Annotated in this window: 109 protein-coding genes, 4 tRNA genes, 1 pseudogene and 1 riboswitch (1 of these 115 running past the window's edge); of the genes and pseudogenes, 83 read left to right on the forward strand and 31 right to left on the reverse strand. The window is 39.1% G+C overall.

Going from position 1 to position 115343, the window contains the following annotated elements; all coding sequences use genetic code 11:
• Positions 1-140: pseudogene (locus GGQ84_RS00875) on the forward strand (transposase); the annotation flags it as partial.
• A 197-nt stretch (positions 141-337) separates the two neighbouring features.
• Here the strand turns inward: GGQ84_RS00875 and GGQ84_RS00880 are convergent.
• Positions 338-1813: a recombinase family protein gene (locus GGQ84_RS00880; protein ID WP_429157905.1), complete on the reverse strand. Its 1476-nt coding sequence runs from the start codon at positions 1811-1813 to the stop codon at positions 338-340.
• 279 nt (positions 1814-2092) lie between these two features.
• On the opposite strand from GGQ84_RS00880, the gene GGQ84_RS00885 reads away from it, so the two are divergent.
• From GGQ84_RS00885 to GGQ84_RS00915, 7 genes are all read left to right on the forward strand, one after another.
• Entirely contained in the window at positions 2093-2290 is a 198-nt protein-coding gene (locus GGQ84_RS00885; RefSeq protein WP_429157907.1) for a hypothetical protein, read from the forward strand.
• Between the two features lie 264 nt (positions 2291-2554).
• Positions 2555-3748, forward strand: coding sequence for an AAA family ATPase (locus tag GGQ84_RS00890; protein ID WP_429157908.1), 1194 nt, complete (start codon positions 2555-2557; stop codon positions 3746-3748).
• The gene (locus GGQ84_RS00895; protein ID WP_429157910.1) at positions 3745-4305 is read left to right on the forward strand and encodes a hypothetical protein; all 561 of its coding nucleotides are present in this window, start codon (positions 3745-3747) and stop codon (positions 4303-4305) included. The genes GGQ84_RS00890 and GGQ84_RS00895 overlap by 4 nt, the downstream gene beginning before the upstream one ends.
• A gap of 37 nt (positions 4306-4342) precedes the next feature.
• On the forward strand, positions 4343-4552 hold the full coding sequence (locus GGQ84_RS00900) for a hypothetical protein (RefSeq protein WP_429157911.1): 210 nt from the start codon (positions 4343-4345) through the stop codon (positions 4550-4552).
• Between the two features lie 110 nt (positions 4553-4662).
• On the forward strand, positions 4663-7911 hold the full coding sequence (gene hsdR, locus GGQ84_RS00905) for a type I restriction-modification system endonuclease (RefSeq protein WP_429157912.1): 3249 nt from the start codon (positions 4663-4665) through the stop codon (positions 7909-7911).
• Positions 7912-9396, forward strand: a complete 1485-nt coding sequence (locus GGQ84_RS00910; RefSeq protein ID WP_429157914.1) for a class I SAM-dependent DNA methyltransferase — start codon at positions 7912-7914, stop codon at positions 9394-9396.
• Positions 9389-10888 carry a restriction endonuclease subunit S gene (locus GGQ84_RS00915; protein WP_429157915.1) on the forward strand — a complete coding sequence of 500 codons (1500 nt, stop codon included), beginning with the start codon at positions 9389-9391 and terminating at the stop codon, positions 10886-10888. The genes GGQ84_RS00910 and GGQ84_RS00915 overlap by 8 nt, the downstream gene beginning before the upstream one ends.
• 60 nt (positions 10889-10948) lie before the next feature.
• Here the strand turns inward: GGQ84_RS00915 and GGQ84_RS00920 are convergent, their stop codons facing one another.
• Entirely contained in the window at positions 10949-11083 is a 135-nt protein-coding gene (locus GGQ84_RS00920) for a L,D-transpeptidase (protein WP_429157917.1), read from the reverse strand.
• 162 nt (positions 11084-11245) lie between these two features.
• Here GGQ84_RS00920 and GGQ84_RS00925 point away from each other — a divergent pair, with 162 nt between their 5' ends.
• A complete protein-coding gene (locus GGQ84_RS00925; protein WP_429157919.1) occupies positions 11246-13237 on the forward strand; it encodes a methyl-accepting chemotaxis protein in 1992 nt (663 codons plus the stop codon).
• 53 nt (positions 13238-13290) lie between these two features.
• Here the strand turns inward: GGQ84_RS00925 and GGQ84_RS00930 are convergent, their stop codons facing one another.
• The 7 genes from GGQ84_RS00930 to GGQ84_RS00960 all read right to left on the reverse strand — a co-directional run bounded on the left by GGQ84_RS00930 (position 13291) and on the right by GGQ84_RS00960 (position 17299).
• Positions 13291-15123 (reverse strand): UbiD family decarboxylase, encoded by a 1833-nt coding sequence (locus GGQ84_RS00930; protein WP_429157921.1) that lies wholly within the window; start codon positions 15121-15123, stop codon positions 13291-13293.
• A gap of 102 nt (positions 15124-15225) precedes the next feature.
• Positions 15226-15432: a Sec-independent protein translocase subunit TatA/TatB gene (locus GGQ84_RS00935; RefSeq protein ID WP_429157923.1), complete on the reverse strand. Its 207-nt coding sequence runs from the start codon at positions 15430-15432 to the stop codon at positions 15226-15228.
• Between the two features lie 101 nt (positions 15433-15533).
• On the reverse strand, positions 15534-15872 hold the full coding sequence (locus tag GGQ84_RS00940) for a spore coat protein (RefSeq protein WP_429157925.1): 339 nt from the start codon (positions 15870-15872) through the stop codon (positions 15534-15536).
• A gap of 21 nt (positions 15873-15893) precedes the next feature.
• Complete coding sequence (locus GGQ84_RS00945) at positions 15894-16085, reverse strand: hypothetical protein (protein WP_429157927.1); 192 nt, start codon at positions 16083-16085, stop codon at positions 15894-15896.
• Between the two features lie 74 nt (positions 16086-16159).
• The gene (locus GGQ84_RS00950) at positions 16160-16849 is read right to left on the reverse strand and encodes a cytochrome c biogenesis CcdA family protein (protein ID WP_429157929.1); all 690 of its coding nucleotides are present in this window, start codon (positions 16847-16849) and stop codon (positions 16160-16162) included.
• Between the two features lie 15 nt (positions 16850-16864).
• Complete coding sequence (locus GGQ84_RS00955) at positions 16865-17089, reverse strand: thioredoxin family protein (RefSeq protein ID WP_429157931.1); 225 nt, start codon at positions 17087-17089, stop codon at positions 16865-16867.
• A gap of 15 nt (positions 17090-17104) precedes the next feature.
• Positions 17105-17299, reverse strand: coding sequence for a hypothetical protein (locus GGQ84_RS00960; protein WP_429157933.1), 195 nt, complete (start codon positions 17297-17299; stop codon positions 17105-17107).
• 146 nt (positions 17300-17445) lie between these two features.
• Here GGQ84_RS00960 and thiE point away from each other — a divergent pair, with 146 nt between their 5' ends.
• Positions 17446-18066 carry a thiamine phosphate synthase gene (thiE, locus tag GGQ84_RS00965; protein WP_429157934.1) on the forward strand — a complete coding sequence of 207 codons (621 nt, stop codon included), beginning with the start codon at positions 17446-17448 and terminating at the stop codon, positions 18064-18066.
• 247 nt (positions 18067-18313) lie between these two features.
• A complete protein-coding gene (gene thiC, locus GGQ84_RS00970; protein WP_429157935.1) occupies positions 18314-19615 on the forward strand; it encodes a phosphomethylpyrimidine synthase ThiC in 1302 nt (433 codons plus the stop codon).
• Between the two features lie 154 nt (positions 19616-19769).
• On the opposite strand, the gene GGQ84_RS00975 is transcribed toward thiC, so the two are convergent.
• Positions 19770-21128 (reverse strand): sigma-54 interaction domain-containing protein, encoded by a 1359-nt coding sequence (locus GGQ84_RS00975; protein ID WP_429157937.1) that lies wholly within the window; start codon positions 21126-21128, stop codon positions 19770-19772.
• A 297-nt stretch (positions 21129-21425) separates the two neighbouring features.
• Here GGQ84_RS00975 and GGQ84_RS00980 point away from each other — a divergent pair, with 297 nt between their 5' ends.
• From GGQ84_RS00980 to GGQ84_RS00995, 4 genes are read left to right on the forward strand one after another with little or no spacing between them, the layout of a single operon-like run.
• Positions 21426-22541 (forward strand): mandelate racemase/muconate lactonizing enzyme family protein, encoded by a 1116-nt coding sequence (locus GGQ84_RS00980; protein ID WP_429157938.1) that lies wholly within the window; start codon positions 21426-21428, stop codon positions 22539-22541.
• 27 nt (positions 22542-22568) lie between these two features.
• Complete coding sequence (locus GGQ84_RS00985; RefSeq protein WP_429157940.1) at positions 22569-24110, forward strand: BCCT family transporter; 1542 nt, start codon at positions 22569-22571, stop codon at positions 24108-24110.
• Between the two features lie 24 nt (positions 24111-24134).
• Complete coding sequence (locus tag GGQ84_RS00990) at positions 24135-24464, forward strand: UxaA family hydrolase (protein ID WP_429157942.1); 330 nt, start codon at positions 24135-24137, stop codon at positions 24462-24464.
• 13 nt (positions 24465-24477) lie between these two features.
• Entirely contained in the window at positions 24478-25659 is a 1182-nt protein-coding gene (locus GGQ84_RS00995) for a UxaA family hydrolase (RefSeq protein WP_429157944.1), read from the forward strand.
• Between the two features lie 42 nt (positions 25660-25701).
• Here the strand turns inward: GGQ84_RS00995 and GGQ84_RS01000 are convergent, their stop codons facing one another.
• On the reverse strand, positions 25702-26940 hold the full coding sequence (locus tag GGQ84_RS01000; protein WP_429157946.1) for a uracil-xanthine permease family protein: 1239 nt from the start codon (positions 26938-26940) through the stop codon (positions 25702-25704).
• Between the two features lie 296 nt (positions 26941-27236).
• Between GGQ84_RS01000 and GGQ84_RS01005 the strand changes: the two genes are divergently transcribed.
• From GGQ84_RS01005 to GGQ84_RS01020, 4 genes are all read left to right on the forward strand, one after another.
• A complete protein-coding gene (locus GGQ84_RS01005) occupies positions 27237-28826 on the forward strand; it encodes an FG-GAP-like repeat-containing protein (protein WP_429157948.1) in 1590 nt (529 codons plus the stop codon).
• 200 nt (positions 28827-29026) lie between these two features.
• A complete protein-coding gene (locus GGQ84_RS01010) occupies positions 29027-29548 on the forward strand; it encodes a DUF2062 domain-containing protein (protein ID WP_429157949.1) in 522 nt (173 codons plus the stop codon).
• 164 nt (positions 29549-29712) lie between these two features.
• A complete protein-coding gene (locus GGQ84_RS01015) occupies positions 29713-31614 on the forward strand; it encodes a [Fe-Fe] hydrogenase large subunit C-terminal domain-containing protein (RefSeq protein ID WP_429157950.1) in 1902 nt (633 codons plus the stop codon).
• 31 nt (positions 31615-31645) lie between these two features.
• Positions 31646-32719 (forward strand): mechanosensitive ion channel family protein, encoded by a 1074-nt coding sequence (locus GGQ84_RS01020; RefSeq protein WP_429157951.1) that lies wholly within the window; start codon positions 31646-31648, stop codon positions 32717-32719.
• A gap of 35 nt (positions 32720-32754) precedes the next feature.
• On the opposite strand, the gene GGQ84_RS01025 is transcribed toward GGQ84_RS01020, so the two are convergent.
• Positions 32755-34155 (reverse strand): sensor histidine kinase, encoded by a 1401-nt coding sequence (locus tag GGQ84_RS01025; protein WP_429157953.1) that lies wholly within the window; start codon positions 34153-34155, stop codon positions 32755-32757.
• Complete coding sequence (locus GGQ84_RS01030; protein WP_429157955.1) at positions 34133-34843, reverse strand: response regulator transcription factor; 711 nt, start codon at positions 34841-34843, stop codon at positions 34133-34135. The genes GGQ84_RS01025 and GGQ84_RS01030 overlap by 23 nt, the downstream gene beginning before the upstream one ends.
• Before the next feature lie 179 nt (positions 34844-35022).
• Between GGQ84_RS01030 and GGQ84_RS01035 the strand changes: the two genes are divergently transcribed.
• The gene (locus GGQ84_RS01035) at positions 35023-35253 is read left to right on the forward strand and encodes a hypothetical protein (RefSeq protein ID WP_429157957.1); all 231 of its coding nucleotides are present in this window, start codon (positions 35023-35025) and stop codon (positions 35251-35253) included.
• A 51-nt stretch (positions 35254-35304) separates the two neighbouring features.
• On the opposite strand, the gene GGQ84_RS01040 is transcribed toward GGQ84_RS01035, so the two are convergent.
• Positions 35305-36096, reverse strand: coding sequence for an ion transporter (locus GGQ84_RS01040; protein ID WP_429157959.1), 792 nt, complete (start codon positions 36094-36096; stop codon positions 35305-35307).
• 19 nt (positions 36097-36115) lie between these two features.
• The gene (locus GGQ84_RS01045) at positions 36116-36919 is read right to left on the reverse strand and encodes an ion transporter (protein WP_429157961.1); all 804 of its coding nucleotides are present in this window, start codon (positions 36917-36919) and stop codon (positions 36116-36118) included.
• Between the two features lie 168 nt (positions 36920-37087).
• Here GGQ84_RS01045 and GGQ84_RS01050 point away from each other — a divergent pair, with 168 nt between their 5' ends.
• The 6 genes from GGQ84_RS01050 (at position 37088) to GGQ84_RS01075 (ending at position 44331) form a co-directional block, all read left to right on the forward strand.
• The gene (locus GGQ84_RS01050) at positions 37088-38269 is read left to right on the forward strand and encodes an acetyl-CoA C-acetyltransferase (RefSeq protein ID WP_429157963.1); all 1182 of its coding nucleotides are present in this window, start codon (positions 37088-37090) and stop codon (positions 38267-38269) included.
• A gap of 35 nt (positions 38270-38304) precedes the next feature.
• Complete coding sequence (locus GGQ84_RS01055; RefSeq protein ID WP_429157965.1) at positions 38305-39159, forward strand: MBL fold metallo-hydrolase; 855 nt, start codon at positions 38305-38307, stop codon at positions 39157-39159.
• Positions 39160-39297: 138 nt separating this feature from the next.
• Positions 39298-40881, forward strand: coding sequence for a gamma-glutamyltransferase (gene ggt / locus GGQ84_RS01060; RefSeq protein WP_429157967.1), 1584 nt, complete (start codon positions 39298-39300; stop codon positions 40879-40881).
• Positions 40878-43022 carry a M20/M25/M40 family metallo-hydrolase gene (locus tag GGQ84_RS01065; protein ID WP_429157969.1) on the forward strand — a complete coding sequence of 715 codons (2145 nt, stop codon included), beginning with the start codon at positions 40878-40880 and terminating at the stop codon, positions 43020-43022. Before ggt ends, GGQ84_RS01065 begins: the two co-directional genes overlap by 4 nt.
• Positions 43023-43026: 4 nt before the next feature.
• A complete protein-coding gene (locus GGQ84_RS01070) occupies positions 43027-43848 on the forward strand; it encodes an N-formylglutamate amidohydrolase (protein ID WP_429157971.1) in 822 nt (273 codons plus the stop codon).
• 18 nt (positions 43849-43866) lie between these two features.
• Positions 43867-44331: a PaaI family thioesterase gene (locus GGQ84_RS01075; protein WP_429157973.1), complete on the forward strand. Its 465-nt coding sequence runs from the start codon at positions 43867-43869 to the stop codon at positions 44329-44331.
• 47 nt (positions 44332-44378) lie between these two features.
• Here the strand turns inward: GGQ84_RS01075 and GGQ84_RS01080 are convergent, their stop codons facing one another.
• The 3 genes from GGQ84_RS01080 to GGQ84_RS01090 are packed head-to-tail and all read right to left on the reverse strand — an operon-like array spanning position 44379 to position 46330.
• Entirely contained in the window at positions 44379-45344 is a 966-nt protein-coding gene (locus GGQ84_RS01080) for a diguanylate cyclase domain-containing protein (protein WP_429157975.1), read from the reverse strand.
• Entirely contained in the window at positions 45331-45966 is a 636-nt protein-coding gene (locus tag GGQ84_RS01085; RefSeq protein ID WP_429157977.1) for a chemotaxis protein CheC, read from the reverse strand. Before GGQ84_RS01085 ends, GGQ84_RS01080 begins: the two co-directional genes overlap by 14 nt.
• Positions 45959-46330 (reverse strand): response regulator, encoded by a 372-nt coding sequence (locus tag GGQ84_RS01090; RefSeq protein WP_429157979.1) that lies wholly within the window; start codon positions 46328-46330, stop codon positions 45959-45961. Before GGQ84_RS01090 ends, GGQ84_RS01085 begins: the two co-directional genes overlap by 8 nt.
• A 182-nt stretch (positions 46331-46512) precedes the next feature.
• Between GGQ84_RS01090 and GGQ84_RS01095 the strand changes: the two genes are divergently transcribed.
• From GGQ84_RS01095 to GGQ84_RS01115, 5 genes are all read left to right on the forward strand, one after another.
• Positions 46513-47916 (forward strand): PAS domain-containing protein, encoded by a 1404-nt coding sequence (locus tag GGQ84_RS01095; protein ID WP_429157981.1) that lies wholly within the window; start codon positions 46513-46515, stop codon positions 47914-47916.
• A 16-nt stretch (positions 47917-47932) separates the two neighbouring features.
• The gene (locus GGQ84_RS01100; RefSeq protein WP_429157982.1) at positions 47933-49786 is read left to right on the forward strand and encodes a methyl-accepting chemotaxis protein; all 1854 of its coding nucleotides are present in this window, start codon (positions 47933-47935) and stop codon (positions 49784-49786) included.
• 42 nt (positions 49787-49828) lie between these two features.
• On the forward strand, positions 49829-50815 hold the full coding sequence (locus GGQ84_RS01105) for an amidoligase family protein (protein ID WP_429157984.1): 987 nt from the start codon (positions 49829-49831) through the stop codon (positions 50813-50815).
• A 352-nt stretch (positions 50816-51167) separates the two neighbouring features.
• Positions 51168-51644 carry a PPC domain-containing DNA-binding protein gene (locus GGQ84_RS01110; RefSeq protein ID WP_429157986.1) on the forward strand — a complete coding sequence of 159 codons (477 nt, stop codon included), beginning with the start codon at positions 51168-51170 and terminating at the stop codon, positions 51642-51644.
• A gap of 4 nt (positions 51645-51648) precedes the next feature.
• Positions 51649-52299, forward strand: a complete 651-nt coding sequence (locus GGQ84_RS01115; protein WP_429157988.1) for an HAD family hydrolase — start codon at positions 51649-51651, stop codon at positions 52297-52299.
• 70 nt (positions 52300-52369) lie between these two features.
• Here the strand turns inward: GGQ84_RS01115 and GGQ84_RS01120 are convergent, their stop codons facing one another.
• From GGQ84_RS01120 to GGQ84_RS01130, 3 genes are all read right to left on the reverse strand, one after another.
• Positions 52370-54178, reverse strand: a complete 1809-nt coding sequence (locus GGQ84_RS01120) for a putative bifunctional diguanylate cyclase/phosphodiesterase (protein ID WP_429157990.1) — start codon at positions 54176-54178, stop codon at positions 52370-52372.
• A 77-nt stretch (positions 54179-54255) separates the two neighbouring features.
• Positions 54256-55971 (reverse strand): DNA polymerase/3'-5' exonuclease PolX, encoded by a 1716-nt coding sequence (gene polX, locus GGQ84_RS01125; RefSeq protein ID WP_429157992.1) that lies wholly within the window; start codon positions 55969-55971, stop codon positions 54256-54258.
• A gap of 4 nt (positions 55972-55975) precedes the next feature.
• Positions 55976-56941: a YbgA family protein gene (locus GGQ84_RS01130; RefSeq protein ID WP_429157994.1), complete on the reverse strand. Its 966-nt coding sequence runs from the start codon at positions 56939-56941 to the stop codon at positions 55976-55978.
• A 119-nt stretch (positions 56942-57060) separates the two neighbouring features.
• On the opposite strand from GGQ84_RS01130, the gene GGQ84_RS01135 reads away from it, so the two are divergent.
• Positions 57061-57531: an HAD family hydrolase gene (locus GGQ84_RS01135; protein WP_429157996.1), complete on the forward strand. Its 471-nt coding sequence runs from the start codon at positions 57061-57063 to the stop codon at positions 57529-57531.
• Between the two features lie 51 nt (positions 57532-57582).
• Here the strand turns inward: GGQ84_RS01135 and GGQ84_RS01140 are convergent, their stop codons facing one another.
• The 6 genes from GGQ84_RS01140 to GGQ84_RS01165 all read right to left on the reverse strand — a co-directional run bounded on the left by GGQ84_RS01140 (position 57583) and on the right by GGQ84_RS01165 (position 64564).
• A complete protein-coding gene (locus tag GGQ84_RS01140) occupies positions 57583-58833 on the reverse strand; it encodes a rhodanese-like domain-containing protein (RefSeq protein WP_429157998.1) in 1251 nt (416 codons plus the stop codon).
• Between the two features lie 15 nt (positions 58834-58848).
• On the reverse strand, positions 58849-59487 hold the full coding sequence (locus GGQ84_RS01145; protein WP_429158000.1) for a TorD/DmsD family molecular chaperone: 639 nt from the start codon (positions 59485-59487) through the stop codon (positions 58849-58851).
• A 26-nt stretch (positions 59488-59513) separates the two neighbouring features.
• Positions 59514-60656, reverse strand: a complete 1143-nt coding sequence (gene nrfD / locus GGQ84_RS01150) for an NrfD/PsrC family molybdoenzyme membrane anchor subunit (RefSeq protein ID WP_429158002.1) — start codon at positions 60654-60656, stop codon at positions 59514-59516.
• An 18-nt stretch (positions 60657-60674) separates the two neighbouring features.
• Positions 60675-61217: a 4Fe-4S dicluster domain-containing protein gene (locus GGQ84_RS01155; protein ID WP_429158005.1), complete on the reverse strand. Its 543-nt coding sequence runs from the start codon at positions 61215-61217 to the stop codon at positions 60675-60677.
• Positions 61218-63416, reverse strand: a complete 2199-nt coding sequence (srrA, locus tag GGQ84_RS01160; RefSeq protein WP_429158007.1) for a respiratory selenite reductase catalytic subunit SrrA — start codon at positions 63414-63416, stop codon at positions 61218-61220.
• 62 nt (positions 63417-63478) lie between these two features.
• Positions 63479-64564, reverse strand: a complete 1086-nt coding sequence (locus tag GGQ84_RS01165) for a rhodanese-like domain-containing protein (protein WP_429158010.1) — start codon at positions 64562-64564, stop codon at positions 63479-63481.
• Positions 64565-64853: 289 nt separating this feature from the next.
• Here GGQ84_RS01165 and GGQ84_RS01170 point away from each other — a divergent pair, with 289 nt between their 5' ends.
• From GGQ84_RS01170 to GGQ84_RS01190, 5 genes are all read left to right on the forward strand, one after another.
• A complete protein-coding gene (locus GGQ84_RS01170; protein ID WP_429158013.1) occupies positions 64854-65552 on the forward strand; it encodes a DUF4145 domain-containing protein in 699 nt (232 codons plus the stop codon).
• Positions 65553-65563: 11 nt separating this feature from the next.
• The gene (locus tag GGQ84_RS01175) at positions 65564-66178 is read left to right on the forward strand and encodes a hydroxyacylglutathione hydrolase family protein (RefSeq protein ID WP_429158016.1); all 615 of its coding nucleotides are present in this window, start codon (positions 65564-65566) and stop codon (positions 66176-66178) included.
• Between the two features lie 14 nt (positions 66179-66192).
• Positions 66193-66690 carry a GNAT family N-acetyltransferase gene (locus GGQ84_RS01180; protein ID WP_429158019.1) on the forward strand — a complete coding sequence of 166 codons (498 nt, stop codon included), beginning with the start codon at positions 66193-66195 and terminating at the stop codon, positions 66688-66690.
• A gap of 125 nt (positions 66691-66815) precedes the next feature.
• Positions 66816-66898 (forward strand) — tRNA-Leu (locus GGQ84_RS01185).
• A 144-nt stretch (positions 66899-67042) separates the two neighbouring features.
• Positions 67043-68131 carry a 4Fe-4S binding protein gene (locus tag GGQ84_RS01190; RefSeq protein ID WP_429158232.1) on the forward strand — a complete coding sequence of 363 codons (1089 nt, stop codon included), beginning with the start codon at positions 67043-67045 and terminating at the stop codon, positions 68129-68131.
• Between the two features lie 29 nt (positions 68132-68160).
• On the opposite strand, the gene GGQ84_RS01195 is transcribed toward GGQ84_RS01190, so the two are convergent.
• Positions 68161-68520, reverse strand: a complete 360-nt coding sequence (locus tag GGQ84_RS01195) for a hypothetical protein (RefSeq protein ID WP_429158022.1) — start codon at positions 68518-68520, stop codon at positions 68161-68163.
• Between the two features lie 165 nt (positions 68521-68685).
• Between GGQ84_RS01195 and ispE the strand changes: the two genes are divergently transcribed.
• From ispE to GGQ84_RS01235, 8 genes are all read left to right on the forward strand, one after another.
• Positions 68686-69543, forward strand: coding sequence for a 4-(cytidine 5'-diphospho)-2-C-methyl-D-erythritol kinase (ispE, locus tag GGQ84_RS01200; RefSeq protein WP_429158025.1), 858 nt, complete (start codon positions 68686-68688; stop codon positions 69541-69543).
• A gap of 30 nt (positions 69544-69573) precedes the next feature.
• Positions 69574-70251, forward strand: a complete 678-nt coding sequence (locus GGQ84_RS01205; protein WP_429158028.1) for a GntR family transcriptional regulator — start codon at positions 69574-69576, stop codon at positions 70249-70251.
• 13 nt (positions 70252-70264) lie between these two features.
• On the forward strand, positions 70265-71020 hold the full coding sequence (locus GGQ84_RS01210; RefSeq protein WP_429158031.1) for a nucleotidyltransferase family protein: 756 nt from the start codon (positions 70265-70267) through the stop codon (positions 71018-71020).
• Between the two features lie 15 nt (positions 71021-71035).
• Positions 71036-71860, forward strand: coding sequence for a pur operon repressor (gene purR, locus GGQ84_RS01215; protein ID WP_429158034.1), 825 nt, complete (start codon positions 71036-71038; stop codon positions 71858-71860).
• A 91-nt stretch (positions 71861-71951) separates the two neighbouring features.
• A complete protein-coding gene (spoVG, locus tag GGQ84_RS01220) occupies positions 71952-72212 on the forward strand; it encodes a septation regulator SpoVG (RefSeq protein WP_429158036.1) in 261 nt (86 codons plus the stop codon).
• Positions 72213-72352: 140 nt separating this feature from the next.
• Complete coding sequence (gene glmU / locus GGQ84_RS01225; protein WP_429158039.1) at positions 72353-73708, forward strand: bifunctional UDP-N-acetylglucosamine diphosphorylase/glucosamine-1-phosphate N-acetyltransferase GlmU; 1356 nt, start codon at positions 72353-72355, stop codon at positions 73706-73708.
• A gap of 132 nt (positions 73709-73840) precedes the next feature.
• On the forward strand, positions 73841-74788 hold the full coding sequence (locus tag GGQ84_RS01230; RefSeq protein ID WP_429158042.1) for a ribose-phosphate diphosphokinase: 948 nt from the start codon (positions 73841-73843) through the stop codon (positions 74786-74788).
• Between the two features lie 134 nt (positions 74789-74922).
• Complete coding sequence (locus GGQ84_RS01235) at positions 74923-75714, forward strand: ATP-binding protein (protein WP_429158044.1); 792 nt, start codon at positions 74923-74925, stop codon at positions 75712-75714.
• A gap of 3 nt (positions 75715-75717) precedes the next feature.
• Here GGQ84_RS01235 and GGQ84_RS01240 read toward each other — a convergent pair whose 3' ends face one another.
• The gene (locus GGQ84_RS01240; RefSeq protein ID WP_429158045.1) at positions 75718-76416 is read right to left on the reverse strand and encodes a PRC-barrel domain-containing protein; all 699 of its coding nucleotides are present in this window, start codon (positions 76414-76416) and stop codon (positions 75718-75720) included.
• Positions 76417-76521: 105 nt separating this feature from the next.
• Here GGQ84_RS01240 and GGQ84_RS01245 point away from each other — a divergent pair, with 105 nt between their 5' ends.
• From GGQ84_RS01245 to GGQ84_RS01340, 20 genes are all read left to right on the forward strand, one after another.
• Positions 76522-77163: a 50S ribosomal protein L25/general stress protein Ctc gene (locus GGQ84_RS01245; protein ID WP_429158048.1), complete on the forward strand. Its 642-nt coding sequence runs from the start codon at positions 76522-76524 to the stop codon at positions 77161-77163.
• Positions 77164-77268: 105 nt separating this feature from the next.
• The gene (pth, locus tag GGQ84_RS01250; protein WP_429158051.1) at positions 77269-77826 is read left to right on the forward strand and encodes an aminoacyl-tRNA hydrolase; all 558 of its coding nucleotides are present in this window, start codon (positions 77269-77271) and stop codon (positions 77824-77826) included.
• A 19-nt stretch (positions 77827-77845) separates the two neighbouring features.
• On the forward strand, positions 77846-78244 hold the full coding sequence (locus GGQ84_RS01255) for a hypothetical protein (protein WP_429158054.1): 399 nt from the start codon (positions 77846-77848) through the stop codon (positions 78242-78244).
• Positions 78245-78315: 71 nt separating this feature from the next.
• Positions 78316-81825, forward strand: a complete 3510-nt coding sequence (mfd, locus tag GGQ84_RS01260; RefSeq protein WP_429158056.1) for a transcription-repair coupling factor — start codon at positions 78316-78318, stop codon at positions 81823-81825.
• A gap of 38 nt (positions 81826-81863) precedes the next feature.
• Positions 81864-82793 (forward strand): peptidylprolyl isomerase, encoded by a 930-nt coding sequence (locus tag GGQ84_RS01265; protein ID WP_429158058.1) that lies wholly within the window; start codon positions 81864-81866, stop codon positions 82791-82793.
• 156 nt (positions 82794-82949) lie between these two features.
• Positions 82950-83504, forward strand: a complete 555-nt coding sequence (gene spoVT / locus GGQ84_RS01270; RefSeq protein WP_429158235.1) for a stage V sporulation protein T — start codon at positions 82950-82952, stop codon at positions 83502-83504.
• A gap of 106 nt (positions 83505-83610) precedes the next feature.
• On the forward strand, positions 83611-85206 hold the full coding sequence (locus tag GGQ84_RS01275) for a putative polysaccharide biosynthesis protein (protein WP_429158061.1): 1596 nt from the start codon (positions 83611-83613) through the stop codon (positions 85204-85206).
• Complete coding sequence (gene yabN, locus GGQ84_RS01280; protein ID WP_429158064.1) at positions 85203-86705, forward strand: bifunctional methyltransferase/pyrophosphohydrolase YabN; 1503 nt, start codon at positions 85203-85205, stop codon at positions 86703-86705. The genes GGQ84_RS01275 and yabN overlap by 4 nt, the downstream gene beginning before the upstream one ends.
• A gap of 113 nt (positions 86706-86818) precedes the next feature.
• Positions 86819-87094, forward strand: a complete 276-nt coding sequence (locus tag GGQ84_RS01285; protein ID WP_429158067.1) for an HU family DNA-binding protein — start codon at positions 86819-86821, stop codon at positions 87092-87094.
• A 75-nt stretch (positions 87095-87169) separates the two neighbouring features.
• Positions 87170-87430 (forward strand): RNA-binding S4 domain-containing protein, encoded by a 261-nt coding sequence (locus tag GGQ84_RS01290; RefSeq protein ID WP_429158069.1) that lies wholly within the window; start codon positions 87170-87172, stop codon positions 87428-87430.
• A gap of 56 nt (positions 87431-87486) precedes the next feature.
• On the forward strand, positions 87487-88464 hold the full coding sequence (locus GGQ84_RS01295) for a SpoIID/LytB domain-containing protein (protein ID WP_429158072.1): 978 nt from the start codon (positions 87487-87489) through the stop codon (positions 88462-88464).
• 98 nt (positions 88465-88562) lie between these two features.
• Positions 88563-88841, forward strand: a complete 279-nt coding sequence (gene yabP / locus GGQ84_RS01300) for a sporulation protein YabP (protein WP_429158075.1) — start codon at positions 88563-88565, stop codon at positions 88839-88841.
• 14 nt (positions 88842-88855) lie between these two features.
• Positions 88856-89374, forward strand: coding sequence for a spore cortex biosynthesis protein YabQ (gene yabQ / locus GGQ84_RS01305; protein ID WP_429158078.1), 519 nt, complete (start codon positions 88856-88858; stop codon positions 89372-89374).
• 414 nt (positions 89375-89788) lie between these two features.
• Entirely contained in the window at positions 89789-90655 is an 867-nt protein-coding gene (locus GGQ84_RS01310; protein WP_429158081.1) for a transporter substrate-binding domain-containing protein, read from the forward strand.
• 107 nt (positions 90656-90762) lie between these two features.
• Positions 90763-91431 (forward strand): amino acid ABC transporter permease, encoded by a 669-nt coding sequence (locus tag GGQ84_RS01315; RefSeq protein WP_429158084.1) that lies wholly within the window; start codon positions 90763-90765, stop codon positions 91429-91431.
• 13 nt (positions 91432-91444) lie between these two features.
• On the forward strand, positions 91445-92185 hold the full coding sequence (locus tag GGQ84_RS01320; RefSeq protein ID WP_429158087.1) for an amino acid ABC transporter ATP-binding protein: 741 nt from the start codon (positions 91445-91447) through the stop codon (positions 92183-92185).
• A gap of 69 nt (positions 92186-92254) precedes the next feature.
• Entirely contained in the window at positions 92255-92596 is a 342-nt protein-coding gene (locus tag GGQ84_RS01325; protein ID WP_429158090.1) for an FtsB family cell division protein, read from the forward strand.
• A gap of 75 nt (positions 92597-92671) precedes the next feature.
• Positions 92672-93100: a S1 domain-containing RNA-binding protein gene (locus tag GGQ84_RS01330; RefSeq protein ID WP_429158093.1), complete on the forward strand. Its 429-nt coding sequence runs from the start codon at positions 92672-92674 to the stop codon at positions 93098-93100.
• A gap of 58 nt (positions 93101-93158) precedes the next feature.
• A complete protein-coding gene (locus tag GGQ84_RS01335; protein WP_429158096.1) occupies positions 93159-94052 on the forward strand; it encodes a Ppx/GppA phosphatase family protein in 894 nt (297 codons plus the stop codon).
• A gap of 48 nt (positions 94053-94100) precedes the next feature.
• The gene (locus tag GGQ84_RS01340; protein ID WP_429158099.1) at positions 94101-94940 is read left to right on the forward strand and encodes a D-alanyl-D-alanine carboxypeptidase family protein; all 840 of its coding nucleotides are present in this window, start codon (positions 94101-94103) and stop codon (positions 94938-94940) included.
• A 1-nt stretch (position 94941) separates the two neighbouring features.
• Here the strand turns inward: GGQ84_RS01340 and GGQ84_RS01345 are convergent, their stop codons facing one another.
• Entirely contained in the window at positions 94942-95442 is a 501-nt protein-coding gene (locus tag GGQ84_RS01345) for a phosphatidylglycerophosphatase A family protein (RefSeq protein WP_429158101.1), read from the reverse strand.
• A gap of 103 nt (positions 95443-95545) precedes the next feature.
• Positions 95546-95713: riboswitch (M-box (ykoK) riboswitch) on the forward strand.
• Between the two features lie 200 nt (positions 95714-95913).
• Here GGQ84_RS01345 and mgtE point away from each other — a divergent pair.
• Entirely contained in the window at positions 95914-97272 is a 1359-nt protein-coding gene (gene mgtE, locus GGQ84_RS01350; RefSeq protein ID WP_429158104.1) for a magnesium transporter, read from the forward strand.
• A gap of 44 nt (positions 97273-97316) precedes the next feature.
• Here the strand turns inward: mgtE and GGQ84_RS01355 are convergent, their stop codons facing one another.
• Positions 97317-98255: a L,D-transpeptidase family protein gene (locus GGQ84_RS01355; protein WP_429158107.1), complete on the reverse strand. Its 939-nt coding sequence runs from the start codon at positions 98253-98255 to the stop codon at positions 97317-97319.
• A gap of 205 nt (positions 98256-98460) precedes the next feature.
• On the opposite strand from GGQ84_RS01355, the gene GGQ84_RS01360 reads away from it, so the two are divergent.
• From GGQ84_RS01360 to GGQ84_RS01440, 17 genes are all read left to right on the forward strand, one after another.
• Positions 98461-99660, forward strand: a complete 1200-nt coding sequence (locus tag GGQ84_RS01360; protein WP_429158110.1) for an FAD-binding oxidoreductase — start codon at positions 98461-98463, stop codon at positions 99658-99660.
• 23 nt (positions 99661-99683) lie between these two features.
• Positions 99684-101069 (forward strand): FAD-binding oxidoreductase, encoded by a 1386-nt coding sequence (locus tag GGQ84_RS01365; RefSeq protein ID WP_429158113.1) that lies wholly within the window; start codon positions 99684-99686, stop codon positions 101067-101069.
• Positions 101066-102310 (forward strand): (Fe-S)-binding protein, encoded by a 1245-nt coding sequence (locus GGQ84_RS01370; RefSeq protein WP_429158115.1) that lies wholly within the window; start codon positions 101066-101068, stop codon positions 102308-102310. The genes GGQ84_RS01365 and GGQ84_RS01370 overlap by 4 nt, the downstream gene beginning before the upstream one ends.
• Positions 102311-102418: 108 nt before the next feature.
• Positions 102419-103591, forward strand: coding sequence for a pyridoxal-phosphate-dependent aminotransferase family protein (locus tag GGQ84_RS01375; RefSeq protein ID WP_429158118.1), 1173 nt, complete (start codon positions 102419-102421; stop codon positions 103589-103591).
• A gap of 118 nt (positions 103592-103709) precedes the next feature.
• Positions 103710-103785, forward strand: a tRNA-Met gene (locus GGQ84_RS01380).
• Between the two features lie 6 nt (positions 103786-103791).
• Positions 103792-103868: transfer RNA gene (locus tag GGQ84_RS01385), tRNA-Met, on the forward strand.
• Between the two features lie 7 nt (positions 103869-103875).
• Positions 103876-103951 (forward strand) — tRNA-Glu (locus GGQ84_RS01390).
• Positions 103952-104095: 144 nt separating this feature from the next.
• Entirely contained in the window at positions 104096-106537 is a 2442-nt protein-coding gene (gene spoIIE, locus GGQ84_RS01395) for a stage II sporulation protein E (protein WP_429158121.1), read from the forward strand.
• Between the two features lie 105 nt (positions 106538-106642).
• Positions 106643-107470 carry a protein kinase domain-containing protein gene (locus tag GGQ84_RS01400; RefSeq protein WP_429158124.1) on the forward strand — a complete coding sequence of 276 codons (828 nt, stop codon included), beginning with the start codon at positions 106643-106645 and terminating at the stop codon, positions 107468-107470.
• A gap of 39 nt (positions 107471-107509) precedes the next feature.
• The gene (gene tilS, locus GGQ84_RS01405) at positions 107510-108940 is read left to right on the forward strand and encodes a tRNA lysidine(34) synthetase TilS (RefSeq protein ID WP_429158127.1); all 1431 of its coding nucleotides are present in this window, start codon (positions 107510-107512) and stop codon (positions 108938-108940) included.
• Positions 108941-109015: 75 nt separating this feature from the next.
• On the forward strand, positions 109016-110986 hold the full coding sequence (gene ftsH, locus GGQ84_RS01410) for an ATP-dependent zinc metalloprotease FtsH (protein ID WP_429158238.1): 1971 nt from the start codon (positions 109016-109018) through the stop codon (positions 110984-110986).
• A gap of 30 nt (positions 110987-111016) precedes the next feature.
• Positions 111017-111466 (forward strand): nucleoside-diphosphate kinase, encoded by a 450-nt coding sequence (gene ndk, locus GGQ84_RS01415; RefSeq protein WP_429158130.1) that lies wholly within the window; start codon positions 111017-111019, stop codon positions 111464-111466.
• Positions 111467-111600: 134 nt separating this feature from the next.
• Positions 111601-111990: a thioesterase family protein gene (locus GGQ84_RS01420; RefSeq protein ID WP_429158133.1), complete on the forward strand. Its 390-nt coding sequence runs from the start codon at positions 111601-111603 to the stop codon at positions 111988-111990.
• A gap of 17 nt (positions 111991-112007) precedes the next feature.
• Positions 112008-112529, forward strand: a complete 522-nt coding sequence (locus GGQ84_RS01425; protein WP_429158136.1) for a transcription repressor NadR — start codon at positions 112008-112010, stop codon at positions 112527-112529.
• A gap of 29 nt (positions 112530-112558) precedes the next feature.
• Positions 112559-113218, forward strand: coding sequence for a hypothetical protein (locus GGQ84_RS01430; protein ID WP_429158139.1), 660 nt, complete (start codon positions 112559-112561; stop codon positions 113216-113218).
• 165 nt (positions 113219-113383) lie between these two features.
• Entirely contained in the window at positions 113384-115054 is a 1671-nt protein-coding gene (locus tag GGQ84_RS01435) for a formate--tetrahydrofolate ligase (RefSeq protein ID WP_429158142.1), read from the forward strand.
• A gap of 53 nt (positions 115055-115107) precedes the next feature.
• Positions 115108-115343: the 5' end (the start) of an HD domain-containing protein gene (locus tag GGQ84_RS01440; RefSeq protein WP_429158145.1), read on the forward strand. The gene runs 277 nt beyond the window's last position; only the first 236 of its 513 coding nucleotides appear in the window; the start codon lies at positions 115108-115110; the stop codon falls past the right edge of the window.

Here is a 115343-nt window from a genome sequence, read left to right on the forward strand (position 1 = left end):
AAGAACATCTGACAGTCAATGACTTACATGTGAGTGGTATTGAAAAAGTTAAAACACATGTATACCTAAATGCAATAGTACTACTAACATCAGCACTGGCACTCAAGAAGTCTAATGCCAAAGCTAAAGTAGCTGCATAAATAGCAAAAAACACATTTTAAACCTAGAAATTCGAAATTCTGCTAGTCTGCCCTTTTTTAGCCACATTGTAAATGGTGAGTCAAAAAAGAGTGAAATCTTTACTTTATTCAAGTCAAACTAGCAAGATCAGCTGATTGGTAAAGTCAACTTTTAAGCAAAAAGCTTATTTTGCAAAAGTCTCAATTATTATAACATCTTAAATTACATGTTTATATTTTATTTTGATATTATTCTTATCGAACACTTCTATCTTATTTACCCGTTCTTTAAGCCATAACTTTATTTGTTTAGTATCATTAGATGCTAAAACTTCTTCAAAGCTGCTAAAATGCAAACTAAGCTGTTCTCCTATATCTAATTCATTAGACTTTTTTTCTAGTCTTTTAAGCTCCTCTTGTATCTCTGCTTCCTCTAAAGCAACTCTTTCTTTTGCTTGCTGTAATTCCTCTAAAGTGATTATTCCTGCTTCATAAGCTTCCAGTTGCCTTTGAAACTTGTAACTTATTTTCTTTTGCCTTGCCTCTAGTAATCCTTTCTCTGGGGTTTGGGTATCAGCTTCTATAGATACCACAGAATTAGAATCGACAGTACTAGTAGAAACAATCTTTCTTATTTCAGCAATTATAAATTCTTCAATCTCTTCCTTATGAACAAAGTTATAAAAGCACATCTTATGGTTCAGATAATTGCCGCATACATATCTATAATAAGTTTTGCCACTCACATGTTTCTTTTTCTCCCCAATCATGTTATGACCACAGTGACCACATTTAATGATAGAGGAAAGCAAATAACGACTTTTCATAGAAGGCCCAACCATTGTTTGTTTTGATTTTAAAACTGCATGTGCCTTATCAAACAGCTCAGTGGTTATAATTGGTTCATGAGCATTATCTAGCACGATCCAATCATCTTGGTCATTATTTACAATTTTTGATTTAGATTTCTTATTCCATATATACTTTCCTATATACACAGGATTTTTAATAATTCGCTTAATAGAAGAAGAATCCCACAACTTACCTTGCCGTGTGAAAGTATCAGTTAAGTTAAGAGTCTTTTTGATAGTAGCAAAACTATCTCCTTTGGAGTACATCTCAAATATCATTTTAACAACCTTAGCTTCTTCTACATTAATTTCTAATTTTTTCGTTGTTTCATTATGAATATAACCGTACGGAGTCCTTCCAACATATACTCCCGTACTAGCTTTTTGGCTCATACCCTTGATAACTTCTTGCGCCAGGTTTGAAGAGTGAAACTCAGCGATTACTTCCATCATGCCCTCTAGAAGCTTACCTGTAGGTGAATCATCGAAGTTTTCAGCAACACTAATAACATCTACGCCACATTCTCTTTTTAATAATGATTTATAGATAACAGAATCAGACCTATTTCTTGCAAATCTATCTGTTTTATGAACTAGTATTATAGAAAATTCTTTCTCTTTTTTTTTAGCAGCACTAATCATTTTCTGAAATTGGGGACGGTCAGTAGTTCTAGCTGACTTGCCTTCATCCAGGTACTCATCGATTACCTCTATGCCGTTATCTAAAGCAAACTTTTTGATTGCATGAATTTGAGCGGGAATTGAGTTCTCTTTGGAAGCCTGTTCTTCAGTACTTACTCGTCCATAGAGAACAGCTTTTGGTGAGAAAAAAGGTAATGCCATAACTTGCCACTCCTTATCATTCTATAGATTTAGATAAGGTAAACATTAAGTTATAGCGGAGGGATAGGGTTTTTAAGATTTGCCATACTTATTATAGCATTGCAGATGGGAACAGGTTGTTGGTAAATATAACATGTTGCCTTAGCGTATCCCTATGAAGCTAAAGTTTACCATGTACAATACATACTGGACAGATTGATAAAATATGCGCTACTAGCTTTGTAGGGTGAGTTATAGGACATCCCTCATGGGTCATATATTTCACCAGGAGGGATATTGGTGAAAGAAAAAAATCAGCTTAAACTCATAGGAATATCTTTTGTTACCAGTGATGGTAAAGAAATAGACGAAAGCGAACTAACTGAGGAGCAGTATCAAAAGTTTGCTGATGACTTTGAACTTGCGCGACTTAAATATAATGTACGATGGCCTGAATTTGATAATAGATACATGAAAAAGAAAGAAACCGTAGAATAATCTACGGTTTCTTAACTTTCTCTAGCTCTAAGGTATTTAATACCGTTATCAAGTTATGTTAAAGGAAAACTTATTGCTATCATGGGACAGGTGGTTATATGAACCTTTAAGAAGCTTAAAATATATTTTTTATTTCTTTGTAGGAAAATTAGGGAAACTGTAGAAATAATTTAACAATTGTAAAATTTTATTAATGCCCAACTTTTTCAAGGTTTACGGCTTTAAGGAATTTTTAAAACTCAAAAATTAGGAGGATTATGACTAATGATTAATAAATTAGGGTTAAGAAATTATAAAAGTTTTCATAATATAGAATTACAGCTCAACAACTTTTGTGTATTTATTGGATCCAATGGTTCAGGAAAATCAAACTTAATTGATTCCCTAAAGTTTTTAAAGGAATCGTTAAATAGTAATGTTGGACATGCGGTAGGCAATAGATTTGGTTGGAAAAATTTATTAAGCAAAGGGAGAAGAAGTACAGAAAAAATTGAAATAGAACTAGAATTTATGCTTGATTTTATTAAATTCAGGTCAAACGAGCAACTATTTCAGCCTAGTAATTCTTCATATTATTTGCAACTAGCTCATACGAAAAATAATACCTATATTCATAAAGAAGCACTTAAAACAATGTTTGAAATGGAGTCAGTGAAAACCTTTAGTCAGTTTGATAGAACAAAGAATATAGTTAAAGTGAATAATAATCATGAAGAGCTATCTCCAACTTCAATAAAAGAAGATAAACTAGAGTTACAAAAAAATACTAACAATAAGCTTTTTTTAGATGCAAATTTTGTATCTATCGCAAATCTATTATTAGGAGACTTGATATCAAATTGGAAATTTTACAATATAGATCATAACTTAGCTCGGAAACCGTCTAATAGTGAGAATGACCAGTTTTTAGAGGAGGACGCAAGTAATTTAGCTATAATGTTACAACGCTTACAATCTGATAAAGCAGTTAAAGATAGAATTAAATCATTAATGAAAGCTATTATTCCCTCATTTGATACATGGAAAGTTGAGCGTCAATTTGATGCTTCGTTAGGATATAAAATTGTTGAAAATGAAAAAGATGTTTTTTTGCCTAAAATGATTTCAGATGGAACCATTAGACTCTTATCAATACTGGTTGCAATTTTATTTCAGGATAAAGAAACAAATGTGATTACAATAGATGAACCGGAAAGGTGCTTACACCCACAGTCACTTCAAGTACTAGTAGAGGTAATGAGAGAAGTTTCCAAAAACAAACAAATATTAGTAACTACGCATAGTGCAGAAATAGTTAAATGGTTAAAGCCCGAAGAAATATATCTAGTGGATAAAATAGAAGGGCAGACACGTGTAGTACCAGGGTTTAAAATTGAGAAAATTGAAGAGTTCCTTACTGCATTTTCAATGGAAGAACTATGGCTTTCAGGTTACCTTAAAGGAGGGACAATTAGATGAAAATAGCTTTAGTAGTAGAAGGTCAATCAGATAGAATATTTTTTTCTAGCCTCATAGATTATTTTAAAAATTACGGAGTGAGTATAGATATCATAGATACTGGTGGAAGGCCAAGTATGTTTAAAAATGCAGAGAAACATTATAAGGCTTGCAAGTACGGGCTTGGTGCTGATTTTGTAATATTTATGCCAGATATTGATAACGATGTATCTGTTGATATTACAGCAGAAAAAGTAAAAGTGTGTTCCGGTGATAATTATAAAGTTAGTGTTATAGTTAGAGAATTAGAGGCGTGGATCTTAGCAGATGGAAATTGTATAAATCAAGTATTGGATAGTGATTATCAGCCATCAGGAATCACTGATAATATAGTCAATCCAAAAGAAAAATTAACTCACATGATATATGATAAACTAAATCTCAAATTAACAGCATTTGAAATAGCTCAAAAGTTTTCTCCGCATTTTTCCGTTTTCAGAGCAGAACAAAACAATAATAGCTTAAATTATTTTCTCCAGATAATTAAAGGGTTAAGTAAAGAAAATGTAGCAGTATAACAAGTTTTTTTGGTAAATTTAGGAGAGAGGTGTGAAAATGAGCACTTATAAACAACTCCAGCAGTGGGTAAAAGAAAACTATGGCTTTCTTCCTAAATCATGCTGGATTGCAGATGTAAAGGAGAAACATGGAATTATTATAAGAAAGGCCCCTAATCGTCATGATGAAAGCAAAAGAGGGAACCCTTGCCCAGAAAACAAAGTAAAGCCTATAGAAGAGGCCTTTAAGTATTATAGGCTCATATGATGGTGACAAAATATATTTGGTGAAGACTTAAAATATGTAATTATTTGGGTAAAAAAGCTAGATATGTTATAATAAACTTTACTAATGCTTTCGGTAGGAGAGTGAGAGCTTTGCAAAAGAGTAACTTTCAATTTCTTTCAGATAACTGGACTAACTTAGCAAATCTAGCGGAAATAGCTGAGCGGAATGTGTATGTTGATCCAAACACAACTCTTGTTAAGTTGCGTATGTTTGGTGAAACCCTCTCTAAATACATAGTTGCCCTTGAAGGAATGACCGAAGCTAGCGATTTGTCTCAAGTTGATCGATTGGGAATATTAAAACGAGACGAGCTGGTAACAGATGAATTACTGGACATGCTTCATACCTTGCGAAAAATAGGCAATAAAGCAGTTCACGAACCAGGTTATGGATCCACAGACGAGGCGAAGACATTGCTTCAGCTGGCCTTTCGTATTAGCGTTTGGTTTATGCAAGTGTACGGGGAATGGGATTTTAAAGAACCAGAGTATATAGAACCGAAAGAAGAGAATTTAGCAGAGCTTAATGAGGAATTAACCGCGCTAAATAAGACATATGAAGAAAAATTAGTCCAATTGCAAAGTGAACTGGAGAAAATAAGGCAACAGCAACAATATATTAATGTAGATGATAAAGAAAAACGCAAGAAGAATGCAAAGCTGTATGGTACAAACTTTAACCTAACTGAAGCAGAAACCAGAACTATAATTGACCAAAAGCTTCGCCAAGCAGGCTGGGAAGCTGATACAGAGAAAATACGCTTTGGACATGGCTATAGACCGGAAAAAGGACGCAACTTAGCCATAGCAGAGTGGCCTCTTAAAAAAGGCTTTGCCGATTATGCTTTATTTACAGGACTAGACTTCTTAGGCATATTAGAGGCTAAAAAGAGGAATAGGGATGTACTGGCTGATATTCAGCAGGCAAAAGAGTACGCCAGCTTGGTTATAAAGCATGGAGATGAATCTCTGTTAGGTCCATGGGGAGATTTTCATGTGCCTTTTTTATTTTCAACTAACGGCAGGCCCTATATAAAACAGCTAGAACACAAATCAGGGATATGGTTTTTAGACGCGCGCAAGGCTACTAACCACCCCAGGCCGCTAAAGGATTGGTATACTCCTGATGGATTGAAGGGACTGTTAAACCAAGACATTGCTAAAGCAACAGAGAGATTAGAAGATGAGTCTATGGAGTATTTAGGGTTGCGCCCATATCAAGAGGATGCCATTTTAGCAGTTGAAAAAGCAATAAAAGAAGAAAAGCGGGAAGCTTTAATTGCTATGGCAACAGGAACGGGTAAGACAAGAATGGCCATAGGTTTAATTTATAGGCTTATTAAGACAAACAGATTTAAACGCATTCTATTTCTGGTAGATAGGTCAGCATTAGGAAGGCAAGCGGAAGCAGCATTTAAAGATTCCAAACTTGAGAGCTTTCACACTTTCACTGAAATATTTGAGCTGCAATCTCTAGAGGATAAAAAGCCAAATCCAGAGACTAAGGTTCATATTGCCACAGTTCAAGGGGTTTTAAAAAGGCTTTTCTACAACGAAACAGATGAAGACATACCAACTGTTGACCAATATGATTGCATTATCGTAGACGAAGCCCATAGGGGTTACACCTTGGATAAAGAGATGACTGAAGTAGAAATGCAGTTTAGGGACCATAATGACTACGTCAGCAAATATAGAAAAGTATTGGACTACTTTGATGCGGTGCGCATTGGGTTGACAGCGACCCCGGCACTTCATACTGTAGAAATATTTGGCGAGCCAGTTTTTAATTACTCATACCGAGAAGCAGTTATTGATGGGTACCTAATAGACCATGAGCCACCTTATCAGTTCGAAACAGTATTAAAGCAAAATGGTATTAACTGGGCAGTGGGTGAAACTGTAGAGAAATATGATCATACATCGGGCGCTGTAGAGAAAGAAGTCCTTGAGGACGAATTAAACATAGATGTGGCTAAGTTTAATACATCAGTAGTCACAGAGAACTTCAATAGGGTTATCTTAGCTGAACTGGCTAATTATATTCACCCGGAGGCAGAGGGGAAAACATTAATTTTTGCTGCAACTGATGATCATGCAGACCTGGTAGTAAAAATTCTTAAAGATGAATTAGAGAAGAAATATGGAGAAGTAGAGGATAATGCTGTCATGAAGATTACAGGCTCTATAAGAGACCCTCTTCATGCTATTAAGCTATTTAAAAATGAAAGATTACCTAATATCGCCGTAACTGTAGACCTCTTAACAACAGGTATAGATGTGCCGAGTATAACTAATTTGGTATTTTTGCGCCGAGTCCGCTCGAGAATTTTATATGAGCAAATGTTAGGTAGAGCAACTAGAAGGTGCGATGAAATAGATAAAGATCACTTTAATATTTTTGATGCAGTGGGGCTATATGAAACATTAAGGCCTTATACTAGCATGAAGCCAGTAGTAACAAGGCCTTCTGTTACAGTAAGCCAGCTCATAGATGAGCTAGATCAACTAGATAACCAAGAGCATCGCCAGCAGCACAAAGAAGAACTAATTGCAAAAATCCAGCGCAAAAAACAGAAGTGGACAGAAAAAGAGCAAGATGACTTTAAAGTACTATCAGGTGGTAAGTCAGTTGAAGAGCTTATAGACTGGGTAAAGAAAACAGATGATCGAGAAGTAGTTAAGGAATTTAAAGCAAAAAAAGAAATTCTCCAATATATTGATGAAAATAGAGAGCGACCAAATTTTCAATATATATCAGACCATGAGGATAAGTTAGTTGGTACAACTCGTGGTTATGGCAACGCTGAAAAACCTGAAGACTACCTTGAAGGTTTTAATAAGTTTATTAAGGAAAACATGAATTTAATCCCTGCATTAAAAGTGGTTTGCACAAGGCCAAAGGATTTAACCAGGGAAGAACTGAGGAAGCTGAGAATTGAGCTTGACCAGAAAGGCTTTACAGAAAAGAACTTACAAGCTGCATGGAGAGATGCCAAAAATGAGGACATAGCAGCAGATATCATCAGTTTTATTCGCCAGCAGGCAATTGGAGACCCCCTCATTAGCCACGAGGAGCGGGTGAAAACCGCCATGGATAAGATTTATAAGATGAAGGTATGGCCAAAGGTGCAAAAGGATTGGCTTAAGAGAATTGAAAAGCAATTGCTTCAAGAATCAATCTTAGGCCCAGATCCTGAAAAGGCTTTTGAAGTTGAACCATTTAAGAGATTTGGTGGTTATAAGCGTATGGATAAAATTTTTGATGGCCAATTACATGAAATAGTTGATATAATAAACAGTGCATTATATCAAAGACAGAAAAAGGAGCAGGCATAAATGGGGAATAAGGAAATTGTACAAAAGCTATGGAACCTATGTAATGTGTTAAGGGATGATGGCATTACTTATCATCAGTATGTAACCGAGTTGACATATTTACTGTTTCTTAAAATGATGAAAGAAACTGAAAATGAAAAGCATATACCTGAAGAGTATCGCTGGGAGTCATTAACTAAGCTCCATGGAATTGAATTACATAATCACTACCGACAACTATTGCTTGATTTAGGACAAGAAAGCAATAATACCTTGAAGCAAATTTACTTAAACGCAACCACTAATATTGACGAGCCTAAAAACTTAGAGAAGATTATTAGCTCTATTGACAAATTAGACTGGTACAGTGCTAAGGAAGAAGGGCTAGGAGACCTGTACGAGGGACTTTTAGAGAAAAACGCCAGTGAGACAAAATCAGGGGCCGGGCAGTACTTTACCCCGAGGCCTTTAATTGATGTAATTGTAAAACTAGTCGACCCACAGCCAGGTGAAAAATGTAATGACCCAGCTGCGGGAACTTTTGGATTCATGATTGCTGCGGACAAGCATGTGCGCAGTAAAACTGATGATTATTTTGACCTGGGAGAAAAAGAGGCAGAATTTCAACGAAATCAAGCATTCACTGGTGTAGAGTTGGTTAAGGATACACATCGCTTAGCCATGATGAATGCAATGCTGCACGATATTCAAGGAGAAATTGTACTTGGGGATACTCTGTCTGAAATGGGCAAGGACTATAAAAACTTTGATGCTATAATGACAAACCCTCCATTCGGGACCAAACAGGGTGGAGAGAGACCAACTCGAGATGATTTGACCTTTACTACAACTAATAAACAGCTTAACTTCTTACAACATATTTACAGATCATTAAAGTCAAATGGAAAAGCTAGAGCAGCAGTAGTAATACCTGACAATGTACTCTTTGAAAGCGGTGTAGGTGCTAAGATTCGTGCTGACTTAATGAATAAATGTAATCTGCACACTATTCTTAGACTACCTACAGGTATTTTTTATGCCCAGGGAGTTAAGACAAATGTGCTCTTCTTTACCAGGGAAAAAGCGGATAAGGACAGCACAAAAGAAGTTTGGGTTTATGACCTGAGGACAAATATGCCTAGTTTCGGTAAGAGGACCCCACTAACAGCAAAACACTTTGATGGGTTTATTAAGGTATATACAGCTAAAGACCGCAGTAAGGTAAAGGATGAGCGCTTTAATGTCTTCACTAGAGAAGATATAAAGAAGAAAGATGATAGCTTGGATATTGGCCTAATAGCCGATGAATCCCTGTCAGCCTATGATAACCTACCAGATCCAATAGAATCCGCAGAGGAAGCAATAGGTAAATTAGAGCAAGCGTTATCTTTGTTAAATGAGGTAGTTATTGAATTAAAGGAAGTTGATGGCGCTAATAGCGAAAAGGAAAAGCATAAAGATGCACTAAAAGTAGCAGAAAAGCCCGAGGTGTATGGGCATGAGTAAGAAAGTTAATAAGCAGCAAAAGGAACAGACCCTAGATGAATTAATAGAAGAAGCATTAGTGCCTGTAGAAGAGCAACCTTATGAAGTGCCTGGAAATTGGGTGTGGGCCAGATTAAAAGATATAAATGATAATGATATAAAACGAGGTATACAACCAAAAAAGTATCCAGATGAAACATTTGAATTGTATAGTGTACCTAGTTATTCTGAGCAAATACCTGAAATAGCGACTGGAAAAGATATTGGTTCTAATAAATATCTAGTTTATGAAAATGATGTATTACTTTGCAAAATAAACCCTAGAATTAATAGAGTTTGGACTGTCGGTCATAAAAGTACATATAGACAGTTAGCATCAACAGAATGGATTATAATAGCTAATAGAAAAATAAATTCTAAGTTTTTGTTATTTCTATTTAAAGGACCTTATTTTAGAAATTTATTAACATCAAATGTATCAGGAGTAGGTGGATCATTAACTAGAGCCAGGCCGAGCGATGTCGATAAATACCCAATAGCATTACCACCGCTACAAGAACAAAAACGCATAGCAAATAAAGTCGAAAATCTCTTAAACAAAATCGACGAAGCCAAACAATTAATTGAAGAAGCAAAAGAAACTTTTGAACTTCGCCGTGCTGCTATTTTAGATAAAGCTTTTCGTGGTGAGTTGACGGCAGAGTGGCGAAAGGCAAATGATGATGTGGGTTCAGAAGTATTATTAAAAGAGATAGAAAAAATTAAAAATTCAAAAGCGAAAAAGCAACAGAAAGGTACTTTTAATAGTGAATTTAATAAACCATTTGAGCTCCCTAGGGGTTGGAGCTGGGTTCGTTTAGGTGAGTTGATTGAATTTTCAATATACGGAACATCAGCAAAGGCTAATGATAACTATGAAGGAGTTCCTGTTTTGAGGATGGGAAATATAGTTGATGGCAATCTTGATTTAACTAATTTAAAGTACTTACCACTTGATCATGAGGATGTAATAAAGCATAATTTGGAGGAATTTGATTTATTATTTAATCGGACGAATAGTTATGAGCTTGTGGGAAAAACTGCAGTAGTTAAAAAAGAACATGTTGGAAAAATGACATATGCTTCTTATCTGATAAAAGTTAGATTAGTCTTTAAAGAATTATTGGCTGATTATGTATGCACTTATATAAATAGCTTTATTGGACGCAATATACTTTTGAGTATGGTTACACAACAAGTCGGTCAGGCTAATATAAATGCGCAAAAATTAGCTTCTTTGTTAATACCACTACCTCCAAAAAAGGAAATTGAACAAATTAATAAATTAGTTAAACGATTAGTAGGCTTAGAAAAAAATGTTTTAAATAACATAAATATTGAGATAGAAGCTAGAAGACTTCAAGAAGTTATTTTATCCAAAGCCTTCCGCGGCCAACTTGGTACTAACGACCCAACGGAAGAAAGTGCCTTAGAATTACTAAAAGAAGTCTTGGAAGAAAAACTAAATAGTTAATTAAGTACCCCTTGGTAGACACATAACATTAAAGTTAATGTGCTACCTAGGGGTTTTCTTTTACCCGGGTACCGAGTCATTCGCTTTACCGATAGCTACTGGGTACTCCTTTACTACCTGATCCCTTGAGTACAAGCGTAGGCGCTTGCTTGGTAGATAAATATTAATTTTAGCATCTGTCAACTTGCCAGGCATATAATTAATCACCTCCACTTCTTCTAATGATATTTTATGTAACTGTTGTAGAAATGGCACAGAGAAAATTTTTTATAAAGGTTTTTAGAGGCAGGAAATAGGTGGAACAAAAGAGAAGTCAGATAATTAAAAAAACTGGCGAAAATTAGAGGGGGATTATTTGTGAAAAGGTTGGGTGCACGGCTAATAATTTATTTTTCTATGTTATTGCTAGTGGTTTGTGGAGCCTTAGGATTTGTGGCATATAAGTATTCGCACAATATAGTAATGAATGAAATTGACCAAGTATTGCCGGAAAAAGCTAGGGACACCAGTAACTTAGTGGTGAGAGAGATTAGGTCTAATGTGGAAGTTCTTGAGGCAACTGTTCAAAGAGATGCTGTAAGGAGTATGAACTGGGAGGAACAACTGCCTTTACTGGAGCGAGAAACTGAAAGAATGGGCTATCAGTACATGGGAGTGGCCACTCCTGATGGGCATATTAGACTAAGCCATGGGGAAGAGGCAGATGTCTCTGGTAGGGAGTACTTTCAGCTGGCCATGGCAGGAGAAGCTAACATGTCAGACCCCTTAATTAGTATGCTTAACCAGACGGTTACAGTAGTGTTTGCTGCACCGATTGCAGATGAGGACGGGAAGATAGTGGGTGTATTGACAGCCATGGTGGATGGGGACATAATAAGTGAGATTGTGGAAGATATGCGCTATGGTGTAACAGGTTATGCCTTTATCATAGATGGAGAAGGCACAGTAATAGCCCATAGGGATAGAGATCTGGTAATGGAGCAGGCAAATTATATTGATATTGCCCAAGGTGATGATACTTATGCTGATTTGGCAGAATTATTAACTTGGATGTTAGAGGCGGAGCAGGGGGTAGGAAGCTACCACTTTAATGGAAATGACATATATGCTGGTTTTGCACCTGTGGGGGACACAGGCTGGTCTTTAGCCATAAGTGTACATGAAGATGAGGTAATGGCTGGAGTTAACGAACTGCGAACTACATTGGTAATCATAACTGGTGCGTTTTTAGCCTTTGGCATTATAGTGACTGCTTTTATTGGCAGATCTATAACTAGGCCCATTGCATCCATTGTGAAGCAGTTTAAGAAAATGGCAGAGGGAGATTTTAGCAATAAAATTAGTGAGAGGTTTACTAATCGTTCTGATGAAATTGGAGAGCTAGCAGTAGGATTTAATGAGATCAACAACAATATTTCAGAAATAATAGGAAAAATTCATGAAACCTCGGAGCACTTGGCCTCCTCCTCTGAAGAGTTGACAGCTATTTCTCACCAATCCTCCGATGCCACTGAAGAGGTAGCCAGGACAATAGAAGAAATAGCAAAAAGCGCTAACCAGCAGGCTGAGGATACGGAAAAGGGTGTTAGTCGAAGTAACCAGCTATCAGGGGATTTGGAAGAAGTGATAGAAGCCTCTAATGAGCTGGGTAATGCAGCAGAAGAGACTGAAAAACTCAAGGGCAGGGGTGAGATGGCCATACAGGAGCTGACAGAAAAGACTGCCGAGAGCAACCAGGCTTCCAAAACAATACAGGCAGTTATAATGGACACCAATGCAAGTTCAGACAAAATTAACGCTGCAACAGAGCTAATCGCCTCGATTGCAGAGCAAACAAATCTCTTGGCGCTAAATGCTGCTATTGAAGCAGCTAGGGCAGGAGAATCTGGAAGAGGCTTTGCTGTTGTAGCAGAGGAAATTCGCAAGCTAGCAGAGCAATCCTCTAGCTCTACAGAGGAAATAAACGAGATTGTAAAAGACCTTCAAATTAAAACTAAAGATGCAGTTCAAACAATGAATAATTCAGAACAAATTATTGAAGCTCAAACAGCTGCAGTTAAAACTACTAAGGAGGTTTTTGAAGACCTAGCAAAGGCAATAGAAAATACGAAGGATAAAGTAGTTCAAATAGATACTCTTAGCAGTGATATGGAAGCTGGGAAAAATGAAATAGTAAATATCATGGAGAGTTTAGCGGCAATTGCGCAGCAAAATGCTGCTAGTACTGAGGAGGCTTCGGCTTCTACAGAAGAACAAAGTGCTTCCATGCAAGAAATAGCCAACGGCAGTGAAAGGCTGTCAGAGCTAGCATTACAGCTGAAGGATGCGGTGAAAAAATTTAAGGTCTAACTAAAGGGGCTGTTGCAAGTAGAACTAATCGTTCTGTTGCAACAGCCCTTTAATTAAATATTGATTTTCTCTAGACTAGCACCTTTTGCGAATAATCGCTTAATGTTTTTCTCCACAGCTGGATCGGGAATTAGTGGAGGTGCATGATGTGGCTTAGTTCGAGCATCTATAATTATATTGTCACAACCCCAATGCTTATTAGCGTAATAGCTGTTAACACCATAAATATCATGGGACGGATTGCTGCGAGTAAACGTAGCCCATAAAAAGTTACTTAGTGAATCACTGAGGAAGCCACTGTCATCACATAATATAATCATCGGACAGGAAGGAATAGCCCCTTTATTTTGAATAGCTTTATTTAGAGAATCCATTTCCTCCTGGGCATTTGCATAGGTTGAGAATTTAGATCCCTGTAATGCAACAACACCTGGCATTATTAGGTTAGCACCCTCAAAGCCTCTTAAGTCCTTTAAGCTTTCCGGTATTTCTTTACACAAGTCTCTTTTCTTGGGGCCATAAGCTGCAAATAGAACCTTACTCCCCGTGTTTAGACCGGTACCAGTATAATCTAAGGTGTCAATAGTTGTATTAGTGTAGAAGTGAACATCGCGATGGAGATCAATGCGCTCTAGGATATAGGTTAAGAAGTCCACTTCTTTATGTGTGTCTAATGACCTATCTTCCTCAGCAGTAATAAATAGATATTTTGCTAAGCTTAATTGTCCTGTTCCTAAAATTCGATTTGCGATAGTCAGTAGTTCCAAGGGTTGTTTAACTTCTTGATAAGGGGTGTAGCGCTCACTGCCTATAGCAAAAAGTAAGGGGTGTACTCCTGCTGCATCTACAGCATGTACCTCCTTTACTCCCGGTATTTCTTGTTTAATTGCATCCCCGGTTAATTCATGAATAAGTGCACCAAATGCTGTATCCTCCTGAGGAGGCCGGCCTACCACTGTGAATGGCCAAATAGCATTAGCTTTGGCATAAACTTTGTGTACTCTCATTAAAGGGAACGGGTGAACAAGGCTATAATAGCCTAGATGATCGCCAAAGGGACCTTCTGGCTTGGTCTCTCCTGGGTGGATTTCCCCTGTAATAACAAAATCAGCATCGTTACTGATGCAATATCCATCTACGTAACTGTAATGAAAACGACGTCCTGCTAACAAACCAGCAAAGGTCATCTCACTTAATCCTTCAGGCAATGGCATAACCGCAGCCAAAGTATGGGCAGGTGGGCCACCGATGAAAATACTAACCTTTAAGGGTCTTCCTAGTCTGTTGGCCTTCTCTTGATGAACCCCAATTCCACGGTGGATCTGGTAGTGCATACCTACTTCTTTATTCATTTCATACTGGTTACCACTAAGTTGAACTCTATACATCCCCAAGTTGGAATTCATAATTCCTGGTTTCTCTGGATCTTCACTGTAAACTTGAGGTAGGGTGACAAAAGCGCCACCATCATTAGGCCAGTGGTGGATTTGTGGGATGTCAGAAATATTGATTTCATGAGCGCACACTGGAAGACTTTTAGATTTGTTTACAGGCAGTGCTTTAGAAGCTGCCAAGCCAGTGCTAAAATGACTTAAAGGGTTTTTTAGAGCTTGTACTGGATCATTTCTCAGGGCAACTACATTTTGTGCTGCATTCCAGGTCTTTCTAAAAATAAACTTGCTTCTCTCTAATGTACCAAACAAGTTTGATACTGCTCGAAACTTAGAACCCTTAACATTTTCAAACAATAGTGCAGGGCCATTAGCCTCAAAAACCTTTAAATGGATGGCGGCCATCTCAAGATATGGATCAACTTCTTCGGTGATGCGAACTAAATGACCATTTTTCTCTAAATCGACAACACACTCTTCTAAATTGCGATACATTATCACTAGCTCCTATTTCTATAGTTTTAATTTATTATACTACAATTACTAAGAAAATAAAAAGACAGGAGTTAATTAGTTTTACTAACTCCTGTCTTTTACTTATGCTTTTTTCTGCTCTTCGTCGTCGCCTTTAATACTATCTTCGATATCTTTTTTTACATCCGTAGTGGAACTCTTAAATTCTTTGATTGCTGAGCCAAGTGATTTTCCGATTTCCGGAAGCTTTCCTGGACCAAAGATAATAAGTGCTAAAGCCAGAATTAGAATTAGTTCAGTAACACCAAAATTGGGTATAAATCCAAACATGTCTATCACTCCCTTTGTGTAAAGGCTATTTTCATTAACTATTATACACTAATAAGGTTAAAAAGACCAGAAAAACGGGACAGATTCAAGTCCCGTTTGCTTTAGTTGTGATATGGATTATACTGTTGGGACATATAACGTTGCTGTTGGTTATAGGAGCCCATTTGAGTTTGTTGCTGTTGATTGTAGCCTTGAGATAACTCTTGCATAGTTTGTGTAATTGCCTGTTGGGGTGTTTCATTTACTTTATAATATCCCTGTTGCTGCGCAAACTGGGATAGTTGTTGCTGAGTTTCTAGAGCTTCCTGCAATTGTCTTTGCAAAATACTTCTCAAGTTTTGGTTAGAGGTTTCGTTGCAGGCGTTAGAATAGGTCAAAACAGCTTGCTTTGCAGAATTGAGCATATCTAGAGTAATTGCTTTATCATTTAATCCTTGCATATAATTTTGATACCTCCTGTCTTATTTTAAAAACTGATCAATTTGTTGGCATTGTTGCATGCCGCGCTGCATAGTTTGTTGAATCATTTGCTGTAGCTGAGGGTTTTGGCAGCTATTCATATAAACCTGTTCTTTTTGAATACAAAGAGATTTCATTCCAATAATCTCCCTCAACTGGATGGCTTCATTAGGTGCTAAGTGATTGTGATGCACTTTAATCCCTCCTGTCTTTTAGAATGCGTTAGTATTATCTCGCATTAGAGGGTATTTTATGCAATGGATTTATTTTACCAGGAGGCAAGAATTAATAAGTATAGACCCAAGAGTATTAGTGCAGTTCCACTAACGTAGTTTAAATACTGAGTGAAGCGCTGGACCTTAACGATATTCTTGGCTAATGCAGTAAAGGTACCCGCGGCCAGCAAAGGCAACCCATGGCCCACACCGTAGACAAAGAGTAAACTGCTGCCATAGGCTAGTTCACCCTGAGTAGCTACATAAGTGATGATAACAGCTAAGACAGGGGTAGCGCAGGGAGAAGCAATTAAACCGAAGAGCATGCCCATTCCAAAAGAACCGCTATATCCCTTCATTCGCACAGGCATAGTTTTGAGGCCTGGCATATTAAAGGTGATTGCACCTAAAAGCTGCAAACCCATTATAATGGCTACTGCTGCTAACAAATAGTACCAGCCAGTGCTAATCTGGCCAAAGATGCTGCCAAAGTAAGCAGCAATAAAACCTAAAATAGCAAAGGTGGTGGATAACCCTAGAACGAATAACAGGGAAAGAAAAAATCCTTTAACCTTTGAGCCATCATCGCTGGCCCCGATATAACCCATTAAAATAGGAATCATAGACAGAACACAAGGGCTAATGCTGGTTACAACACCACCAATAAATATTATTAAGAATGTAAGTGTAGACTTAGAGTCTATAGCTTGAGGTACAATTTCACTAAAAAAGACATCTATCATTTTAATCTACTTCCTTTAAGGCAATATTTTATTTATGTTTTGCTCAAGGGCGCTTTTGGAAAGGCGACCCACATCTTCCGCTACAACTCCTCCTGAACTATCCACATAGAAAAAAGCGGGAATATATCTGACGCCGAAGTCATTTGCCAAGGCATTTCCATCGGCAGTTTCCACATCAACAATAACAAAGGTTACTTGGTCTTCGTATTCTTCCTTTAGAGCCATAATCACGGGCTCCATAAGTACGCACTGATGTCATCTTGCTCCATAAAACTCTAAGAAGATGGGTTGTTTTTCAGCTAAAGCATTTTCATATACTTGAGCTGGTTGAGTTGTAGCCGTAAATTCTTGTGTGCCTTTATTGAGAAAAGGTATATAGGGTTTTGCTAACACACCAACCACTAATAGTAGAACTACAGCAATGATTGCAGTTCGAGCTTTTGCAGACATTAGATAATAAACCTCCTTTGTATATATATAGGTGTATTGTACCACATTAAATAGTATATTAATTTGAAGAAATTATGAATAGTTTATTAGAATAGGCTTTTCAGTTATAATGATTATTAATAAATAGTATTTACTGGGGTGAGCCTTTGAAAGATAAACTTTTTTTAATAACAAACCTTAATTTAGTTAATGAAAACTATTTGAATACTATTTCTCAAGCATTGGTAGGTGGAGTAGATGCTGTGGTTCTTAGAGAAAAGGAATTGCCAGCCAAGGAGCTATACAGTTTAGCTTTAAAGGTTAGGGAAATAACCCATGCTAAGGGGAAAAGACTTATTATCAACGATAGGGTTGATGTGGCAGAGGCTGTAGGTGCAGATGGAGTGCAACTAGGTCAACACTCCTTAAGCCCTAAAGCCGCTAGAAAAGCCTGTTCATCTAAAATGCTCTTAGGTGCATCAGTGCACTCAATAGAAGAAGCTAAAGTGGCAGTAAAGGAAGGGGCCGACTACCTCTTGGTGAGTCACATATTTCCCACTCAGTGCAAACCAGGTGTTATACCAAAAGGTCTTAAATTGTTACAGGATATTTCTGTAATGTGGGAGATCCCTTTAGTGGCTCTTGGGGGCATTTCGGCGTCAAATTTGGATCAGATAACTACAATAGGATGTAGTAATGTAGCTGTAATGTCAGCGATAATGGCTTCTAAAAAGCCCTTAGAAGTAAGCAAACAAATTAAATCGCAGCTGCAGGAGAATGCTAGGTAGTGTCGAATGAATAAATAATACAACTGAATATATTAACCACTAGGGGAGTTGCTGATCGCTAGCGACTGAGAAATGCCTGTAAGGTGTTGACCCTTTGAACCTGAAACATATTAGCCCGTTGGGCTAATCTGGATAATACCAGCGTAGGGAAGTGGTTGAAGGATGACTAGAAGAATATAAGTCTTGATTTCAACCACCTGAAAAGGTGGTTTTTTTAATTCAACCAAGAAGAAAGGGGAGAACATGAATGACAACTCAAATGATTCGTGCTCGCAAGGGTGAAATAACTGAGGAGATGAAGGCAGTAGCAAAGGTGGAGGGGATTGAAGAGGAGGTATTGCGAGAAAAAATTGCCAAGGGGACCGTTGTGATACCAGCTAACATTAATCACAAAAGTTTAAAGGCAATTGGATTTGGAGAAGGATTGACCACAAAAGTAAATGCCAATATTGGAACTTCTACTGACTACCCAGAGGTAGAAAAAGAGCTAGATAAGCTGCAAGTGCTAATGGAGGCGGGAGCCCATGCAGTAATGGATTTAAGCACTGGCCCTGACAAAGACGCTAGTCGACTTGCTATACTGGAGAAATCGGAAATACCTGTAGGTACTGTACCAATTTATCAAGCAACTGTAGAAGCTATGGAGAAGCATGGTTCTATGGTAGCAATGACTAGTGACGACTTATTTGCAGTAATTGAAAAACAGTGTGCCCAAGGTGTTGACTTCATTACAGTGCACTGCGGAGTAACTTTAGGAGTATTAGAAAAGCTTAGAGGAGAGGGCCGAGTTGTGGATATTGTGAGCAGGGGAGGATCGTTTTTAGCTGGTTGGATGCTACATAACAAAAGAGAAAATCCCCTCTACGAAGAATACGACAGGCTTTTGGAGATTGTAAGTAAGTACGATGTGACATTGAGCTTAGGAGATGGCTTAAGACCTGGTTGTTTGGCTGATGCTACAGATAGGGCTCAGGTAGAGGAGTTGCTGATTTTAGGTGAGCTTACTGAACGAGCATGGGAAAAAGGAGTGCAGGTTATGGTTGAAGGACCCGGGCACGTTCCTTATGGGCAGATAGTAGCTAATGTACAGTTGCAAAAGCGAGTATGTAAAGGAGCGCCTTTTTATGTTTTAGGGCCCCTGGTAACAGATGTGGCACCAGGTTATGATCACATTACAGCTGCCATAGGAGGTACTATAGCTGCCAGTGCAGGTGCTGACTTCCTTTGCTATGTGACTCCAGCGGAGCACTTGGGTCTTCCCAGCATTGAAGACGTGAAAGAAGGTGTTATTGCCAGTAGAATTGCTGCCCATGCAGCAGATATTGCCAAAGGTATTCCTGGAGCATGGGAGTGGGATTTGGAAATGTCCAAAGCTCGCAAGGATTTAGACTGGGAAAGACAGATTGAGCTGTCCATAGATCCAGAAAAAGCAAGGAGATACCGCAAGGAAAAAAATAAGGGTGAAGTTGAAGCCTGCTCTATGTGTGGAGATTTTTGTGCAATGAAAATAGTGGGGGAACATTTGGGAGCAGATGTGAATAAATGCTAAAGAAAATTATAGCCAATAAAACAGCATCGTGTTTATTCTTCTCACCATAATGTCATAATATTACATTGAATAAATTCACTGTGGTTATTTATGTGGGACTAGTCGTTCAGTAATACTAGTCCCTAGAAGTTTCTTGTGAGCTATAATGTATTCATTACTTATCGCTGTTTTTTACGTATTTTCTAATTAAATTATTAGCTTTTGTTTGACTGATGGAAAGGTAATCAGCAACTTTTCGTGAGGTTTTATGTTTTTCATAAGCATCTTGAATAATCAATGCTTCATATTTTGAAATTCGCTCATCAAACGAACCTTCAGTGACATTACACATAGTTGCTTCAGTATCAAAAATGCCAAACATATTTTTAGGCAAATCAGATACCTCAATAAATTTATGGTCTACCGTTACCACTAACCTCTCTATCATGTGCCTCAATTCTCTCACATTACCCTTCCAATCATTTTCAGTTAGGACAGCTAAGACATTTTTAGTAAGTTTGCGTTTAACTTTATACCTTTTACAAAATTCCTCTAGGAAACTTTCCACAAGATATGGGATATCCTCTTTTCTTTTTCTTAGCGGCGGTATATAGATATCAATTACATTTAATCTGTAATACAAATCTTCTCTAAAGGCACCCATTTGCACCATGTTTTTTAAATTTTTATTAGTGGCAGCAATAATTTTAACATTTACTTTAATGGGTTTATTAGATCCTACGGGAATAAATTCTTTATCTTGCAATACTAATAGAAGCTTTGCCTGAGCCGCCATAGTAAGTTCGGATATTTCATCTAATAAAATGGTTCCGTTATTAGCAGTTTCTAGCAATCCCTTTTTGCCAGAAGTATGAGCCCCTGTAAAAGCGCCTTTGGCATAGCCAAATAATTCTGATTCAAATAATTCTCCAGGTATACTAGCACAATTCAAATTAATAAAGGGGTAATTTTTTCTAGGACCAATAGAATGCATATAGTTAGCGATCATACTTTTCCCTGTTCCCGATTCGCCAGTTAAAATGCAGGTGGTATCAATCTGACCAATTTTATTCACTAGTTTCATAACTCTTATCATGGCTTCACTTTTAGCTATAGGAATTAATTTAGAGTTTATGTCTTGATCAATAAAAACATAATTAGGATTATATAAATCTATCTCATTAACATTATCTCTAACATTCATTACCACATATTTTATCTGTTTATTTTCATCAAAAATAGGTACTGCTATTGTAAATAGTTCTATACCAGTATATGTACTTTGTTTTATTGCAATAGGTCGTTTTTCTTTATAAATGATAGGCAAAATAGATGGTTCCCACCAGTTATTATCCACGAAGTCAAAAAAGGATTTACCCATCATTTCCTCTGGCGATGAGGAGTAATGTCTACTAGAAGCTTGATTAATATATACAATATTATAATTATTATCATAGATCAATACTTCATCATACATGTTATTAATAATAGTAACAAATTCCTCAGAATCTAATCGAGATGATTTACTTATCATAAGATAATTTCCCTCCTTTGGTTAACTCAATTAAATCAAAATTAAAATATATTTACAATAGTAAAGAGATCTATTCTGAAGCCTTATGAGTTTATTTCAACTCATAAGGCTGAGTTATTTCTGACTCATTGATTTAATTTTAACTCACAACACCCAGGATATATTTCCGTGAATTTTTCATTTAATCTAATAGTAACTTTAGTATAGCCTATTTTTGAAAACAAAAATTGTTTTGGCATACAATTTGCAATATTGTTTATTGAATATGTTTTTAAAAAACAAAAAAGGAGGGTAACAATGAAAATTGCAGATGTTGAAGTTATTTGTCTAAGGGTTCCAAAAGAAAACGATATTTGTGAGTGGGGAGAAGATGCTGTAATTGTCCGAGTTATTACTGATACAGGATTAGTGGGATTGGGCGAAAGCGATAGTTCTCCTCCAGTTGTAAAAGCCATCATAGAAGCAGCTAATTCAAATTTATATTGTTATGGTCTCAAACAGTTATTAATTGGTGAAAATCCTTTAGAAATCCAGCGGTTATGGGACAAGATGTATTGGTCCTCAAATTATATGGGGAGAAGGGGGGCTGGTATTCATGCCATTAGTGCCATTGATATAGCGTTATGGGATATTGCATCTCAATATTATCAAACACCCATTCATATTTTATTGGGAGGAAAATATCGAGATAAAATTAGGGCATATGGTACTTTTATCCCAGAGGATAGTCCTGAGAAAAACAGAAAAATCGCCTCAAAATTGAAAAAGCAAGGTTTTACCAGCTTGAAGTTTGGTGGTGGCATCTTAGGAGATGACCCTCATATGGATTACCAAATTATTGAGGCAGTTCGTGATGAGTTGGGTAGTGATTATGAATTACAAATTGATTTAGCTACAAAATGGCTCACTTATGGCCACGCCGTCAATATGTTTAAACGATTAGATAAATTTAATTTGAATTGGATAGAAGAACCGATATTAGCTGATGATTTAAAGGGTTATTCTAAATTATTAGGTGTATCGGGGGCAAAGCTGGCAGGTGGTGAATCTTTAACTACCACTTATGAGTTTAATGATTTTCTTAAATACGCTCAACCAGATATCGTTCAGCCAGATATAACTAGATGTGGTGGCTTTAGTGAGATAAGAAAAATTAATGATTTAGCTACAATGCGTGGAACCAAATTAGTGCCTCATGGTTTCAGTACAGGCATTCTTTTATCTGCAACAGTTCAATTTTTAGCTGCTTGCCAGCATGGCGATTTAATTGAGTATTCTCAAAGTAATAGTCCACTTTTCACTAAGTTAGTTAAAAATATATTGCCTTTTGAAAATGGATATGTAAAAGTCCCAGATACAGTTGGCCTAAATATAGATCTAGATGAAGAAATTATAGAAAAATATAAAATATAATTTAAAATTTTAAGGGGGTCTGTTAAAATGGAAAAAAAATTAGATAAACTGTTAATTTCGGTAAGTTTAATTTTCGTTTTATCCATTGTAGCATTACTTTATCTATTTCCCACAGAAAGTGAATCAATGGCAAATCAAATTTTTACAACCTTAACTAATTTATTTGGTTCTATCACTCTGCTGTTTACACTGCTAGGTATTATTTTATTAGCGTATGTTGCTATGAGTAAATACGGGAGTATAAGATTGGGGAAACAGTCACCAGAATTTTCAACTTTTAGCTGGATTGCTATGATGATTTCTTGCGGTCTTGGCTCTGCAACAGTATATTGGGCTTTTATTGAATGGGCCTATTATATAAATACACCTGGGATTGGTATAGATCCCGGATCTCAACTGGCTTATGAAATGAGTGTACCATATAGTATGTTTCATTGGGGTATTAGTGCTTGGACTTTATATGCTTTAGTTGGACTGCCTATAGCTTACCATTTTTATGTTAAAAAGAACAAAGGGTTAAGTTTAAGTGCGGTTGTTAGTTCTATGACAAATATAAAAGCTAATGGCTACATTGGACGATTAATTGATGTTATGTTTATCTTTATTTGCTTTGGTGGTCTTAGTATCACTTTGGGAGTTTCTGTTCCATTAGTCGCAGAGGTATTAGCTACTGTTATCGGTATTAAACCTACCTTTACTTTAAACTTAGCAATTATTTTAGTTTTATCTGCCATTTATTCTTTAAGCTCTTATATAGGAATACAAAGGGGTATGAGAAATCTAGCTGATTTTAACGCAAAATTAGTTATAGTCTTTACAGTTGGTGTTTTAGTATTAGGTCCTACTATATATATTATGAAAAACACAACAAGTTCATTAGGTCTTATGTTTCAAAACTTTATTCAAATGAGTTTATACACTGATCCTGTTGGCAATGGAGGCTTTCCCGAGTCATGGACCATGTTCTATTGGTTGTACTGGATCACCTATGCTCCTTTTACCGGAATCTTTATTGCAAAAGTTTCTCGTGGAAGAACATTGCGCTCTGTAATAGCTAACACTCTTTTAAGTGGTAGTGCTGGTTGTTTTATTTTCTTTGGTGTGTTGGGTAGCCTTTCTATGCAACGACAGCTGGCAGGTTCTGTAGATATGGTGGGTATGCTATCAGCTGGACAAGACAATGCTGCCATTGTACAAGTCCTGCACTCATTACCTTTTGGTTCTATTTTTATGATACTTTTCTCTATCATAACACTATTGTTCTTAGCAACGACTTTGGATGGAGCCGCCTTTACAATGGCCTCCACCTCTACCATTGGGTTAAAAAATAACGAAGAACCCAATCCGTTTTTGAGATTATTTTGGTGCATTATGTTATCATTAGTTCCTTTGACAATGATTCTTATAAATGCTAATTTAGATACAATAAAAACTAGCGCTGTGGCCACTGGTGTTCCTGTCATCTTTATTATGATAGTGATGTTAATAGGCTGGATGAAGTGGATGTTTAATGACTATGGTCACTATTCTACAAGTAAAATCGAAGAAGAATCGTTCATTAAAGAATAATTATTTAGGGGGGATATGTTTTCTATGAAAAAATCAATTCAAATGCATGATAATGATACGGTAGCAACAGTTTTAGATGACATCTCTATTGGCAATGCTGTAAATGTTTTTAATGGCGAAAATAACTTGTTATTTCAAATTGATGCATTAACTCATATTCCCCATGGAAATAAAATAGCCCTTAAAGATATTGAGCAAGGTAGTTATGTAATCAAATATGGTAAAGTTATTGGTAAAGCTGTAAAGGACATCAAAAAAGGTGAACTAGTCCATGTTCAAAATGTTAAAAGCTTAGTAGTAGACATTCCAGCTAATATAAAAAAAGAAATATTGAGACAAATGAATATTAACTAGGGAGGTGTGCTTGGTGAACTTTAAAGGTTATAAAAGACCTGATGGCAGTATTGCCATCAGAAATAAGCATCTCATCATTGCTGTAGATGAATGCTGTGATGGTATGGCAAGAAATATAGCGAAAAATTCCCCCCATACTGTTGTTTTAACAAATGCCCATACTTGTATGTTAGGTGGCAATGAAGAAACCCTCAACCAAATGATCGCTGTAGCAAAAAACCCCAATATAGCAACTGTTCTGGTAATAGCAATGGGTTGTGGTAGTATCTCGCCATCACAAGTCACTGAGTCACTGATTGAACTTAAAAAACCTTTTGATACTATTGTATGCCAAGAGGTGGGAGGAACAAGAAAATCTATAGAAAAAGGCATTAATATCCTCAATAAGTTCCAAGAGTACACTAACTTTTTAGTCCGAGAAGATATTCCTTTAAGTAAGTTGATAGTGGGAGTAAAGTGTGGCGGCTCAGATACTAGCTCTGGAATTGCTTCAAATCCTTTAGTAGGTTCTGCCGTTGATAAATTAGTAGATTTAGGTGCTACGTGTATTGGTGGAGAATTATTTGAACTAATCGGTTGCGAAGATATTTTAGTGCAAAGAGCTTCAACCCCCCATGTGGCAGATAAAATAGTTCAGCTCATAAATAACGAAAACTCTAGATGGAGTATATCGGGTGCAGGAATAGAAACTATGAGCATAGGTAATTATGTGGGAGGGCTTACTACAATTGAAGAAAAAGCCCTTGGTGCTCTTTTAAAAATGGGAACTAAAGAAATAGTTGATATCTTACAAATTAATGATGATTTTATAGATAAGCCTAAAAAACCTGGGTTTTATCTATCAGAAAGCACTATGTTATGTGGTGGATCAGGAGTTAATTTTGCCTCCTTGGGTGCACACCTTATCCTTTGGACCACTGGTGCCGCTGGCTTTAATAATTCTATTGTTCCTGTCATTCGAATTAGTGGCAATAAAGATCTGATCAATGATGATATAGATGTGGATGCCACTGGTATTATTGCAGGTACTGACAGTATAGGTAATCTGACAAATAAGTTGATAGAAAAAATCGTCTCCACGGCTAGTGGAGCACAAACACAAGTGGAGGATCTAGGCGAATCTACATTAACACTTTATCAAAAGGATAAGCGATTAGAAACATTACTAAATTTACGCTGTTGTATAAGCAAATAAAACACAAAAAAGTTTAAGGGCTAGTACTGGCCCTTAAACTTTTTATGTGTTACTAGGTTCTGGTTCGGTTTCCCGATTGGGAAGGATGAACTCATAGACTGCATTTAACAATACACCTGTTATTGCGGCCAAACTCAAGCCCTCTAGAGTAGCAAACTCAGTCAAGGGAACGACTACAATGTTACCCTCTCCTTGCAAGCTAGCAATACCAATTATTAGAATGACGAAGACTACACTTGAATTGCGCAGATTTGATAAATCAGGAGCTGCGTCTACAAGGGTTTTGATACCAACGCTGGCAATCATTCCAAACAAGATAAAGCTAATTCCACCCATTACAGGCTCTGGAATTGTCATGATGAATGCGCCCAGCTTTCCGATAAAGCTGAAGCAAATTGCTATAACAGCAGCTATTCTAATAATTGTAGGGCTATAATTCTTTGTCAAAGCTAGTACACCCGTATTTTCACCATAAGTAGTGTTGGCTGGGCCACCTGCTGCCCCTCCTACTATTGTAGCTAATCCGTCGCCTAGTAGAGTTCTATGGAGACCAGGTTTTCTGAAAAAGTCTTTTCCAACCACTGCTCCGTTCGTAGTAATATCACCGATGTGCTCAATCATGGTTACTAGAGCAATTGGCACAATAATTTTCAGTGCATCAGCAGAAAACTTAGGAGCCATAAAATCTGGGGTTGCAAACAAAGATGCTTCTATTATGGGTGTAAAATCAACTAAATTATAATAGATTGAAGCCAGATACCCGACCCCTATTCCCACTAGCAGTGGTATTAACTTAAGGAAGCCTTTAGCTAACATTCCCGTAAGAATTACAGCAAACATAGTTATTAGTGCAACTATCCAGTGAGTTGAAGCCATGTCAATTGCTACTGGGGATAAGATCAAACCAATGATTATGATAATTGGGCCTGTAACGATTGGCGGAAAAAATTGCTTCACCCGATTTACCCCGACCAAGGCTACAATTCCAGCCATAATTATATAGACCACACCTACTGCTATGATTGAACCGGTAGCGTAGGGCAACCCGAACATTTCTTTAACGGCAAGAATACCAGCTATAAAGGCAAAGGATGAGCCTAAAAAGACTGGAACTTGTCCTTTAGTAACCAAATGAAATATTAATGTTCCAAGGCCTGCAGTAAACAGGGCAACGGAGGGATTTAGTCCTGTGATAAAAGGGACTAAAACGGTAGCGCCGAACATGGCAAAAACGTGCTGGAAAGCCAAGGGCATTGCTGTTGTCAACTGTAAGTTTTTCATGTCAAAAACCTCCTAAAGTGATTTACGGCCGTAGGCAAAATAAAAACCCTTATTAGTGTAACTAATAAGGGTTTAATAGACAAAGTAAGATATATTTTCTTCTCTGTCCCTTATTAGCCTCACTGGACTAAATTAAAGGGTAACAAACAATCATATAAGTATTATTCCTAATTCGCTTCCTTGCTAGTCTCGCTGGACTAACTTAAAGGCCGTCTTATGACATTATAAATTTTCCAAAGCTTTATGTCAAACTTTTTTTAATTACATATAATGTCATAGAACAGGAGGGATTAGAAATGTCTAAACACACACATGAGCACTCTTTTAACTGGACTGGTTATCACCTAGGACCTAATTCAAGAACTGCTGTGGGCGATGTGGATGGAGATGGAGAACTAGAGGCGGTTGCAGCGTGTTGTAGCAATGGAGGGTCAGGGCAGTTGTACTTATTTGCTTGGGACGGTAAAACTTTTACTAAGGCAGCCCAAGCTAACCTAGGTATGATTGAACGCATCTACGTACTGGTAGTAGCAGATGTAGCCGGAAATGGAAAAGAAGATATTATAATTGGAACAGACAATTATTTCTTTATATATCGTTGGATTGAAGGTCGGCTCACCAGGGTTTACCAGAGCAGATACCTAGGTGGGAGAGTTGTAGACATTGCAGTAGGTAGGGTAACCGGCTATCCAGGAAGAGAATTAGTTGTGGCGATTAGAGGCGTGGGAGTAAGAGTGTATCGATGGCAAGATGGAGCTTTCAGCAACCTATGGCAGTTAGATGCCCCTAATGCTAGAGTAGCTGTTGGCAATGTGGATGGAGATGCTTTGGAAGAGATAGTAATTCTTCAAACAGGAAGAGGCCCTGGGAGAGACATAATAGATATATACACTTATAGAGAGGGCAATTTTATTGTAGAGTATAATATCAGACTAAATGTAACCGCTACAGGACCAATAGAGGTTGCAGATTTAACTAGAAATGGAAGATCAGAGATATTCTTAGCTACAGATGGTGGCAGAAGAGTGTTAGTTCTTACGTTTCAAAATCAAGAATTTCAGAGAATAGGAATAACGGATTCCATGCCTGGTGTGGTAAGAGCATTAGCAGGTGCAAACTGGTCTCGTAGGGCTGGGAATGAATTAATTATTGGCCTACACAATGCCATCATAATTTATAGGATTGAGGGGGGTAGGCTAGTTTTAGAAGCAAATATTGAGACTCCTGCTAGAGTAATAGACTTATCCTATGGGGATTTAGATAAAGATGGCAGAGTAGAGATTGTAATAGGAACAGAGAGCGGAGAAATATACTTCCTGCGAGTAATTATTAAAGTAGAGTTACCCATAAGAAAAAAGCCAATATTAATCATTGAGCCCAAAGCACAGTTTTTGGTTCAAGAAAATGTGATGATACCAGAGCGCTTTCCCGATTTGATAAAAGTAGCAAGAGTAGATGCCAAGCCCATTGTCACTAGTACAGATGTGATTCCAAACAAGGTAATAATCAGAGGTTTTTTTGTAGTAGATTTTTTAGTTGTTGTAGAACCTGATAGGAGAGTACTATCCTTTGAGCAAAGAATACCTTTTGTTCACTTTGTTCATATTCCTGGGTTAACAAGAAGACACAGAGTTAAAGTAGATGTGGATGTAGTATACATAGATTTTCGCTTTGACCCTAGATCGCCGCGACAGATTCATGTTGTGATTGTAGCAGAGGTATTTATCTTTGACTACATTGTTAGAAGAGGGGATACAATAAAATTGCTAGCAGATAAGTGGGAGGTAACAGAAGAAGTAATAATAGATATTAACAAATTAGGTAGCAGACAACTGGAACACGGTCAAAGACTAATGACTCCTATATTAGATCAATCAGAAAATTAAATATCATAGTGGAGATTTTTTAAAATTTGCAGTGGAAGACAAGCATAAATTGAAGCACGTAGTAAATAGGATAAGAGAAGCGAAAATTATATAGAAAGTATCTTTAATGGGGATTAGCTTTGTGATAGAATGGGGAAAGAGAAAATCAGGGATTAATGTCGAAATTTATAAAAATCGACGCATAAGGAGACATAGCTTAGATGAAGGAAAAATTTAAAGAAGCCATAAAAAAAATCAAATCGATTACAAAGCTTAAGGGATCACCATATGTAATAGCCATGGGAGCAGCTGTGGGGATTTTCTGGAATTTTATACCTTCACTTGGTGTAGGCCCTTTTCTCTCTATAGGGACAGCCAAACTATTAAAAGCAAGTGGTATAGCAGCGGTAACAATGAATTTGGCCACTGGTCTTTTTATTCCAATAATGTATTCAATGAATATGATGATGGGTCGATTTTTATCTAGGCAGGAGATACATCCTGGCGAAGTAGGGGATGCGCTATCTAAGTCCCTTAAAGAATCCATGGATGTAGTAGAGGAACCATCACGCTACTTTGTTTTGGATAAATTACAGGCTTATTCTACTGAGTTTTTTTTAGGTGGATTTGTTAATGCAGTCATTGCGGCTAGCATTATATATACTACTCTTTGGGGTGTGCTTTCCTTTCGCCAGCAACAAGTCGAAAAGAAAAGGAAAAGAAAGCAGCTTGAAGAAAATTGAGCTTAAGTGCACTGTATAATTCAGTGCACTTAATTTGTACCATAGGAAAGCTCAAACACTTTCTATCAGCATGAGTTAAATGGTAAAATTTGTCTAGTAATTAGGAAATTAACTATGTAAAATATAAAGTAATTGAGATTCTAATTGTACAGGGGGAGAGATATGTGAATGTATTGATAGGTACAGTTGAAGAAAATTGCGCTGGATGCAACAAATGTATTAGGCATTGCCCTGTAGCAGGGGCAAACACATCTCACTTAGACGGAGATGGTAAAAACAAAGTTACCATTGTTCCTGAAAAGTGTATTCACTGCGGGAAGTGTTTAGATGTTTGTGACCACAAAGCCAGATATTATGTAGATGATACAGAGAGATTTTTTCAAGATCTAAAGACCGGGAAAAATATCTCTTTAGTTGTTGCGCCGGCAATTAGAACTAACTACACTAATTGGAAAAAAATGCTCGGGTACTTTAAATCTTTAGGGGTCAACGTAATATACGATGTTTCCTTTGGTGCTGATATTACTACATGGGGGTATCTCAAAGCAATTAAGGAATATAATCTCAAAACCATAATTGCCCAACCCTGTCCTGCAGTAGTAAACTATATCGAAAAACTACAACCAGAACTGATAGACTACCTATCACCCATTCATAGCCCAATGATGTGCACAGCTATATACTTAAAAGATTACTTAAAGATATCTGACAGCATAGCCTTTATTTCTCCTTGTATAGCAAAAAAAGATGAGATAGATGATGAGAACACCGGTAACTACATAGACTACAATGTGACTTTTCAGGAACTCAATAAATACATAGAAACTAATGGAATAGATATTAATAAGTATGATGAACAAGATTTTGAAGATATAGGATGTAGTATCGGCTGTATTTACTCAAGGCCCGGTGGGCTAAGAGAAAACGTAGAGGCAATAATTCAAGGAGCTTGGGTGCGCCAAATAGAAGGACAAGATCACGCCTATGACTACTTAGAAAAATACCAAGAAAGAGCCAAACAAAACAAGGAGACTCCTTTGCTGGTGGATATTCTCAACTGTCTTTACGGATGCAATTTGGGAACGGGAACTTGTAAAAAAGTTGACTTGGATGAAGTAGATTATATTTTAAATCAGAAGAAAAGTGAAAAACTAGAGGAAAAGAAAAATTTCTCTAAGAGAATCGATTGGTTACAGAAATACTTTGAGAAAAACTTAAAGTTAGATGATTTTAAGCGCAGTTATAGCAAGAAAGCATCTGACAAACTACTAGAGCCTAGTGTTGTGGAGCAAGAAGAAATATATAAAAGGCTAGAAAAGTATACACTAGAAGACAAAACTATTAATTGTAGTGCATGTGGATACGATACTTGTGACGATATGGTGAAAGCTATTCATAATAATATTAATTCCGAAATAAACTGTATTTACTATAATAGGCAACTTGTATATAACGAGAAGCAAGAGATAGAGAGTAAAAACCAAGAAGTTGAAAATATGTTGAGAGAAATGGAAGAGTTAAGCCACCAACGAGCTGAACAAGCTAAATTTCTGAAAGAAAATGTAGAAGAAATTATAAGGGCGATTAACGAAGTAGCTAGCGGCAATGAAGAAAATGCAAAACAGATTGATGCTATTTCTCAAGAAAGTATGCATATTTTAGAAAAAGCAGAACGCCTTAAAGCTGATGTGGATAAAATGGAAACTAACTTGAACAAGTTTGCAGAGGCTTCGGATAAGGTTGTTGAGATTGCTGATCAAACAAACTTACTGTCATTGAATGCAGCTATAGAAGCTGCTCGGGCAGGAGAACACGGAAAGGGTTTTGCTGTTGTAGCTGAAGAAGTTCAAAAATTGGCAGAGCAATCAAAGAATATTGCCGAAAGCACAAAATCAGATGAACAGCATATTAAAGAGATGTTCCAGCAAATCACCATAATTTCTCAAGAGCTAGAGTCTAAAATTAATATAATTAGTGGTTCTATTGATAATATATCAGCCTCAACACAAGAAATTTCCGCTAAGGGAGAGGAAATACTGGCGACAGCACAGAATTTAGTTGAATAGTTGTATTTATGTAGAAGATAGGAGTGTTTGAATGGAGTTAGATCCAATTTTAAACTACTTGAGGACACACCCTTTAACCAATGATTTGGCTGTTGCGTTTATAATTTTTATTATCTTTTTAGTTTTCCGAAAGTTGTTTACTAGCTATGTGTTTAAAACTATTTTGGGACTTACTAGAAGAACAAAGTTAGAAGTTGACACTAAACTTTTATTGGCATTTGAAAGGCCGCTTCACGTTTTTTTTGCACTGGTGGGTTTTTTTGCATCCTTGATGTACTTGCCCCTTACAGAGGCACAGGATTTAATAGTACTTCGCTTGTTTCGTTCTATGGTAATTGTATTGATAGCTTGGGGACTGTACAATTTTGTAGATACAGAATCAACTATTTTTAGAGATATTGAAAAAAAGCTAGACCTTCAAGTTGATAAGATATTAGTCCCTTTTCTATCAAAGGGGTTACGCTTCATCATTTTATTCCTAGCGTTTGCTATGATAGCCGATGAATTTGGGTATGATGTAAATGGCTTTATAGCGGGGCTTGGTTTAGGTGGGTTAGCCTTAGCCTTAGCAGCTCAGGATACAGCACGCAATATTTTTGGTGGTGTAGTAATTATTTTGGACAAGCCCTTTACTATTGGGGATTGGATCAAAGCTGACAGTGTAGAGGGAACAGTGGAAGACATAACCTTCAGAAGCACTAAAATTCGCACCTTTGCTCAGGCAATAGTAACTGTACCGAACTCAACGCTAACAAATCAACCTGTGACTAACTGGACTAGAATGGGTAAACGGCAAATTACTTTTAAGCTTGGGGTCACTTATAGTACGCCGTCAGAAAAACTACAGCGTTGTGTGAATAGAATTAGGGATATGCTGATGAAACATTCAGAAATACACCCAGAGACTATTTTCGTAAACTTTGATAGTTTTAACGAAAGCAGTCTAGATATTTTCCTGTACTTTTTCACCAACACTACAAATTGGGGTAATTTCCTCCAAGTAAAAGAAGATGTAAACCTTAAGATTATGGCTATCCTAGAGGAAGAGGGAGTAAGCATTGCCTTCCCCAGCAGGAGTATTTACTTGGAAAAAGAGCAGAGTTAAAAGAGCACTGGACATTTGTCCAGTGCTTTTCAATGTTATTTAGTGCCTTTCAGTGGCAAATGAACTCTTGCTTTAGTACCTTTTCCTAAATCACTTTCTATTTGGATCTTTCCCTTATGTGCTTCCACTAGAGCGTTGACTACTGATAGTCCTATTCCTGTTCCTCCTGTATTGCGATTTCGAGATTTATCACCACGGTAGAAGCGCTCAAAAATGTGGGGTAAATCCTCTGATGAGATACCCGAGCCAGTATCTTCTATCTGGAAAAGCGCCATATGATGCTTTTTTTGTAAGGAGATAACGACACTTCCCCCTGTTGGGGTATATTTTAAAGCATTATTAATCAAGTTTGTAAGTATTTGCTTAACACGATCTTCATCCGCTAGAATCCGTAGAGGTTCTCGCATTTCTTTAATAGTAAGAGTAACCCCTTTCTCACTGAAAGCTGGAGTAAAGTATTGATAAATCCAGTCTAGGAGTTTTTCTGCATTGACTTGATCTAGCTGCAACTGGATTTGCGGGTTTTCTGCTGCAAGTAGTTTTTCAAGGTCATTAACAAGTCGTACTAAACGCATCAATTCACCATGGCTTTGGTCTAATCTCTCTGCTGTTGGCTCCCAAACCCCATCTTTGAAAGCTTCTAATTGACTGCGAAGTGTTGCCAAAGGTGTTCTCAGCTCGTGGGCTAAATCTCCGGTGAACTGTTTGCGTAGTTTCTCATGCCTTTCTAGAGAGTAAGCCAAATCATTAAAGGCTTCAGAAAGTTCTTGTATTTCCTCCGTTTGCTGAGCGTCTGGTTTAATGCGCACTCCCAGATTGCGTCGCTGTAATTGATGAGCAGCATGCCTCATTTGGGTTAAGCCGCTTGTGAGCTTTTTGGAGAGGACCAAGCTAGTGATAACGCTGAGAATGAGCATAGTCAAGGAAGCACCTAAGATGTATTGATTTATGCGCCCTAAAAAGTGTATGTCTGCCTCCACATACTCTTTCTCGTAATAAACTATAACAGTCCCCACCTTGCTATCATTAACCTCTAAGGGGTAAGTATCAGTTAAGAGGTTATCTAACTCTGCCACTTTACTGTTTCTTTCTCTCATCATACTGTGCATATTATGCATCATACCCATGTGTAATAAATTTGTAGAATCCAATATTAGACTTCCGTCTAAATCGCGTACTTGATAAAATAGCATTTCGTTCATGGCTTGTTGATGTAATAGCATAATTGCATTTTCGCCGCTAATAAATTCCTGTTGTTCATATTCGGCTTCAAATAATTCTATCACTTGTTGAATTTGTTCTTGTCGCTTTAGGTTTAAATAAGAGCTAAAAGCATCATGAAGTCCCAGGTGGATAGCGCTACTAATAAAAATAATGCCCGTTAGAGAAACCACTAGGAAGTAAAAGAGAAGTTTACTGCGAAGAGTGCGTAACATCAGGTTTACCTCCGAATTTATAGCCGATCCCAAACACAGTTATAATGTATTCAGGTTTTTTACTGTTTTTTTCAACTTTTTTGCGTAAATTTTTGATGTGGACATCGATACTCCGTTCATAGCCCTCGTAAGTATCCTGTTGGACTTTCTCCAGCAAATCAGACCTTGTGTAGACTCGTCCAGGGTATTTAGCCATTCCTGCTAGTAGTTTGAATTCTATTGGGGTTAGTTCTAGTTCTTCTTTTTCCATAAAAGCCTGGTATCGAGGCAAATCAATTATTAAAGCACCATTGTTAAAGGATAATCGATCCTTTTCTGTTAAGCGCTGAGTTCTACGAAGAATGGCTTGAATCCGCACAACCACCTCCCGGGGGCTAAAGGGCTTAGAAATGTAATCGTCTGCTCCAATTACAATACCTTGAATACGATCTTCCTCGGCAGTTTTGGCAGTGAGCATAATTATTGGAATATCTGAAGTTTGTCGAACCTGTTTGCAAAGCTTTTCGCCAGAGATATCAGGCAACATTAAGTCTAGAACTAAGAAGTCTGGCTTGATAGTTTCTATTTTACTCAAAGCTTCGCTGCCAGTAATGGCAGAAAAAACTTGGTAACCATCCCTTTCTAGATAAGCTTTTAAGACTTCTATAATTAAGGGTTCATCATCTACGACTAAAATTTTTAATGCCATATTTGTACCCTCCGTTTCCATTTATATTGTGTATTTATTATTGCAAAAAAATGTGTAGAAACTATGAATATGTATATTCTTCATGATTTCTTTATAACTGCTACAAAAGTTCTTTACTTCTAACTGTTATTCTGTATGTAGATTGAGATTATATCAAAATTACAAAGGAGTTGTTAAAGATGAAGAAAAAGATATTAAGTTTAGTATTAGCGGGAGCAGTATTAAGTGTTGGTTCAATAGCATTTGCCCAGGGTAATGGGCAGGGAGAAGGCACTTTTAACTTTGGTCAAATGAAGCAGCATATGCAGCAGATGCACTCGGATATGTCGGTGCAGGAGCTTCAGGAAATGTATAGAGCATGTCATGGTACATTAGGAGCAGAACCTAGCAACAACTTTAAGAAAAAATAAAACAAAAGCTTACCCAGTTACTGGGTAAGCTTTTGTTTTATGCTTTGTCATTTACTTTTTCACATTTTCTTTCATCAGTTCTGTCAATTCAGATACTTGCTTTCGCAATTCCTTTAGCTCATTCGCAGTAGCTTCATTCTGCGATTCTTCTTCAGCTTTTTCAACGTTGGCTACGATTACACCTACAAAGAGATTAAAGATAACAAATGTACCTACTAATATGAATCCTACAAAGTACATCCAAGCCCATGGTAGTTGTTCTACAATGGGGCGCATTACAGCACTAGCCCATGATTCCAAGGTGACCACCTGGAATAGGGTTAACAAGGTAGCATGCAGTGTACCAAAGTACTCAGGGGATACTTCTGAGAAGAGCATAGTTCCTAGTACTGCAAAAATATAAAATATTAAACTCAGCAATAGCATGATGTTTCCCAAGGAGGGAATAGTCATCAATAAGGCACTTACTAGCCTGCGCAGTGAGGGGATTACTGAAATAGCCCTGAGCACTCGTAGCAACCTTAATATACGCAAAACTGTTACAAAGTGAGCTCCCACCAGTATGTGACCACTGGCCACTATTAAAAAGTCAAAAATGTTCCAGCCATCCTTGAAGAAAGAACGGTAGGGTTTTGATGCCAAAATCCGTATTGTAATTTCCAAAGTGAAAATCCACAAAAGAACTGTGTCCGCTATTAGGAAAAGATCCCTATTGGGTTCGTAGATTGAAGGATAAGTTTCCATTCCCACAATCACAGCGTTTACTAAAATCAAACCTATTATTGAACTTGTAAATAAAGAGTGATTGACTATTAATAACAACTTAGCTCTCAATGAATCCATTTAAAACCTCCTGGTGACATTACTTCTCTTTGTTCAATTTTAATAGGAGCTCCTTAAGTTCGGCAACTTCTGCTCGGAGAGCAGTTAATTGCTGTTCTGTATCTTTTGTGTCAGTTTCATCCTCATCATCCTCGCACTTTTCCACATTACTTACGATTACACCAATAAATAAGTTGAAGATTACAAAGGTGCCCATAAGGATAAAGGCAACAAAATAGGTCCAAGCCCATGGGACCTCCGCCACTAAAGGTCTCATTACACCACTAGCCCAAGATTCCAATGTAACTACTTGAAATAAAGTCAGCAGCGTAGCGTGAAGCGATCCAAAATATTCAGGCATAGCTTGAGCAAAGAAGATTGTACCAATAACACCAAAGATGTAAAAGAAAAGTGATAACAAAAGCATAATGTTTCCCATAGAAGGAATAGTCATTATTAGTGCATTGACCAATCTGCGCAAAGAGGGGATTGTGGATATGGTGCGAAGAATCCTCAAAATACGCAATATCCTCAATACGGTAACAAAATGCGCTCCAGCTAACAGATGACCACTGGCAACAATGAAAAAGTCGAATAAATTCCATCCATCCCTAAAGTAGGACTTAGTTGGATTAGCTACTATTAGGCGCATAATGATTTCAAGAGTAAAAATCCATAAAAAAACCTGGTCTAAGAAGAAAAACCAGTGACTGTGAGGCACATAGAGAGACGGGTACGTCTCAAGGCCAATTACAACGGCATTTAGGATAATTAGGGTAATGATAGCAGTAGAAAAAGTTGAGCTGTGCACTACCTGAGCTATTAAATTTTTAACTTTGTGCATATGCGTTTCCTCCAAAAAGTTCATTAAGTGTCAAAGAGCACATATAGATTGATTCTAACAAGTGTTTAAAAATCCTGCTTGTAATTTTGCAGTTTTTTTGCAGGATAAACTTGGCAAAGGAAGAATATATGTAATATTCGGAAAATACAAAAAGAAGGGGGATTTAATTTGGGAAAAGCAGTGATTGTTAGTGCGGTAAGAACACCCTTAGGTACTATGGGTGGTAGTTTGGCAGGGGTGTCTGCAGTAGATTTAGGTTGTACAGTGGTTAAAGAAGCTATAAAAAGGGCTGGAATAAAAGAGGATCAAGTAGATGAAGTTATCTTAGGAAATGTTTTGCAGGCGGGCTTAGGGCAAAATACAGCTAGACAAGTGGCATTAAAAAGTGGGTTGCCAGAAACAGTATCAGCAATGACGATAAATAAAGTATGTGGATCAGGCCTAAAAACTGTGAATTTAGCGGCTCAGGCTATTGTAGCTGGTGATGCTGATGTGGTTGTAGTAGGTGGTATGGAAAATATGAGTCAAGCACCTTATGTGCTTCCAAACGCTCGCTGGGGTCAGCGCATGGGTCATGGAAAAATGATAGATACTATGATCAATGAGGGGCTTTGGTGTGCACTAAAAGACTTTCACATGGGAATAACAGCTGAGAATCTTGCAGAAAAATACAGCATTAGCAGAGAGGAGCAAGATCAGTTTGCGGCCCAAAGTCAACAGCGGGCAGAAAAGGCAATAAAAGAAAAGCGCTTTGAAGAGGAAATAGTACCAGTAGAGATACCCCAGAGAAAGGGAGATCCTAAGATATTTTCTGAAGATGAATTCCCTAAAGCGGGAAGCACTGCAGAAAAGCTAGGTAAGCTGCGACCTGCTTTTAAAAAGGAGGGAACAGTAACTGCAGGAAATGCATCTGGTATTAATGATGGTGCTGCTGCTTTAGTGATGATGAGTGAGCAAAAGGCAAAAGAACTAGGACTTACCCCCATGGCCTATGTGACTGGGTATGCATCAGCAGGAGTAGCACCGGAGATTATGGGAATAGGTCCAGTGCAGGCAGTGAAAAAGGCTCTTAAAAAGGCCGGTGTAGGGGTAGAGAGTTTGGATTTAATAGAAGCTAATGAAGCATTTGCAGCACAAGCCTTAGCTGTAGCAAAAGAGCTTCAACTTGATATGGAGAAAACAAATGTAAACGGGGGAGCCATAGCTATAGGACACCCCATAGGTGCCAGTGGAGCAAGAATACTGGTCACACTTATTCACGAAATGAAGCGTAGAGACGCAAAAAGAGGTTTAGCTACACTGTGTATTGGAGGCGGTCAGGGTATTGCCACAGTTATTGAGAAAGGATAAAATCATATTAGAGATAAGTAGAAAGGGGAGATGAGATGGAGCGGTTAAAAGTGGGCGGTGTGCAATTGACGTGGCTAAGAGGTGGTGCATTCCAAATGGATGGAGGAGCTATGTTTGGAGTGGTACCCAAAGCACTTTGGAGCAAAAAATACCCTGTGAATGAAAAAAATCAAATTCCCCAGTACAATAGTCCTATATTGGTTGAGGCCAGTGGTAAGAAAATCTTAATAGATACGGGTGTTGGATCGGGAAAGCTATCTGAGAAGCAAAAGCGAAATTTTGGGTGTCTAGCAGAAGGGGAAATTGAGGAGTCCCTTAGGGAGTTGAATCTGACAGTTCGGGACATAGACTATGTACTATTAACCCATATGCACTTTGACCATGCAGGGGGATTGACAAAACCAGTTGCGGAAGATGAGTATGAACCTGTGTTTCCAAACGCAGAAATTGTAGTGTCGGAGCCCGAGTGGGCTGAAAACACAAAACCTAATATGCGTTCGAGAAATACATATTGGAAGCAAAACTGGGAAGCAGCAAGGGATCAGGTGTCAACCTTCGTTAAGTCCAGGGAAGTTGTTCCAGAGGTTAAGATTATTCACACTGGAGGACACTCACAAGGTCATAGTATAATTGTCATTAAATCAGGAGAAGATATGGCTATCCATATGGGTGACTTGATGGCAACCAATGCGCATTTTTACCACCTATGGGTGATGGCGTACGATGACTACCCCATGGAGTCAATTTACTTGAAGAAGGATTGGAATGAGGAAGGGATACTTAACAATGCCTGGTTTACTTTTTACCACGATACAATATACAGTGCGGCAAAGTGGGATAAGGAAGGCAACATCACTTCCGTTGTAGAAAGGAAAAAGCAATTGAGGTAAGATCTTTGAGAACCTTTCCAGGTGCAAATCCGGAAAGGTTTTTTATTTTACCACCTCTGTATTCTGCAGGAAAAACAAGAGTACTAGGCGAATTACTGTAGCTACTTGAGCAATTAAAATGAAAGGATGATGCCTATAATGAAAGGTATGGTGTCTACGGCTTCTAAAACTGCTACAGAAGCTGGAGTTCGAATGTTAGAGCTAGGGGGAAATGCTGTAGACGCAGCTGTTGCGGCAGCTTTTTGTTTAGGAGTCAGTGAACCTCAGGCCTCAGGAATTGGCGGCCAATCTATGGCGTTGCTTCATTTTCGAGAGGGTAATAGATCTGTTGCTATCGATGGCTCATCCAGGGCTCCCTTTGGCATAGATCCCAATAGTATTCCTGAAAAGGCGATAAAATGGGGAGTTAATTCAACTACAGTGCCTTCAACACCTGCTGTTTTAGGTTATTTATTGGACACATATGGAACACTAAGCCTATCCCAGGTTTTAGCTCCATCTATTGAAGCGGCAGAAGAGGGATTTAAAGTAACAGCTCTTCAACACAGATTAATTATGAGGGAAAAGGAAAAACTAATTCAAGACCAGGCAGTGGCAAAACTACTTTTCCCTGATGGAAAACCACTTAGGGCAGGGCAAATACTCAAGCAGCCTCAATTAGCAAAAACACTAAAAGGCTTAGCAGAAAGAGGCTGGGAGGATTTTTATCAAGGTGAGATTTCCGAGGAAATAGTAAAAGATATGGAAAACAGAGGAGGAATCATCGGAAGAGTCGATCTAAACCAAATTCCTATTCCTGTAGAAAGAGATGTGTTAAAAGGGAGCTATAGGAGCTTAAAAATTGAGACATTTCCTCCGCCAGGAGCGGGAGAATCCTTAATCCAAATACTAAACATTCTTGAGAACTTCAGCAAGGAAGAGTTAGATCTATCAAAGCCACTAGGAGTGTTGATAACAGCTCTTGCCTTTAAAATAGCATTAAGGGATCGGGAAAGGATGCCAATAGATCCTGCACTATACCTTCAATCGGCAGATAAAGTGCTGACCGATAAGAGTTATGCTAAAGAAATATCAGGGCGATTGAAAAATATAATAGACAAAAAGGGTTGTATGTGGTTTGTGCCGCCGGAAACTTCGGGAGAAACTACCCACTTATCTGTAGTGGATAGCCACGGCAATATGGTAGGCATCACCCAGTCCATAGAGCTAGTGTTTGGTAGCAAAACAATAGCAAAAGATTTAGGCTTTTTTTACAACAATTATATGGCTGCATTTAATTACAGGGACATAACTCACCCTTATTACTTACTGCCAGGGGCACGTCCGTGGAGCAGTGTGGCCCCTACCATAGTATATAAAGATAACAGGCCAGAGTTGTTGTTAGGCAGCCCTGGAAGTGAAAGGATAGCTACTAGTCTAGCTCAAGTTTTGACTAGAATGTATGATGGTGGACAAAGTCTTGAAGAGGCAATAAATGCACCAAGATTGCATGCATCTGCGGGTGGAAAGGTTTCCATTGAAAGAGATAGATTTAGCCCTCAGGTAATCGATGCTCTTGAGCGAGCAGGGTTTAAGTTAGCGAATAGGGGCAGCTATAGTTTTTACTTAGGATGCATTCAAGCCGTTATGTTATCTGAAGAAGGAAAAAGCGTTGGTATTTCCGATCGTCGGAGAGATGGGAGTGCATCAGGTCCGGAAAAAATAGGAGGTGAGAGGGAATGAAAATTGCCATTATATACAACAGGGAGAGTCAAGCAGTTATAAATTTATTCGGTGTTCCCAATCGAGAGAAGTACGGTCTAGAGACAATTAATAAAATAAAGGATGCTATTAGAGATGGGGGACATCAGGTACGAGCTTTTGAAGGGGACAAAAATATAATTAGAAAGCTGGAGGAGTTTATGCCTTCAGTAATATCAGGAGAGAGGCCAGGACTGGTTTTTAATTTAAGTTATGGAATTCAAGGGAGAGCGCGCTATACACATATTCCAAGTATTCTTGAAATGCTAGGGATACCCTATGTGGGTTCAGGGCCTGAGACCCATGCTATTGCCTTGGACAAGGTAGTAACTAAAGTTATCTTAAAACAGAAAGGTCTACCAACTCCTAAGTTTTTGGTTTTAGATACACCCGATGCTCCTATAACAGAGGAGTTAAAATACCCACTTATAGTAAAGCCTAAGGATGAGGCTGTTTCCTATGGCTTAAAGGTGGTTAGAAACCAAGAAGAACTGAGAAAAGGTGCTCAGGTTATTTATGAGATGTTTAAAGGGGCTACTTTAGTTGAGGAGTATATTGAGGGTAGGGAGATTAATGTGGGATTATTGGGGAATGATCCTGTAGAGGCCCTTCCACCTGTGGAATTGAGCTTTGGTGAAGGAGAGCAGATATATACCTATGAAGATAAAAAGAATATAAGTGGCAGGGAGATAACTAAGGTTTGTCCCGCACCGTTGACAGAAGAAGAAACTAAGAGAATTCAAGATCTAGCTGTTGCGGCTTTTAAAGCCATTGGTTGCTCCGATAGTGCCAGAGTTGACTTTCGCTTAGACGAAGAGGGGAAACCATATATATTAGAAATAAATTCCATGGCCAGTTTAGGGCCTGGAAGCTCTTATGTACATGCTGCTGAAAAAATTGGCTTAGACTATACAGCCTTAGCTAACAGGCTAATTGAAATAGCCAGTGAAAGATATTATGGGACCGCAATTTCCACTAAAATCGGCAGTGATGACAAGGAAAATGAGGTTTCAGTTTTTAGTTACTTAACCAAGAATAGAGATCGTATGGAGAATGACCTTAAGGCTTGGACAAATACTCCTAGCTGGACAGATGATGCAGTTGGGCTTAGTAATGTGATTCGCAAGTTAGGCGATAGATTTAACAAGTTGGGCTTGAAGCCTGTAATCGAATATACTAACAGCAGGTCTGCTTGGACCTGGCAGACTCGTGGGGGTATAAAGGACGGTACATTGTTGGTTGTTCCTGTGGATGTTCCAGGTGATAGGGGCGGATATCCAGTGCCCTTTAGAAGGGACCCGGAATGGCTTTATGGCGAGGGTGTTGCTTCTAGTAGGGCTGGGATAGCTATAGCATTACAGGCATTAGCTGCACTGAGAACAGTGAAGAAGCTTAAAGATACAAAGCTAGGAATCCTAGTGTATTCAGATGAGGGAAGGGGAATGCGCTATAGTAGTCAGCTTTTTAGTAAGGTCGCTGAGCAAGCAAACCAGGTTATTGTACTCCAGCCAGGATTTAAACAGGGAAAAGTTGTTGACCAGCGTAGGGGATCTAGAAAATTTAGTGTGATAGTTGAGGGGAGATCCCAGCGGATTGGAGCTAAGAGTAGTGTGGACGGATTAACGTGGTTTTTGCGGAAGTATAAAAACTTGGAAAGCTTGAGTGATGTAGAGCAAAAGCTCAGTGTAGCTGTTCAGGATGTTCACTCAGAGCGGTACAGTATGTTACTGCCCCATAGGGTAAAAGCAACTATTTATTTAACCTATATTAATGAAGAGCTTGCGGATAAGATGGAAAAGAAGATTAGAGAAGTGCTAACCTCTGATGTAAAGGGTATTACAGCATATACAGAAAAGCTAGAAGAAAGGCCCCCCTTAGTCAGATCAGAATCTAATGGAGTAGTTATAGATAAATTAAAAGAGATTAGCGGAGAATGGCAGCTACCTTTTGGAGTAGAAGGAGGCTTGCTGCCTTCGGCGGCGGGAGTAGTGCCAGAGGGGACTGCAGTAGTATGTGGTTTTGGACCGGCTAGTAGGCAGCTATACACACCCAATGAATCTATTCATAGAGGTGAACTCTTGCAAAGAGTGTTATTGCTTACACTCTTTTTGTTGGAGGGATGATAATTTGGGATCCAAAGCGGTAGTTAAACTCCCTGTATTAATATCAGTTCCTCATGGTGGAACAAAGGTCCCTAAAGAAGTAAAAGGTTTTTGCAAACTTAGTATAGTGGATATTTTAAGAGATGGGGATACGTGGAGTAGGGAGCTCTACGGCTTAAAAGAGCAGGTTGCTTTGTATCTAGATACGGAAGTAGCTAGGGCTGTGGTAGATCTAAATCGCCACCCTGATGATAGAGCTCCTATAAACCCAGACGGGGTAACCAAAACAGTAACTGTGGATGGAGTACAGGTCTGGGGAAGCCCTACAGGGTTAAATGAAAAGGTTTCAAATTATCTTATTGCTACTTATCACAGTCCATATCATCGTGCATTAAAGGAAATGGTCGCCGGAAAAGAAGCTATTGTAGCTCTTGATTGTCATACAATGTTGGGCATAGGGCCAGAAAATAGTGTGGATCAAGGTAAAGCACGGCCCTTAGTTTGCATTAGCAATAGGGGTGGAAATTTGGGTCAAGCTAAGGGTGAAACGATAACTGCCCCGTCGGAATTGGTACAGTCTTTTGCAAAAGCGCTTAGTAAGGCTTTTGAGCATCAAGATATGGAAGTGCAAACAGACTTAGTAGACATAAATAACCCATTTAAGGGTGGATATATAACTAAAGCCCATGGTGGGCTAGGCAAATTGCCATGGATACAAGTTGAAATAAGTAGACAGCTGTATATATCCGCTGATACAATAATTGAAGAGAAGCCCAGTTATAAGGTGCAAGCAAAATTAAGTGACTTGCGAGCAAAGTTTGCAAGCGCCGTTAAGGATATTGTATAAAATGGAGGAGTGAGTTCAATGTTGTTGTTTAGGGAGCCGGAGAATAAGGGATTGCACCCGAGATTATTTGGAACACTGGTTAACGTAAATGAAGATTGCCCGTTCCAAAATTTTTTGGATATTTATGTAGTAGCATTGGGGGAGAAGTATGCTCTAATGGAAACCCCTTTAGAGGGAGATCACATGGATCATGAGGGCAATGTTCACTGTGGTGTTGTTAATTCTCTGGCAGAGACAGCTATGTCTATGGCAGTAAGGACTGCCAATCACAAAGGCCGGCTGAAAGAGCTAAAAATGGCTATGGTAGATACAACTAAATTTGGTGAAACCTTAAGGGCCGAAAGCACAGTTGATGAAATAGGTGAGGATATTCTAGTTCAGGTAAGTATAAGTACAGTTAAGGGAAGAAAAATTGCAACGGGAACAGGTGTGTACAGTATTTTGGGAGAGTTTTTGCCTCCTGCAAAAGATGGCTTGTTCTAATAAAAGGCACTTGCAAAGAGCAAGTGCCTTTTATATGTAGAAGATATTTAATCTAAAAAGCGATAACAATCTTTAAAATCACTTTTAGCCCTGTACATAGCAGCATCAGCATTTTTTAGCAGGTCATGAATATTATCACCGTGGTCCGGATATAGGGATATGCCTATACTTCCAGATACCTTTACATTTTCACTTTCTAGTTCTATGGGCTCTCTGATCACTTCTACAAGCTTTTGGGCAATCTTATATACATCATTTGGGTTAGATATGTTTGGCAAAACAATTACGAATTCATCCCCGCCGTAACGTGCTACTATATCGTCCCTTCTAAGTGTATCAGTTAATCTTTGGGCGATCTGCTTAAGGAGATTATCCCCTGCCATGTGTCCTAATCTATTGTTTACAATAGCAAAGTCATCCAAGTCTAAAAATAGTACAGCAATTTTGCCAGTAACATGATTGGACATATATTCTTTTAGTTGATGGTTTAACATCAAGCGATTGGGCAATCCGGTTAACGGATCGTGATAAGCTTTGTGTAACAATTTTTTTGTAGCATTTTTTGCCTCTATATGAGAAGATTCCATCTCTTTAAGGGCATTTTTTAATACGTGAATTCGTTTATGTTGATAGGTTATATCATATATTTGTAGAAGTATGTATTGTTCTCCCATAAAATCAATGGGTTCAATGTGCAAGTTTTGTTGAGTTTTTTTATCACAGCCACTCTTGTTTAGGGGAGCAATGAATACAGGGTGTAAAGTGGCAGAACAAAACATTTTTTTTCCGTGCTCTAATGCATCATTAAAAAAATGCTGGTAAACGCGTTTATTAAAAACAGGGCTAATAGTAGTTATTTTTTCACCGATAACTTGATCTCTTAAACGGCCTGAAAGTTGTTCTAACCAATCATTCCAGATGACAACTCTGAAATCCCGATCTAGGACGATTATACCGATATTTAGTTTGTTAATAATTTGGAGCTCCATTTCATTAATCTTAGTTATAGACATCTAATAATACCTCGTCTATTTTTTTTATAAGATAAGAAACAGATTCAATACTTAGCACTACTAAAATTGCCCCTTCAATTTCTGAGCTTGCAAAGGAGAAGGTGTTTTTAATTACGAGAACATAAAAATCCTCTTCAATAGCGATATTTTCTTCCACATTGGGAAAGAACAAAAGCTCTATATCAGGTAAGGAGTAATTGAGTTTTATTTCCATTAAATTACCTAAGCCGCCTACCACAGCGTTTAAGACGATGTTTCCAATTTCGCGAACAGCATCAGAATCAGTGTCTGAAAGTTTATTAGGAGTAACCTCTTCTTCATAGGTATCTTCTCCTAAGCAGAGATTGACTAATTGGCCAGTCTTTTCTGCAGGGAAGACTAAACGAGCTTTGCCAGTAAAATCACTTCCAAAGCTTATAGACGAAGACAGCACATGTCCCTTTGGGAATAAACTGGAGGCATCAAATTTGGTTTCAATGTTAGAAGACATGGAAACCAAATGTATTTCTGGTATTTTTAGTTGGATGCGTTCATCCACTATTTCTGAGAGAAGGCTTGCTGCTTGGCCTATATATATATTCATAAATTCAGTCAAAGCATCTTTTTGTAATTGATTAAGCATTTAACTCACCCTTTAATTTAGGTATTAATACCTCGACTTTTTCTTCTGTTAAGGGCTTGTTAATAAAATCAACTACTCCTAAGGCATGGACCTCAGCTTTTACCAACTTTTGGACATCGGCTGAAAGAACGACTACTTTAGCATTGGGGTTATATTCTTTTATTAGCCTCAAGACCTCCTGACCAGTTATTTCTGGCAGCAATAGGTCTAGAAAAGTGACATCCGGATTTTCTTTCAGGTGGAGGTCATATCCCTTGGCTCCGTTTTCGGCTAAGATGTATTCAGCATCTGGGAAGTATTTTTTTAGGAATTTTACTATAGTTTTTCGGTAAAGTATAGAATCTTCTATAATCAAAAATTTCATAATGACCCCTCCACGAACGTAATAGTTTAGTAAATTAGCTATTAATGGCAGGAATTCCTTTTAAATTAGTAAAAAAAATAAAATTTGGGACCTTTTACTTTACTGATAGGAATTTAGCAATTTTTGCTGAATTAAAACAACATATGTTTAATTTTAGAAAAAATCTAAGGGGGATGATTTAGTTGAGTCGCAGGACATTTATGAGCTTGTTGACTATTTATATTATAATGTTGCCAGTGGCTTTTTACCTATTTGAAGATAGTATATTGCTAAAGGCGCTTTTAAGCGGTTTTTTAGTGATACTTGGTGTATGGTATTGGGGGCTTATGGGCGGGCTATTTACTGCTAGCTGGAATACAGGATTTTTATTTATAGATCAGCACTTAACCGGTGACGAGACACTCTTCCCGATTTTTATTGGACTAAGTATGCTCTTTGCAGTGTTATTTGGCATCAAAGTTGTTTACAACGATGTATTTGGACAGGGAAGTTTACTGAGTCAGACGCGGGAAGAGCTTAAGGAAAGTGAAGCCAAATTTATGCGTTTGGCTAATTCAGCTCAAGATGCTGTTATAATGGTTGACGGGTTGGGGAAAATCTCCTTTTGGAATAAAGGAGCAATTAAGATGCTAGGTTTCCGTGAAGATGAAGCTTTAGACAAAGAGCTAGATTCTTTAATCAGTGCTGATAAGAGAATTGCTGATCAATTTGCGGCCTATAAACAGGGGCAAGAGGAGATGAAAATGGGAAAAACCCATGAAACTAGCATTATAATAAAGGATAAAAAAGAAATTCCTGTGGAGATAACTGTTTCTGCCACAACATATAAGCAAAAATGGCACTCCCTTCTAGTTATAAGAGATATAAGTGAAAGAAAAGAAGCTGAAAGAAAATTGCGGCACCAGAAAGAACACTTTAAAGCTCTTTTTAAAGACTCCACCGATGCAATCGTATTTATCGATAGTGAGCACAAGATTAGAAATGTTAACCGTAGATTTGAGGAGCTTTTTGGTTACTCAATGGAAGAATGCTTAGGGAAGGATGCCAATCAATTGCTTGTAGGAGCACAGCAACAAAAAGAAAAGTTTCTGTGTACATATAGCTTTTCGACAGAGCAACAGGTTGAATTAGAAGCTGTTCGGTATGCTAAAGGAGGAGAAGCTGTTGAAGTGCAAATAAAAAGCGTTCCCGTAATAATAGATGGAGAAGTCTTGGGTATATACGCTATTTATTCTGATATTTCTGCACGTAGAGCAGCGGAAAATGCCTTGCTTGAGAGTGAATGCAGATATGGATCTATAGTAACACTGTTATCTGATGTGTTACTGTGTTTTGATAAAGATGGTAATATAGTAGATGTAATTGCTAAAAACAGGGAGCTGTTTACTGCTAACATGCCATCAGAGCTTAAAGGTAAATGTGTGTCTGAAATATTCCCAGAGCATTTTGCCGAGTTATTACAAAAAAATATTGAAAAATCTAGACAAACTTGGCAACTTCAGAGTTTTGAAGCAAGTAACTTTGAAGTAAGAATGATAGCTTGTGGGCAGGATCAAGTTATAGCAATAATTAGATGCCAGAGTTAGAGATCGGGGGAGGATTATGTCACTACAGAAGAAGGTTTCATTAATCGTAGGATTGATCGTAATTGTTACTTTTGCAGGGATAGCCACATTTGTTGTAGGGAATATGTTGAATTTAATTGAAGAAAAAGAGCAAGAAGAGTATTTACTACTTAGTGAAGCAGTTCAGGCAAGGTTATCACAGCAGATTGAAGCTACTGAAGTTTCGGTATTGAGTATAGCTCAAAACAGAGAGGTTCAGAGGCTATTTTCGGAAAGAAATAGAGAAGGTTTAGCAGATATGCTACTTCCGTCATATCTTGCAGTAGAGGATAGAGTTGCCCAGATGCAATTTCACTTGCCAGACTCCACGTCTTTTTTGCGCTTACATATGCCAGATAGATATGGAGATAGTTTGCGTGAATTTAGACATACAGTGAATGAAGCTAATGCAAGTCAGTCTCTAGTATCAGGACTAGAGCGAGGAGTAGGCGGGTATGGAATTAGGGTAGTTGCACCAGTAAGGTACCAGGGAGAACACGTGGGAAGCTTTGAGTTTGGGTCAGATTTTGGAGATGATTTTTTAGAAGGAATAAAGACAGATTTTGGTGGGGAATATTTACTATATACCCTGAATGATGGGGACGAAAGTAACTTTGATATTACAACAAGTGTAGATGAAAAAACTATGCCCTTGGCTGCTACTGTGACAGAAGATCAGTGGCCAATAGCACAAGAGTACTTGACTAATGTAATGAATGGAAAAGTAGTCTATACAGTTTGTGAAGGTAGAACAAATGGTGTTATTCTAATCCCCTTTACGGATTACACAGGAGCAGTTGATGGTTATTTTAAGGTAGTAGTAGATAGAAGTAATATAATAGCCAGTATAAATAACCTTAGAAATGTAATGATCGGCTTTTTAATACTGGCAGCAATGGTCATTACTTTTGCTATAAATTTCTTTATGAGAAAAGCGATAATTGTTCCAGTAAAGAAAATAGAAAAAGTATTAAGTGATGTGGCAGCTATGGACTTAACTCCCAGAGTTGATTACCAGTCGAAGGATGAAATAGGCAAAATAGCCCAGGATTTAAACAAAAGTCTAGATGTCTTAGAGGAGCGTATTATAAAAGTTGGTAGTGCAGCAACTAATGTAGCAGGTGCTACAGACCAGATTGCTGCTGGAAATCAAGATTTATCACAGAGGACGGAGGAGCAGGCTTCTTCTTTAGAGGGAGTAACAGCGGCCTTTGAGGATATTACCAATTCGGTTAAAAACTCTACCTATCGGGCTTCAGGCGTTGCGGAAAATGCGGATAATACCCTGAAAAACATAAAAAAAGGAGAGCAAGTTACTGAAAATATGGGTGAGGCTATGGCAGAAATTACTGCAAGCAATGATGCAATTGCAGAGATTACAGAGAAGGTAAATGAGATTGCATTCCAAACCAACTTATTGGCATTAAACGCTGCGGTAGAGGCAGCAAGAGCGGGAGAACAGGGGAAGAGCTTTGCAGTAGTAGCCGCTGAAGTGCGAAGTTTATCGAACAGATCTGCTGAAGCAGCAAAGGAGATAGAGAGGTTAATTGAGACAAGTACTGCTAAGGTAAATAAGGGTAATGAACTAATGATTGACACAAAAAAGGTTTTCAAGGAAATAATTGTTAACAACGAAAAGGTTAGTACAGCAATTCAAGAGGTAGCATTGGGACTACAAGACCAATCTACTAGTATCGAAGATGTAAGGGGTGCAATAGACGAATTAAATGAGGTGACCCAGCAGAATGCTGCCTTAGTTGAGGAGATAGCTAGCTCGAGTCAGCATATGAATAGCGAAGCTGTGGAATTAGATTCTGTATCCAAAGAATTTAAGACTAGTGCTTCCAAGTAGATACTAGTAGTTTTAATAATTCTGAAGTAAGAGGGTGTAAATGTGTCTGAACATGCTAAGTCTCTGGAAAAGAAAAACGATGGGCTTATGCGAAAAGTGGGCTTTGAGATAGAATTTTCCGGGCTAGAAATAGAGGTTATAGTAGATATAGTAAAAGAGACTTATGGCGGGAAGGCTGAAAAAGTAAACGATTACAAGTACATTGTTACTGGAACGGAATTAGGGGATTTTAGAGTAGAATTAGATGTGAGCCTCCTTAAAGAGATGGTCCTCAAAGAATATTTATACAAAATAGGGCTTTCCAACCAGGAGGAAATAGGAGCAATAGAAAAAGCTGTAGCTGCGATGGTTAAGCAAATAGCTCCTTTTGAGGTGTGTTCACCTCCAATACCCATAGATGCTATTGCTAAAATTGATTTATTACGTGAGAATTTGCGGAAGCAGTATGCTTTGGGAACAGGAGCCTCTCCCATGTATGCTTTCGGGTTACATATAAATGCAGAAATCCCCTCTGTGTGTGGAAAATTGGCATTAAATTATATGAGAGCATTTTTTATTTTATACGATTGGCTAAAAGAAAAGCTAAAACTAGATTTGACTAGGCAACTTACTCCTTATATAAATCCTTTTCCAAGGGAGTATCAACGATTAGTTCTGGATCGGAACTATTGCCCTGGAGAGAAGCAACTAATAGAGGATTACATAAAGTTCAATCCCACAAGAAACAGACCACTAGATATGTTACCATTGTTTTGCTTTATGAATGAAGAGTTACTACGGGAGAGGATCGTTGATGAATTGACAACACCTCGTCCCACATTTCATTATAGAATGCCTAACAGCAAATTAGATGATCCCAATTGGAGAATCATGGATGAGTGGGGATGTTGGATGGAAGTAGAAAAGCTAGCCCATAGTGAGGACCAGCTTAACCGTTTGATCAATGATTATATGCAACGCTTTGAAAGTCCATTAGGTTACTACACAGAAAAGTGGTTGCAAGAAATTAAAAGGATTATTGATAATTAGATGCGGGAAAGCCATAGTTTATTACACCTTGAGCACTGACGTAATTTGGAAGCTTGGTTGGTGATTATAATTAGCAAACCAGCAGCCATCATTCCGTAGAAAGCAGGCGGATAAAACAATATGCCTAATACTGCAGCTATTGTAGCGATGATTAAGCTTATTGTGAGCCAATTTCTTCGACTCATGAACTTAATATGTTTTGATTTGCATTTTGGACACTTTTCATCAACTGTTTTTTTCATGATAATAAACACCCCTTTTGAGTTTATACCAATAGCGGGACAAAATCAATAGTGTCAAAGTATCGAGGGGACATTCTCTTGACAACTTAGGCAGTTTTGGAGGTGAATATATGAAGTCAACTCAGGGGAAAATGGGTAGAGTATTTATAATTAGACTAGAGGAAGGGGATGTCCTTCCGGATTGTTTAGAGCGTTTTGCCAAAGACAATAAAGTGGTTTTAGCTCAAGTAACTCTCATAGGTGGCATAAGCAAAGGAGAAATCGTAGTTGGTCCAAGGGAGACAGACCAAATACCTATTAATCCAATGAAGACCCCGGTAGAGGGAGCGCATGAAGTAATAGGTGTAGGAGTGTTAGCGCCTTCAAGTGACAATGAGCCAGTGCTGCATATTCATGGAGCTTTGGGAAGGGCTGGACAAACAAAAACAGGTTGCTTAAGACCGGGGGTTAAGACTTGGCTTGTAGGTGAAGTTATTATGACAGAAATCTTAGGGGCAGATGCAAGGCGGGTTTTAAACCAAGAGAAACAGTTAGAGCTATTAGAAGTGTCAAACTGTCCCCGTGACATTCAAGAAAAAAGGAGATGATTTTGTGAAATTCGAGGCAGTAATTTTTGACTTAGATGGGACACTGATAGATTCAATTGATGATTTAGCTGATTCTGTAAACGCGGTGTTGGCGAAGCGAGGTATGCCGACTCATTCTCGAGAAGATGTGAAGTACTTTGTAGGGAGCGGGATGGAAAATTTAGTTTTACGGGCTATGCCACAGACTGCCAGAGCAGATGCGGAGTTAGTAAATGCATGTATAGAGGATGTAGTTGAGGAATACGGAAAAAATTGGGCAGTGAAAACTGACTTATATTCAGGAATACCAGAATTACTAGATAGCTTAACTAAACAAGGAATATCAATTAATGTACTCTCCAATAAACCACATCAATATACAAAAGTGGTGGTGGAAAAATTTCTCTCTGAATGGGAGTTTAAGATTATTTTGGGTGCAAGGGAGGAAGTGCCCAAAAAGCCTGATCCTGCAGGTGCCATAGAAATTGCAGAAGCACTAAATGTAGACCCTGAGAAAATTCTGTACTTGGGAGATACAAACGTTGATATGGAGACTGCTTCTAGAGCTGGCATGTACGGAGTGGGAGTCCTGTGGGGATTTAGGAAAAAAGAAGAACTAGAAGGGCAGGCCAAAGCCATAGTAGCTCATCCTCAAGAGGTGCTCGAGTTACTTTAGTTTTAGACCTAGCAACGAAAAAGTAACCCCAGTAGCCAGGAAAAATGGTTGCTGGGGTTACTATATGTACTTAATCTGTTTTACTGAGAAGATGAGAACCTTGACGTAAAAGTGCTGCTAAGTCATTTGCTTTAAGCGGCTTGCTGTAATAATAGCCTTGAACTAAATTACAGTTTAAGCCTCGCAAGAAATTTAGTTGTCGTTCTGTTTCTACTCCTTCAGCTGTTACGGTTAAGTTTATTCCGTGAGCTAAAGAAATGATTGCCTTAATTATCTCTTTTTCAATGGGTACATCCATGGCATTACTGATAAAGGACTTGTCGATTTTTATATTATTCACATTTAGCAGTCGTAAATAATTTAATGATGAATAACCAGTGCCAAAGTCATCTAATGAAGTAGTAACCCCCATTTCCTGCAGGCTAGTCAGAGTTTCAATAGTGTATAGGGGATTATCTATAGCCGCTGTTTCTGTAATTTCTAGCTTTAACCAGCAGGGGTCTAAGTTAGTGGTTTCTAAAACAGAAGATACGGTCTTGTGAATATCCTGGGACTGGAATTGTCGAGCAGACAAATTGACCGAAACAAATATAGGATCAAGACCAGCTTCCTGCCAAGCCTTATTTTGTTTACATGCAGTTTCAAGAACCCATTCGCCCAGCTGAATAATAAATCCTGTCTCTTCCGCAATGGGGATAAAATTACCCGGACTAACTGTCTCATTTCCATTAAGCTTCCAACGCAATAAAGCTTCTACACCAACTACTTTACCTGTTGCTAATTCAATTAGGGGTTGATACACTAAGAAAAAATCATTTTGTAAAAGGCCTTGCCTCATATTAGCTTCCATGTTTAGTTTATTTATAATGTGGTCATTAAGTTCTTGGGTGCAAAAGTAGTAATTGTTCCCGCCTGCTGTTTTCACCTCATGTAATGCAATACCTGCATTTTTTAACAACAGATCTTCATTTTCTCCGTGATCAGGAAAGAAAGATATTCCAATACTGGCTGTAATAAAAAACCTTCTATCTCCAATAACAAAGGGTTTGCTAAATTCCTGGAGTACATTATTAGCCAATGTGGTTAATTGATTACTCTCTGTTACGCCGTGGATTAAAATGACAAATTCATCTCCGCCTAAGCGGGCGACAGTAGAATCACTTGGTGATATTTGCTCGAGGGAGTGACTTGCTTGAATCAGTATTTTATCGCCACTATCAAGCCCCATGGTGTCATTAACAGTTTTAAAGTTATCCAAATTGATAAATAAGAGAGCCACCTTTTCCTGTGAATCAGCATTTGCCATAGCAGTGCGCAATTTTTTCTTTAAAAGCGTACGGTTTGGCAGGCCAGTTAAAGAGTCATAATGAGCCAATTCGTATACTTCTTCTTCCCACTGCTTTAATTTTGTAATATCAGTTAAAGACCCAACCATTCGAATAGCTTTGCCTGAAGAGTTCCAGACTGCTTTGCCACGGGCTAAATATGTAGAATACGTTCCAGTTCTTCTTTTTAGGCGGACTTCGTGATAAAAATAGGGGACCACTTTATTTAAGTGATTATTAAGTTCTTTAGAATTTGCTTTAAAGTCCGAAGGGTGGACGATGTCTTTCAGATCCTCTGGATTGAGAACAAAGTCGCATTCCTTTACCCTGTATATATCCTGGCCGCGAGGGTATACTTGAATCCTATTTTCTATTAGATCCCAATCCCAAATTATATCGTTAGATCCATCTATGGCTAGTCGATATTGCTCTTCCGTCTTTTTTCGCTTCTTAAAAGCTACTAGTAGGCTTATTATTATTAATACTAGAAAGGCAATGCAGATGTAGAGCATGTTCAAAATAGTACTATCTATAAGCCGGTAGATAAAATTCATTAGCAATACTCCTTTGGTTTGGTATCTGATTTCTTATACCGTTCTCTATTCTATAATACTATTTCTAAATCCTGCAATCACTTAGATTTTGAAAAGGAGTCTTTGACTTCAGGTAAAGATCGGGTGTTGAAAACGTCTCTTGGCTCGAGCCAACCTTTACGACCTATATAAATCCCGTAATCAGTACTATGCAGTTCTTCAATCTTATGGGCATCTGGGTTAATAACCAATGTTGCTCCGGCGTCCTTTGCCAGCTTTAAGGATGACCAACTCAAATCTAATCTGTGGGGGCTAGCGTTTAACTCCAAAATCACATTGTTATCTATGGCAGCCTCTATTATGTATTCTAGCTCAGGTTCATATCCTTGGCGGCCAAGCAACAGTCTCCCTGTAGGATGACCTAACATTGTGGTATATGGATTTTCCATGGCGGTAATCAGTCGCTTGGTGGCATCGGTACCTGTTATAGAAAAGGCCGAGTGAACTGAAGCTATAACAAAGTCAAAGGAAGCTAATACCTGGTCAGGGTAATCTAGTGAACCATCTTTGTGAATGTCTGACTCAATGCCCTGGAAAATATAAAAGTCCTCATTATCGCTATTTAATTGATCAATCTCTTCTCGCTGACGCTTAATGTCATCTAAACTAAGCCCCCTGGCATAAACAGCAGATTGACTGTGGTCGGTGATACCTATGTAAGAGTATCCTAGCTTTTGCGCTGCCTCAGCCATGGCTTTAAGACTATGAGACCCATCGCTGTACGTTGTGTGAAGGTGTAAAACACCTTTAATGTCTTTTCCGGTAATTAGCTGAGGAAGCTTATCTTGCTCAGCGGCGCTAATTTCTCCCATGTTTTCTCTCAGTTCTGGAGGAATATAATCTAGTCCTAACACTGAAAAGAATTCTTTTTCATCCTTAACTACTATATTGCTTTCTCCTTGGAAAAGGCCGTATTCATTTATCTTGATACCTCTTTTTTTGGCAAGCTGTCGTAAAGCAGTATTGTGGTCCTTGCTACCTGTAAAATGATGTAGTACATAAGGGAATTGAATTGGCTCTACAATCCGCAAGTCAACGTTAATACCCATTGTTGTAATAGCAGACACTTTTGTATTTCCGCTGCTAGTGATTTCTGCAACTTGGGGCAGGTTAGCAAAATGATCTTTAATCGCTTCGGCATTACTACCAGCAGTTACTATGTCCACATCTTTAACCACTTCTTTGTAGCGTCTAAGACTACCGGCAAGACTTATGCTCTTTACATGAGAACAAGTTTTCATCTGTGCTATTATTTCTTGCGCTACAAAAAGGGCGTCAGCAAAAAGATATTTACCCTGATGTTTCTTTACTTGTTCAATGCCTTTAATAATGTTCTCTTGACTTTTAGGGCCAAACCCCTTTAAACTAATGAGTCTATTTTCAATACAGGCGTATTCTAACTCGGCAATACTGGTAACTCCCAGATCATTATGAAGCGTATATATTTTCTTAGGCCCTAAGCCGGGGACTTTTAACATATCTAGCAAGCCGGGTGGAGTCTTGTCCAATAGTTCCTGGTGAGATGACAGTTTTCCCGTTTGTACTAACTCAGAAATAGCGGCCGCTAGAGCATCTCCGATGCCCTTAACTTCTTTTATGGCACCGGAGTTAACCAACTCTGATAGATCGTCCTTCATGGTTTCTACAACTCTGGCTGCATTAAAGTATGCTCTAGTCCTAAATTGATTTGCTCCATGTAGTTGCAGAAGGGTGCCTACTTCTTCTAATACTTTGGCAACTTTTCGTTTATCCAAAGTATCAACTCCTTTCTTCCATCAAATCTTCAGGGTAGGGTGCAAAAAAAGTTTGATTTAATAAATATTTTTCTTCAAAACGAATAGCATGAGATTTCAGTAATAGCCGAGGGACGCTTAAAGGCAGTGTTCCGCTGCGATAGCGCTCAAACATATTTAATAGGAATTTTTTTTCTTGGACAGATAAATATTTTGAGAAATAGCCCATTATGTGCATCAAAACGTTGATGGTAGCAGTATATTTAAGCGGCGTTTTTAACAGTATTACAAGCTGTGACTGGTATTTAGCAATTACTGTTTCCACTGGTAACTTGTCATGATTTGCTACTATATTCCCCATTAGCTTTAAGGTTGCTTGATCATAAGCCATAAACAAATACTTATTATCTGAATGAAATTTGACCAAAGACTTCATGGTTGGCTGTTCCTTGATTTTCCTAAAAGAGGTTAGAGTAAATAACTGAGTCAGGTAATGCTCGCGAATTGCAAAGTTTGTCAGCCGACCTTCATCTTCTATGGGTTTGTGGCAAAACAACTCTTGAACTTTGTTGCTAAAAAGACCTGCTCCTTTTCTCAAAACCGGACCACTTTCGTAGTTATTATAGATTTTAACATCCTTTATACCACATGATGGAGAGCGATTTTTGAGAATAAAACCATCGATTATAGGTAATGACTGCAAAAACTTAATGGAAAATGAGTTCATGGCCTCAGTATAGTCTTTCCCGGTGGCAGGCTGAAATAAGCTGATTATATCACCTGTATCCACTAAACGCAGAGTATTCCTGGGGGTTCCCAGCCCTATTTCCTCTTCAGGGCAGACAGGTATATACTCCACATAGGGTTTAATTTTTTCCACAAGAGGTACTTTAAACATTTGACCATCGTATCTACAGGGAGAAAAACCTAGACATTTGCTAATTACGATAATGGGTTTGATTTCTGCCACCTCCAGCAAGCATTTAGACAAATTATACCACGGAATATCTATATATAAAAGTTATGAGCAGGAATGGAGATATGTTGGAAGAATCTAATTTACTTAGGGAGTGGTCCATGGACTGCTAAAAACAAATAGGGGTGAGGATAGTGATAGAAGTAGAAGTACCTGGTAGAAAGAAGTTTCAGATAAAGCATTTAGTATTAGATTATAATGGCACCTTAGCCTGTGATGGACGCATATTGCCAGAAGCAATAGCAAGAATAAATCAGCTTGCGCAAAAGTTAGACGTATATGTACTCACTGCCGATACCTTCGGTAATAGTACAGAAGCATGCAAGCAGATTAAAGCCCAATTAGTTATTTTAAAGCAGGAACTGGGATCAGGAGAAAAGCTAGATTTTGTAAAGTCGCTGGGTGCGGAAAATACTGTTGCCATAGGCAATGGCAGTAATGATGCACAGATGCTCCAACAGGCAGTATTAGGCATAGCGGTTGTAGGCAAAGAGGGGGCAGCAGTAGAAACTTTGATGAAAGCTGATATAGCTACAAATAATATTGGGGATGCGCTAGACCTATTGTGTGAGCCTAAGCGACTTAAAGCAACATTGAGGAAGTAAAAAAGAGAGGGATTTTGTTCATTAGAACAAAATCCCTCTCGTGAGCTTTCTTTAAAAACTATAATTACCACTGCTGTCAATAACTATACTGCCATCTAAATAGAAAGTGTTTTCGTAGCCTAGATTAGCAATCCTTTCAACAACTCCTGCTGCTCTGGCTCCTGAAGCACAGTGGATTAGAATAGTGGCATCTTTGTTTTCAGGTAGCTTAGAAGCAATGGCTTCTGCGTCTAAGTGAATTAATGTGTCAGGAATATGAATGGCATTGGAAATCATTCCACTAGCTACCTCTGAGTCGTTTCGCACATCAACAACAGTTGCACCTGCAGTTAGTTTCTCCCTGAACTGCTCTGAATTAATGCTGCGATCTGGTTGTCCGCCGCTAATATCAAAGTCAATACCCGCTGCTTCTGTACCGAACAAGGGTAGGCCGGAACTTTTCCATGCGGGAACGCCGCCTGCTAGCACTTTTACATTTGTATAGCCTTGGTCTGCTAAGGTCTGAGCAATATAATGACTTTTACCGCAGAAGAAGCCTCCGCAATAGGTTACTATTTCTGTGTTCTTATCTTTGGGCATAGCATCCAGATATTTTTCCACAAATAAGATGTCGTCTATATTAATAGCAGTTGGAATCGAAGCTGCAAAATAAGGTCCGTAAGGCCGTGAGTCTATGATTAAACTAGGTGTAGTGTCAGCGCTAGAAACGCGCGCACTTTCTATCAATGTTTGCACATATTCAGGCGTGGTAACCATGTAGTTTCCTGCCGCTTCCCAGGCGTCGGTACCTTCTTGATATACATGAACATTGGTATAACCCAACTCTAAAGCTTTGTTTGCTGAAGCGGGACTTAAAGGACAGTGCCAGCCTCCACAGTAAAAGATAAGCATTTTGTCTTTATCTTCAGGTAAGAGGTGAGCAAGGTCGTGGAACTGACCATCGGGTATATTGATAGAACCGTTAATGTGGCTTTCGTTAAACCGAGCCTGGGGGCGAGAATCTATTAACACAAAACTCCAATCGGGAGAGTACTGTTCATAAGCAGTTCGCTGGCGGCTTGTGGCTCCATTTAAGTCGAATAGTTTCATTAAATAATCTGTATCTACATAACTCAAATGATCTTCTATTGGGACCGGTTCTTGCTCAGCTTTTGTCTCTTTAATTTGATAAGGAGACAAGTCTTGTTCTCCTTCCACACTAGCTATTGGAGCTTCCACCGTTACAACGGGGACACTAGAGCACCCAGCAGCTAGAAGTAAAACTGCTGCTAGTAGTATGGCAACAACTAGCTTTTTCTTCATTTATATCCCTCCTTTTCAATAGCAGATTGCCTCAGTATCCTTATAGAGCCATTTAGCTTGGGCTGTCATATGAATTAATTGTTCTGTCATTGTCACAAATAGGGGATGTGCATCAATTTCAATTAAGCGCAGTTTCAAATGGGGGAGCCAATCTAAATGTTCGCTAATGTATAACTCTACTTCTCTTTCGTTTCTTTCAGTAATTAAATAAGCAAGTATTTCTAATAGGATGGCCAGGTGGTCCGGTTTTTGTTGGTACTCGGAAGGTATTTCCAAGCCAAGGCTGTCAAGTAAATAGTGAATGTGTACTGCTGCATCGCCCATAAGATAGCCTTTTTGGCTAGCAATAGTTAACTTTGCAGTTGGATCTACAGTCCATCTTTTATATAAGGATTCTATGGGTACGGCGGCCTGACTGTTAAACCCCATAAAACAACGCAAGTGCTCCTGTTGTAGTTGGTGTAAAGAGGGTACACTGACAGGCCAAGCTAGATTAGAAGGAGCAAACCCTGCCTTTGTACTAAGCTTTTCTAGCTCCTGAAATAAATCACCTGAAGCCAATTGATTATAAAAATCTCTGTCGGGAAATTTGTAGAACTCGGCAGCTATAGAAAACAATTGTTGCATTGACTGTTTTTGTTCTAAAAATACCATGGATGAAACCTCCTTGTTGGATAATATTACTTGCCGCTAACGCCAATAGTTTTGATAGAGGCTGGAGTGGGAGAGAAGAACTTATCTTCAATCCAAATTGCCAGGAAGATAGCGCCGCCTAGAGCACCTAAGAGAATGGCCCACTCAGCCCATAAAACTTGATAGCTATGATATACACCGGTGAAGGTACCTTCAATTATACCAAGGGGAGTCACTTGTCCTGCAGCAACAAAGTTATTGTGCATAAAGTAAGTTCCTGCTATAGATAACATTGCAGCTAAGAACACTCTGCTACTTTTAAATCCACCTGGGGTAGCTAGTATAAGGAATGGCAAAATTAATGCTAACCCCACTTCTAAGCCCCAAAATTGAAAGCTCAGTGGACCGGAGATTTGTGCCATTGCTGCTTCGTATTTTCCATAGGCACCACCGTAAATATTGTTAATAAGGTGCCAAAATTTAAAGAAGGCAGTAACTCCGATGAATATCATCATTATTTTACCCAATAAAGGCATTACGGTGGAGGATGTGTTCTTTTGCTCCTTTTTCTCTACAAAATAGAAGGTTATTGCCAAAATAGCCGCACCGGACAAAATTGCTACTACTAGAAAGTAGAGGGGTATAGCAGCTCCATTCCAATAGGGCCTTGCGGTTAGGTTGCCAAAGACAGCACCTAAATTACCCACTGCAGCTAGTGCTGCAAACACAGTCAGCCTACTAAAGAGTACAACTTTTTGGTCGTCGCCTTTATAGATGAAGTAAACAGTTATGATTCTAAAACCTAAATAAAGGCTATATAAACTCCCCATCCACCAAATTCCTGAGCTCAGGTTTGGTGACAACAGAATCCAGATCATACTTAAGGGGTTACCCAGTTCTAATCCAATTGCTATAAAGCCTAATACTATTGAAATAATTGCTAGAGCCAGTGCTCGTTTTGTAGTAATTTTAAATGCTTCAACTTTGAATATATACCAAAGGGAAGCTACTAAGGTTAAACCTACACTTGAAAGGGCAAAGAAAAGATAAGTTGCAATCAGGGACCCCCAAGGCACCTGGTCATTTACCCCCATGGCCTGTTCTCCCTGGATGAGTATTGTGATGGCGCCTGCTAAACCGAATACTGCTAAGGCCAGGGCCAGTATCTTCACACCTTTTAAATTTTTCATAATAATTCACCTCCAGGTCTAATTTCGCACATAATAAATGCGTGGCTTTGTTCCCTTTTCAGGTAAAAGTTGATAGGTGTTTTCTGTATTTAATCGCTTGCTAATTTCACTATTAGGGTTATCTAAGTCGCCAAAGACTCTTACGTTATTCATACAAGTACTGGCACAGGGAGGCACTTCGCCTTGGGCTACATATTGAGCGCAGAACTTACATTTTTCAGGTACGTGCTTTTCGTGATCCATGGTTCGAGCCTCGTAGGGACAAGCTACCATGCAGTACTTGCAACCGATACATTTTTTATGGTCCACTAAAACTATGCCATCAGACCTTTTATAGGTAGCCCTAGTGGGGCAGACATGAAGGCAAGGTGGATTGTCGCAATGCTGACATTGGACTGGAAAAACTTCTTGCCTTGCTCTAGGGAATGTTCCCTGTTCTCTAAAAATCAGTCTATTGTAAGTCATGTCTGGCGGATGCTGCCATTGCATTTGACATGCCATACGACATGCGCCGCATCCGGTACAGCGTGACGCATAGATTAACATTCCAAACTTAGCCATTTAAGCCTCCCCCTTTCTAATAGAAACTATAATTTCTTGACCCATTACACTTCCAGCGATAGGCTCCACCATGGCAGGTAAAAATTCATTGTAGTTAATGCCCACACCATATGCAGTTTTAGCTTTTTTGGAAAATCCTCCATAAGCTGAAGGTATCCATACGCAATCTGGGTGGAGGAGTTCTGTAACTTTTACGGGGACAGATTTCTTTGCCTTTCCTGCTTCCACAACTACAGTATCTCCATCATTAATTCCCAGTTTTTTAGCTCTGGACGTATTGAGCCACATGTGAGTACCCCTGTAATCTTTGGATATTTCCATTAAATAGGGGTTGTTGCTGGTAATATGATGGGAATGCCAAGGCTGTTTTCCGTGAATTAAACGGAACTGATCTTCTCCTTTAGGAGTAACCTTTGGTGGGATCCATCTGGGAACTCCGCTAAACCCATTGGCCTTATAAATACCCACGGAAAATTCTACTTTGCCAGAGGGGGTTCGTAAGGCTGAGTTACCCATGATCATAGGGAAGCTAGGTAGCTTCTTATCAGTAAACTCTAAGCACCCCGCCTCTCGTAATTGGCTGCCTGTAATGCCAAGGGGTGCAACCATGGCATCTACTTCTTCTTCTACTGTAAAGTCAAAGTATTCCTCAGCCCCAATGTGGTGGGAGATCCCCTGAAGTATTTGAAGCAAGGACTTTGTATTGTGTACTGGATCTAGCACTTGCTGTCTAATTGCAACTTGAGGGTGCTGGTGGCTAATATGACCGCTAGTTGTAATTGGCCTCTCGGTTCGCTCTAAGAAATAGGATTCAGGCAAAATATAGTCTGCTGTATAAAGAGATGTCTCGTTCCAATCCACTGGGATTGAGACAACTAGATCCGCATCCTTCATCTGCTTTTGATATTCTGGGTCTGGTCCAGTCCTCAATGGGTTGTAGTGATATATGAAGAGAGCTTTGACCTTGCCTTCTGCAACCAGTTTAGGAACTAACTGAGGAATTCCCCTAGAGGCCTCCACTGTTGGGTGCATTCCATCTACTCCGGCGCCATCTAACCGATCTCCTTTTTCGATTTCAGGGGGCTGTTTGCGCTCTAGCTCTCCTAGTTCCAACTCGGCTGAAGGCAAGAGGCCTCCTGTTTTGTACATATTGCCTAGTAGTGCATTTATAATCACATTCATTTGAGCTTGCTGAACACTGTTTTGGTAATGCGCATTTAATCCGTGGTAACCAGTCTCTAAAAATGATTTTGGTGCACTTGCGGCCATATCCCGCGCGATTTCTCTAATTTTACTTGCAGGAACGTCTGTGATTTCCTCTGCCCACTCAGGGGTACACTCCATGTTGGCCTGCCAAAACTCATCAAAGTTATTCACAAATCTACTTACAAAGTCTCTATGGTAAAGGCCTTCTGTCACTAAAACATTAGCAATTGCCAGGAAAAAGGCTAAATCAGTTCCAGGCTTAATGGGAACCCAGTCATCGGCTACCATAGCCATTTCTGAGTGCCTAGGATCTACCACTACTAACTTAGCCCCGCGCTCCTTTGCCTTCATCACTTGATTCATGCCATTTGGTATAATTCCACCGGCAAAGTTACGGCCAACAAACAGCATATAATCAGCGTTTTCGTGATCTCCGTAGAGGTTAGTTCCTACCATTTTAGGCCATACGTTAGTTTTAGAAGTGAAGCACGTTGCGTAATGAGTAATGTAGTTTGGGGAGCCAATATAGTCTAAAAGAATATCGGCGTAGTGCTTCCCTCGTATACCGTGTTCCATCCAAACTACGGAATTTCCTGAATGTTCTTCTACGATACTGTTAAGTTTTTCGCCTATTTCTGCATATGCTTGCTCCCATGAGATGGGCTCGAATTCCATTTCACCCACTCGTTTCATAGGTTGGGTAACTCGATCTGGGTTATAGACATCTATTACCATTCCGTGCCCTCTAGCACATAACTTTCCTTTACTTTTCAGATGGATGGGATGCCCTTCTGCTTTCCAAATACGATTGTTCTTTTTGTAAATATACATGCCGCACATATTAGAGCAGCCGTTGCAGAGAGTAGATGTCTTCTCTAAAGGAGCGTCCTGAGCTGCTTCGCTATATTTCTGTAAGCTAAACTGAATGGGTACAGCACTGGCTGCACCGGCCACAGCAGTAGCTTTTAGGAAAGTACGCCTGTTTAATTTCATAAATTTATACCTCCTTTTAAATATGTGCTGAGAGTCCTACACGAGGACAAATAGATCTAAGCTCAGCCACCTTCATCATCTGTCTCATCAATAAATGTTTCAACTGTGGGCAAGTCGCCCCAATCGCATTCAACTTTCGCTACGGGGAAGCCAGCTTCGAAGTTTTCATCGGCATAACAGGATACCCACTGACACTTTGTTGGTTGTACTCCGATAAATTCCACTTGAGTTGTCCAGTCGCTCATACCATCCTTTAGAACTACGGTTTCATAGCCCAATAGATTTAAGATAGTAGATGCTTGGTTGGCTAAGTGGCCAGTGTAACAGATTAAAATTATTTCCCTGTCTGGTGGAAGTAGCGTTAAGTTTTCTCGCTCACCCAAGCTCTCGAAAGGGATGTTGATGGCTCCTTCGATATGGCCATTTGCATAATGCTCTTCTGCTCTTAGATCTAGCAAAAAGTGTTGGTTGTCAGCTGCAGCTAACTTGTTGGAAGAAATATTGTTAGTGGTATCGTTCAGATCTTTTCGTAATTTTTCATTGAGATACATCAAAGTATCTTCTATACTTTTAGTAGGAAGCTCAAGCTGAGGTAGTGAGTAGGTTGTTTTAGCTAGTGTAGGTTCTTGTACTACGGGATAATCGCCCATTTCACAAACTTCCGGTGGATTGTTGTACCAACCCAACATACCGTTATTCATTACTGTTACCTCATAGCCTAACATACTCAACAGAGGGGACAACTTACTGGATAAGGAACCATCGTAGCAAATTAATACAATCTGATAGCCCTCAGGGATTTTGTGCAACTGATCCACTTGCCCGGTAGAGTTGTAAGGGATATTCACTGCGCCTTGGATGCTTGCTTCAAGAAAATCATCTTGCTCCCTTAAGTCAATTAAATAGTAGTTCGGATCGGGTCTCATTACTACTTTTTCAAAGACTTCGCTTGCGGTTATTACATCTACTGGATTTTCTTTAAAAAAACTATCTGCTCTTGTTAATAAGCTAGTAGAGATATTTTCCTTTTGAGGTTCAGCCCTGTTGGGGTCATTTGGACTTGTTTCCTGGCAAGCTGGTAATAATGCAAGAGAAGCGATTAACAAGAATGCTATAAGGCATATCTTTAAGCCAGGGAGTTTTAGCATAGTTAACACCTCCAATTTAAAAATAGTTTTTAGTTATACTAAGTATAAGCTTGTGATAAAAAATACTTTCTCGTTTAACTATATACTAACATATAAACTTGCTTTTTGGAGCGTTTTCAGTGGTAACTAAGCATTACGATATTTTATATATAAACATAAAATTTAATATATTGTTAAACAACCCTGAATTAAAGTAATAAATGCTGCAATAGAAAGGATAATCTAAGTGTGTTGTAGAAAGAAAAGTAACAACAAAACATACAAATGAAATGTGAAGTGGGTGAAATAGATGGATGCAAAAAAGGGAATTGGAGAGGAGCGATTGCCAGATACAGACAGACCTAGTGGCTATTGCCCTCGCTGTGAAAAGCAATCTAGTTTTGAAATAGAGGGTTCTTTGCCGGTAACTTTTGATTACGATAAATTCATCAGAGTGGGAGATGGAACAGTTTATTACAACAAAGTAGAGAGAGTTTCTTCTTTGGTTTGTAGGAACTGCAAACAAGGGGTAGTCGTTGTAGAAGAACAGTGCAATAAAGATGAGATAGATCATAGAAGTACCCCTGAGCAAGAGCGACCTTATAAAGGAATTTACTGGTGGCCTCTCCCTAATGCGCAACTCACAGCGGATGTACCTGAGAGTATAGCTTCTGTATTTGCTGAAGCAGCTATTGCCTATGATGCCAAATGCTATCGGGCTGCAGTAGTAATGGCGTTGCGGACGGTTGAAGCTGTTACTGTTGACATGGGGGAAAGGGAAGGGAGCGGGATTAGTAGGATGGAATCCCTTAACAATAAAGGGCTTTTGCACAATTCACTTTACCAGTGGAGCTGTGAAGTGGTTCTTTTAAAACACCATGTGGATAAATTTGATCCAATGGTGAAGGTAAATGCTGAAGATGTGAGGCAACTAATACTATTTATAAAACAGCTTTTAAAGTACTTATATCAGCTGCCAGCAGACTTTGAGAGGTTGAGGAAAAACTAAGGAGGTATCCTATGTTAATTAGGCAATTCGACTGTGGTGGAGGAAGAAATTTAGGCTATGTAATAGCAGATGAGCACGTGGGAACCTGTGCTCTGATAGATCCTTCGCCAGAACCTGAAGCTTTATTGGAGTTTGTAAGTAAAAAGAACTTTAAAGTCAAATACTTAATTAATACTCACGGTCACTGGGACCATACCAGGGGAAATAAGGACATCTTAGAAAAATTCGCACCTGCCCCACAAATTATAAAGTATGGTTATAAAGGAGAGTTTGTCTTAGGCAGCTTCAAGGGTCAAATACTACATACGCCTGGGCATACAGATGACTCGATCTGCGTATTGGTGCCAGGGAATCTATTTACTGGAGACACTATTTTTGTGGGAAGGATCGGAGGTACAGTTAATAGGGAGGATGCAGAAAAACAGTTTTGTAGCTTAAAGAGGCTTATGAGTCTCAATGACCACATAGTTATATGGCCTGGTCATGATTATGGGGAGGAAGTATCCTCTACTGTAAAACATGAAAGGCTTTACAATCCCTTTTGTGTGAGACTTAATGACTTTGAAAGCTTTTTTGATTTGAAGGAGAATTGGGAAAAGTATAAGAAGGAGCATGGAATAGATTAGGAGCGGACGCAGAAATGGATTGGAGTAATTATATTAGGCACGGTACAACACAAGACTTCACTAAGTTAGATTGGTCTTGGTCTAACTACCCTATTACTAAGGAAAAATTCAAACAAAATATCGTAAAAGGTCAACAAGATTTCCTGGTAGTAGAAGACGAAGGGAAACTGTTGGGAGAATTGCATATAGTGTGGAATTCGGTGGATGAGGAAGAAGCCAATGGCAGTAACAGGGCTTATCTGTGCACCTTTAGAGTACATCCAATGTATAGGAGAAAGGGTATGGGGGGCGCCTTAATGGAAAGTGCTTTAAAATTAGTCAAAAAAAGAGGTTTTTATGAGGTAAGTATCGGTGTGAGAAAAGATGATGAAGATGTAAAATCCCTCTACAAGCGGTGGGGCTTTGTGGATTTTATTAAAAATAAAACAGTAGATCATCATAATTTTGAAGCGGAAAATAAATATAAAGAGCAGGAAATACCTATAGAGCTGTATGTGAAAAAGCTAAATTAATGGAGAGTGAAAATAAGAATAATATTTTGGGTGTGTACAGTTTTTTATGCAATGCCCTTCTTTAAAAAGCAGTTGACAAGTAGGTGCAATTTACATATAATAATACTTGCAGTTGAAAATTGCATGCGGGAGTGGCGGAATTGGCAGACGCACCAGACTTAGGATCTGGCGGGCAACCGTGGGGGTTCAAGTCCCTTCTCCCGCACCAAAAAAACAATAAACACTCAAGGAGTGTTATTTTTTTTGCCCGAAAGTATTTTGAAATTTTAAAAAACTCAAAGGAATAAATCTATCAAAGTAGAACTAATAAACTATAAAATAATATACAATTGGGGGGATTTTTTTGGGTCACATGAATCACGTGGCTAAAGAAGAGGTGTTTCGTGCACTGGCAAAGCGATTAGATAAGAATCCTGTGGGAGCAGTAATGAGCGAAACACTAATGCAGATTTTGTATCGCCTTTATACAGAGGATGAAGCTCGAATTGGGAGCGCTTTTCCACCAATGCCTGTACCTATTGAAAAAATTGCTAAAGCTACTCAAATTAACTTAGATCACCTTAAAGCACACTTAGAAAATATGGCTAACAAAGGGCTAGTTATTGATGCTGAGCGCAAAGGAAAAAACTATTATATGTTGAGCCCATTAGTTGTAGGTTTTTTTGAGTATACCTTTATGCGTGTTAACAAAGACCTTCCCATGAAAGAATTGGCAGAGCTATTTGAGGCTTATCATCATGAAGAAGGGGTAGCTGAAGAATTTTTTGGTGCTGAAACCAAGATGTTTCAAGCATTGGGATATGAAAAAGTTATGGAGGAAGATGTAAAAACGGAAGTTCTCACTTATGAAAAGGCCTCTCAAATAATAAGGGACTCAGGTGGTGGGGCACTTACCATGTGTTACTGTCGCCACCAAATGGCTCACTTAGGAAAGAATTGTGATGCGCCTTTGGAAGATGTATGTACTTCTTTGGGGAATGCAGCTAAGTGGTTAATTAAAAGAGGATTCGCTCGCCCTGCAACTACAGATGAGTTGTTGAGGGTATTGGATCGCACAGCTGAATTGGGTTTAATGCATTTGGCGGACAATGTGCAAGAAAACCCGGCATATATATGTCATTGCTGTGGCTGTTGCTGTGGATTGCTTCGATCAATTAATGAGCATCAAGTAACCTCTGTGCATGCTAGTAACTTCATTCCTAAAGTTAATGAAGATACTTGTACCGCTTGTGGAATATGTGAGGAAAGTTGTCACATTGCTGCCATTAAGGTGAATGAAACTGCAAATGTGGATGAGGAAAGGTGTTTAGGTTGTGGTGTATGTGTATCAAAATGTCCTCAACAAGCTATGATTTTTATGCGTAAAGATATTACTAGAGTGCCGCCACTCAATAAAAAAGAGCAAATGATGAGAATTGCTAAAGAGAAAAGAAAAATATAACAAATAGAGCCGCTATTTATTTAGTGGCTCTATTTGTTATATTTTAAGTAGTGCATACTTGCTCTATTGGAAGAGGCTATTGTTTTTTGTTCCATTTCCGTTGTTTTCTGCGCTTCTTGGTATTGTTTACTTAAGTTTAGTAACTTTTCTTTTTCCGCTAGCGCATCTGCTGAAACTAGTTCTAGACGCCCCTCTCTAAGCCACTTATTGATTAACTTTTTCTCCACACCAGTATTATCAGCTATATCCTGGATGGAGTTATAGGAGTAGGCATTGATGTACTCCTTTACCTTGTTAAATAACAATTCAGCACAGCGATTACAGAGAGATTGATTAGCTTGAGAAAAAAAGGGCTCCTTGCAGCGTAAACATAGTTGTTCTTCTTGCACGGTGAATACCTCCTGTAAGTGTGGATGAATCTATTATACCCTCTATTGGCGAAATGTGGTATATTTAAATGAACACAAGTTAAGAATATTCATTGTTGGGGAGGATTTATACCCATAAATAGCTAATACATTAAGAACAGTAATTTAGTGTAAGTGGGTGTTTATGTGATAAACGAAAAGGCGTTTGCCAAAATAAACTTAACCTTAGATGTATTAGGAAGACTACCTGATGGATACCATCAGGTAGAAATGATAATGCAACAGATAGATCTTTGGGATGAACTTTTTATTGAAGTTAAAGGTGAGAAGGGTATTTTGATAGAGTGCAATGAGCCGGAAATACCTACAGGTGAAGAAAATCTAATCCATAAGGCCGTAACAGCTATGTTAAAGCAAACGGGTTACTCAAATGAAACTGGTATTAAGGTGCGGTTAGAAAAAAATATACCTATGGCTGCAGGATTGGCGGGGGGGAGTAGTAACGCAGCTGCTGCCATGCGAGGTGTAAACAAATTGTTGGGCTTGGGGCTTTCTACAGAACAGTTAATGGAAATAGCAGCTCCTTTAGGTGCAGATATCCCCTTTTGTTTTTTGGGAGGGACAGCTCTTGCTGAGGGCAAGGGGACTCAGTTAACACCCTTAAAATCAAAACTTAAACTACCAGTGCTAGTGGTCAAGCCATCCTTTGGGGTATCTACTGCAGAAATCTATAAGAAATTAGATATAAATAGTCTTGAAGGTAGGCCTAATAATGGACAAGTAATGGAAGCTCTGAAGGTAGGAGACATAGATGAACTGGTTAATGGTTGCGGTAATGTCTTAGAGCAAGTTACTGCTAATATGCACCAAGAAATATACCAGATTAAATCTGACATGACAGGGTTAGGTGCAAAAAGAGCGCTTATGTCTGGGAGTGGTCCTAGTGTCTTTGCCATATTGCCCCAAGATTTTTCAATAGGAAAGCGGATTAGAAATTACTTTGCCCAGAAAGAATATTTTGCATACTTAACTACAACGATATAAAATAATATTTATGCTTAAGGGGGGAATAATATGGGAAAAATGATACCAATAAAGTTGGACACGTATAGGCCATTAAGAGAAATAGTTTTTGATTCTCTTCGGGATGCCATAATAAATGGCACTTTGAAGCCGGGCGAAAGGTTGATGGAAGTGCAACTAGCTGAGGAAATGGGAGTTAGTCGCACGCCGGTTAGGGAGGCTATAAGAAAATTGGAATTAGAGGGATTTGTAGTTATGGTTCCTAGAAAAGGGGCGTATGTGGCTGGGATTTCTCTAAAGGACATAGCAGACGTATTCGAAATAAGGGCGGCTCTAGAGGGATTGGCAGCGGGTCTAGCAGCAGAAAGGTGTACTGATGATGAGTTAGAAGAGTTGGAACGGCATTTGGTGAAAGTTACTGAACTGGTGAATTCCAATGATATTCAAACCCTGGTAGATATAGATACGGGGTTTCACGATATAATTTATAAAGCTAGTCGCAATGAGAAGTTAGTGCAGATTATTAGTAATTTGCGAGAACAAATCCAGCGTTTTAGAACTACATCTCTAGCAGTACCTGGGCGTTTGCGAGAGGTTGTAATGGAACACAAGCAAATAGTAGAAGCCATAGCTGAACGCAATATTTGTTTAGCTCGAGACTTAGCGCAAAACCACGTAGAAAATGCTGAGAATATTATGCTTGATGCATTACAGGAAGACGAAGTATAAGAGAGGGATTCAAATGGACGCTTTAATACTTGCTGGTAGCTCTAATAAAGGTGAACTTAATCAGGAAACAAATGTTAAAGACGAAGCTATGATTAGAATTGGCAAAAAGACCATGGTTGAGTATGTTGTAGATGCTGTCAGCGGATCCCGACGCTTTGACAATATCATACTAGTGGGTCCAGTAAAGGAGCTACAAAAATTGTTTGCTTCTAGGGAAGATATAATCATGGTTGATGGTGGGAAGACAGTTATCCAAGGAGTGTTGAATGGGCTAAAGCACCTAAACAAAGATGAGATGTTGCTAGTGGCTACATCAGATATCCCCCTCCTCACTGAAAAAGCGGTAAATAACTTTGTGGATTCTTGTCAAGAGCTTAAGGGTGATATCTTTTATCCCATAGTGCCTAAAAAGGTGACTGAAGAAAAGCTGCCTGAGAGTAAGCGAACCTACTTTACTTTAAAAGAGGGGACATTTACTGGTGGCAACCTGTTCTTTGTGGACCCTAAGATAATACCCGACTGTGCTGCTAAAGCAGAAGATGCTGTGAAATTACGAAAAAGTCCACTGAAGCTTGCAGGCATGTTAGGGGTACCTTTTATTATTAAGTTCTTATTGAAGAGGCTTTCAATCCGAGAGGTGGAAGAAAGGGCATCTAAAATTTTGGGCTATAGAGCTAAAGGGATTATTTCTCAATATCCGGAAGTGGGCATGGATGTAGATAAACTAAGTGATTTGGAGTTAGTTAAAAGATACCTTAGAAAAGATTGAGGGGAAGTTTTGAAAATGAAATTGAGGCGCAGTGAGCGACTTGTCTTAATAACAAAAATGCTAGTAGACAATCCAAATAAGCTATTTTCGCTAAGCTATTTTTGTGAGCAATTTCAGGCAGCAAAATCAACTATTAGTGAAGATATTACTATTGTAAAGGAAGCCCTGCAAAAGGGCGAAGATGGTGTAATACACACTGTTGCTGGAGCCAGCGGTGGTATTAAGTATGTCCCCATGACAGCTTCTGCAAAGGCAGAAGAAATACTGAGAAGTTGGTGTGATAAACTAGCAACTCCCAAACGCATCATTCCTGGGGGGTTTTTATATGTGGCTGATTTAGTTTATGATGCTCAGGTTTCGGCTAAGGTGGGGGAATTTTTTGCTCAACATTTTAGTAATTTAGATTTAGACTATGTAATAACAATTGAGACAAAGGGAATTCCCTTAGCGATGATGACTGCTAGAGCCTTTAATTTGCCCTTGGTAATTATCAGGGACGATAGCAAGGTAACAGAGGGATCTTCTGTGAGTATTAACTATATTTCTGGATCTTCTAGGTCCATAAAAACTATGTCCCTATCCCGAAGAGCCATTCCAAATGGGGCCAAAGTACTCATAATTGACGATTTTATGAAAGCCGGAGGCACAGCCAAAGGAATGCGAGACTTGATGGAAGAGTTTGGCGCAGAGGTAATGGGTATGGGGGTATTTATGGCGACGAAAGAACCTGAGGAAAAATTGGTAACAGATTATGTTGCACTACTAGAATTAACAGTATTAGATGAAGTTAAACAGATTGTTAATATAAAGCCATCTTTCTTTGTTGGAAAAATTCTCTAAATATAAGGAGGATTTTTTCAATTTCTGGAGAAATAACACATTATTGACTTATACCATATTTATGCAGGAGAGGAAAGGATGGTGGCTGATTTTGAACATAACAGATGTAAGAGTGAGAAAAATCAACATGGAGGGGAAGATGAAGGCAATAGTCTCTGTGACTTTAGATGATGCCTTTGTAATTCACGATGTGAAAGTGGTGGAAGGACAAAACGGTCTCTTTGTAGCAATGCCAAGCCGCAAGACGCCAGATGGTGAGTACAGGGATATAGCTCACCCAATCTCTACAGATGCCAGGTCGATTATTCAGAGTGCAGTTCTTAAAGCTTATGAGGAGGCGCTTACAGCTTAAAATTGAAGAATAAGTAATCTAAAGGAGCTGATAAGCTCCTTTTATTTTTTTAAAGTAAAGGTATAATATAGAGGTAGGGTTAGTAAAGGTACAGTAATTTAAGGTTTTTAAGTAAATGTTAATGTGAAGGGGATGAATTGATGACAGTAAGTGCAGTAATTTTGGCGGCGGGAAAAGGGACAAGAATGAATTCGAAGTTGGCCAAGGTCTTACATAAATTAAATGGTAAGACTATGGTTCAATACGTTATAGATGCTTGCAGTGGAGCTGGCGTAGAGCAAGTAGTTTTAGTAGTTGGCCATCAACGAGATGCGGTGAAATCAGAATTGGGTGAAAGTGTGGATTATGCTGTGCAAGAACAGCAATTGGGCACAGGTCATGCTGTAATGGAGGCTGCTCCTCAGCTAAAATCAAGTAATGGCACTGTTCTAGTACTATGTGGAGATACGCCTCTCTTGACGGAAGCGAGCTTGAGCAAATTAATTAAAAGTCATCAAGAAAGTGGATCTAAAGCTACTGTATTAACTTGCGATTTTGAAAACCCAACTGGTTACGGTAGAGTAATTAGGAACGCTCAAGGGCAAGTATCCAAAATTGTAGAGGAGAAGGATGCTTCTGATCAAGAGAAGAAAGTAACTGAAATTAATAGTGGAACATATTGTTTTAATCAAGAGATGCTCAATTATGCTTTAAACAAAATAACTCCCGCAAATGCTCAGGGCGAGTACTACCTGCCTGATGTTATTGAGGTTTTAGTAAGCAAGGGTGATTTTGTTTCAGCGGTTAAATTAGAAAATGTAGAAGAAATTATGGGCATCAATAACCGAGTCCAACTTGCTGAGGCGTCGGCTGTCTTGCGACAGAGAAAACTGAACAAGCTAATGGAAGCTGGCGTGACTATTGTGGACCCCAATTCTACTTATATTGAGGAACTAGTAGAGGTGGGGCCTGATACAATAATTGAACCAAATGTTGTAATAAAAGGGAAGACAAATATTGGCAGTGAATGTAACCTTGGACCTAACACAAGGATAGAAGACAGTGCAATTGGTGAGCAAACTAATATAGATACTTCCGTAGTCTTAAGGGCAAAAATAGGTGATAGAGCTTTAATTGGTCCCTTTGCCTATGTGCGTCCAGAAACTGTACTGGAGGATGAAGTGAAGATCGGAGATTTTGTAGAAGTTAAGAAAAGTCATATTGGAAAGGGAAGTAAAGTGCCTCATCACAGTTACATCGGTGATGCCATAATAGGGAAAAGTGTGAACATTGGAGCGGGCACAATAACTTGCAACTATGATGGATATGAAAAATATAAGACTGAAGTTGAAGATGGAGCTTTTATTGGCAGCAATACAAACTTAGTAGCACCAGTTAAGGTTGGAAAGAAGGCAACTGTTGGTGCTGGATCTACTATTACAAAAGATGTTCCTGATAACTCTCTGAGTGTAGCTAGGAGTAAGCAAAAGAATATTGAAAATTGGAGCAAAAAATAGCGTAAGACTTAATCTAGCGGGGAAGGCTAAAATAACTAAAAAAAATTAAAAAAAAGAAGGAAAAATGTCGAGTAAAGCAGAAATAACTATATTGGCTTTTAAGCATGAATACATTCGGGGGGTTTATATTTAATGTCGGTTTATAGTCAGAAGTTAAAAATTTTCTCCGGTAATGCAAACCCGCAATTAGCTAATGAAATATGCGAATACTTAGGGGTTAAACCGGGACAAGCAAAGATTGGCAGATTTAAAGACGGTGAAACAAGTGTAGCTATCAATGAAAGTGTTAGGGGCGCAGATGTATTTATTGTGCAGCCGACTTCTAATCCTGTTAATGAAAATTTAATGGAATTATTGGTAATGGTGGATGCAGCAAGAAGGGCATCAGCACGTAGAATCAGTGTGGTTATTCCATATTATGGATATGCCCGTCAAGAGAGAAAGACGAGAGCTAGAGACCCTATTACTGCTAAATTAGTAGCAAACCTATTAGTAGAAGCTGGTGCTAATCGAGTAGCAACTATGGACTTGCATGCAGGGGCTATTCAGGGCTTCTTTGACATTCCAGTAGATCATTTACCTGGAGTACCCATATTGGCGGAGTATTATAAGCAAAAGAAACTAGAGGATGTTGTAGTTGTTTCTCCTGATGTGGGGGGGTTAACTAGAGCGAGGGAGTTGGCGCATCGCTTGGGAGCATCCATTGCAATTATAGATAAACGTCGACCTGAAGCCAATGTGGCTGAGATTATGAACGTTATTGGAGATATTCAGGACAAGACGGTTATTATGACCGATGATATTATAGATACAGCAGGGACAATAACTAATGGAGCGCAGGCACTTAAGGATATGGGGGCTAAGGAAATATATGCATGCTGTACGCACCCAGTACTTTCAGGTCCTGCTATTGAGCGCCTAGAGGGTTCCCCCATCTCAGAAATAGTAGTTTCTAATACAATACCTTTAACTGAGGATAAGAAAATTGAAAAGATTAAAACTCTATCTGTAGCACCTCTACTTGGGGAAGCTATAATTAGAATTCATCAAGATTTATCAGTTAGCAAACTATTTGACTAAGAAAGAAATAAATTGGAGAGTATACCGAAGATTACTTCAGGTATGCTCTTTTTTTGTAAAAATAGTCTGTATTTTTACCTTAGTTTGTCTTATACTATTACTTAAAAGGAAAACTAAGGAAGCGGGTGGTGTTTATGGGAACTAGTAATACGGGAATAAAGATAGCAATATCTGGAAAAGGTGGAGTGGGGAAAACAACCCTTTCCTCGCTGTTAGCGCATTTGTATGCCCAAGAAGGCTATAAAGTGCTAGCGGTAGATGCAGATCCTGATGCAAACTTGGGTTTGGCTCTTGGTTTTTCAAAAAGTACTATTGACAATTTGATTACAATCAGCAAGGATAAAAAGCTAATAAAAGAGCGAACTGGTGCAGAACCGGGAACCAGTGGACAGTTTTTTAGTTTGAATCCAAAGGTGGAAGACATCCCTCAGCGTTATGTAGTTGAAGAATACGGAATTAAATTAATGGAATTAGGTGGCGTAGATAGGGGCGGTGGAGGATGTATCTGTCCAGAAAGTGCGTTAATAAAGCATTTATTAAGGCATTTAGTGTTACATGAAAATGAGACCTTGATTGTAGATATGGAAGCAGGACTAGAGCATATGGGTAGAGGCACTGGAGATGGTGTGGATGCCTTTATAGTAGTGGTGGAACCGGGAAAGCGCAGTCTTCAAACTGCTCATAATGTGGTTAAGCTAGCAGAAGAACTAGGAGTACAAAAAACCTATGCGGTAGTAAATAAAATGCATCCTGGGTTAGAAGAAGAGGTGGCAAAAGAGCTAGATCCAATTCCGGTTTTAGGATATCTACCTTTTGCTTCTGAGCTGATTACTAGTGATCTACACGGAGATAGTGCTTTTCATAAAGGAATTCTTGCGGCAGAGGTAAAAGAAATAAAAAATAAAATAGAAGAAAAATTGAGATAGCTCCTAGCTATCTCTTTTTTCTTCTTTATTTTCCTCGAGAGGATTTTCTGTCTTTTCTTTTAGGTCCTCCATTCGTTTTTCTGATTTAAGATCAACCTTGTTATTTTTCCACGGTGCGCGCCATCCTTGGGTAAATTTTTTTGAATTTTCCACTGTGGAATCAAGTACTTTACTTGTTTTTTCCCTTACTGATTTAACAGTTTCCTGAATGGCACTTTCTCTATCTGTGAGCTTTTCCTCAGCACCTGCAACAGCAACAATCACATCTTTGCCCATTGTTTGGAGTGCAGTTCTTGGTAATGAGGCCTTGCCCTTGAGGAGGCTGTTTATTAGCTTTCCTGAAAGCTCTAAAGTAACGATTTCTCCTGTTTCAGCATCTATAGTAAACTCTTCTACTGTACCCAAAAAATTGCCCTGACAAGATAAAACTTGAACACCCTCTAACTGCCTGTGATCACTACTTTGAACAATTTTTTCTAGACTTTTTGAACTTTCTGTGGTTACTGCATGCCTACCTACACTTTTTACCTTGCTGAAAGGCAGAAACCTGTTTTCAGAAAGCCACCCTTTGTTGCTTATTACTAATCCCATTAAAGAAACAGTTTCTGGATCTATTATTAGGCTTTTTACAACACCTAATTGTTGGCCTAAGTCTAAGCTCACAACGGGTAAGCCTAAAAAGTGTTTACTTTCATATTGCATTATGAACCCTCCTTTTTTCTTAGACAACCTGTTACAACTTATGCATTCATAAGATTAAATATGTTACAACTGGGAAAAAATAGATAACAAAAGGAGTGATAAATTATGTCTAATTTAGTTTTTATTGAAGCGGAAAAGAGAACAAAAAGTGGTAAAGGTGAGGCGAGAAGACTGAGGGCAGCTGGCCAGCTTCCCGGTGTACTATATGGCAAAGAGGTAGATAATATAAAACTATCTGTTAAGATTAAAGACCTTGAAAAACTTCTACACACTGGGGGTGAAGGGGGATTAATTAGTCTAAAGCTGGCAGGAGATAAGGACTATCATGTAATGATTAGGGACGTACAGAATCACCCCCTTGGCAAGTACACCCATGTGGATTTTTATCAGGTTTCTTTAAAGGATAAGCTGATTACAGAGGTGCCTATATACTTAACTGGTGAGCCTGAGGGCTTAAAAGGTGGGGGAATATTACAACAACCTTTGCGGGCTATAGAGGTGGAATGTTTGCCTACAAACATTCCAGAGAAAATAGAAGTAGATGTGAGTGAACTGGAGATGGGGGATAGTATTTCTGTAAAAGAGATACAGCCACCAGAAGGTGTGGAAGTGATGACAGACAGTGAAGAAACTATTGCGGTGTTGGCGTACCCACAAGTAGAGGCTGAAGAAGATACAGAAAAAGAAGAAGTGACAAAAGAAGCCACAGAGGAGCAAGAAGGGGAAGCGGAAGAACAAGAGGAGTAAATAAAGTCGGGCCTATTCGCCCGGCTTTATTTATATGCAGCAGGAATTATAAATCCTCGAGGAGAATAGAAACTGTTAAGCACATAAAGATGAGGAGGATTTTAAGTGAAGTTAATTGTAGGGCTGGGAAACCCCGGTTCCAGATACGAAATGACTAAGCACAATATAGGTTTTTTGATAGCAGATCAATTGGCGGATATGCTTACCATAGATATAGATAAGAAGAAATATAAGGCAGAATTAGGCGAAGGAACAATAGGAGGGGAAAAGGTTATAATAGCCAAACCGCAGACATATATGAATTTAAGTGGAGAAGCGGTAGGTGCTATAGCTAATTTTTACAAAATCCCTTCAGAAGATATTTTAGTTATTTACGATGATTTAGATCTAGAACTGGGAAGAATTAGATTTAGAAAAAAGGGAAGTGCTGGAGGGCACAATGGCATTAAGTCGCTAATATCACATTTGGGAACCGAAGAGTTCTGTCGTCTTAAAGTAGGTATAGGTAGACCGCCATCTGGATGGAGTACTCCTGATTATGTTCTCAGTCGTTTTTCTGAAGAAGAGTGGAAAACCGTAGAGGATGCACTGAAATTAGGGGCCGAAGCTAGTGAAACATGGGTGGAAGCGGGAATAGATAAGGCGATGAATGAATTTAATTAAATAACTGTATAATAGTAGCATGGAATTCTTATTTGCAGGACTAACGGCAGCTTTTTTTTCTTATGTGATTAACCGATGGATAGTTAATGATGTGGGAGACAGGGCTATTGGAAATTTAGTACCTCTAGTTGAAGAGACTCTCAAAACAGGGTTAGCGCTATTGGTGGGAGCATCGATTTTTTATACTCATTTGGTGTTCGGAGTAATAGAGGCCCTTTACGATTCTACAACAGCTATAAATAAAGGAGGAAGTGCGGCTATAGTAAGTCTTTTTAGCCATATAGCTTTGGGTCTTATAGCTCAATTTGCGTATAATCTGACGGGAGTTTTTTTAATAGCAGTAATAGCAGCTTTTGTTTTTCACATGGCATGGAATACATGGATAGTGGAGATAGTTTCAGCAAAAAACAAACGGTAGTTATACAGCTAATATGAGTAGCTTTGGCTTGAGCCAAGGCTTTTTGTAATGGAATTATGCGAGGTGGTCTTATGAACATGGGATTATTTTCTCCTTTAATTAACTCAGCGGAGTTTAAATCAGTGTTAGAAGGACTTGACCAGGGGCTAGAGCAACAATTAGTCTATGGATTAACTGAAGTTCAGCAAGCATACTTTTTGGCCAGCGTCAATATGTCTAATTCTAGACCTATATTGGCAGTTACCGATACTGAGGTTGCGGCTAAAAAGTTGGCTGAAGAACTAGAAGTTTTAACTGGAACAAATGATGTAGCTTATTTGCCATTGCGGGAAACTCTGCCCTTTACAGTTATGGCGGCAAGCAATCACTTGGTAGAGCAGAGAATGCGGGTTATGGAATTACTTCGTTTTAGCCAAAAACCTATAGTAGTTACATCTATGCAAGGGTTGGGGCAAAAAATGATGCCTAAAGGAGAATTTACGGAATACTGGAAAAAAATAAAGGTGGGCCAAGTAATAGATTTTTCTGCACTGTCAAATGAACTTGCGTTAATGGGTTATGAAAGAGTACCCACTGTGGATACTAAAGGACAGTACAGTGTTCGGGGCGGAATAATTGACGTTTTCCCCCTGACTATGGAAGACCCCTTGCGCCTAGAGTTTTTTGATGATGAGATTGACAGTATAAGAAGTTTTGATTTAGCTAGTCAAAGGTCTAAAGATATACTAAGCGAAATAGTGTTACCGCCTGCTGAAGAAATATTGCTGCCTTCGACTCGATTGACAACGGGTAAGGATAGACTGGAAGTGCTTTTGAAAGAAAATCCTCAAAGGGAGACACTGGAGGAGCAGGTGAAGCCTATTATAGATATGCTTGAAATGGGAGGGAGTGATCAACGACTCTCTTCGCTATTACCTCTTTTTTACGAAGAGTTGAGTAGCATAACAGATTATTTTCCCAAAAGTCCCGCGGTATTTATATTGGACCCCAGTAGATGCTGGGAGGAGTACCATAAGTATATAGAAGAAAGGGTGGAAACCTTTTCAGATCTCTATGCTAGAGGAAGTAGTTTATTTAAGAGTGACGAAAATTTATTAACAGAAGCAGAGTTGCAAGAAGATCTTAGTAGTAGGCAGCTTGTGAATATGGCTTTGTTACCTCGAAAAGGGGCAAAAGTTAAACCTCAAAAAGTAGTGAGTTTCTCCGGGACACTAATGCACAACTATCATGCTCAGCTTGAAACTCTAGCTACTGATATTAAGACTTATCTTCGGGAAGGCAAGATTGTAGTGTTAGTTGTGACCGATGAAAGGCGCGAAGAGCTACTGCAACAAGCATTAGATGAATTTAACTTGCCGTTAGAGAAGGCAGGCTTAAGGAAGGGAAAAATACTTCCCAAGAGGGTTTACATGATAAGGGGAGGACTTTCCAGGGGCTTTACAATACTGCAAGCCAATTTAGTGGTAATAACTGAAGGGGAAATTTACGAACAGCAAAAGAAGAAAGCAGTTAAGAAAAAAGGCTCAATCCCAAAAGAAAAGCTAGCACCTTTCGTGGACTTAAAGGAAGGGGACTATGTAGTTCATGAAAGCCATGGGATTGGCAAATACATAGGTATTGAAAAGATGGAGATTGGGGAAAGTCACAAAGATTATTTTGTAATAAAGTATGCCGGTGCGGATAAGCTATATGTTCCCGTTGACCAAGTGGATCTCATCCAAAAATATGTGGGATCTGAAGACTACGCTCCCAAGTTAAACAAATTGGGGGGCAATGAATGGAATAAAGTAAAGAACAGGGTAAAAGAATCTGTTAAAGAGATGGCGCAAGAACTACTGAAGCTATATGCTATAAGAGAGGCACAGCCTGGGTTCGCTTTTTCTGAGGACAATGTGTGGCAACGAGAGTTTGAACAGGCTTTTCCCTATGAAGAGACTCCGGACCAACTTAGGGCAATAATAGATGTTAAGGTGGATATGGAAAAGTCTAAGCCCATGGAGAGACTTCTTTGTGGAGATGTAGGTTACGGGAAGACAGAAGTGGCTTTGCGAGCTGCATTTAAAGCAGTAGTAGATGGTAAGCAGGTAGCGGTGCTTGTACCAACTACAATTTTAGCGCATCAGCACTTTAAGACTTTTAAAGAACGGCTTGCCAATTACCCTGTGGCAGTTGATGTGGTGAGCAGGTTTAGAAAACCAAAAGAGCAGAGAGATATCATGGAAAGAGTTAAGGGCGGGAGATTAGATATCCTATTGGGGACCCATCGCCTTCTGTCTAAAGATATTAAATTTAAGGACTTAGGTCTGTTGATAGTAGATGAGGAGCAACGCTTTGGTGTGGCTCACAAGGAGAAGTTAAAGCAGCTAAAGGAGAATATTGATGTACTCACGCTTTCTGCTACACCTATTCCCAGAACGCTGCACATGTCTTTAATTGGTGCCAGGGATTTGAGTGTGATTGAGACTCCGCCTGAAGATAGATATCCAGTGCAAACCTTTGTAGTGGAGCATTCACCATCGATAATTAAAGAAGCTGTAAATAAAGAACTGGGTCGGGGAGGGCAAGTTTTCTATCTTCACAATAGGGTATCTAGTATTGAGGCCGAAGCTAGAAAGTTACAACAGTTATTGCCTCATGCTAAAATAGGTGTGGCTCACGGTCGAATGCGTGAGGATCAACTAGAACAAGTGATATTAAAGTTTTTGGAACAAGAGATAGATTTGTTAGTTTGTACTACCATAATAGAGAATGGCATCGATATTCCAAATGTGAATACCCTTATAGTTAGTGAAGCTGATAAGCTGGGCTTATCCCAGCTTTATCAGTTGCGCGGGAGAGTAGGTAGATCTAACCGAATTGCTTATGCTTATTTTACGTATCAACAAAATAAAGTTATGACAGAGGTAGCGGAAAAGCGACTGCACGCAATAAAAGAATTTACTCAGTTAGGGGCTGGGTTTAAGATTGCGATGCGGGATCTGGAAATAAGGGGAGCAGGAAATATATTAGGGCCTGAGCAACATGGTCAGATGATGGCAGTGGGTTTTGATCTTTACTGCAGGCTATTGGAGCAGGCTGTGGAGGAAGAAAAGGGGAGAGAAGTAAAAAAAGTAGATTCTTCAGTAGACATAGACATAGAGATTTCCGCATATTTTAGCGACGAGTATATTGCCGATGCGGGAGTAAAAATAGAATTCTATAAAAGGTTATTGGCACTGGAAAATAAAGAACAGCTATCTGAGCTGATAGATGAGTTAGTTGATAGATTTGGGGAACTGCCCCCTGAGGCGACTAACTTAATCAAGCTAGCAGAATTGAGAATTGCTGCCAAGAATATAAGGGTAGCTACAATAAAGCAACAGCGTGATACTATTAAGATATCCTTTCACCAGCCACCTGATTTAAGCGGAGAAAAATTATTACAATTGGCAAAGGGTATGGGGAGAAGAATAAGCTTTAATGCTTCTGGACCTTTGGAAATAGGCATTAAAGTAAGTGGTATGGATAAAGAAAAGAGGATTGAGATAATAACAGAAATTATTGGACGAGTTAAATCCCTTGCGGCCCCTGTGGATAACTGATATAATGTGAATAGTTTTGATAAAAAGGATGTGACAAAATGACTAAAATAAAATATTTATTAGTAGTTTTGCTAATGGTTTCTCTTGCCTTTGCGGCAACAGGCTGTGGACAAAATGAAGATAGCGAAATAGCGGCAGAAGTAAATGGAACTGAGATTACTAAAATTCAGTTGGACGAACAGTTAGAAGCTGAGTTAACATTGATGGGTGCTACTGTAGAACAATTAGCTGGGACTCCTGAAGGTGAAGAAATGCTCGATGAAATGCGCAAGTATGTACTTCAAGAAATGATACTAGCGCAACTATTTGCGGAAAAAGCTGAAGAATTTGATGTGGCACCTACTGAAGAAGAGGCACAGGAGCAAATTAATGAATTGTTAGAAACGGCTAGCGAAGAAGAGTATCAAGCGCTATTAGAAAACATGAACTGGAACGATCAGGATTTTTATAATTTCATATACAACCAGCTTTTAGAAAAGGCTGTTTATGATCATGTGACTGCTGAAATAGTGGCCAGTGAAGAAGAAATCTCTGAATACTACCATGAGAATGAAGAGCAACTAAAGCGGGTAAGGGCTCGTCATATCTTAGTACAGGAAGAAGAGAAAGCTCTGGAGTTAATTGAGTTATTAAACCAGGGAGAGGACTTTGCTGAGCTAGCTAAAGAGCATTCACTTGACCCAGGATCAGGTTCTAGAGGTGGCGACTTAGGCTATTTTGGAAAAGGAAGAATGGTTCCAGAGTTTGAAGAGGCTTCTTTTAGCTTAGCTAAAGGAGAATATACTAAGGAGCCAGTTGAATCTGAACATGGTTTCCATATTATTTTAATTGAAGATCGAAAAGAGACATTAGAAGAATTGCGGGAAGATATTGAATACAGTCTGACTTTTGAAGAAAAATCTCAGTTATTTAATCAGTTTGTGGAGCAAATTAAAGATAATGCAAATATTGTAAATAACCTAGAATAAGCTCAAAAAGTAGCTAGTACAGGCCCTTTCAAAAGAAAGGGCCTGTTTTTTTGCCATGGAAAAAAATGAATAAAAGAATTCATCTAGTTATATACTATCATTGAAAAGATTAACTCAATTATTTAGCGCTTGGAAAAAGGAGGGATAATGAAAACAATGAAGGCAACAGGAATCGTGCGTCGAATAGACGATTTAGGCAGAGTAGTAATACCAAAAGAAATCCGAAGAACCTTGCGTATAAGAGAAGGTGACCCACTAGAAATATTCGTGGATCGAGAAGGTGAAGTTATCCTCAAAAAATATTCTCCTATTGGAGAGCTAGGTGACTTTGCAAAAGAGTATGCTGAATCTTTAAATGAGGCAATAGGGCACATTGCGTGCATTGCTGATAGAGATAATGTGATTGCAGTTTCAGGGGCTCCCAAGAAGGAGTTTATCAATAAACCCGTAGGGTCTGCTGTTGAGAAGGTTATGGAAGAAAGAAAAGCAATACTTATTAACGAGCCTGGTGAACATGACTACTGCATTGACTGTGGCGGTGATGAGGGGTGTAAGTTCACTGCAGAAGTTATCGCTCCTATAATTGCAGAAGGAGATCCTATTGGTGCAGTTATAATAGCTACCAAAGATGAAAACATAAAAATGGGAGATATGGAGTTAAAGTTAGCTGAAACAGCAGCTGGCTTCTTAGCTAAACAGATGGAACAATAAACTATGGGTGAGCAATTATCAGATTGCTCACCTTTTTTATTCTACTTCCCCATGGATTCACATAGTATTTACAGTATTTACTGCTAAGAAAAGTGGGGGAAGTAAAATGGGGGATAACTCATTTTTAAAGGGAGCTGCAATACTAGCAGGTGCAGGTTTGGTAACTAAATTAATTGGTGCCCTATATAGAATACCCTTTGCTCGTATGGTTGGTGAAGAGGGAATGGGATTGTATCAAATGGCATACCCCATATATTCAATGATTTTAGCCTTTTCTGCAGCAGGGATTCCCGTGGCAATATCAATTCTTGTGTCTGAGCGTAGAGCTGCTGGTGACTTTGTTGGAGCTCAGAAGGTTCTATTAGTGGCATTAGTTATTATGTTAGGCTTGGGGCTTAGCTCCTGTTTAGGGTTGTTTTTAGCTGCAGAGTACTTGGCTATAAATGTATTGCACGATATTAGAGCATACTACTCACTAATGGTAATTGCACCAGCGCTGCTATTTACAGCACTTATGGCAGCTTTCAGGGGCTTTTTTCAAGGAATGCAACAGATGGCTCCTACTGCTGCTTCTCAAATAGTTGAACAAGTATTTAGGGTTGGTACTGTATTGGTGGCTGGGGGAGTTCTGATGAAATATGGCGTGGAATATGCCGCTGCTGGAGCCACCTTTGGAGCAGTTGTGGGGAGCTTTTTTGGTTTACTGCTGTTAATGGCAATTTATTTTTTATGGAAAATAAAATCAATAAAAGTGCCCAAAGGTAGGTTTGGAAAATCTAAAGTAAGCAGCCTTAACTTAACTTCGCGGATTATAACATTGGCGGTTCCAATTTCTTTGGGTGGTCTGGTAATGCCTATAATGCAGACTATTGATGCGGCAATGGTTCCCCTGAGGTTGCAGGAAGCGGGGATGGATGTGAACAGAGCTACGGCTCTTTTTGGTCAATTTTCTGGAATGGCAGCTACGTTGATAAACTTGCCAACCATTGTTACCCTGTCTTTGGCAGCTAGCTTAGTTCCGGCAATATCTCACTCAGTATCCAAAGGGCAACAGCATGTGCTGGTTTCTAAAATTAGAGAAGCCATCCGCTTTACTGTAACAATTTGCCTACCAGCAGCTGTAGGGTTGTACTTTTTGGCAACTCCTATTGGACTTTTGTTGTATGATATTGCAGAGGTAGGGGTATCTATTAGGGTATTAGCACCTGCTGCTCTGTTTTTAGGCTTACATCAAGTTACATCCGGAGCTATTCAAGGGATGGGTAAAACTTATGTACCGGTGGTGAATTTAGCTGTGGGAGCTTGTGTAAAGGCATTCTGTAATTATCATCTAACTGCAATACCCACTTTAGGAATTGTAGGGGCAGGGATATCTACTGTGCTGGGTTTTTCAATTTCAAGTGCATTAAACATACTTTATTTGTACAAAACTACAGGACGAGGGCTAAGTCAAGGGAATTTCTTGCTAAAAGTTGCGCTGGCTGCTACAATAATGGCGGTAGCTATTGCCAATGGCTATCCAATTTTGGAGAAGCAGTATAACCAGAGCATAGCCACTTTAATGGCCATCAAGATGGGGATAGTTGTCTATGGGATTTCCTTAATGTTAGTAGGAGGGGTAAAGCGAAGAGATGTGGAGATGATACCCAAGGTGGGCTTTGCCGTCGCTTCCATATTGGCAAAATTTAAATTGGTAAGGTGATATACTTGAAAGAAAACGCGGAAATTACAGTGGTCGGAATGGGCCCGGGGGCACAGGGTTTACTTACAGGAGAGGCAAAGGAAAAGTTGTTGAGCGGGAAACCAGTGTTTTTAAGAACAGACCAGCATCCAATAGTGGTTTTTTTAGAAGAACAGGGTTTTACTTATGAAAGTTTTGATTACATATATGACCAGGAAGATAGCTTTGGAGAAGTCTATAAGAAGATTGTAGATAATCTTATTCAGGTGGCAAAACAAAAGGGCAGTATTGTATATGCTGTGCCTGGTCATCCTAGTGTTGCTGAGAGTACTGTGGGAATACTTCAAAAAGAGGCTATTAAAGAGAATGTGACAATTAAAACTGTGGCGGGAATGAGTTTTTTAGATGCAATATATTGGCGCATAGGAGTAGATCCAACTGAGGGATTGCAAATAATGGATGGCTTGGTGCTAAACAAGGAAGAGATAGCACCCCAAAAGGGCCTAATTATCTGTCAAGTATACAATCGCCGGGTAGCGTCGGAGGTCAAACTTACTCTGATGGAGCTTTATCCCGATGAGTGGGAGATTACGGTGATTAAAGGGGCTGGTATTCCTGATGTGGAAAGAGTGGAATCTATTCCTCTTTATGAATTGGACAGGCTTGACTGGCTAAATCATTTGGTCACAATATACCTGCCTCCTTTGTCCAACGGGAAATCCAATCTTAAATGTGAATATCCTATGGATCCCATAGTAGATGTGATGGCAAAATTAAGAGGTGAAGGGGGTTGCCCTTGGGATAGGGAGCAGACTCACGAAAGCCTGAAAAGATATCTAATAGAAGAGACATATGAAGTGGTAGAAGCTATTGAAGAAAATAATATGAATAAAATATGTGATGAATTGGGAGACTTATTACTACAAATAGTATTTCATGCACAAATTGGAAAAGAGAACCATGTGTTTGATATATTGGATGTAGTTCAAGCTATCACCGATAAAATGATTAGAAGACATCCCCACGTATTCTCAGATGAGTGTGCGGAAACAGCGGATAAAGTTTTAGCTAATTGGGAAGAGATTAAGAAGCAAGAGCGAGCTGATGAAGGCGATGAACCTACTATTCTCCAAGTTCCCAATCAACTGCCAGCCTTGATGAGGGCGGAAAAGCTTCAAGCAAAAGCTGCTAAAGTGGGATTTGACTGGCCAGACAGCTCCGGTGTTTGGGAGAAACTACAAGAAGAGATTCAGGAGTTAGATGAGGCATTAAGGACAGCGGGTGTGGGGAGCAGTGAGGTTAAGAATGAGCTAGGAGATATATTGTTTGCCCTTTGTAATCTTGCAAGGTGGCTTAAAATAGATCCTGAAGAAGCGCTTCGAAGCACATGCAATAAATTTACAAATCGCTTTCAATTTATTGAAAGGGAAGTGATGAAAAGTAATAAAAAAATGGAAAAAATGACATTAGCTCAACTAGATAACCTTTGGAATGAGGCGAAGAAAGTTGAAAAAAGTTAAAAAAAGTTAAAACAACTAGAAAAAACTATAAAATATTCCTTGAAAATAAAGGAGTTTGCCTACTGATAGCGAATATGCTAACAGAAGAAAAAACAAGTTTAGGAGGGATTGTCTTGAATAAGACAGAATTAGTAACAAGTGTAGCAGAGAAAACAGATATGACGAAAAAGGATGCAGAAAAAGTTGTTAATGCTGTATTTGCTAGTGTAGAAGAGGCACTGGCTAGTGGAGATAAAGTACAACTTGTTGGTTTCGGTACATTTGAGGTTAGAGAGAGAGCTTCTCGTACTGGAAGAAATCCGAAAACAGGAGAACCTATTGAAATTGCTGCAGCAAAAGTACCAGCATTTAAAGCTGGAAAAGCGCTTAAAGATGCGGTAGCTAAGTAGATAAAAAGCACCTCTCGAATTATACTCAATAGTATAAAGCGAGAGGTGTTCGGTTTTAATTGAGAGGTGAAGTAAATGAGGTTGGATAAATTTCTTAAGGTATCTCGCTTGATTAAGAGAAGGACAGTGGCTAAGGAGGCTTGTGAAGCGGGAAGATTGAAAGTGAATGAGCGCCAGGCTAAAGCGGGGACCACTATTACCCCTGGAGACACCCTTGAACTGGAGTTTGGAAGAAAAATACTAATAGTAGAGGTAGTAGAGACTCCTAATGCTGTTAAAGCCAATGAAGCTTCAAATCTTTATAAAGTGATAGCTGAGAGAGAAAAAAGCGAATAAAAGCAGCCCCTTCGGAAGAAACTATTGGCAATAGTTAAAAAGGAGGGGTTTTTATTATGTTTAAACATATAAAAGCTAAGAGTAAGTTGAAAATAGTTCTAATACTAACGTTGGCAGTGATAGCCATAGTGCTAACCGGTTGTCCACAAGGTGAACAAAAACCTGAACAACCTGAAGTTCGAGAAGCTCCAGAAATGCTAGAAGCAGAGCCACAAATCAGTGTATATATGCACGAGACTGGAGCTACAGTGGAGATGGGTATTGAGGAGTATCTTCAAGGTGTAGTTGCTGCCGAAATGGAACCAACTTGGCATGAAGAGGCATTGGCAGCCCAAGCTATCATTGCTAGAAGCTTTACAATGAAAAAGATAGAAGAGGGTGGAGTAGAGGCCAGAGGAACTGATGCTTCTACGGATATTAATGAGTTTCAAGCGTATAGCGAAGAGCGGGTTAACGATAATGTAGTCGCCGCAGTTGAACGAACTAGAGGAGAGGTAGCGCTGTATAACGGTGAATATATTAACGCTTGGTTCCATGCAGATGCAGGAGGTATAACAGCTACAGCCCAAGAGGGGCTAGACTTTGCTAATGAAGAACCGCCTTATATTCATAGTGTAGAAGACCCTGGAATTGAGATCACAGAAGAGGATAACAAGGCTTGGGAGGCCAGGTTTCCACTAGGTCGAGTTCAGGGTGCTGTTCAGGAAATAGGTGGTTCTCCTGGTGGAGGGATTACTAGTGCTGAGATTGTAGAAACCGGGCCTTCGGGCAGGGCTACTGTGGTGCGACTGGGAGATGCCGAGGTATCGGCACCTGCACTTAGACTCGCTCTTGACAGTACAGTTATGCGCTCAACCCTGATTGACACCTTTGAAATTCAAGGAAACGAATTAGTGGTTGCAGGAAAGGGTTATGGTCATGGGGTAGGCATGAGTCAGTGGGGAGCACGGTATTGGGCTGAAGATGGGAGCAGTGCAGAAGATATAGTAGCCTACTATTTTAAAGATGTAGAGATAATGAAGATGTGGGAATAAAAATCCAGTTTTATACTGGATTTTTTTCTTTTCTTGTGGCATATGTGAGGGTAAGGTGGAATATTATTTTTGTATATAAATTGTGGGGGTGATACAAAATGGAAGGAGAAAAAGATGTACAAAGTATAAAGGTTTTTAACCGGAAGAAGGTAGAAGTTACTGGTGTTGTCAATGTAGAGAGCTTTGATGATGATCAAGTGATACTAGAAACTAAATTGGGAGTTTTGGTGATAAAAGGAGAAAACTTACACATGAGTGAGTTGAACCTAGATAATGGCATAGTAACTATGAGTGGTTCGGTTGCTTCCATGGAATATTCAGAAGATAAAAATGTGAAAAACAAAGGCAAAGGCTTTTTAAAAAAAATATTAAGATAGTAGGTGGTTAGTGCGTGAGTCTAGTTTTTGAACAGCTAATCACCTTTCTGTTGTTAACTTTAGTGGGAATGGGGATTGCACTTACCTTTGATGTTTATCGAGTGCTAAGAGGGCAAATAAAGCCCCCGAAGATTTTGGGTGATATAGCTGATTTGTTAATATGGGTTGTGCTAGCTATAATAGCCTTTGTAGTGTTGATATTTGGTAATTGGGGAGAAGTACGTGTTTATATATTTATTGGGATTATTGTAGGAATAGCAATATATTTCAAGTGGTTTAGCAAGACGGTAATAAATATTGTGTTTACTATCTTTAAAATAATAAAAACGTGTGTATTAACAATTTATAGATTAATTACAATTCCGATAAAGTTAATTTCTGGTATATTGTTAGCTCTAGTAATGGGCTTTGGAAAAATTTTAGCAAAGCTCATGGGTTTGTTATTGGCTCCATTTAGGCCTATAATAAACAAATTAAAAGTGATCTGGGGAAAATTTAAGCTGAAGGTCTTAAAATCATTAAAGAAGGATTAATATATAACACTTGAGAGTTTGACTAGTTACAACAACACTATATATAATAAAAGAGTAAAATAACAAAAAGGTGAAGTAAGCATTGAGAGTAAGCTATAGTGTGAGCAGACATACGTCAGTAAAAGCGGATGAATGTTAAGCATTATATGCAAAGCTGAAATTAATGTTGAAAAATCTGACCCAGAGAGCTGGGGCTTGCTTGGGTTCTATTTGAAAGCAAATAGGACAAGAGCTAGACTACGTTGATTTAGGCGTGGTTTAAGGTGAGTCGGAAGGCGAAACCTAGGCACTCTACCTCTCTTCTGAATGACTAGAGCATCAGAAGATTGGTAGGGAGCCTAGGTTTTTTTTGCAAATTTTTCGCAAGCCAGGTTTTCTTGACTACCAAAACAAAAAAAGTGTGGGGGGAAAAGTGTGAAGAAAAAGTTAATTTTATTGGTTGCAATAATGATGCTAGGGGTAGTTGCCTTAGCGGGATGTGGAGATGAAAATGGTGTAGCTGAGAATGGTGATGCAGTAGAAGAGGAAACTGCGGTACTAGCTGTTGTTACTGGTACAACCTTTGAGGAGTTTGCAAGAGGATACTCTAAGGTAAGTGATGTAAGGCTATATGATGATGACAACTTAACCATGTCAGAGTTGAACACTGGACGAGTTGACGGCGTTATCACTGATAGATTAGTGGGCTTAAACGCCATAGAAGGTCTTGGATTTGATAGCATTCAACCAGTGGGAGATTGGTTATATGAAGAGACGATAGCTGTTGCCATCAGCAAGGATGATGTTACTTTGAGGCAAGCAATTAATGCAGCGTTAGCAGAGATAATTGAGGAAGGTACATATGCTGAGATTAGTAATAAGTACTTTGGGGAAGACATTCTAGAGGGTGTTGATTATCAAATAACATTCCCAGATGAAGAACCAGCTACTGATGATAGCTTAGAGAGAGTTTTGGAAGCAGGTGAAATAAGGTTTGCGATGAGTGGTGGTTATCCTCCATTCAATTACTATGTAGGTGAAGAACTGACAGGTTTTGATGTGGAAATTGGGCAGGCAGTAGCCGAAAAACTAGGCGTGGAATATGAACCAGTACCAACAGGAGATTTTGGAGGATTAATTGAGGAGTTGAGATCAGGCCGAGTTGATGGAATTTTTGGCAGTATGGCTATTACCGAAGAGAGACTAGAGCAAGTTTCCTTCACGGATCCTTATTACTACTCTGGTGCACAATTGTTTGTGCAGGAGGGGTCTTGGATTACAGCCCCTGAAGACCTGGAATAGTTAGTAAAACAGTATAATTTAAAATAGCAATTATGCATAGTGCTGTTTGGGTACTATGCATAATTTGCTTATAATAAGACAAGGAAATAAAAGGAGTTGGACACAGTATGTTAGCAGATTTCCCATACGACCTTAGTATAGTAATTGATAATTTTCATTTGTTTATCCCTGCAGCGTGGATGACAATGAAGATTACTGCAGCAGCTATACTGGTTGGGATGGTATTTGGATTAATCGCTGCTTTTATGAAAATTTCAAAATATTGGCCGCTGAGATTAGTAGCCAACATCTACATAACAATTATTAGAGGAACCCCTATTCTGTTACAACTATTTATCATTTATTATGGTTTGGCAGAAGTAGTAGCTTTAGATGCCTTTCCTTCAGCTGTAATAGCATTTGGTGCCCATAATGGTGCTTATATTGCTGAGATTTTCAGAGGAGCTATCCAATCTATAGAGAAGGGGCAAATGGAGGCTGCCCGATCCTTGGGGATGACACATTTTCAGGCAATGAGGCGAGTAATATTACCCCAGGCTTTTAAACGAGCAGTTCCGCCGTTGGGTAATCAGTTTATTATTGCGCTAAAAGACTCTTCTTTGGCCAGCACCATTGCCGTTCGAGAACTGCTATTACAATCAAGGCAGATGGGGGCGTCAGCGTTTAGTTATATGGAGTTCTTGATTATTGCTGGTGCGTATTACTTGATATTAACTTCTATTTTTTCAGTAATTGTTAATAGAATCGAGAAGAGACTAAGTGTTAGTGATCGCTAGGAGGGAATAATTTATGCCGAATAAAAAAGATATGGTACAGCTAAAGGGGATTCATAAATACTTTGATAAATTGCACGTGTTAAAGGGGATAGACTTAAACATAAGAGAGCGAGAAGTGCTTGTAATTATTGGTGCCAGTGGTTCGGGTAAGAGTACTCTTTTACGATGTATAAACTTTTTAGAGCGAGCTCAAAAGGGCGAGATTATAATTGATGGCGAGCTTATAAAGCCTAAGAGTTCTGATATTAATAAAATGCGTCAAGAGGTGGGGATGGTGTTTCAGCATTTCAATTTGTTTCCCCACATGACTGTTTTAGAGAATGTTATTGAAGGACCTACCCAGGTGAAAAAAGTAGCTAAAGATGAGGCAAGCAAGGTAGCGGAAGAATTGCTGGAGAAGGTTGGGCTAGCAGACAAGAGAGATGTTTATCCAGCTATGCTCTCAGGGGGACAAAAGCAAAGGGTAGCTATCGCTAGAGCATTGGCAATGCAGCCTAAGATAATGTTATTTGATGAACCAACCTCTGCCTTAGATCCTGAGCTAGTGGGCGAAGTGTTGGCAGTTATGCAGGATTTGGCAAAGGAAGGAATGACCATGGCAGTGGTCACCCATGAAATGGGATTTGCAAAGGAAGTAGCAGATAGGGTAATATATATGGATGAGGGTGTAATTGTAGAAGAGGGATGTCCTACAGAAGTATTTGATAACCCTCAAAATGAAAGAACCCAAAACTTTTTAAGGCAAATTTTTTAAATTCCTCATGCAGACAGGCAGGATTCTTCTAAAAAATGGAGAATCAGTTGCATAAGGAGGGGTGTAGTCTTGAGAAAAAGAGATATGCATGATAATATAGCTTATCTACCTACGGCCAAAAATCAAAAGAAAAAAAAGAATAAAATAACTTGGAAATTCAAATGGAAGCCAGTGATGATCTTGGCTCTGGTGGGTTATATTGTTTTTTTTGCATACAACCAGCAGGCTCAACTGGCTACACTGAACAATGAAAAGGAAATATTGGAAGTGCAAAAAGCTAAATTATTAGAAGAACAGAGTGAGTTAAAAGCACAAAAAGAACTGGTACATCAACCAGAATTTATCGAACAAAAAGCAAGAGAAGAACTGGGGCTTGTGAAACCAGGAGAGAAGCTGGTGATAATTAATTGACACTTGTGAGTATATTGAGTATAATAAAAAAAAATACAGACTCTGCCTGAGTTTACAAGGAGGATATTTTAAAGTATGTCAATTGCAGTAGGCAGCATAGTTGAGGGTGTAGTCACCGGTATAACTAATTTCGGGGCATTTGTCCAGTTACCAGGAGGTGTGACAGGTTTAGTTCATATCTCGGAGGTAGCGGATGCCTATGTGAAGGATGTAAATGATTTTTTGAAGGAGAAGGATAAGGTCAAAGTTAAAGTTATTAATATTGACGATAAGGGTAAAGTAGGCCTCTCCATCAAGCAAGTCAACTCATCTGGTGGTTCTAGTAGTTCTAGTAGTTCTGCTAGTGCACGGAAGGCTCCAGCAAGCAAGAGACCTCCGCGCCAACAGCCAAGTGTATCATTTGAAGATAAGCTGGCTAAGTTTTTAAAAGAGAGCGACGAGAGGCAAGCGGATGTTAAGAGAAACACGGAATCAAAGCGAGGAGGAAGAGGGGCTCGCTACTAAATATAAATATAAAAGCATTCCTTAGGGAATGCTTTTTCTGTTTACGAGGTGAAATTTAATGCATAATAAAAAGCTAGGTGCCGTAGATGTGGGAACCAACTCCATTAGGATGTTAATAGGAGAAGTTCAGGATAATAAAAGCTTTAAAGTTTTGGAGACAGCTAGAAATTCTACTAGAATAGGGCAGGGAATGAGTGAACAGCCATTACTCAGAACAGATGCTATGGAGCGTACTATAGCTGGTTTAAAGGAGTTCAAATTATATTTAAATGACAATAAAGTAGATGAGCTTCGGATTGTTGCCACAAGTGCAGTTAGGGACAGTAAAAATAAGCAAAAGTTTATTCAGTTAGTAAAAGGTGAGACTGGTTTAGACCTAGAGGTGCTAACGGGAGAAGAGGAAGCGGAACTAACCTACTTGGGGGCTATAAATAGTCTGCCTGTACAATCAAACTCTGTAGTAATAGATATAGGGGGCGGTAGCACTGAATACATATGGCAAGGTGCAAGTGGTATCCAGTTGTGCAGTATAAACGCAGGGGCTGTAAGGTTATTTGAAAAGCCCTTAAGTAAAGTTGAACTGAAAACTACTTTGAACAGTGCCCTTGAGAAGATAAAGCCAAATACTCCTGTAAGCTTAATAGGTGTAGGTGGTACAGTTACTACGGCTGCCTTAGTTGAATTGAAAATGAAAGAGTATAACCCTTTAAAGACTCATGGATTTAAACTTACCTACTCCTCTGTACGTAGCATGTGGCAAGAGTTAGTGGAAAAAGAGATAAAAGAGCGCAGGAAAATAGTGGGACTACCCTCGGATAGAGCTGATATCATTCCCTTTGGCCTTGAAATCCTTCTAATTAGCATGGAAGAACTGAATGCCAATGAAATTATAGTCAGTGAAGAAGGAATAATGCACGGAATAATTGCTAGACTAATACATGAACTGAATTAGCTTTGCGCATTATATATAGGACAAAATAAAAAAAGTGAGGTTGGTCCTGTGTGTAAGCTTAGAGTCATAGTTACTATTGTGGGGATGATTTTTATAAGCCTATTTCTAAACACTCAAGATTGTGCGGCATCGGAAGAAATAGTAGAGCCGAAGCTTAGGGCAAGTGCCGCAATTTTGATTGAAGCTGATAGTGGAGAAGTTTTGTTTGAAAAGAACAGTCATAAAAAGAGAAGCCCAGCTAGTTTGACAAAAATGATGACGGCTATATTGGCCATAGAACTGGGAGACCTCCAGAGTGTAGCAACAGTTTCTAAAAATGGGGCGGGGAATAAAGTGGGAGCGGACATCAGCCTTCGGGCTGGTGATCAGCTTTACTTAAGGGATCTAGTCAAGGCAGCCCTATTAGTGTCGGCCAATGATTCCACAGTGGTAATTGCTGAACATGTAGCAGGAAGTGAGAAGCGATTTATACAGCTTATGAATGTAAAGGCGAAAGCAATAGGCGCTCATAACACATCTTTTAAAAATACAAATGGCTATACTGCACCAAATCATTATTCTACAGCGGCGGATTTGGCTATGATAGCTAGATATGGCCTCAACAACTATACATTTGCCACAATTGCTAAAACGGATGAAACGAAAATAAGAATCCTTAACAAAGACAGGGAGCTGACGCTGATACACTCCAATCGGCTTCAGCGCAGTTACGAATGGATTAATGGAATCAAGACGGGTACCACTGCATCAGCAGGAAAATGCTTAGCAGCTGCTGGAGAAAAAGATGGCAGGCAGTTAATCGCAGTAGTACTTAACAGCAGTGACAGGTATGGTGAAGCCTTGAAACTCTTAGAATATGGGTTTAGCCTGGAGCAGGGGTCAAAATGACCTAGCTGCTCTGGCTTAGTTCTTTTGCTTCCGCTAAATCCCTATCCCTATGAGCTATTCTGCTGGCACTTGCGGCAGCAATAGCACAAACGATATCGTCTAGGAAGGTGTTTACCTGAGTGTTGGATTTATTATTTAGCTCTGCAATAATTCCGGGCTTAGTTTTATCTAGGTAACCGAAGTTTGTTAAGCCGATTGTTCCGTAAATATTGACTATGCTTAGTGCTAAAATTTCATCAATGCCGTAGAGACCATCGTCAGTCTTTAAGATTGTGTTAAGGGGTTCTTCTATGTGTCCCTGTTCCGTAAGCTTATCCAATGCAACTCCTGTTATTATGGCGTTAATTACTTCTCTTTTTTCCACAATTCTCTCCACGCTGAGGAGGCATTCTTCCACTGTTAGGTGGGGAATATAGGGTTTTTGCAAGTCTAATACAATCTCAGCGATTTCAGGTAATGTAATACCCCGCTCTAAAAGGGTTTTAACTGCTAATTCTTTCATTATAATTTCACCTCTATTCTGGAATTAAATCACTAACTTGAGAATACAATAAAGTGTTTGACCATGTCAAATAGATATGATATATTGGGCATAGAAAAGTGAAAATATCCTCAGTTAGGTGAGGCTACTGTATGAACATAGTCCACTGCCCGGAAATGTCGAGAGACACCAACGGGTAGAACAGGCACTGCCGGATTAAGGCTTTGCCCAAGGTGGATGAGTATTTAACTCTACGTCATACAGTGTCAAAGCTCGATGAGAGGAGGAAGGTTATAGTCTCTATGACTTTATAAAGGCCTTCTATTTGTGATGAGGTCTTTTTTTTGTTTTCTCTAAGGAAAGGGGTGGTGGAACTGTGGATCCGGGATCGAGTAATAGCTTAGATGATAATTATGAAAATTTAAAAAATGCAACACAGTTCTGCCCCTATGGGGATAAGGGACAGTTGCGTAAATGAGGAGGGAGAGTTAAATGACTCTATCGAACGGTTTTTACAAACAACTTGTAGTATCCCTAGATCGAGGAAATCCGGAAGAAATTCGAGAATTATTTGATGAACTGCACTCCTACGATCAAGCTCAATTCCTACTAAAGCTAGATCAAGAGCAGCGAAAAAAAATGCTGCAGTACTTAGGTGATGAAGAACTGGCGGAAATAACCCAGGAGCTAGAATATGAGCAACAACAGGTATTGATTGAAGAAATGGGAAACACGAGGTCCGCAAAAGTATTAGTGGAGATGTCCTCTGACGATGCTGCTGACTTGCTTGGAGATATGGAAGAAGAGAAGAAGCAGGAAATCTTGCGTTTAATTAACGATGAAGAATCCGCAGACATGCGTGAGTTGATGAAATATCCTGATAACACTGCCGGTGGTATTATGACCACCGAGTATATAGTCTTACCCAAGCACTACACTGCAGAAGAAACAGTCAAGAAGCTCAGGGAAATTGCTCCTGATGCGGAGACGGTATATTATCTCTATGTTGTAGATGAAGAAGATAAGCTATTGGGAGTGCTCTCGCTGCGAGAACTGATAATAGCGTCGCCAGAAATAACAATAGATGAGATTATGTATGAAAGAGTAGTATCAGTGCCAGTAGACATGGACCAAGAGGAAGTTGCCAACATTATGGAGAAGTATGACTTCCTGGCAGTACCTGTTGTAGACGAAAGACAACACTTAGTTGGGATTATCACAGTTGACGATGCGGTAGATGTTATGAAAGATGAAGCCTCAGAAGATATGGCTAAATTTGGTGGTATCAGTGGTAAGGATTCAGGGGTAATGGACTTAAGCGTAACATCTTTTGAAGCGGCAAAAAAAAGAATACCATGGCTGGTATTGCTTTTGGGAATTGGTATTGTGGCGGGAAATATTATTCACCAATTTGAAGAAACGTTAGAGGCTGTTTGGGTGCTGGCAATTTTTATTCCAATGATTGCAGATATGGCTGGGAATACGGGGACCCAATCCTTAGCAGTGGTAGTTCGCGGATTAGCTACAGGGCAATTCCAGGGCAGAGACGCCTTTAGGTTGATAAAGCGGGAAGCAGGAGTAGGAATTCTCATTGGGTTGACAAACGGAATCCTAATTAGTTTAATTGCAGGCATCTGGCAACAGAGCATGGCGCTTGGCTTTGTGATTGGAATGTCGCTATCTATCTCACTATTTTTTGCAACATTAGCTGGGACAATAGTGCCGTTGATTATGGTGAAACTGAAAGTAGACCCGGCAGTGGCGTCAGGTCCATTTATTACAACAGTAAACGATATTTTAGGTTTGACAATATACTTTTCAATCGCAACAGCTTTTATGTCATACCTTTAAAAATTAATCCCTATGCTTTAATAAACTAAAGCCTAGGGATTTTACTATTTATTAAGCGCAGTCACTAGTTTTTCTAGTTCAGCAAAGTCCTCTTCCTTAAATTCTCCATCAATATCTAAACCAGTAAAAACCTGAAACCTTTTCACGAAAGTTTCCGTAGCAGTTCCGTATCGACCATCAGCCCTTCCCATAAGTATCCCCGCATCTTTTAATCCCTTTTGCATTTGGACTACGGTGCGTCCGCTGGAGCCGGGCTTAAGGTGTTTGGTGGGCTTTACATTAGGGGGGTAAACGGGTTCGCCGATAATGTTTACTGGAGTGCCCACAGGGACTAGGGGGAAAAGTTTTTCCACGTCGCGGTTATTCATGCGAATACATCCGGCAGAAGCGTTGCTGCCAATAGAATGGGGTTTATTTGTACCGTGAATGCCATATATGCCCCAGGGAACATTTAAGCCCATCCAGCGGGTCCCGAAGCCCCCACCCCAAACCCCTTTATTTACTACTTTCCACTCTCCGATAGGGGAGGGAGTTTTTTGCTTGCCCACGGCTACAGGAAACGTAGCATGAACATCTTTCCCTGAATAAAGAGTGAGCTTTTTTTCCACAGTATTTATTACTATGGAAACAGGTCCATCGGGTTCCGATAATTCTTCAGCCACTGGGTAGAGCGCTGTCTGTTCCGCTAAAAGAGTCCATTCAAGGTCTGTAACACTTCCAGTAACCTCTAGATTGTTATCCTTTTGCAATTGGGCTACCGCTGTGGCAGTTTCTTCACCGTAATAGCCGTCAATATTCCCCGGGTTGTAGCCCAGTGAAATAAGCTGTTTCTGCAGTGATACTACATCATAACCATAGGTCTTAGGATCTGATAATTGTAATTGGCGTGGAACTTGATCACAAACATGAGCTGTGACCATGGGTGGTAATATAAAACAGCATACTATTGTCAAAAGAACTATTATGTTAAATCGAAAATGCATTTTCAGTGCGCCTCCTAATATTATTTTATATACAACTTATTATGGCTCAGAAATATGTAAATATGTGATACTTGTTGAGTATTTTAGATGTATTTTTTTTCACACTATGTTTTCTCACTGTGCAAAAAGGCGAAGATATGCTATAATTTCTTACAAGTTTATTGAAAAATATTTTTTTTTCGAAAATTGAACCGGAGGTGAGAGGGTGGATCAGGTGATGCTTTCCCAGTTGGAGGAAATAGTTCCAGATATGATTGTGAAAGAGGATTTGGTCTCAGTGAAACCAGTTAGTACAGAGCAGGTGGCAGCAGTGATGAAATGGGCACACCAAGCTAATCGTACAATTTCAACTAGAGATTCAGATCCCGCATCTCATGTGCATTTGGACTTATCTAATATGGGTGAAATTGAAGAAGTAGATGGAGACAATTTTGTAGCAATAGTTCAAAGTGGAATTAACCTTGAAGTTTTTAGAAGTAAAATTAAAGAGCAGGAATTTAACTTTCCTTTAATTGCCTTAGGTGATCGAGGTCTTGATTTGGAAAGAGCTGTGTCGAATGATATTACAGGACCTACCACAGCTAAGTTTGGCAAGTGGCGTGAATTTGTTTTAGGTATGGAGTTAGTACTGTCCACGGGAAAAGTGATTAAAGTTGGAGGAAAAAATATAAAGAATGTATCAGGGATGGATATTATTGGTCTAGCAACTGGATCTGGGGGAGATTTAGGTGTTATAACAAAGCTGTGGTTGCGACTGCTACCTGTTCCAGAAGGAAAATTAACTATGGTAGCAAGATTTACATCCATGGCAGAGGCGAGCAGAGCTGCAAGCGCCTTAACAGAGGAGGGGCTAATTCCTAATAAGGCAGAAGTAGTATCAGGTCAAATAGCAAAGGAAATGGGTTTTTCGGTACAAGATAACGAGGCCTTGGTTTTAATCCTTGTAGAGGGATTTAAGAACTCATTAAAGCGCCAGATGACTGCCATGGAAATGGAGTTTGTGAAGCGGGGGACCATTGGAACCCAGCTCTATGAAAAGGCAGAGGAAGTGGAAAGCCTGTGGGAAAAATATTATCTAGTTGTGGAAGAACTGGATAGAAAAGATAAATATTTGCTAACAGTATTGCCATCCAGGCTGTCCCAGCTGGTATCTGGGGTTGAGAAAGTACTGTTAGACAGTAAAGTTAAGGGAGACTTTATTTCCCATGGTACAGTTGCCAAATTAAATGTTTATGTGGATGAATCCAAGCCCTTGGTAGAAACACAGATAGGGAAAATAGTATCCAGTTTAGGTGGCAGAATGGATGGGAGAAAGATTGGAGTAGAAAGTCACATAAATGAAATAGAGGCGCTTGAGAGAGGACTAGTACATGTATTTAATTCTAGTAGTCCTCTCTCAGTTTGAGCTGAGAGGAGGCAGAGGAGATTTTGAAAGAAGCAGTTATTAGAGAATTAGAGCGAATCGTAGGAAGAGACAATGTAACTCGGAGAAAAGAAGAGCTGATGGGGCACGGCTATGATGCAACCTTGAAAGAGTATCAACCTGAGATAGTGGTATTACCAAAAAGCACAGATGAGGTGGCTTCAATCCTTAAGTTAGCTAATAGGGAAAAGGTGCCGGTTATATCAAGAGGCGCAGGGACAAACCTCAGTGGAGGCACAGTTGCGCTGACAGGCGGCATTGTGCTCAGCATGACTAAGATGAATAGGATTCTTGAAATAGATACGAAGAATGCTGTAGCTGTTGTAGAGCCGGGAGTAGTAAATGCGGACCTTCAAGAAGTATTAGAGCCTACAGGGTATTACTTTAGACCAGATCCAGCAAGCATGAAGGCTTGTACAATGGGCGGGAATGTAGCTGAATGCTCTGGAGGACCACGGTGCTTAAAGTACGGTGTTACCAGGGATTATGTTCGAGGATTAGAAGTAGTGTTAGCCAGTGGAGAAGTTATTCAGACTGGTAGTAAAAACAAGCGGGCTGCTGACGGGTTGGATTTAACAAAACTTTTAGTTGGCTCAGAGGGAACATTGGGAGTTTTCACAAAAATAATTTTGGAGATAAGCCCCATCAGTGAATCCAAGAAAACCATGTTATGTGTGTTTGGATCTATAGATGATGCTAGTAAGACGGTAGCTCACATTATCGGAAGCGGTATTATACCTACAACCCTGGAACTGATGGATAACTTGTTGATAAATTGTGCGGAAGACCATACAGGAGTAGGACTACCGCGAGATGCGGCGGCAATTTTGCTTATAGAAGTGGATGGATATCTAGAAGACTTAAGTGACCAAGTGAAAACCATTGGACAAATTTGTGAAAGCAATAATGTTAAGGATTTTACCATTGCCACATCAGCGGACCAGGTTAATAAGTTGTGGCTAGCTAGGAGAACTGTTATAGGTGCTTTAGCTAGAAAGCGGCCATCATACTCTATGCAGGATGTTACAGTTCCCAGAAGTAAAATGCCTAGCATGGTTGCAGAAGTTGTTCAGGTATCAAAGAAGTATGACTTGCCCATTGGAGTATTAGCCCATGCAGGAGATGGCAATTTACATCCTTTAGTGCTTTTTGACGAGAGAGACAAAGAAGAGGTGGATAAGGTTCATCACGCCGAAATTGATATCTGCAAGTCCGCATTAGAGCTGGGGGGAACTTTAAGTGGAGAGCATGGGATCGGAACGCTAAAACGGCCATACTTAGATTTAGAGTTTTCTCAGGATGCCATAGATTTAATGAAGGGCATCAAAAGAGTATTTGACCCTAATAATATTTTAAACCCAGGGAAGATTGTGGAGGTTGATGCCTCATGAGCATACTACGTACAGATGAAATATACGAGAAGCTAAATAGTTGCAATAAGTGTGGATTTTGTCAGGCATCATGCCGAGTGTACAAAGAAGTTTTGAATGAAGTATATACAGCTCGTGGAAGAATAAGGCTGATTAAGGCTGTAGCTGATGGTCAAATGGAGAGAAGTCAGTTTTATGAAGAAGTGATAAATAGTTGTCTTTTATGTCAGGAGTGTACAAAAACTTGTCCTAGCGGCGTGCCTGGGCACAAGCTTATTTTAGCTGCTCGACAAGATTTGGCAAAGGAAAAGGGACTTCCCTTTTTGAAAAAAATACCTCTAAAACGAGTATTGGCTAAAAACAGCTTACGTAATATATCTTTTAAGTATTTACGGCAGATGAAAAACTTAAAAGGTCTTAAGGACTTCAGGGGAATTGATGTGGGCGGTATGCCCGTAGCAGAAAAGAGCTTTTTGGAAATGGCTAAAGAAGCCAACAGTGTCTCCAACCCTAAGGGCAGGGTAGCGTTTTTTGTAGGATGTATGATGAACCATACTATGGTAGAGACAGCATTTAACCTGATTACGATTCTAAACGCTAATCAAATAGAAGTAGTAGTTCCAAAAGAGCAGCGCTGTTGTGGAACGCCAATGAATGCCTATGGAGAAGAGGAGACGGCCAGGGAGTTAGCTAAGCACAACATGGAAGTTTTTGCAGATTTAGATGTGGATGCAGTTATAACTGCATGTGCCTCCTGTGGTGGCAGGTTAAAGGAATATAGTCACGATTATGGAGACATTGCAGAAGGAGCAATAAATTTTTCGGAAAAGGTTAAAGATATAACTGAGTATTTAGTAAATACACTGAACATTGATCTTTCAGAATTAAATGGAGTCTATGGACAAGTTACTTACCACGATCCCTGTCATCTCATTAGAGCTCAAGGAATCTCTGTTGAACCGAGGAAACTCTTAGCAGATTTACCTGGAGTAGAATTTATTGAAATGAAAGGAGCTAGCAATTGTTGTGGAGCCAGTGGCATGTTCCAAGGTTTTTATCCCCAATTGGCTAATCCCATTACCGCTAAGAAAGTAGATAGCATAGTAAATACAGGGGCTAGTACTGTGGTAACTGTGTGTCCAGCTTGTAGACACAGAATTCAAGGGAGTATAAACCTGAGTGGAAACAAGCAACAAGTTATCCACATAGTTGATCTGGTGGCTGAAGCTTATAAAAGGCAAACTAATAAGGCTACAAGCTAATTATTTTACTATTAAAAAAAGGAAAAGCCGTAATTTAGGGCGAAATTTAAACTTAATTGAATATTCTCCAATATTTAAAATTAATCAATTGAGAGGAGAGGTTTAAAGATGAAGGAAGAACTTAATCTACCTGTGAGGTTGCTAATGGGTCCTGGGCCCAGCGATGTACATCCCAGTGTATTAAAAGCCATGGCTACACCGCTATTAGGTCACTTAGATCCCAAGTTCCTAGAGCTTATGAATGATACCATGGATTTATTGAGGATGGTTTTTGAGACCAAAAATGATATGACTATGTCTATGCCAGGGACTGGTAGCTCAGGAATGGAGACGATTTTTGTAAATCTCCTGGAGCCTGGTGACAAGGCAATAGTTTGTGTAAATGGTGTTTTTGGTGGCCGAATGGCCGATGTGGCAGAAAGATGTGGAGCAGAGGTTGTAAAAGTAGAAGCACCTTGGGGAGAAATTATCCCTCCAGAAAAAGTTAAAGAGGCAATTGATGCTAACAAGGATGCAAAAGTAGTGGCAATAGTTCACGCAGAAACTTCAACTGGTGTGATGCAGCCCCTAGAAGAAATTTCAAAGCTAGTTAAAGCCAATGGCTCTCTACTTTTAGTAGACGCAGTTACTTCTTTAGGTGGAGCTCACGTGAATGTAGATAAGCTAGGTATTGATGCTGTATACAGTGGGACTCAAAAGTGTTTAAGTATCCCACCAGGATTGGCTCCTGTTTCTTTTAGTGATAGAGCTGTAGAAGTGCTAGATAACAGAAAGAAAAAGGTTCAAAGCTGGTATTTGGATTTAACTATGATTAGAAACTACTGGGGTGGAGAAAGAGCTTACCACCACACAGCGCCAATTAGCATGGTTTATGCTCTTAGAGAAGGATTGAGACTTATTGAAAAGGAAGGGCTAGATAATACTGTTGATAGGCACTTCAGAAATGGACGAGCGCTACAAGCAGGATTACAGGCTATGGGAATGAAGCTAGTTGTAGAGAAGGAAGAAGAAAGACTTCCGATGCTGACTTCTGTAATGATTCCAGAAGGAGTTAATGATGGAGAGGTTAGAAGTAAGCTTCTAAACCAATACGACATTGAAATTGGTGGCGGCCTTGGAGACCTGAAAGGAAAAGCTTGGAGAATCGGCTTGATGGGTCACTCCTGCTCTGAAAAGAACGTAATGACAGTATTAGCAGCATTAGAAAACTTGCTGACTGAAGGTGGATGCAAAGTAGATCGAGGTGCTGGTCTGAAAGCTGCAGCGGATTACTTAAAATAAGGTGATTTGGGGAGAAGCATTTCTCCCCAAAATTTCCACCGCAAAAAGCTTGACTTTTATTACAACGTAATGTATAGTATATAAATGTGGCGGTTAAGTAGCCACCACAATTCAATAGCGCGGGGTAGAGCAGCTGGTAGCTCGTCGGGCTCATAACCCGGAGGTCGCAGGTTCAAGTCCTGTCCCCGCAACCAAAACGTGGCGGTGTAGCTCAGGTGGTCAGAGCATACGGTTCATACCCGTAGAGTCACAGGTTCGAGTCCTGTCACCGCTACCATTTTTTTGGCCCGTTGGTCAAGGGGTCTAAGACACCGCCCTTTCACGGCGGTAACACGGGTTCGAATCCCGTACGGGTCACCAACGACAAATATAAAACACTAATTTACTTAAAGTAAATTAGTGTTTTTTTTGTCGAAAACTAATCGGTGTTGTACTACTCAATATGACAAATAATTCGGTGGACATGCTGTATAATGACAACATAAAATTCTATGGGGTGTCGTTATGTGGGAAAAAGTAGATGTTTATCCGTATCATCGGAAATCAGAGTTAGGCTCTGCAGGTTCTAAAAGCTTTTTCAATTTAATACCAACGCAACTTAGTAAAATTGGACAAGCCACAAAAGGTGTAAAGCTGGAAATCACATCAGAGAAAATTGTGTTTCTATTTTTAAGCTTGTTGTTAACAAGAGCTGTAGTTTTAGGAGAAATATTTCCATTTGGCGTTGCAATACTAGTAGCGGGGTTATCGGCTAGAAAAAGTGCTTGGCCATTAGTCCTGGGAGTAATAGTAGGGACGGTCACAGTAGCTCAAGGAGCGGCTTTAGCTAGTTCTCTGGTGACCATGGCAGTGTTAACAGGCCTTTTAGTTGCATATCCTCAAGTGACGCAAAGGAACTGGTTGATAGTGCCTGGATTGGTTCTAGTAGCAACTGTAGTGGTTAAGGGAATAACCTTTGGCTTCTTTGAACCAACTTTATATAATGGAGTACTTGTGGCGGTAGAAGGAATTTTGGCTGCAGGCCTTACTATGGTTTTTTCATTAGCTCTTAAAACTTACTCGGAAAAAGGTTTTAGAAGAGATGAATTGACTACAGAAGAGCTAGGGTGTTATATGGTTATGGCCTTGGGTATAACTATTGGTTTAAATGATCTCTTTGTGTCCAGTATTAGCATTCAAAGCGTGGTTAGCAGGTTTGCCATTATGGCGGTAGCTTTAATTTATGGCATGGGACCAGCAGCTGTTACCGGGGTATTACTAGGGGTGGTTCCTAGCTTTAATAATTTATTAACACCTGCAATTGCTGGGGTTTATGCCTTTTCAGCAGTACTTGCTGGGGTGTTTAGGCAATTTGAAAAAGTGGGTATAATCCTAGGTTTTTTTATGGGAAACATGATATTTAGCTTTTATATGGCAGATCAACTGGTTATTCAAACAATTATGATAGAAACGGCTATAGCCGGAGCCATATTTTTCATTTTTCCCTTTCAAAGACTAAATTTCTTAGATTTAGAGCAAGACTGGTTAGGAAAGTTAGCTATTAAAAAGAGCCAGGGAAAAACTAAAATAGATCCCATCAAAGGCAGGATTAAAGAACTGAGCCAAATATTTAGGGAAATGGCTAGGACTTTTGAAGAGACTGCACCTGAAGTATCAGGGTTAGAAGAAGATGAATTAATTTTTATTAATAACATTAGGGCAAAAGTGTGTCATAATTGCAGCCGTAAAACGCGCTGTCACGAAATGGAGCAGGACAAAACTTATGTGAGCTTTAGACAAATAAGAGAGGCGCTAGAGAAGCACAACTATATAGATGATACTATGGTAAACAGCCACTTTTATAAAAAGTGTAACAATATCAGAGAAATGCTACTAGCTGCTAACTGTATCTGGGATGCTTATCAAGTAAATAGGTACTGGAAAAAGAAAATGATAGATACCCAAAACTTAGTGCCTAACCAACTAAAGGGTGTTTCTCTAATTATGGACAATTTGTTAGATGATATAAAAAATGAGCGAGAAAATCCAAAAGGTCTTGAAGAAAGAATAGCAGCTCAACTAAAAGAAAATAACATAAAAGTAAATAAGGTTAAGGTTAACAGTGGTGAGGGAGAGGGAGATATAATAATATCCCAAAAAGCTTGTAATGGTAAGCACTCCTGCACTGAGTTGGTTGCACCAAATGTATCAGAAGTTGTGGGTAGTAATTTAGGTGTAGTAAAAATAAAGTGTAACTACGAGAGTGAAAAAGCCGTTTGTTGTTATAGGTTAAAAAAAGCTTTACAGTTTAAATTGACTATGGGGTCTGTAGCTGTTGCAAAAAATGGGCACCAGGTATCTGGAGACAATTTTTCTGCAATACCATTAAAAGACGGTAGGTATGCCGTAATGTTAAGTGACGGCATGGGAGCAGGTCCAAAAGCAGCATTAGAGAGCAATACAACAATTGCGTTACTGGAACACCTATTAGATTCAGGTTTTGATAAAGAACTGGCTATAAAAACCATTAATTCAATCTTAGTATTGCGTTCTCAAGAGGATAGCTTTGCCACATTGGATTTAGCAATTATAGATCAAGGAAGTGGTGAGCTTGAATTAACTAAAATAGGTGCTGCTTCTAGTTTTCTAAAGAGAGGTAGAAATGTAGCTGTGCTAAAAGCCAGTTCACTACCCATTGGTATTCTAAACCGAATAGAAACAGAAGAGTGCAGGGAACAGTTAATGATAGGTGATTTGCTAATTATGATAAGTGACGGGGTATTAGAAGCAAATAGGGAGATACTAAATAAAGAAGACTGGATAGTGGAGCAATTAGCTAAAATTAGTACAGATGACCCTCAGGAGATAGCTGAGCATCTAGTCTTTCAAGCTCGTATTCACACAGCAGAGCAAAGTAAAGACGATATGACGGTAGTAGTTGCCAGGGTAGATTCTAGGCTTCACTAATAATAATACACAAAGCCACCTTTATGGTGGTTTTGTATATTTATTGGGGCGTTGCATAAAGGAGCAGTACTTTGGAAAAAATAGGCCTTAATAGAGGTGGTTATAATGATAAAAGCGGGAAGTATTGTAAGAGGAGCATGGCACCAAAATTCCTATCGATTATGTAATCTGTTAGGTGAAGGTGGATTTGCTAAAGTATATATGACAGAAAGTGAAAAGGGCAAACAATTAGCTTTAAAAATATCTAGGAATGCCTATAGTATACAAAACGAATACAAAGCACTGCAAAGACTAAATCGAAACCCAAGGTTAAAGCAGTTAGAAGCACTGCCAATTGTCTATGAGAAGGATGATGCTACATTTGATAATGATTTGTTTAGCTTTTTCACACTGGATATAGTGAAGGGCGTTTCTTTGCAAGAAATGCTAGAAAATGGCAATGGCTTGAGTGGGGAGGTATTACTAGCAACTATTAAGTGTTTGCTAGAAGTTCTGGACTGCCTACATATGGAAGGGTTAGCTTTGGGTGATATAAAGCCAGGCAACTTTATCTATGACACCGAAAGTGATAAAGTTGTACTGATTGACTTGGGTGGTGTTACCCCTTTTGGCCAAGAAATCTGCGAGTATACGCCTCTTTTTGATAGAGAGAACTGGTGTGCAGGTTGTAGAATAGCTGGGGTGGACTACGACCTTTTTTCGTTATTTATATTTATGTACTTCATAGCCACCAAAGACATTGCTTTAAAGCCTCACTTAGGGATAGATAACTTGCTAAAAGGACAAGTTTATAAAAAATTAAGCAGTTCTAATCCTGTGTTGGCGCAGCTAGTTGAGAAGGGTCTAAGAAATAGATTTTCTTCTCTTGAAGAGATAAATGAAAGTATTGATAAAATAATTGCATATTCCTGCAGGAAAAGGATACTCAACTAGAGAACAATTTCCTGAATGAGAACAGCAAGGTGTGAGTAAATGTTAAAAAAATTTATAGCTACCATAAATAAACACTGGTTAATTAGAAAGGGAGATACGGTTTTATTGGGAGTCTCTGGTGGTGCTGATTCTGTGGCAATGCTCTTTGCATTTTGCCAGTTAAGGGAGCAGTACCATTTAAATCTACATGTAGCCCACTTAAACCACGGCTTTCGTGGGAAGGAGTCCCGGGAAGATGCAGAATTCGTAAAAACACTTTGCAAGAACTTAAATGTTTCGTGCACTGTGGAAGAAGTGGATATGCCATCCATTTTAAAAGCTACGGGAACATCATCTCAGGAAGGGTCTCGAAAAGAGAGGTATAGTTTTTTTAGTAGAGTGGCAAAGGAAATTGCCGCAGAAAAAATTGCAATAGCGCAGAATAAAGACGACCAGGCAGAGACGGTTTTAATCAATATGCTCAGAGGTGGAGGTCTAGCTGGCCTAAAAGGTATTCCCATAAAGAGAGGTAAAATTATTAGACCACTTTTGGGAGTAACGCGAGCTGAAATAGAGGCATACTGTAAAGAAAACAAGTTGTCTTACAGGACTGATTCGTCTAATCTTAAAAAAGTATACCTTCGAAATCAAATTAGACTAGACTTACTACCTCAACTCAAAAGAGAGTACAACCCTAGAATAAATGAGGTCTTAGCTCAAACTGCTCAGATTTTTGCAGCAGAAGAAGAATACTTAAGTTTAGAGGCACAACAATACTACTCAAAATTATGCATTGCATTTGACGCTGGATTGCAATTGGATATAGATAAGTTTCTAGGGACTCCCCTTGCCATTAAGCGCAGGGTAGTAACTTTGGCGTGGAAGAAGCTATTACCTGCAGATAAACAGTACGTTGGGGGATTAGAATTTGAACATGTAGAGAGGATTATAGAGTTAATAGAAACCGGAGCAGTTGGTAAGCTCTTAGAATTGCCCCAGGAAGTTGTGGTCAAACGCGGTTATGACAAAGTGATTTTTCATAAGCATAGAAAACTCACTTCTTATTCAAAGCAGGCCAAGGTAGTTAATAAACCCATAATAATTCCAGGCACAACAGAGGTAAAGGAACTTAACTGTAGGGTAATAACTGAAGTATGTAAAAGAGAAGATTTGGCTAATGTGAAGCAAGATGCAAAAAAAGTGATAGCCAAATTTGATTATGATTTACTCGATAATGAGGACTTATATCTAAGAAATAGAAAGCCAGGGGACCGGTTTCAACCAAAAGGATTCAAGGGAACCAAAAAACTAAAAGATTTCTTTATTGATCAAAAAGTAGCTAGAGAAAAGCGGGAACATATTCCAATAGTAGCCACTGCAAAAGGAGATATAGTTTGGGTAGTTGGATACAGGATGAGTGATCATTATAAAATAACAGCTAAAACGCATAAAATATTACTGGTTAAAATAGAATTATTTGAAAATGAATAGAAATTGTGGTAAAATAAAAAAACGTGATGATAATTCGTTTTACCCAATTGAGAGGAGGACAATTGCTTGAATCGGATGTTTAAGAATTTAGCCATATACATATTAATTGTTTTAATAGCTATTTCTGTTTTTAGGCTTGGAGGAACACCGCAAGAAGAAGTAGCTGACTGGAATTACAATAATTTTATTGCAGCTGTGGAAAACGGAGAAGTTGACAATGTTCACATATTAGTGGAACGAGAGGTTAACGTATATCAAGTTTCAGGAACCACTGTTGACGAAGAAGAGTTTAGGCTGGAAATCCTAGCAGATACTGCAGTACTTGACTTTTTACGTGCAAACAACGTTGAAATATCAACTGAAGGTGAAGATCCTCCTCCGTGGTGGACTACCTTATTGGTATCGTTCTTACCTATACTATTGCTTATAGGTATATTCTTCTTTATTATGCAGCAAAGCCAAGGTGGTGGCAGCAAGGTGATGCAGTTTGGCAAGAGTAAGGCAAAATTGCACACTGAGCAGAAGGAAAAAGTGACATTTGAGGACGTTGCAGGTGTCGAAGAGGTAAAAGAGGAATTAGAAGAAGTTGTTGAATTTTTGAAGATGCCTAAGAAGTTTAACGATATTGGAGCCAAAATACCTAAGGGTGTACTGTTATTTGGACCTCCTGGAACAGGTAAAACATTATTGGCCAGAGCAGTAGCCGGTGAAGCGGGAGTGCCATTCTTCAGTATTAGTGGTTCTGATTTTGTGGAGATGTTTGTGGGTGTTGGTGCTTCGAGAGTTAGGGACTTGTTCGAAAACGCTAAAAAGAATAGCCCGTGTATTGTGTTTATAGATGAGATTGACGCCGTAGGAAGGCAGCGGGGGGCTGGAGTAGGCGGCGGTCATGATGAAAGAGAACAGACGCTGAACCAATTATTGGTTGAGATGGATGGATTTGCAGCAAATGAAGGTATAATCATAATAGCGGCTACTAACCGAGCAGATATTCTTGACCCAGCTCTGTTGCGTCCGGGAAGATTTGATAGACAAGTGATTGTACCTCAACCTGATGTGGAAGGGCGTAAGGAAATATTAAAGGTTCACGCAAGAGGTAAAAAAATAGATGAAAAGGTTGACCTGGGTGTACTTGCAAGACGTACTCCTGGCTTTACAGGTGCTGATATTGCTAACCTGATCAATGAGGCAGCGCTTTTAGCAGCTAGAAGAGATAAGAAATTGATAGGGATGTCTGAATTAGAGGATTCTGTAGAGCGAGTAATTGCTGGACCAGAAAAGAAATCCAGGGTTATTAGCGATTACGAAAAGCGCTTGGTAGCATACCACGAAGGTGGTCATGCGGTGGTTGGACATATCCTTCCTAATACAGATCCTGTACATAAGGTTTCTATTATTCCTCGAGGTAGAGCAGGAGGGTACACATTACTCCTTCCCAGGGAAGATCGAAACTATATGACTAAATCACAATTAACCGACCAGATTACCATGCTTTTGGGAGGGCGAGTAGCAGAGGATTTAGTATTAGAAGAGATCAGTACTGGTGCTCAAAATGATTTAGAGAGGGCAACAGAGCTAGTGCGCAAGATGATTACTGAGTTTGGGATGTCTAATGAGTTAGGACCATTGACTTTTGGCCGAAAGCAGGAGCAAGTATTCCTTGGGCGCGATATGACCAGAGATAGGAATTATAGTGAAGCTGTTGCATTTTCCATAGATAAAGAGGCTAGAAAAATTATAGATGCTAGTTATAGTAGAGCAAAAGAAATTTTAGAAGAGCACATGGATAAGTTACACTTAATTGCCAACGAGCTCATGGAAGCAGAAACACTAGAAGCTAGAGAATTTATTGACCTAATGGAAAAAGGTTACATTGACAAAGATAAAGGTAAAGATAGCGACCAATCAAAGCTTGAAGTCACAGATGAAAAACCGAATAAAGCACCAGATGAAGCAACCAACGACCAAGAAGATGCACCAACTAAAAAAGACGATGAAGACGATGAAGTAAAGATTAAGTTTACGTCTAAACCTCCTTTGTCTTAGTAGATAAAACATTAAGGGGGGAATGTATCCATGGAAAGAACATTTGTTATGGTAAAGCCCGATGGGGTACAGCGCAATCTAGCTGGCAAAATTATTTCTAAGTTTGAAGAGAGAGGCTATAAGATTGTGGGATTAAAAATGATGCAGATGCCACAGGAATTAGCAGAGCAACATTACGGAGAACACAAGGAAAAGCCCTTTTTTCAACCGCTTATCCAGTATATAACTTCAGGTCCAATAGTAGCTATGGTACTGGAGGGCAAAGGTGTAGTTCGGGCAGCTCGTAAAATGATGGGTGCTACGAATCCTCAGGAAGCTGATCCTGGTACAATTAGAGGTACTTATGCAGTTGAGATTGGGAGAAACGTTATTCACGGTTCTGACTCCGTTGATAGCGCTAAAAGGGAAATAGAATTATACTTTAAACCTGAAGAGCTGGTTAGTTATCAGTTAGCAGGAGACAATTGGATCTACGAGTAATAAAAGTAAAAATACACCAAGAGAACTGTATGGTTTTGGTGTATTTTTTTTAATTCATGAAAATGCACTAAAAGGAAAAAATAAAATTACGAAGAATTCTATATTAAGGTTAAGTAAAAAAGGGGTGTGAAATTGTGGAATTAGACTTAGTGGCAGGGTTAGTAGGAGATGCTGAAGCCAGTGTAAATGAGAATAATACTGCGTTAGCAGTGGGAAGTGGTAACCTAAAGGTATTTGCAACACCTATGATGTTGGCATTGATGGAAGAGGCAAGTTGCAATGCGCTTAAGGGCAAATTGCCTGAAGGGTATGAAACTGTGGGGATGAGTGTAGATATAGTGCACCTTGCGCCCACTCCTATCAACATGAAAGTAAAGGCAAAAGCTAAATTAATAAACGTGGATAAACGCAAGTTGACCTTCGAAGTAGAAGCCTTTGATGAAAGAGAGAGGGTTGGCAGTGGTACTCATCAGCGGTTTTTAATTGAGAGTAACAAGTTTATGGAGAAATGTAACAATAAGTAGGTGTGGAGAAAATGTCGATGGATGCTGAAAATAGAAGGCAAAGACTTTCAAAAATTTTGAAAAACAGCACAGGGCCGGTAACTGGTACTAGTTTGGCAAAAGAGTTAGGTGTTAGTAGGCAGGTTATAGTACAGGATGTGGCACTATTACGAGCAGCAGGCGAGCAGGTTCTTGCAACTCCCCAAGGATATGTACTAGTAGCTACATTTGGACAGATTAAAGTAAGGGAAAAAATAGCTTGCCATCACACTGGTTCACAGCAGCTTGAAGAGGAGCTAAGTATAATTGTAAAGGCAGGAGGAACAGTGGTTGATGTGATTGTAGAACATCCTGTTTATGGGGAACTAAAGGGAATGTTAATGCTAAAAACTAATAAGGATATAGAAGACTTTTTAGAAAGCATTAAGCAGTCTGATGCAAAGCCCCTTTCTGCATTGACAGATGGAGTTCATTTGCATACTGTTGAAGCAGAGAGCGATGCCATTATTAAAGATATTAAAAATGCCTTGAAGAAAAAGGGGATCTTGCTGGAGCAATAAAAATACCGGGTTAATTATGAGGTGATATTATGAAAAAGGTAACCGGTAGGGTGCTAAGTGTATCCAGCATCAATGATGAGCAACAACTAGCACTTAGGTTGGCCATTGCCACTAGTTATGCAGTGACACTTTATCAGAATAGTGAAAGAACTGAGCACAGTTTTATTGTGGACGAGGAATATTTAGGGGGAGTTTTAATAAATATTTTAAAGGCAGTTCAAAAGGGAGCTGCGAAAGAAACTCAAGCTCATTTGTTAACACTAGAAGGCCTAGGTCTAAACGAAGAAGAAAACCAGAAGTTCTGGTTAGATTTCCTTATGCAAAATTTTTCAGGGCAAGTAATCCATGACAAGAGAGCTTTTTGTAACTTGCCCAGTATTCTAGCAGATATTAAATCAACGGAACCTGTGGGGGAGTCAGTTCTATGGATATGTCTAGGTAGAGATATGACAAAATTGATTTTTTCTATGGGAACGGATGATGTTCGCTACGGTCACCTAATTTTAAGGGCGCTTGAACAAGATCACAAGTTGGGGCCAGAAATATCTGCAAAGGTAGGTATTGAGCGAGGGCAAGTGATTATTAAGATCGAAATGCCCAAAGAAGAAGTATTAATTAAACGTTGCTCGGATTTAATTAAAAGAGAGGCGAAGCGATTTAGTATTTCTGTCCAGGGTGGTTCGGAATAATCCTAGTTCGCAATAATCTTAAATAAGTAATAAATTTACAGACAATTATAAATCTTACATTTATTTTGCAGGAAAAGAGAGTGTCATAATAGAATAAAACTCATGTATGCTAAAGGGACATGGTTTTTATTACACAACAATAATTATAAAAAGGAGTGGGATGAAGTGAAGACAGATATCCAGATTGCTCAGGAAGCTACGATGAAGCCGATTATGGAAATCGCAGAGGGTTTGGGGATTCCGCAAGATGAGGTCGAGCTGTACGGAAATTACAAGGCAAAAGTATCTCTGAAGACTTGGGACAGACTGAAAGATAAGCCCGATGGGAAACTGATCTTAGTTACAGCTATTACTCCAACGCCGGCGGGAGAAGGTAAGACCACCACAACTGTAGGTTTGGGTCAAGCACTAAATCACATTGGCAAGAAAGCAGTAATAGCATTGAGGGAGCCTTCTCTTGGACCTAGTTTTGGTGTAAAGGGTGGTGCAGCAGGAGGTGGTTACGCTCAAGTTGTACCTATGGAAGATATTAACCTGCACTTTACTGGGGACTTTCATGCTATCACAACATCACACAACTTATTAGCAGCATTATTGGATAACCACATCCAGCAGGGAAATGCACTAAATATAGATCCTCGTAGAATTGTGTTGCGAAGAGTGCTAGACTTGAATGAAAGAGCATTACGAAATGTAATAGTGGGATTAGGAGGAAAAGCACACGGAGTTCCTAGAGAAAGTGGCTTCGATATAACGGTGGCCTCTGAAGTAATGGCTTGCCTGTGTTTGGCAGCAGACTTGGAGGACTTAAAAGAGCGCTTCAGTAAGATTGTTGTAGCGTATACATATGACGGAAAGCCTGTTACTGCTAAAGATATAAAAGCACAAGGTTCTATGGCTCTACTGATGAAGGATGCGATTAAGCCAAACCTAGTTCAGACCCTAGAAAACACACCGGCATTTGTGCATGGTGGACCTTTTGCCAACATAGCTCATGGATGTAATAGTGTAATGGCTACTCAGTTGGGCCTTAAACTAGCTGACTACATGGTTACTGAAGCAGGTTTTGGTGCTGATTTGGGAGCTGAGAAGTTCTTTAACCTAAAGTGTAGATTTGCAGACTTAAAGCCAGATGCAGCTGTCATAGTAGCTACAGTTCGTGCTCTGAAGATGCATGGAGGGGTGCCAAAAACAGATTTAGGTGCTGAAAATGTGGATGCACTTAAAGCTGGTTTTGTAAACCTAGAAAAGCATATTGAGAACGTGAAGAAGTTTGGCGTACCGCCAGTAGTGGCTATTAATAGGTTCCCAACCGATTCTGAAGCAGAGCTTAAGTTTGTAGAAGATCGATGCAATGAACTTGGAGTGGAAGTATCTCTGTCCGAAGTATTTACTAAAGGTGGAGCCGGTGGTGCTGATTTAGCAGAAAAAGTTGTTAAAACAATTGAAACAAAAGAGGCAAAGTTCGAGACTCTATACGAATTAGACCTGCCTATCAAGGAAAAGATAAGAAAGATTGCTCAAGAAATTTACGGAGCGAATGGAGTAAACTTTACTAAAAATGCTGAAAAGCAGATTGAAGAGTTTACTGCGCTTAGCTATGACAAACTACCAGTCTGCATGGCTAAAACGCAGTATTCCTTCTCTGATGATATGACTAAGTACGGTCGCCCAACAGACTTTGATATCACTGTAAGTGAAGTAAGACTTTCTGCAGGAGCTGGTTTCCTAGTAGCACTTACTGGTGCAATTATGACTATGCCTGGGTTACCTAAAGAACCAGCAGCAAATAGAATAGATATTGATGAAAATGGTGTAATTACAGGGTTATTCTAATAACTACAAATCCCCAGGGCAAGAACCTGGGGATTTTTCTACTAGGTGATAAAATGAACAAATTAAACAAGTTAATAGCTACTAGTGAATATCAGCACCATCTGGAAAAGATAAAAAAAGTTGAGCGTCAGCGCAAATATTGCAAACATCACTGGCAACATTTATTAGATGTAGCCCGAATAGCGTATATTTTATTGTTGGAGAGCAAAGATGTGAGTTTAGAAGAGTTAAAAAAACGCTCCGACGCCAAGGAAATAATTTATACAGCAGCGCTTCTCCATGATATCGG

The organism is Desulfitispora alkaliphila (assembly GCF_050433185.1).
In the GTDB taxonomy this organism is placed as follows: domain Bacteria; phylum Bacillota; class Desulfitisporia; order Desulfitisporales; family Desulfitisporaceae; genus Desulfitispora; species Desulfitispora alkaliphila.

Bases quoted from the DNA above. Each gene is read 5' to 3' on its own strand.
- GGQ84_RS01010 (WP_429157949.1), top strand. From the start codon at position 29,027: ATGAAGGAAAAATTTAAAGAAGCCATAAAAAAAATCAAATCGATTACA.
- tilS (WP_429158127.1), top strand. From the start codon at position 107,510: ATGTTAAAAAAATTTATAGCTACCATAAATAAACACTGGTTAATTAGA.
- GGQ84_RS01265 (WP_429158058.1), top strand. From the start codon at position 81,864: ATGACTAAAATAAAATATTTATTAGTAGTTTTGCTAATGGTTTCTCTT.
- GGQ84_RS01180 (WP_429158019.1), top strand. From the start codon at position 66,193: ATGGATTGGAGTAATTATATTAGGCACGGTACAACACAAGACTTCACT.
- GGQ84_RS01330 (WP_429158093.1), top strand. From the start codon at position 92,672: ATGTCAATTGCAGTAGGCAGCATAGTTGAGGGTGTAGTCACCGGTATA.
- GGQ84_RS01320 (WP_429158087.1), top strand. From the start codon at position 91,445: ATGCCGAATAAAAAAGATATGGTACAGCTAAAGGGGATTCATAAATAC.
- GGQ84_RS01170 (WP_429158013.1), top strand. From the start codon at position 64,854: ATGGATGCAAAAAAGGGAATTGGAGAGGAGCGATTGCCAGATACAGAC.
- spoVT (WP_429158235.1), top strand. From the start codon at position 82,950: ATGAAGGCAACAGGAATCGTGCGTCGAATAGACGATTTAGGCAGAGTA.
- GGQ84_RS01425 (WP_429158136.1), top strand. From the start codon at position 112,008: ATGGATGCTGAAAATAGAAGGCAAAGACTTTCAAAAATTTTGAAAAAC.
- GGQ84_RS01245 (WP_429158048.1), top strand. From the start codon at position 76,522: ATGTCTAATTTAGTTTTTATTGAAGCGGAAAAGAGAACAAAAAGTGGT.
- GGQ84_RS01205 (WP_429158028.1), top strand. From the start codon at position 69,574: ATGGGAAAAATGATACCAATAAAGTTGGACACGTATAGGCCATTAAGA.
- GGQ84_RS01255 (WP_429158054.1), top strand. From the start codon at position 77,846: ATGGAATTCTTATTTGCAGGACTAACGGCAGCTTTTTTTTCTTATGTG.
- srrA (WP_429158007.1), bottom strand. From the start codon at position 63,416: ATGAAATTAAACAGGCGTACTTTCCTAAAAGCTACTGCTGTGGCCGGT.
- mgtE (WP_429158104.1), top strand. From the start codon at position 95,914: ATGACTCTATCGAACGGTTTTTACAAACAACTTGTAGTATCCCTAGAT.
- GGQ84_RS01295 (WP_429158072.1), top strand. From the start codon at position 87,487: ATGTTTAAACATATAAAAGCTAAGAGTAAGTTGAAAATAGTTCTAATA.
- GGQ84_RS01100 (WP_429157982.1), top strand. From the start codon at position 47,933: ATGTCACTACAGAAGAAGGTTTCATTAATCGTAGGATTGATCGTAATT.
- ggt (WP_429157967.1), top strand. From the start codon at position 39,298: ATGAAAGGTATGGTGTCTACGGCTTCTAAAACTGCTACAGAAGCTGGA.
- GGQ84_RS01165 (WP_429158010.1), bottom strand. From the start codon at position 64,564: ATGCTAAAACTCCCTGGCTTAAAGATATGCCTTATAGCATTCTTGTTA.
- GGQ84_RS01275 (WP_429158061.1), top strand. From the start codon at position 83,611: ATGGGGGATAACTCATTTTTAAAGGGAGCTGCAATACTAGCAGGTGCA.
- GGQ84_RS00955 (WP_429157931.1), bottom strand. From the start codon at position 17,089: ATGGAGCCCGTGATTATGGCTCTAAAGGAAGAATACGAAGACCAAGTA.
- GGQ84_RS01140 (WP_429157998.1), bottom strand. From the start codon at position 58,833: ATGAAGAAAAAGCTAGTTGTTGCCATACTACTAGCAGCAGTTTTACTT.
- GGQ84_RS01430 (WP_429158139.1), top strand. From the start codon at position 112,559: ATGAAAAAGGTAACCGGTAGGGTGCTAAGTGTATCCAGCATCAATGAT.
- GGQ84_RS00975 (WP_429157937.1), bottom strand. From the start codon at position 21,128: ATGATAAGTAAATCATCTCGATTAGATTCTGAGGAATTTGTTACTATT.
- GGQ84_RS01290 (WP_429158069.1), top strand. From the start codon at position 87,170: ATGAGGTTGGATAAATTTCTTAAGGTATCTCGCTTGATTAAGAGAAGG.
- GGQ84_RS01110 (WP_429157986.1), top strand. From the start codon at position 51,168: ATGAAGTCAACTCAGGGGAAAATGGGTAGAGTATTTATAATTAGACTA.
- GGQ84_RS01045 (WP_429157961.1), bottom strand. From the start codon at position 36,919: ATGCACAAAGTTAAAAATTTAATAGCTCAGGTAGTGCACAGCTCAACT.
- GGQ84_RS00880 (WP_429157905.1), bottom strand. From the start codon at position 1,813: ATGGCATTACCTTTTTTCTCACCAAAAGCTGTTCTCTATGGACGAGTA.
- GGQ84_RS01005 (WP_429157948.1), top strand. From the start codon at position 27,237: ATGTCTAAACACACACATGAGCACTCTTTTAACTGGACTGGTTATCAC.
- yabP (WP_429158075.1), top strand. From the start codon at position 88,563: ATGGAAGGAGAAAAAGATGTACAAAGTATAAAGGTTTTTAACCGGAAG.
- GGQ84_RS00935 (WP_429157923.1), bottom strand. From the start codon at position 15,432: ATGTTTGGATTTATACCCAATTTTGGTGTTACTGAACTAATTCTAATT.
- GGQ84_RS00895 (WP_429157910.1), top strand. From the start codon at position 3,745: ATGAAAATAGCTTTAGTAGTAGAAGGTCAATCAGATAGAATATTTTTT.
- mfd (WP_429158056.1), top strand. From the start codon at position 78,316: ATGAACATGGGATTATTTTCTCCTTTAATTAACTCAGCGGAGTTTAAA.
- GGQ84_RS00920 (WP_429157917.1), bottom strand. From the start codon at position 11,083: ATGCCTGGCAAGTTGACAGATGCTAAAATTAATATTTATCTACCAAGC.
- GGQ84_RS01315 (WP_429158084.1), top strand. From the start codon at position 90,763: ATGTTAGCAGATTTCCCATACGACCTTAGTATAGTAATTGATAATTTT.
- GGQ84_RS01055 (WP_429157965.1), top strand. From the start codon at position 38,305: ATGGAGCGGTTAAAAGTGGGCGGTGTGCAATTGACGTGGCTAAGAGGT.
- GGQ84_RS01030 (WP_429157955.1), bottom strand. From the start codon at position 34,843: ATGGCATTAAAAATTTTAGTCGTAGATGATGAACCCTTAATTATAGAA.
- GGQ84_RS01090 (WP_429157979.1), bottom strand. From the start codon at position 46,330: ATGAAATTTTTGATTATAGAAGATTCTATACTTTACCGAAAAACTATA.
- GGQ84_RS00900 (WP_429157911.1), top strand. From the start codon at position 4,343: ATGAGCACTTATAAACAACTCCAGCAGTGGGTAAAAGAAAACTATGGC.
- GGQ84_RS00985 (WP_429157940.1), top strand. From the start codon at position 22,569: ATGGAAAAAAAATTAGATAAACTGTTAATTTCGGTAAGTTTAATTTTC.
- GGQ84_RS00980 (WP_429157938.1), top strand. From the start codon at position 21,426: ATGAAAATTGCAGATGTTGAAGTTATTTGTCTAAGGGTTCCAAAAGAA.
- GGQ84_RS00890 (WP_429157908.1), top strand. From the start codon at position 2,555: ATGATTAATAAATTAGGGTTAAGAAATTATAAAAGTTTTCATAATATA.
- GGQ84_RS00930 (WP_429157921.1), bottom strand. From the start codon at position 15,123: ATGTATCGCAATTTAGAAGAGTGTGTTGTCGATTTAGAGAAAAATGGT.
- GGQ84_RS01080 (WP_429157975.1), bottom strand. From the start codon at position 45,344: ATGTCTATAACTAAGATTAATGAAATGGAGCTCCAAATTATTAACAAA.
- GGQ84_RS01040 (WP_429157959.1), bottom strand. From the start codon at position 36,096: ATGGATTCATTGAGAGCTAAGTTGTTATTAATAGTCAATCACTCTTTA.
- GGQ84_RS01370 (WP_429158115.1), top strand. From the start codon at position 101,066: ATGAGCATACTACGTACAGATGAAATATACGAGAAGCTAAATAGTTGC.
- GGQ84_RS01175 (WP_429158016.1), top strand. From the start codon at position 65,564: ATGTTAATTAGGCAATTCGACTGTGGTGGAGGAAGAAATTTAGGCTAT.
- GGQ84_RS01000 (WP_429157946.1), bottom strand. From the start codon at position 26,940: ATGAAAAACTTACAGTTGACAACAGCAATGCCCTTGGCTTTCCAGCAC.
- GGQ84_RS01355 (WP_429158107.1), bottom strand. From the start codon at position 98,255: ATGCATTTTCGATTTAACATAATAGTTCTTTTGACAATAGTATGCTGT.
- GGQ84_RS01345 (WP_429158101.1), bottom strand. From the start codon at position 95,442: ATGAAAGAATTAGCAGTTAAAACCCTTTTAGAGCGGGGTATTACATTA.
- GGQ84_RS00960 (WP_429157933.1), bottom strand. From the start codon at position 17,299: ATGTCTGCAAAAGCTCGAACTGCAATCATTGCTGTAGTTCTACTATTA.
- GGQ84_RS01230 (WP_429158042.1), top strand. From the start codon at position 73,841: ATGTCGGTTTATAGTCAGAAGTTAAAAATTTTCTCCGGTAATGCAAAC.
- GGQ84_RS01025 (WP_429157953.1), bottom strand. From the start codon at position 34,155: ATGTTACGCACTCTTCGCAGTAAACTTCTCTTTTACTTCCTAGTGGTT.
- GGQ84_RS01075 (WP_429157973.1), top strand. From the start codon at position 43,867: ATGTTGTTGTTTAGGGAGCCGGAGAATAAGGGATTGCACCCGAGATTA.
- GGQ84_RS01155 (WP_429158005.1), bottom strand. From the start codon at position 61,217: ATGGCTAAGTTTGGAATGTTAATCTATGCGTCACGCTGTACCGGATGC.
- spoIIE (WP_429158121.1), top strand. From the start codon at position 104,096: ATGTGGGAAAAAGTAGATGTTTATCCGTATCATCGGAAATCAGAGTTA.
- GGQ84_RS01400 (WP_429158124.1), top strand. From the start codon at position 106,643: ATGATAAAAGCGGGAAGTATTGTAAGAGGAGCATGGCACCAAAATTCC.
- GGQ84_RS01235 (WP_429158044.1), top strand. From the start codon at position 74,923: ATGGGAACTAGTAATACGGGAATAAAGATAGCAATATCTGGAAAAGGT.
- GGQ84_RS00950 (WP_429157929.1), bottom strand. From the start codon at position 16,849: ATGATAGATGTCTTTTTTAGTGAAATTGTACCTCAAGCTATAGACTCT.
- GGQ84_RS01145 (WP_429158000.1), bottom strand. From the start codon at position 59,487: ATGGTATTTTTAGAACAAAAACAGTCAATGCAACAATTGTTTTCTATA.
- GGQ84_RS01120 (WP_429157990.1), bottom strand. From the start codon at position 54,178: ATGAATTTTATCTACCGGCTTATAGATAGTACTATTTTGAACATGCTC.
- nrfD (WP_429158002.1), bottom strand. From the start codon at position 60,656: ATGAAAAATTTAAAAGGTGTGAAGATACTGGCCCTGGCCTTAGCAGTA.
- GGQ84_RS01020 (WP_429157951.1), top strand. From the start codon at position 31,646: ATGGAGTTAGATCCAATTTTAAACTACTTGAGGACACACCCTTTAACC.
- ndk (WP_429158130.1), top strand. From the start codon at position 111,017: ATGGAAAGAACATTTGTTATGGTAAAGCCCGATGGGGTACAGCGCAAT.
- ftsH (WP_429158238.1), top strand. From the start codon at position 109,016: ATGTTTAAGAATTTAGCCATATACATATTAATTGTTTTAATAGCTATT.
- GGQ84_RS01335 (WP_429158096.1), top strand. From the start codon at position 93,159: ATGCATAATAAAAAGCTAGGTGCCGTAGATGTGGGAACCAACTCCATT.
- GGQ84_RS01210 (WP_429158031.1), top strand. From the start codon at position 70,265: ATGGACGCTTTAATACTTGCTGGTAGCTCTAATAAAGGTGAACTTAAT.
- GGQ84_RS00940 (WP_429157925.1), bottom strand. From the start codon at position 15,872: ATGCAAGGATTAAATGATAAAGCAATTACTCTAGATATGCTCAATTCT.
- GGQ84_RS00910 (WP_429157914.1), top strand. From the start codon at position 7,912: ATGGGGAATAAGGAAATTGTACAAAAGCTATGGAACCTATGTAATGTG.
- GGQ84_RS01085 (WP_429157977.1), bottom strand. From the start codon at position 45,966: ATGCTTAATCAATTACAAAAAGATGCTTTGACTGAATTTATGAATATA.
- purR (WP_429158034.1), top strand. From the start codon at position 71,036: ATGAAATTGAGGCGCAGTGAGCGACTTGTCTTAATAACAAAAATGCTA.
- GGQ84_RS00990 (WP_429157942.1), top strand. From the start codon at position 24,135: ATGAAAAAATCAATTCAAATGCATGATAATGATACGGTAGCAACAGTT.
- GGQ84_RS01240 (WP_429158045.1), bottom strand. From the start codon at position 76,416: ATGCAATATGAAAGTAAACACTTTTTAGGCTTACCCGTTGTGAGCTTA.
- glmU (WP_429158039.1), top strand. From the start codon at position 72,353: ATGACAGTAAGTGCAGTAATTTTGGCGGCGGGAAAAGGGACAAGAATG.
- GGQ84_RS01190 (WP_429158232.1), top strand. From the start codon at position 67,043: ATGAATCACGTGGCTAAAGAAGAGGTGTTTCGTGCACTGGCAAAGCGA.
- GGQ84_RS01065 (WP_429157969.1), top strand. From the start codon at position 40,878: ATGAAAATTGCCATTATATACAACAGGGAGAGTCAAGCAGTTATAAAT.
- GGQ84_RS00915 (WP_429157915.1), top strand. From the start codon at position 9,389: ATGAGTAAGAAAGTTAATAAGCAGCAAAAGGAACAGACCCTAGATGAA.
- GGQ84_RS01035 (WP_429157957.1), top strand. From the start codon at position 35,023: ATGAAGAAAAAGATATTAAGTTTAGTATTAGCGGGAGCAGTATTAAGT.
- thiC (WP_429157935.1), top strand. From the start codon at position 18,314: ATGACAACTCAAATGATTCGTGCTCGCAAGGGTGAAATAACTGAGGAG.
- GGQ84_RS01375 (WP_429158118.1), top strand. From the start codon at position 102,419: ATGAAGGAAGAACTTAATCTACCTGTGAGGTTGCTAATGGGTCCTGGG.